At 68.5% G+C, this 111420-nt stretch carries 107 protein-coding genes and 1 pseudogene (1 of these 108 only partly in view); 51 read left to right on the top strand and 57 right to left on the bottom strand.

Annotation, left to right across the window (positions count from 1 at the left end):
• Positions 1-427, bottom strand: partial view of a PAS domain-containing sensor histidine kinase gene (locus AC3A3G_RS13760; protein WP_487488440.1) — the 5' end (the start) only. The gene continues 1901 nt to the left of window position 1, outside the view; only the first 427 of its 2328 coding nucleotides appear in the window; it begins with the start codon at positions 425-427; the stop codon falls past the left edge of the window.
• Between the two features lie 144 nt (positions 428-571).
• Here AC3A3G_RS13760 and AC3A3G_RS13755 point away from each other — a divergent pair, with 144 nt between their 5' ends.
• Complete coding sequence (locus AC3A3G_RS13755; RefSeq protein ID WP_412876506.1) at positions 572-982, top strand: metallopeptidase family protein; 411 nt, start codon at positions 572-574, stop codon at positions 980-982.
• A gap of 12 nt (positions 983-994) precedes the next feature.
• Here the strand turns inward: AC3A3G_RS13755 and AC3A3G_RS13750 are convergent, their stop codons facing one another.
• The 6 genes from AC3A3G_RS13750 to AC3A3G_RS13725 form a co-directional block, all read right to left on the bottom strand.
• The gene (locus AC3A3G_RS13750) at positions 995-2392 is read right to left on the bottom strand and encodes an RsmB/NOP family class I SAM-dependent RNA methyltransferase (RefSeq protein WP_487488439.1); all 1398 of its coding nucleotides are present in this window, start codon (positions 2390-2392) and stop codon (positions 995-997) included.
• On the bottom strand, positions 2389-4356 hold the full coding sequence (locus AC3A3G_RS13745) for a potassium transporter Kup (protein ID WP_125900722.1): 1968 nt from the start codon (positions 4354-4356) through the stop codon (positions 2389-2391). The genes AC3A3G_RS13750 and AC3A3G_RS13745 overlap by 4 nt, the downstream gene beginning before the upstream one ends.
• A gap of 77 nt (positions 4357-4433) precedes the next feature.
• Complete coding sequence (locus AC3A3G_RS13740) at positions 4434-5186, bottom strand: DUF1223 domain-containing protein (protein ID WP_487488438.1); 753 nt, start codon at positions 5184-5186, stop codon at positions 4434-4436.
• Between the two features lie 80 nt (positions 5187-5266).
• Positions 5267-7471: a prolyl oligopeptidase family serine peptidase gene (locus tag AC3A3G_RS13735; protein WP_487488437.1), complete on the bottom strand. Its 2205-nt coding sequence runs from the start codon at positions 7469-7471 to the stop codon at positions 5267-5269.
• Positions 7472-7489: 18 nt separating this feature from the next.
• A complete protein-coding gene (locus tag AC3A3G_RS13730) occupies positions 7490-9661 on the bottom strand; it encodes a prolyl oligopeptidase family serine peptidase (RefSeq protein WP_487488436.1) in 2172 nt (723 codons plus the stop codon).
• Positions 9662-9772: 111 nt separating this feature from the next.
• Positions 9773-10576 carry a potassium channel family protein gene (locus AC3A3G_RS13725; RefSeq protein ID WP_125900726.1) on the bottom strand — a complete coding sequence of 268 codons (804 nt, stop codon included), beginning with the start codon at positions 10574-10576 and terminating at the stop codon, positions 9773-9775.
• Positions 10577-10625: 49 nt separating this feature from the next.
• Between AC3A3G_RS13725 and dapF the strand changes: the two genes are divergently transcribed.
• On the top strand, positions 10626-11525 hold the full coding sequence (gene dapF, locus AC3A3G_RS13720; protein ID WP_487488435.1) for a diaminopimelate epimerase: 900 nt from the start codon (positions 10626-10628) through the stop codon (positions 11523-11525).
• A gap of 100 nt (positions 11526-11625) precedes the next feature.
• The gene (locus AC3A3G_RS13715; protein ID WP_200167328.1) at positions 11626-13905 is read left to right on the top strand and encodes an NADP-dependent malic enzyme; all 2280 of its coding nucleotides are present in this window, start codon (positions 11626-11628) and stop codon (positions 13903-13905) included.
• A 79-nt stretch (positions 13906-13984) separates the two neighbouring features.
• Here AC3A3G_RS13715 and AC3A3G_RS13710 read toward each other — a convergent pair whose 3' ends face one another.
• The 8 genes from AC3A3G_RS13710 to rsmI form a co-directional block, all read right to left on the bottom strand.
• Complete coding sequence (locus tag AC3A3G_RS13710; RefSeq protein ID WP_487488434.1) at positions 13985-15670, bottom strand: AmpG family muropeptide MFS transporter; 1686 nt, start codon at positions 15668-15670, stop codon at positions 13985-13987.
• Positions 15671-15724: 54 nt separating this feature from the next.
• Positions 15725-17308, bottom strand: a complete 1584-nt coding sequence (locus AC3A3G_RS13705; protein ID WP_487488433.1) for a response regulator — start codon at positions 17306-17308, stop codon at positions 15725-15727.
• A 23-nt stretch (positions 17309-17331) separates the two neighbouring features.
• The gene (locus AC3A3G_RS13700) at positions 17332-18942 is read right to left on the bottom strand and encodes a YifB family Mg chelatase-like AAA ATPase (protein ID WP_487488432.1); all 1611 of its coding nucleotides are present in this window, start codon (positions 18940-18942) and stop codon (positions 17332-17334) included.
• Positions 18943-19008: 66 nt separating this feature from the next.
• Positions 19009-19713, bottom strand: a complete 705-nt coding sequence (locus AC3A3G_RS13695) for a hypothetical protein (RefSeq protein ID WP_368923136.1) — start codon at positions 19711-19713, stop codon at positions 19009-19011.
• Between the two features lie 26 nt (positions 19714-19739).
• Entirely contained in the window at positions 19740-20690 is a 951-nt protein-coding gene (gene gshB, locus AC3A3G_RS13690; protein ID WP_200216170.1) for a glutathione synthase, read from the bottom strand.
• Between the two features lie 213 nt (positions 20691-20903).
• A complete protein-coding gene (locus tag AC3A3G_RS13685) occupies positions 20904-21716 on the bottom strand; it encodes a SirB1 family protein (protein ID WP_125900733.1) in 813 nt (270 codons plus the stop codon).
• Complete coding sequence (locus AC3A3G_RS13680) at positions 21713-22141, bottom strand: YraN family protein (RefSeq protein ID WP_200216169.1); 429 nt, start codon at positions 22139-22141, stop codon at positions 21713-21715. Before AC3A3G_RS13680 ends, AC3A3G_RS13685 begins: the two co-directional genes overlap by 4 nt.
• Entirely contained in the window at positions 22138-23010 is an 873-nt protein-coding gene (gene rsmI, locus AC3A3G_RS13675; RefSeq protein ID WP_200216167.1) for a 16S rRNA (cytidine(1402)-2'-O)-methyltransferase, read from the bottom strand. The genes AC3A3G_RS13680 and rsmI overlap by 4 nt, the downstream gene beginning before the upstream one ends.
• Positions 23011-23134: 124 nt before the next feature.
• Between rsmI and AC3A3G_RS13670 the strand changes: the two genes are divergently transcribed.
• Positions 23135-23824, top strand: a complete 690-nt coding sequence (locus AC3A3G_RS13670; protein ID WP_200216165.1) for an alpha/beta hydrolase — start codon at positions 23135-23137, stop codon at positions 23822-23824.
• Between the two features lie 20 nt (positions 23825-23844).
• Here the strand turns inward: AC3A3G_RS13670 and hemW are convergent, their stop codons facing one another.
• On the bottom strand, positions 23845-24975 hold the full coding sequence (hemW, locus tag AC3A3G_RS13665) for a radical SAM family heme chaperone HemW (RefSeq protein WP_487488484.1): 1131 nt from the start codon (positions 24973-24975) through the stop codon (positions 23845-23847).
• 100 nt (positions 24976-25075) lie between these two features.
• Positions 25076-25678 carry an RdgB/HAM1 family non-canonical purine NTP pyrophosphatase gene (gene rdgB / locus AC3A3G_RS13660; RefSeq protein WP_487488431.1) on the bottom strand — a complete coding sequence of 201 codons (603 nt, stop codon included), beginning with the start codon at positions 25676-25678 and terminating at the stop codon, positions 25076-25078.
• 440 nt (positions 25679-26118) lie between these two features.
• Between rdgB and AC3A3G_RS13655 the strand changes: the two genes are divergently transcribed.
• The 3 genes from AC3A3G_RS13655 to AC3A3G_RS13645 are packed head-to-tail and all read left to right on the top strand — an operon-like array spanning position 26119 to position 27605.
• A complete protein-coding gene (locus tag AC3A3G_RS13655; protein WP_234287892.1) occupies positions 26119-26724 on the top strand; it encodes a DUF2975 domain-containing protein in 606 nt (201 codons plus the stop codon).
• A 24-nt stretch (positions 26725-26748) separates the two neighbouring features.
• A complete protein-coding gene (locus tag AC3A3G_RS13650) occupies positions 26749-26982 on the top strand; it encodes a helix-turn-helix domain-containing protein (RefSeq protein WP_003166522.1) in 234 nt (77 codons plus the stop codon).
• Between the two features lie 2 nt (positions 26983-26984).
• Positions 26985-27605: a Smr/MutS family protein gene (locus tag AC3A3G_RS13645; RefSeq protein WP_200216163.1), complete on the top strand. Its 621-nt coding sequence runs from the start codon at positions 26985-26987 to the stop codon at positions 27603-27605.
• Here AC3A3G_RS13645 and ccmB read toward each other — a convergent pair.
• Both ccmB and ccmA read right to left on the bottom strand, forming a co-directional pair.
• Entirely contained in the window at positions 27602-28267 is a 666-nt protein-coding gene (ccmB, locus tag AC3A3G_RS13640; protein ID WP_200167288.1) for a heme exporter protein CcmB, read from the bottom strand. The two genes, AC3A3G_RS13645 and ccmB, sit on opposite strands and share 4 nt — an antisense overlap.
• Positions 28264-28884: a heme ABC exporter ATP-binding protein CcmA gene (gene ccmA / locus AC3A3G_RS13635; protein WP_200216162.1), complete on the bottom strand. Its 621-nt coding sequence runs from the start codon at positions 28882-28884 to the stop codon at positions 28264-28266. Before ccmA ends, ccmB begins: the two co-directional genes overlap by 4 nt.
• Before the next feature lie 186 nt (positions 28885-29070).
• Here ccmA and acnA point away from each other — a divergent pair, with 186 nt between their 5' ends.
• From acnA to AC3A3G_RS13620, 3 genes are all read left to right on the top strand, one after another.
• Positions 29071-31776, top strand: a complete 2706-nt coding sequence (gene acnA / locus AC3A3G_RS13630) for an aconitate hydratase AcnA (protein WP_487488430.1) — start codon at positions 29071-29073, stop codon at positions 31774-31776.
• Between the two features lie 280 nt (positions 31777-32056).
• A complete protein-coding gene (locus tag AC3A3G_RS13625) occupies positions 32057-32524 on the top strand; it encodes an antitoxin Xre/MbcA/ParS toxin-binding domain-containing protein (protein ID WP_165906558.1) in 468 nt (155 codons plus the stop codon).
• A gap of 8 nt (positions 32525-32532) precedes the next feature.
• Positions 32533-33009 carry an RES family NAD+ phosphorylase gene (locus AC3A3G_RS13620; RefSeq protein ID WP_200167282.1) on the top strand — a complete coding sequence of 159 codons (477 nt, stop codon included), beginning with the start codon at positions 32533-32535 and terminating at the stop codon, positions 33007-33009.
• A 6-nt stretch (positions 33010-33015) separates the two neighbouring features.
• On the opposite strand, the gene AC3A3G_RS13615 is transcribed toward AC3A3G_RS13620, so the two are convergent.
• Both AC3A3G_RS13615 and katG read right to left on the bottom strand, forming a co-directional pair.
• The gene (locus AC3A3G_RS13615) at positions 33016-33903 is read right to left on the bottom strand and encodes a hydrogen peroxide-inducible genes activator (protein WP_487488483.1); all 888 of its coding nucleotides are present in this window, start codon (positions 33901-33903) and stop codon (positions 33016-33018) included.
• A gap of 113 nt (positions 33904-34016) precedes the next feature.
• Positions 34017-36245 (bottom strand): catalase/peroxidase HPI, encoded by a 2229-nt coding sequence (gene katG / locus AC3A3G_RS13610; RefSeq protein WP_487488429.1) that lies wholly within the window; start codon positions 36243-36245, stop codon positions 34017-34019.
• Between the two features lie 281 nt (positions 36246-36526).
• On the opposite strand from katG, the gene AC3A3G_RS13605 reads away from it, so the two are divergent.
• Both AC3A3G_RS13605 and ahpD read left to right on the top strand, forming a co-directional pair.
• Positions 36527-37081: a peroxiredoxin gene (locus AC3A3G_RS13605; RefSeq protein WP_487488428.1), complete on the top strand. Its 555-nt coding sequence runs from the start codon at positions 36527-36529 to the stop codon at positions 37079-37081.
• 238 nt (positions 37082-37319) lie between these two features.
• Positions 37320-37853 carry an alkylhydroperoxidase, AhpD family gene (ahpD, locus tag AC3A3G_RS13600; RefSeq protein WP_200167276.1) on the top strand — a complete coding sequence of 178 codons (534 nt, stop codon included), beginning with the start codon at positions 37320-37322 and terminating at the stop codon, positions 37851-37853.
• Positions 37854-37930: 77 nt separating this feature from the next.
• On the opposite strand, the gene AC3A3G_RS13595 is transcribed toward ahpD, so the two are convergent.
• From AC3A3G_RS13595 to AC3A3G_RS13545, 11 genes are all read right to left on the bottom strand, one after another.
• Positions 37931-38350, bottom strand: coding sequence for a helix-turn-helix domain-containing protein (locus AC3A3G_RS13595; protein ID WP_200167275.1), 420 nt, complete (start codon positions 38348-38350; stop codon positions 37931-37933).
• Between the two features lie 98 nt (positions 38351-38448).
• The gene (gene lnt, locus AC3A3G_RS13590) at positions 38449-40041 is read right to left on the bottom strand and encodes an apolipoprotein N-acyltransferase (RefSeq protein ID WP_487488427.1); all 1593 of its coding nucleotides are present in this window, start codon (positions 40039-40041) and stop codon (positions 38449-38451) included.
• Positions 40038-40493, bottom strand: a complete 456-nt coding sequence (gene ybeY / locus AC3A3G_RS13585) for an rRNA maturation RNase YbeY (RefSeq protein ID WP_487488426.1) — start codon at positions 40491-40493, stop codon at positions 40038-40040. The genes lnt and ybeY overlap by 4 nt, the downstream gene beginning before the upstream one ends.
• Entirely contained in the window at positions 40493-41500 is a 1008-nt protein-coding gene (locus AC3A3G_RS13580; protein ID WP_088491473.1) for a PhoH family protein, read from the bottom strand. Before AC3A3G_RS13580 ends, ybeY begins: the two co-directional genes overlap by 1 nt.
• 150 nt (positions 41501-41650) lie before the next feature.
• A complete protein-coding gene (miaB, locus tag AC3A3G_RS13575) occupies positions 41651-43054 on the bottom strand; it encodes a tRNA (N6-isopentenyl adenosine(37)-C2)-methylthiotransferase MiaB (RefSeq protein ID WP_487488425.1) in 1404 nt (467 codons plus the stop codon).
• Positions 43055-43124: 70 nt separating this feature from the next.
• Positions 43125-43592 (bottom strand): Fur family transcriptional regulator, encoded by a 468-nt coding sequence (locus AC3A3G_RS13570; protein WP_487488424.1) that lies wholly within the window; start codon positions 43590-43592, stop codon positions 43125-43127.
• 37 nt (positions 43593-43629) lie between these two features.
• Entirely contained in the window at positions 43630-44064 is a 435-nt protein-coding gene (gene rimI, locus AC3A3G_RS13565) for a ribosomal protein S18-alanine N-acetyltransferase (protein ID WP_368923116.1), read from the bottom strand.
• The gene (tsaB, locus tag AC3A3G_RS13560; RefSeq protein WP_200167269.1) at positions 44061-44768 is read right to left on the bottom strand and encodes a tRNA (adenosine(37)-N6)-threonylcarbamoyltransferase complex dimerization subunit type 1 TsaB; all 708 of its coding nucleotides are present in this window, start codon (positions 44766-44768) and stop codon (positions 44061-44063) included. Before tsaB ends, rimI begins: the two co-directional genes overlap by 4 nt.
• Positions 44769-44789: 21 nt before the next feature.
• Positions 44790-45176, bottom strand: coding sequence for a helix-turn-helix domain-containing protein (locus AC3A3G_RS13555; RefSeq protein WP_125900753.1), 387 nt, complete (start codon positions 45174-45176; stop codon positions 44790-44792).
• Between the two features lie 63 nt (positions 45177-45239).
• Positions 45240-45833, bottom strand: coding sequence for a helix-turn-helix transcriptional regulator (locus AC3A3G_RS13550; RefSeq protein ID WP_487488423.1), 594 nt, complete (start codon positions 45831-45833; stop codon positions 45240-45242).
• Positions 45834-45897: 64 nt separating this feature from the next.
• Complete coding sequence (locus tag AC3A3G_RS13545) at positions 45898-46458, bottom strand: NifU family protein (RefSeq protein ID WP_487488422.1); 561 nt, start codon at positions 46456-46458, stop codon at positions 45898-45900.
• Between the two features lie 186 nt (positions 46459-46644).
• Here AC3A3G_RS13545 and AC3A3G_RS13540 point away from each other — a divergent pair, with 186 nt between their 5' ends.
• From AC3A3G_RS13540 to AC3A3G_RS13525, 4 genes are all read left to right on the top strand, one after another.
• Positions 46645-47118 (top strand): translation initiation factor IF-2, encoded by a 474-nt coding sequence (locus AC3A3G_RS13540; protein WP_125900755.1) that lies wholly within the window; start codon positions 46645-46647, stop codon positions 47116-47118.
• A 100-nt stretch (positions 47119-47218) separates the two neighbouring features.
• Positions 47219-47752, top strand: a complete 534-nt coding sequence (locus tag AC3A3G_RS13535; RefSeq protein WP_200167265.1) for a hypothetical protein — start codon at positions 47219-47221, stop codon at positions 47750-47752.
• A gap of 53 nt (positions 47753-47805) precedes the next feature.
• On the top strand, positions 47806-48438 hold the full coding sequence (locus tag AC3A3G_RS13530) for a LysE family translocator (protein WP_368923111.1): 633 nt from the start codon (positions 47806-47808) through the stop codon (positions 48436-48438).
• A gap of 88 nt (positions 48439-48526) precedes the next feature.
• The gene (locus AC3A3G_RS13525; protein ID WP_371412940.1) at positions 48527-49078 is read left to right on the top strand and encodes a CC0125/CC1285 family lipoprotein; all 552 of its coding nucleotides are present in this window, start codon (positions 48527-48529) and stop codon (positions 49076-49078) included.
• Between the two features lie 95 nt (positions 49079-49173).
• On the opposite strand, the gene AC3A3G_RS13520 is transcribed toward AC3A3G_RS13525, so the two are convergent.
• On the bottom strand, positions 49174-49914 hold the full coding sequence (locus AC3A3G_RS13520) for a DUF6065 family protein (protein ID WP_368923109.1): 741 nt from the start codon (positions 49912-49914) through the stop codon (positions 49174-49176).
• A gap of 91 nt (positions 49915-50005) precedes the next feature.
• Here AC3A3G_RS13520 and AC3A3G_RS13515 point away from each other — a divergent pair, with 91 nt between their 5' ends.
• The 10 genes from AC3A3G_RS13515 (at position 50006) to AC3A3G_RS13470 (ending at position 56765) form a co-directional block, all read left to right on the top strand.
• Positions 50006-50551, top strand: a complete 546-nt coding sequence (locus tag AC3A3G_RS13515) for a prolyl-tRNA synthetase associated domain-containing protein (protein ID WP_487488421.1) — start codon at positions 50006-50008, stop codon at positions 50549-50551.
• A gap of 130 nt (positions 50552-50681) precedes the next feature.
• A complete protein-coding gene (locus tag AC3A3G_RS13510; protein WP_368923105.1) occupies positions 50682-51560 on the top strand; it encodes a CPBP family glutamic-type intramembrane protease in 879 nt (292 codons plus the stop codon).
• A 152-nt stretch (positions 51561-51712) separates the two neighbouring features.
• Positions 51713-53479 (top strand): hypothetical protein, encoded by a 1767-nt coding sequence (locus AC3A3G_RS13505; RefSeq protein ID WP_487488420.1) that lies wholly within the window; start codon positions 51713-51715, stop codon positions 53477-53479.
• Positions 53480-53622: 143 nt separating this feature from the next.
• Positions 53623-54066 carry a hypothetical protein gene (locus tag AC3A3G_RS13500; RefSeq protein WP_487488419.1) on the top strand — a complete coding sequence of 148 codons (444 nt, stop codon included), beginning with the start codon at positions 53623-53625 and terminating at the stop codon, positions 54064-54066.
• Between the two features lie 211 nt (positions 54067-54277).
• The gene (gene trxA / locus AC3A3G_RS13495; protein WP_200167259.1) at positions 54278-55177 is read left to right on the top strand and encodes a thioredoxin; all 900 of its coding nucleotides are present in this window, start codon (positions 54278-54280) and stop codon (positions 55175-55177) included.
• Positions 55178-55187: 10 nt separating this feature from the next.
• A complete protein-coding gene (locus AC3A3G_RS13490) occupies positions 55188-55847 on the top strand; it encodes an LON peptidase substrate-binding domain-containing protein (RefSeq protein WP_200167257.1) in 660 nt (219 codons plus the stop codon).
• 102 nt (positions 55848-55949) lie between these two features.
• On the top strand, positions 55950-56144 hold the full coding sequence (locus AC3A3G_RS13485; protein ID WP_003166576.1) for a Trm112 family protein: 195 nt from the start codon (positions 55950-55952) through the stop codon (positions 56142-56144).
• An 89-nt stretch (positions 56145-56233) separates the two neighbouring features.
• Positions 56234-56377 carry a hypothetical protein gene (locus AC3A3G_RS13480; protein WP_200167255.1) on the top strand — a complete coding sequence of 48 codons (144 nt, stop codon included), beginning with the start codon at positions 56234-56236 and terminating at the stop codon, positions 56375-56377.
• Positions 56374-56577, top strand: coding sequence for a hypothetical protein (locus tag AC3A3G_RS13475; protein WP_003166573.1), 204 nt, complete (start codon positions 56374-56376; stop codon positions 56575-56577). The genes AC3A3G_RS13480 and AC3A3G_RS13475 overlap by 4 nt, the downstream gene beginning before the upstream one ends.
• Complete coding sequence (locus AC3A3G_RS13470) at positions 56574-56765, top strand: MGR2/ROMO1 family protein (RefSeq protein WP_200167253.1); 192 nt, start codon at positions 56574-56576, stop codon at positions 56763-56765. The genes AC3A3G_RS13475 and AC3A3G_RS13470 overlap by 4 nt, the downstream gene beginning before the upstream one ends.
• 15 nt (positions 56766-56780) lie before the next feature.
• Here the strand turns inward: AC3A3G_RS13470 and AC3A3G_RS13465 are convergent, their stop codons facing one another.
• Positions 56781-58034: a UbiH/UbiF/VisC/COQ6 family ubiquinone biosynthesis hydroxylase gene (locus AC3A3G_RS13465; RefSeq protein WP_487488418.1), complete on the bottom strand. Its 1254-nt coding sequence runs from the start codon at positions 58032-58034 to the stop codon at positions 56781-56783.
• Positions 58035-58197: 163 nt separating this feature from the next.
• Between AC3A3G_RS13465 and AC3A3G_RS13460 the strand changes: the two genes are divergently transcribed.
• From AC3A3G_RS13460 to xth, 3 genes are all read left to right on the top strand, one after another.
• Positions 58198-60702 carry an FtsK/SpoIIIE family DNA translocase gene (locus tag AC3A3G_RS13460; protein WP_487488417.1) on the top strand — a complete coding sequence of 835 codons (2505 nt, stop codon included), beginning with the start codon at positions 58198-58200 and terminating at the stop codon, positions 60700-60702.
• Positions 60703-61063: 361 nt separating this feature from the next.
• Positions 61064-61705 (top strand): LolA family protein, encoded by a 642-nt coding sequence (locus AC3A3G_RS13455; protein ID WP_487488416.1) that lies wholly within the window; start codon positions 61064-61066, stop codon positions 61703-61705.
• A 231-nt stretch (positions 61706-61936) separates the two neighbouring features.
• Complete coding sequence (gene xth, locus AC3A3G_RS13450; protein WP_487488415.1) at positions 61937-62734, top strand: exodeoxyribonuclease III; 798 nt, start codon at positions 61937-61939, stop codon at positions 62732-62734.
• Positions 62735-62741: 7 nt separating this feature from the next.
• On the opposite strand, the gene AC3A3G_RS13445 is transcribed toward xth, so the two are convergent.
• Positions 62742-64175 (bottom strand): SLC13 family permease, encoded by a 1434-nt coding sequence (locus tag AC3A3G_RS13445; protein WP_200167243.1) that lies wholly within the window; start codon positions 64173-64175, stop codon positions 62742-62744.
• Between the two features lie 87 nt (positions 64176-64262).
• On the opposite strand from AC3A3G_RS13445, the gene AC3A3G_RS13440 reads away from it, so the two are divergent.
• A complete protein-coding gene (locus tag AC3A3G_RS13440) occupies positions 64263-65171 on the top strand; it encodes a hypothetical protein (protein WP_487488414.1) in 909 nt (302 codons plus the stop codon).
• Between the two features lie 7 nt (positions 65172-65178).
• On the opposite strand, the gene AC3A3G_RS13435 is transcribed toward AC3A3G_RS13440, so the two are convergent.
• From AC3A3G_RS13435 to AC3A3G_RS13420, 4 genes are all read right to left on the bottom strand, one after another.
• Complete coding sequence (locus AC3A3G_RS13435; protein WP_256375772.1) at positions 65179-65301, bottom strand: hypothetical protein; 123 nt, start codon at positions 65299-65301, stop codon at positions 65179-65181.
• A gap of 95 nt (positions 65302-65396) precedes the next feature.
• The gene (gcvA, locus tag AC3A3G_RS13430; RefSeq protein ID WP_487488413.1) at positions 65397-66338 is read right to left on the bottom strand and encodes a transcriptional regulator GcvA; all 942 of its coding nucleotides are present in this window, start codon (positions 66336-66338) and stop codon (positions 65397-65399) included.
• A gap of 7 nt (positions 66339-66345) precedes the next feature.
• Positions 66346-67032 (bottom strand): response regulator transcription factor, encoded by a 687-nt coding sequence (locus AC3A3G_RS13425; RefSeq protein ID WP_487488412.1) that lies wholly within the window; start codon positions 67030-67032, stop codon positions 66346-66348.
• Positions 67033-67094: 62 nt separating this feature from the next.
• Positions 67095-67805, bottom strand: coding sequence for a YggS family pyridoxal phosphate-dependent enzyme (locus AC3A3G_RS13420; RefSeq protein WP_487488411.1), 711 nt, complete (start codon positions 67803-67805; stop codon positions 67095-67097).
• On the opposite strand from AC3A3G_RS13420, the gene AC3A3G_RS13415 reads away from it, so the two are divergent.
• Positions 67804-68466, top strand: a complete 663-nt coding sequence (locus tag AC3A3G_RS13415; protein ID WP_487488410.1) for a thiamine phosphate synthase — start codon at positions 67804-67806, stop codon at positions 68464-68466. The genes AC3A3G_RS13420 and AC3A3G_RS13415 overlap by 2 nt on opposite strands.
• A 14-nt stretch (positions 68467-68480) precedes the next feature.
• Here the strand turns inward: AC3A3G_RS13415 and AC3A3G_RS13410 are convergent, their stop codons facing one another.
• Positions 68481-68885 carry an NtrZ family periplasmic regulatory protein gene (locus tag AC3A3G_RS13410; RefSeq protein WP_289647872.1) on the bottom strand — a complete coding sequence of 135 codons (405 nt, stop codon included), beginning with the start codon at positions 68883-68885 and terminating at the stop codon, positions 68481-68483.
• A 340-nt stretch (positions 68886-69225) separates the two neighbouring features.
• On the opposite strand from AC3A3G_RS13410, the gene AC3A3G_RS13405 reads away from it, so the two are divergent.
• The 5 genes from AC3A3G_RS13405 (at position 69226) to AC3A3G_RS13385 (ending at position 74599) form a co-directional block, all read left to right on the top strand.
• Positions 69226-69681 carry a DUF3576 domain-containing protein gene (locus tag AC3A3G_RS13405; protein ID WP_125900777.1) on the top strand — a complete coding sequence of 152 codons (456 nt, stop codon included), beginning with the start codon at positions 69226-69228 and terminating at the stop codon, positions 69679-69681.
• An 87-nt stretch (positions 69682-69768) separates the two neighbouring features.
• Positions 69769-72348 carry a leucine--tRNA ligase gene (leuS, locus tag AC3A3G_RS13400; RefSeq protein ID WP_487488409.1) on the top strand — a complete coding sequence of 860 codons (2580 nt, stop codon included), beginning with the start codon at positions 69769-69771 and terminating at the stop codon, positions 72346-72348.
• On the top strand, positions 72348-72833 hold the full coding sequence (gene lptE / locus AC3A3G_RS13395) for an LPS assembly lipoprotein LptE (protein ID WP_487488408.1): 486 nt from the start codon (positions 72348-72350) through the stop codon (positions 72831-72833). Before leuS ends, lptE begins: the two co-directional genes overlap by 1 nt.
• Before the next feature lie 10 nt (positions 72834-72843).
• Positions 72844-73896, top strand: coding sequence for a DNA polymerase III subunit delta (gene holA / locus AC3A3G_RS13390; RefSeq protein WP_368923077.1), 1053 nt, complete (start codon positions 72844-72846; stop codon positions 73894-73896).
• Positions 73897-73999: 103 nt separating this feature from the next.
• Positions 74000-74599, top strand: a complete 600-nt coding sequence (locus AC3A3G_RS13385) for a hypothetical protein (RefSeq protein WP_487488407.1) — start codon at positions 74000-74002, stop codon at positions 74597-74599.
• Positions 74600-75070: 471 nt separating this feature from the next.
• Here the strand turns inward: AC3A3G_RS13385 and AC3A3G_RS13380 are convergent, their stop codons facing one another.
• From AC3A3G_RS13380 to hemE, 10 genes are all read right to left on the bottom strand, one after another.
• Positions 75071-75958 carry a ParB/RepB/Spo0J family partition protein gene (locus AC3A3G_RS13380; protein WP_125900781.1) on the bottom strand — a complete coding sequence of 296 codons (888 nt, stop codon included), beginning with the start codon at positions 75956-75958 and terminating at the stop codon, positions 75071-75073.
• Positions 75959-75998: 40 nt separating this feature from the next.
• Entirely contained in the window at positions 75999-76805 is an 807-nt protein-coding gene (locus AC3A3G_RS13375) for a ParA family protein (RefSeq protein ID WP_125900819.1), read from the bottom strand.
• Between the two features lie 19 nt (positions 76806-76824).
• Complete coding sequence (gene rsmG, locus AC3A3G_RS13370) at positions 76825-77445, bottom strand: 16S rRNA (guanine(527)-N(7))-methyltransferase RsmG (RefSeq protein ID WP_487488406.1); 621 nt, start codon at positions 77443-77445, stop codon at positions 76825-76827.
• Positions 77445-79358 (bottom strand): tRNA uridine-5-carboxymethylaminomethyl(34) synthesis enzyme MnmG, encoded by a 1914-nt coding sequence (gene mnmG / locus AC3A3G_RS13365; protein ID WP_487488405.1) that lies wholly within the window; start codon positions 79356-79358, stop codon positions 77445-77447. Before mnmG ends, rsmG begins: the two co-directional genes overlap by 1 nt.
• Before the next feature lie 63 nt (positions 79359-79421).
• A complete protein-coding gene (gene mnmE, locus AC3A3G_RS13360; RefSeq protein WP_200167233.1) occupies positions 79422-80735 on the bottom strand; it encodes a tRNA uridine-5-carboxymethylaminomethyl(34) synthesis GTPase MnmE in 1314 nt (437 codons plus the stop codon).
• Positions 80736-80745: 10 nt separating this feature from the next.
• Entirely contained in the window at positions 80746-80985 is a 240-nt protein-coding gene (locus AC3A3G_RS13355; RefSeq protein WP_003166554.1) for a DUF6489 family protein, read from the bottom strand.
• A 79-nt stretch (positions 80986-81064) separates the two neighbouring features.
• Positions 81065-82561 carry a transcription termination factor Rho gene (rho, locus tag AC3A3G_RS13350; RefSeq protein WP_234287890.1) on the bottom strand — a complete coding sequence of 499 codons (1497 nt, stop codon included), beginning with the start codon at positions 82559-82561 and terminating at the stop codon, positions 81065-81067.
• Positions 82562-82812: 251 nt separating this feature from the next.
• The gene (locus AC3A3G_RS13345; RefSeq protein ID WP_119413177.1) at positions 82813-83280 is read right to left on the bottom strand and encodes a CopD family protein; all 468 of its coding nucleotides are present in this window, start codon (positions 83278-83280) and stop codon (positions 82813-82815) included.
• A gap of 11 nt (positions 83281-83291) precedes the next feature.
• A complete protein-coding gene (gene hemH / locus AC3A3G_RS13340; protein WP_487488404.1) occupies positions 83292-84371 on the bottom strand; it encodes a ferrochelatase in 1080 nt (359 codons plus the stop codon).
• A complete protein-coding gene (hemE, locus tag AC3A3G_RS13335) occupies positions 84368-85402 on the bottom strand; it encodes a uroporphyrinogen decarboxylase (protein WP_487488403.1) in 1035 nt (344 codons plus the stop codon). The genes hemH and hemE overlap by 4 nt, the downstream gene beginning before the upstream one ends.
• A 484-nt stretch (positions 85403-85886) precedes the next feature.
• Here hemE and AC3A3G_RS13330 point away from each other — a divergent pair, with 484 nt between their 5' ends.
• From AC3A3G_RS13330 to dnaQ, 6 genes and pseudogenes are all read left to right on the top strand, one after another.
• Positions 85887-86756 (top strand): pyruvate, water dikinase regulatory protein, encoded by an 870-nt coding sequence (locus AC3A3G_RS13330; RefSeq protein ID WP_200167230.1) that lies wholly within the window; start codon positions 85887-85889, stop codon positions 86754-86756.
• Complete coding sequence (locus AC3A3G_RS13325; RefSeq protein ID WP_487488402.1) at positions 86753-87352, top strand: Maf family protein; 600 nt, start codon at positions 86753-86755, stop codon at positions 87350-87352. Before AC3A3G_RS13330 ends, AC3A3G_RS13325 begins: the two co-directional genes overlap by 4 nt.
• Positions 87349-88188, top strand: coding sequence for a shikimate dehydrogenase family protein (locus AC3A3G_RS13320; protein ID WP_487488401.1), 840 nt, complete (start codon positions 87349-87351; stop codon positions 88186-88188). Before AC3A3G_RS13325 ends, AC3A3G_RS13320 begins: the two co-directional genes overlap by 4 nt.
• Positions 88185-88772, top strand: a pseudogene (gene coaE, locus AC3A3G_RS13315) (dephospho-CoA kinase); the annotation flags it as partial. The gene AC3A3G_RS13320 and the pseudogene coaE, both read left to right, overlap by 4 nt.
• Positions 88752-89588, top strand: a complete 837-nt coding sequence (locus AC3A3G_RS13310) for an aminoglycoside phosphotransferase family protein (RefSeq protein ID WP_487488482.1) — start codon at positions 88752-88754, stop codon at positions 89586-89588. The pseudogene coaE and the gene AC3A3G_RS13310, both read left to right, overlap by 21 nt.
• 38 nt (positions 89589-89626) lie before the next feature.
• Complete coding sequence (gene dnaQ, locus AC3A3G_RS13305; RefSeq protein WP_200167223.1) at positions 89627-90352, top strand: DNA polymerase III subunit epsilon; 726 nt, start codon at positions 89627-89629, stop codon at positions 90350-90352.
• Here dnaQ and AC3A3G_RS13300 read toward each other — a convergent pair.
• Both AC3A3G_RS13300 and secB read right to left on the bottom strand, forming a co-directional pair.
• Positions 90310-90651 (bottom strand): putative quinol monooxygenase, encoded by a 342-nt coding sequence (locus AC3A3G_RS13300; RefSeq protein ID WP_200167222.1) that lies wholly within the window; start codon positions 90649-90651, stop codon positions 90310-90312. The genes dnaQ and AC3A3G_RS13300 overlap by 43 nt on opposite strands.
• A 106-nt stretch (positions 90652-90757) precedes the next feature.
• Complete coding sequence (gene secB / locus AC3A3G_RS13295) at positions 90758-91285, bottom strand: protein-export chaperone SecB (RefSeq protein ID WP_125900792.1); 528 nt, start codon at positions 91283-91285, stop codon at positions 90758-90760.
• A gap of 253 nt (positions 91286-91538) precedes the next feature.
• Here secB and timA point away from each other — a divergent pair, with 253 nt between their 5' ends.
• From timA to AC3A3G_RS13280, 3 genes are read left to right on the top strand one after another with little or no spacing between them, the layout of a single operon-like run.
• Positions 91539-92156: a TIM44-related membrane protein TimA gene (gene timA, locus AC3A3G_RS13290; RefSeq protein ID WP_487488481.1), complete on the top strand. Its 618-nt coding sequence runs from the start codon at positions 91539-91541 to the stop codon at positions 92154-92156.
• The gene (locus AC3A3G_RS13285; protein ID WP_487488400.1) at positions 92156-93298 is read left to right on the top strand and encodes an MltA domain-containing protein; all 1143 of its coding nucleotides are present in this window, start codon (positions 92156-92158) and stop codon (positions 93296-93298) included. Before timA ends, AC3A3G_RS13285 begins: the two co-directional genes overlap by 1 nt.
• A 56-nt stretch (positions 93299-93354) precedes the next feature.
• Positions 93355-95085, top strand: coding sequence for an amidohydrolase (locus AC3A3G_RS13280; protein ID WP_487488399.1), 1731 nt, complete (start codon positions 93355-93357; stop codon positions 95083-95085).
• A gap of 4 nt (positions 95086-95089) precedes the next feature.
• Here AC3A3G_RS13280 and AC3A3G_RS13275 read toward each other — a convergent pair whose 3' ends face one another.
• The gene (locus AC3A3G_RS13275; protein WP_125900794.1) at positions 95090-96604 is read right to left on the bottom strand and encodes a helicase HerA-like domain-containing protein; all 1515 of its coding nucleotides are present in this window, start codon (positions 96602-96604) and stop codon (positions 95090-95092) included.
• Between the two features lie 116 nt (positions 96605-96720).
• Between AC3A3G_RS13275 and AC3A3G_RS13270 the strand changes: the two genes are divergently transcribed.
• From AC3A3G_RS13270 to AC3A3G_RS13255, 4 genes are all read left to right on the top strand, one after another.
• On the top strand, positions 96721-97878 hold the full coding sequence (locus AC3A3G_RS13270) for an AI-2E family transporter (protein WP_200167218.1): 1158 nt from the start codon (positions 96721-96723) through the stop codon (positions 97876-97878).
• 424 nt (positions 97879-98302) lie between these two features.
• Positions 98303-103165 carry an NAD-glutamate dehydrogenase gene (locus AC3A3G_RS13265; RefSeq protein ID WP_487488398.1) on the top strand — a complete coding sequence of 1621 codons (4863 nt, stop codon included), beginning with the start codon at positions 98303-98305 and terminating at the stop codon, positions 103163-103165.
• Between the two features lie 263 nt (positions 103166-103428).
• Entirely contained in the window at positions 103429-103896 is a 468-nt protein-coding gene (locus AC3A3G_RS13260) for a universal stress protein (protein WP_125900797.1), read from the top strand.
• A 5-nt stretch (positions 103897-103901) separates the two neighbouring features.
• Positions 103902-105206 (top strand): PQQ-dependent sugar dehydrogenase, encoded by a 1305-nt coding sequence (locus tag AC3A3G_RS13255; RefSeq protein WP_487488397.1) that lies wholly within the window; start codon positions 103902-103904, stop codon positions 105204-105206.
• A gap of 21 nt (positions 105207-105227) precedes the next feature.
• On the opposite strand, the gene AC3A3G_RS13250 is transcribed toward AC3A3G_RS13255, so the two are convergent.
• Positions 105228-106457 (bottom strand): argininosuccinate synthase, encoded by a 1230-nt coding sequence (locus AC3A3G_RS13250; RefSeq protein ID WP_200167214.1) that lies wholly within the window; start codon positions 106455-106457, stop codon positions 105228-105230.
• 192 nt (positions 106458-106649) lie between these two features.
• On the bottom strand, positions 106650-107849 hold the full coding sequence (metK, locus tag AC3A3G_RS13245; RefSeq protein ID WP_234287889.1) for a methionine adenosyltransferase: 1200 nt from the start codon (positions 107847-107849) through the stop codon (positions 106650-106652).
• A 195-nt stretch (positions 107850-108044) separates the two neighbouring features.
• Here metK and AC3A3G_RS13240 point away from each other — a divergent pair, with 195 nt between their 5' ends.
• Positions 108045-108269, top strand: a complete 225-nt coding sequence (locus tag AC3A3G_RS13240) for an oxidoreductase (protein WP_200167210.1) — start codon at positions 108045-108047, stop codon at positions 108267-108269.
• Between the two features lie 411 nt (positions 108270-108680).
• Positions 108681-109268, top strand: coding sequence for a plasmid pRiA4b ORF-3 family protein (locus AC3A3G_RS13235; protein WP_487488396.1), 588 nt, complete (start codon positions 108681-108683; stop codon positions 109266-109268).
• A gap of 119 nt (positions 109269-109387) precedes the next feature.
• Here AC3A3G_RS13235 and AC3A3G_RS13230 read toward each other — a convergent pair whose 3' ends face one another.
• Positions 109388-110542: a site-specific integrase gene (locus AC3A3G_RS13230; RefSeq protein WP_487488395.1), complete on the bottom strand. Its 1155-nt coding sequence runs from the start codon at positions 110540-110542 to the stop codon at positions 109388-109390.
• 314 nt (positions 110543-110856) lie between these two features.
• A partial coding sequence (locus tag AC3A3G_RS13225; protein ID WP_487488394.1) for a hypothetical protein occupies positions 110857-111420 on the bottom strand: 564 nt, incomplete at its 5' end.

The following is a 111420-nucleotide window of genomic DNA, read 5'->3' as shown; positions in this document are numbered from 1 at the left end:
CCGATCCGCCGTGCGGCCGCCCCTCGACCGCCCAGGCGCCCTCGGGCGTCTCCATCAAGGTCTCGAAAGCTTCACCGCCCTGAACCAGAGCTTCCATGCGCCCCGTATGCAGCCGGTTCAGGACATCGACGACCGCTTCCGCCGCCGCAGTCCCTTCCATGCCAGGCGCCAGGGTCGACAAGGCCTCGACCGATCCGAACACGGCCAGCGGCCTTCCTTCCGGGGTCAGGGCCAGACGCACGTCGTCAAACGCGGTCAGGGCGCCCTCGCTGGCGGCAGCGGACGCCTGGGCGCCGCCCAGCCAGCGCTCGACCTCGACCTCGCGCGCGCCCAGCCGCGCGCGCAGCCGCCAGGTCCAGGCGCTGACCGCCAGCGCCAGACCGGCCGCCCCTGCTGTGGCTGCATAAGCGATGTCGGCCTCGGCCATGGATCCCCGAATGATGCGTCGCGCTGCGGCCGCTGAGCGTCAGCCCGCCGACCGATTCGCGTTTACCATAACCTGATTGCGCGATTTGCGATGCGGCGTCGCCGCCGATTGCCGGAGCGCGCCCGGCGCGCGATATCCAAAGGCATGAGCCAGACCTGGAACAATCAGACCGCCCCTTCCCTCGACGACTTCGCCCGCCTGGCCGAAGACGCCTTCGCCGCCTTGCCCGCCCTGTTCCGTCAGGCGGCGGGAGAAGTCGTCATCCGCATCGACGATTTCGCCGACGAGGAGACCCTGCACGACCTCGGGATCGAGGATCCGTTCGAGCTGACCGGCCTGTATTCCGGCGTCCACATCGGCGAACGCGACGCCATGGGCCCGGCGCCGGAGCCGTCGCGCGTCTTCCTCTATCGCCGCCCGATCCTCGACGAATGGTGCGAGCGCGGCGACGTCGGCCTGGCCGAGATCATCGCCCACGTCCTGATCCACGAGATCGGCCACCACCTGGGCCTGGACGACGACCAGATCCACGCCATCGAGGACGACGAGGACTGAGACACCCGCGTCCTAGTCCGCGATCCGCTCCAGCTTGGCGGCGAAGAAGCCGTCCAGCCCGCCCTTTTCCGCCCATTGCGAAGGCAGGATGCGCAGCCAGCCTTCGGGGGTCAGGGCCTCGTCAGGGGCGCCGATCTCAGCCGTGACCGCTGCGACGGTGCGGAAGGCCGGGTTGCGGCGCAGGAAGGCGATGACTTGCGTCTCGCCCTCTTCGCGCTCCAGAGAGCAGACGCAATAGACCAGGCGGCCGCCCGGCTTCACCTTCTCGGCGGCGGCGTCCAGCAGGCGGTGCTGCACGTCGGCCAGCTTGGCCACGTCGGCGGGGCGGGTGGCGCGCAGAACCTCGGGGTTGCGGCGATAGGTGCCGGTGGCGGTGCAGGGCGCGTCCAGCAGGACGGCGTCGAACGTCCGGTCGTCCTCCCAGTCCTCGGCCGGGACGGCGACGACCTCGGCCTTGAGGTTCATACGCTCGAAATTCTGGCGCAGGCGCTTCAGGCGCGCCTCGGAACGGTCCAGGGCGACGACCTCGGCCCCGGCGGCGGCCAGTTGCAGCGTCTTGCCGCCCGGCGCGGCGCACAAGTCCAGCGCCGTCTCGCCCGTCTTGACCGCCAGCAGGCGCGCAGGCACGGCGGCGGCGGCGTCTTGCACCCACCAGTCGCCGGCCTCGAAACCGGGCCAGGCGGCGACGTCGCCGCGCTTGCCGGTGCGAACCGTGCCGCCGGGCAGGGCTTCGCCCTCGACCGACGCCGCCAGTTCAGCCGGATCGACGCCGGGCTTGGCGGTCAGGTCGGTCGCGGGCTCTTCGCGCGTGGCCAGGGCCAGGCCGATCAGGGCCGCCTCGCCATAGGTGGCTTTCCAGCGCTGGGCCAGCCAGTCGGGCAGGTTGGATTCAGCGGTCGTCAAGCCGGGGCCGTCGCGACCGACGCCGCGCAGCACGGCGTTGACCAGATTCTTGTACGGCCGCGTCTTGGCGTCGCGCTCGGCCAGCTTGACCGCCGTCGACACCGCCGCAAACGCCGGGGTGTCCAGCACCAGGGTCTGGGCCAGGGCGACGCGCAGGATCGTCAGCACCGCCAGCGGCGGCGCCTTCTGCAGACGGCGCTCCAGAATCTGGTCGATCTCGCCCAGTCGGCGCAGGGCCGCCATGGCCACGGCGCGGGCGAAGGCCCGGTCCTGGGGCGGCAGGTCGCGCGCGGGCGATTGCGACAGGGCCTCGTCCAGCCCCGTGCGCTTCTCCAGCGCCGCGTTCAGCAGGATGCCTGCGACCAACCGCGCCTCGACGCCGATGTCCGCGTGCGGATCGTCCGCGACGGGCTGCCGCGTCGGTTCACGACGCGGCCCGCGCGCCTTTTCGGCGATGCGGCGGCCGCGCGCGGCGGAGCTTCTGCCCTTGGGCGTCCCCCCGCTCACACCGACACCTGGGTGCCGAGTTCGACCACGCGGCCGGGCGGAATGCGGAAGAAGTCGGTCGGATTGGCGGCGTTACGCATCAGGAAGATAAACAGCTTGTCCTGCCACAGAGGCATGCCCTGGCGGGCGGATGGAACGACCGAGCGTCGGCCGAGGAAGAAGCTGGTCGACATGATGTCGAACTTCAGCCCCTGCTTGCGACACAGACCCAGGGCGCGCGGCACGTTCGGCGTCTCCATATAGCCGAAGGTCAGGGTCAGTCGCTTGAAATCATCGCTGATCGGCTCGACCGCCACTCTTTGCAGGTCCGGCACGCGCGGACGGTCCGAGGTGTGAACCGTCAGGATGATGTTCTTCTCGTGCAGCACCTTATTGTGCTTGAGATTGTGCATCAGGGCCACCGGCGCCACGTCCGGGTCCGAGGTCAGGAAGATGGCCGTACCCGGCGCCCGGTGCGGCGGACGGGCGCGCAGCATCTCGATCAGATCGTTCAGCGGCAGGCTGTCCTTGCGCGTCTTGTCGGCCAGGATCTGGGAACCGCGCACCCAGGTCCACATCAGCATGACCAAGCCCCCGCCCAGCACCAGAGGCATCCACGCCCCAGCCGGGATCTTCAGCAGGTTGGAGGTCAGGAAGACCGCGTCGATGAAGCCGAACGGCGCCAGCGTCAGCAGGATGGCCCACCACGACCACTTCCACTTGTGACGCACGACGGTGAAGGCCATCAGGGTGTTGACCATCATGGTCCCCGTCACCGCCACGCCATAGGCGGCCGTCAGATTATGCGACGACTGGAAGCTGACCAGGACGAACAGCACCCCGACCAGCAGCAGGCTGTTGATCGCGGGCACATAGATCTGGCCGGCCTGGGTCTCGGACGTGTTGCGGATGTCGATACGCGGCAGCAGGCCCAGCTGGACCGCCTGTTGCGTGACCGAGAAGGCGCCCGTGATCATCGCCTGGCTGGCGATCACCGTCGCCGCCGTGGCCAGGATCAGCATGGGCCAATAGGCCAGCTGCGGCACCATGTTCCAGAACGGATTATGCGCCGCGCCGGGGTGCGACAGCAGGAAGGCGCCCTGGCCCAGGTAACAGAGCGTCAGACACGGCAGGACGATGAACAGCCAGCTCTGGCGGATCGGCGCCTTGCCGAAATGGCCCATGTCCGCATACAGCGCCTCGGCGCCGGTGACGGCCAGGAAGACGCTGCCCAGGATGACGAAGCCCAGGAAGCCGTCGGCGATCAGCAGCTTGATCCCATAGTAGGGCGACAGGGCCTTCAGAATCGACAGGTCGTCGAAGATATGGACCACGCCCAGCAGGCCCAGCGACAGGAACCAGATCAGGGTGATAGGGCCGAAGAACTTGGCCAGGCCCGCCGTGCCGCGCGACTGCACCAGGAAGAGGGCGATCAGAATGCCCGCCGCCAGCGGCAGGATGAAGGGATCCAGCCGTCCGTTCAGGCCAGGCGCCTCCTGCAGGCCCTCGACGGCCGACAGGACCGAGATCGCAGGCGTGATGACGCCGTCGGAGTAGAACAGGGCCGCGCCGCAGACGCCCAGGACGAACAGCCAGGCGCTGCGTCGGCCGATGGCGTGCTGGGCCAGGGCCATCAGCGACAGGGTGCCGCCCTCGCCCTTGTTGTCCGCCCGCATCAGGAACATGACGTATTTGAACGTCACGACGATCATCAGCGCCCAGAAGGCCAGGGACACCACGCCGATGATCGCCAGATCGCCGCCGACGCCCTTCTGGGCGTGGGCCGTCGCCTCGCGCAGGGCGTAGATCGGGCTGGTGCCGATATCGCCGAAGACCACGCCGATGGCGCCCAGGATGAGGGCGCGATGGCTGGCCTTGCCTCCGCCATGACCGTCCGCCCCGCCGGAAGGCGGAGTCTGGGCGTTCGCAGAAGAGGAGGCGTTGGCGGTTGGCGCGGCGTCGCCGCGGGGCGTATCCCCGACCATGCAATGTTCTCCGGGTCGCGCGAGGAGGCGCGCGCCCATCAAGAGCGGCGGGCCTTTAGACCTTTTCCGTCAGCGGTTCAATCGCGCCCCGGTTCCGGGCGCGCGGCGGACGACAGGATGCGGCGATCGTCCTTGGCCTGAAGCAGCACCACCACCCCCTCGTCGCTCCCCGCGTCCTGGGGCAGGGGGAACAGCACCGGCCGTCCGTTCCAGTCGCCCAGACGACGCACCTCGCGCACCACATTAACGTGGGTCACGGCCCGGCCGCGGTTGTCGCCGCCCTTGACCTCGACCGTCTGCTGCCCCGGTCGATAGACGACGGCGACGACCTCGGCTCCGCCTTCCGGAGGACGCCCTGAACCGACGCCGACGCGATCGCCGGTCTCGCGGAACTCGATCTCGGGCGGCCAGCCCCGGCCCTGCGCCTCGGCCTCGACGGCGGCCTTCAGCTCCGGCGAGCGGGCGCCCGAGACATGACGGCGTCCGTCGATCACCACCTGCGGCGTCGAGACGTTCCGCAGCTTCAGGGCCTGACGATAGGCGCGCTGGCGCTCGGCGAACTCGGGCCGGGCGAAGGTGTCGGACCACCCCAGATAGTCCCAGTAGTCGACACCGTAGGTCAGGACGATCACGCCCGGATCCTCGGCCACCGTCTCGACCGTGCGGTTGGCGTCGGGACAGCCTGCGCAGCCCTGGGCGGTGAACAGTTCGACCACCACCGGCTGGACCGGGGCGTCCCGCTCGCGCGACGGCGCGGCGGCGACGGCCAGCAGACCCACGCCCGCGACCGCCGCCGTCATTCCGTACCTGAACAGGCCCCGTGCCATCATGGCGGCGATCCTATCCCTTCGGCCCGATAACGCCGCTCATAAATGCGTGAGCGGCGCGTCGGGCGCGACGAGCTTTACAATCAGTCCATCAGTTGCTGGCTGAGATAGACGTAGTGGCGCGCCCAGCGGCGAGCGTTGGCGACCGGGTCGGCGTCGTTGGAGTGGCCGCCCGCCGTGTCCTCGAAATAGAGGTGGTCGTGACCCTGGTCGCCCAGACGCGCCGCGAACTTGCGGGCGTGGCCGGGGTGCACCCGGTCATCGCGCGTGTTGGTGGTGATGTAGACGCGCGGATACTTCACCTCGGGCCGCAGCTGCTGATAGGCCGAGTAGCGGGCGATGAATTCAGCGTCGCCCGGAATGCGCGGATCGCCGTATTCGCCCATCCACGAAGCGCCCGCCGGCAGCTCCTGATAGCGCAGCATGTCGATCAGCGGGCTTTCGATCACCGCCGCGTTGAACAGCTCCGGATGCTGGGTGATGGACACCGAGGTCAGCACCCCGCCGTTCGAGCGGCCGTAGATGCCCAGGTGGCGCGGGCTGGTGATGCGGCGCTGCTCCAGATCGCGGGCCACGGCGGCGAAGTCGTCGAAGGCGCGCTGGCGGTTTTCGCGCAGAGCCGCCTGGTGCCAGCCGGGGCCGAACTCGCCGCCGCCGCGGATGTTGGCCTGAACGAAGACGCCGCCGTTCTCGAGCCACAGCTTGCCCATCTCGGGCTTGTAGGCGGGCGGGAAGCTGGCCTGGAAACCGCCGTAGCCGAACAGGATGGTCGGGCCGGTCCCGTCCATCGCCAGGTTCTTGGGCCGGGTGACGAAGTAGGGGATCTTGGTCCCGTCGGTCGAAGTCGCCTCGAACTGCTCGACCACATGGGTCGAGGCGTCGAACTTGGCCGGGGCCGATTTCAGCTCGCTGAGGGCGCCGGTGGCGACATCGGCCAGGCTGAGGGTCGGCGGCGTCAGGAAGCCCTGGGCCGAGACGAAGACCTGGCCCTTGGCCTTGGAGCTGTCGCCCAGGCCCACGGCGCTGTTAGCGGGGACGGCGATGTCGGCAGCGGTCCAGCCCCCGACGCCCGGCGTGAAGCGTTTGAGCGTGCCGACGACGTTGTCGGCGATGACGGCGACGATGCTGTCCTCGAACACCCGGACGTCCTGCAGCGACTGGCGCGGGCCGGGGGCGAATATGGTCGCCGTCTTCGCGTCGATGCGGATGCTCTGGCGCACATCGCCCAGCACGCCCATCGGCATGGCGACCAGCGAACCGGCGGCATAATCCTGACCGTCGAAGCTCCACGCCTGTTCGGGCGAGAAGATCAGCTTGCCGCCCAGCACGCCCTGAACCGCCACGCGCTCTGGCAGGTTGAGCCTGTAGGGCTTGCCGTCGGAGCCCAAAGCCCAGATTTCTGACCGGAAGGTGTCCAGCGGGCGGCTGAACAGCACCGCCTCGACCGCGCCCGCCTTGTCGCGGAACACCATGGGAGAGACGCCGTAGCCGCCGTCGCCCTGCTGGCCGCGATAGACCTCGGTCGCGTGCGCCAGCGGATGGCCGCGCGTCAGGGATTTGACGATGTAGGGATAGCCCGACTCCGTCAGGCTGCCGGGACCGAAGTCCGTGGCGATCAGCAGGGTGTCGCGGCCCAGCCAGCTGATGCGGTGCTTGCCCTCGGGGATGACGAATCCGCCGTCCACGAAGGTTTTCGTCGTCAGGTCGAACTCACGCACCGTCACGGCGTCCTTGCCGCCGTCCGACAGATTGATCAGGCAGCGGGTCTCGTCCGGCGCCAGGCAGTTCGCGCCCTTGAACACCCAGTCCTTGCCCTCAGCCTTGGCCAGGGCGTCGATGTCCAGCAGGGTCTCCCACTGGGGCTGGGCGGTGCGATAGCTGTCCAGCGTCGTGCGGCGCCAGACACCCTTCGGATTGGCCGCGTCCTGCCAGAAGTTCCCCAGGCCTTCGCCCAGGAAGCTGACGCCGGGGATGCGGTCGGTGGCGGTCAGGATGGCCTCGGCCTGCCGGCGGAAGGGCTCATAGCGGCGGTCGCCGGTCAGGGCGGCCAAGGCCTTTTCGTTCGAGGCGGCGACGAAGGCGCGGGCCTCAGCGCCGTCCACCTCTTCCAGCGCCAGATGATCGTCGGCGGCCTTGACCCCCTCGGGCGACAGGTCGCGCGGGAAGTGCGGCGGCGGATTGGTCGCGGACGCGGCGACCGGATCGGCCGCCGCTCCCTCAGCCAGGGCGGGCGCGGCGGCCAGCATCAGGGCGGGCAGGGCGACGGACAGGAACAGGGACTTCATCATGATCGCGGGCTCCGTCGGTTACGGCTGGGCCGGCTGATCCATCAGCCGACGGGTCAGATAGGTGTATTCCAAGGCGATGCGGCGGGCCGTCTCGCGCAGGTTGGCGCCGGCCGCGTGGCCGCCGTCGACGTTTTCATAGAAGAGCACCGGATAGCCCAGCTCCTCCATCCGCGCCGCCGCCTTGCGAGCGTGGCCGGGGTGGACGCGGTCGTCCTTGGTCGAGGTGTGGATGAAGACTTCCGGATAGGGCTGGCCCGCCGCCAGACGCTGATAGGGCGAGTACTGCTCGATCCAGGCGCGCTGTTCCGGGATGTCCGGGTTGCCGTATTCGCCGATCCACGAGGCGCCGGCCAGCAGCTTGTGGAAGCGCAGCATGTCGAACAGGGGCACCTGGATGACGGCGGCGTTGATCAGGTCCGGGCGCTGGGTCAGCATGGCCCCCATGAACAGGCCGCCCTGCGAGCCGCCCATGATCCCGAGGCGCGGCTGCGAGGTGACGCCGCGCGTGATCAGATCCTGGGCCACGGCCTGGAAGTCCTCGTGCGCGCGCTGGCGGTTTTCCTGCTGGGCCGCCTGGTGCCACTTGGGTCCGAACTCGCCGCCGCCGCGGGTGTTGGCGATGACGTAGACGCCGCCGCGCTCCAGCCACAGCTTGCCGACCGTCGGCGAATAGCCCGGCAGCAACGACGACTGGAAACCGCCGTAGCCGTACAGCAGCGTCGGGTTCGATCCGTCCATCGCCATGGCGTCCTTGTGGACGACGAAATAGGGGATCATCGTCCCATCGGCGCTGCGCGCCTCGAACTGATCGACGCGCATGCCGCTGGCGTCGAACTTGTCCGGCAGAGCCTTGGTCAGGGCGACCGCGCCGGTCGCCGCATCGGCCAGATAGAGGCTGGACGGGTTCAGATAGCCGGTGACGCTGACGAAGATCTTGTCGTCGCGCTCCGAGGCCGAGCCGACGCCGACCGAGACGTTCTGCGGCAGGTCCAGGCGCGTGCGGCTCCAGTCGGCCGGGTCATAGACATAGACCGAGCCGCGCACATTCTCGTACAGGGCGACGACCAGCTTGTTGCGGGTGGCGTTGATCCCCTCGATCGCCTCGCGTTCGCCGGGACGGATCACCAGTTGCGCCGGGGTCTTGGGGTCGGCCAGCCAGGCCTGCAGGTTCCAGGCGATGACATCGCCGGTCTTGAAATCCTGGCCCGAGGGCGCGGTCCAGTCCTGATCCGTCGTCACCACCAGCTGGCCGGCGACCAGGGCGTTGATATTGCCCTTGAGCGGCAGCTCCAGCTTGGTCGTCGTGCCGTCGGCGTTCAGGCGCCAGGTCTCGCTCTCATAGAAGTTGATCCCCCGGTTCAGCAGCACCGCCTGAACCACGCCGTCGGCGTCACGCAGGGTGTAGCCCGAAACCGAGACGTCGGTCTGCTGACCGGCGAAGACCTCGACCGCCTGATCGACGCTCTGGCCGCGCTTCATCAGACGCACCGTGCGCGGATAGCCCGAGTCCGTCAGCGAACCCTCGCCGAAGTCGCGCGAGATCAGCAGGGTGTCCTTGTCGATCCAACTGGCGCCGCCCTTGGATTCCGGCAGGTTAACGCCGCCCTCCACGAAGGTTTTCGTGACGCTGTCGAACTCGCGGACCGTCACCGCGTCCTTGCCGCCGTTCGACAGGGAGATCAGGCAGTAACGCTCGTCCGGCGGCAGGCAGGACGCGCCTTTATAGACCCAGTTGGCGCCCTCGGCCGCTGACAGGGCGTCGATGTCCAGGATCGTCTCCCACTGCGGCGCGTCAGTGCGGTAGGAATCCAACGTCGTGCGGCGCCAGATGCCGCGCACATGCTCGGCGTCCTGCCAGAAGTTGTCGACATGGCCGTCGTGGGTGAAGCCGGGTGACGGGATGCGGTCGCGCGACTGCACCAGGTCCAGCGCCTGCTGGTGCAGGCCCTCATAGCGCGGGTCGCCCTGCAGCACGCCCAGCGAGGTTTCGTTGTGCGCCTTGACCCACTCCATGGCGCGGTCGCCCTCGACCTCCTCCAGCCAGATGTAGGGGTCGGTAGCGTCGCTGGCGGCGAAGCCCGGAGCCGTCGAGGCGGCGGTTGTGGAAGCGGCGGCTTGGGCCATGGCGACGGGTGCGGCTCCGGCGGCGAAGGAAAGGACGGCGACGGACGCCAGGGTGCGGATGATCATGATGGTCCCCCAACGGACGGTGTGTTTCGCGCGGCACCTTGGCGAGACCGGAGGCAGGGGGCAAGCGTGTGTAATCTTACAGGCTTGTAATCTTTCGCCGCAGGGCGCGCCTCAGTCGCCGTCGTCGGGGATGCACAGGATCTGGCCGCAGGCCTTGCAGTGGACGGCGTCGGGATCGTGCTTCTGCAGCCCGCATGTGGGGCAGGGGAACTTGACCTTGTGCGGCCGGATCAGGGTCTGGGCCAGGCGGATGAACAGGGTGATGCCCACCAGCATGACGACGATGGAGATGACCCGCCCCCAGTTACCCGGCAAGGTGATGTCGCCGAAGCCCGTCGTCGTCAGGGTGGCGACGGTGAAATAGAGGGCGTCCAGATAGCCGTTGATGTGCTCGGCCTTGCCCCGGAAGTAGGCGTAGACGAAGCCGGTGGTCACAAAGACGAAGGTGACCAGGGCGGTCAAGGCGCGCGTGACCTCCTCGACCCGCGTGTCGTCGAAGCGGCGGCCGATGGTGCGCCAGAACAGGTCGCTGTTCAGCAGGCTCCAGAAGCGCAACAGCCGCAGGAAGCCCAGATTGGCCAGCCAGGCCGGGAACAGCAGGGTCGCCAGGACGAACAGATCGACCCAGACGATCGGCCGCTTCAGCCACGACCGGATGTCGGAATAGGCGTAGGCGCGCGCCGCCAGGTCCAGCCCCAAGACGGCGGCGATCAGATAGTCCAGCACATAGAAGGCCCAGCCCGCCTCCTTCAGGATCGGCGTGGCCAGGAAGAAGCCGATTATGATCAGATCGATGACGATGACCATCAGGCGGAACTTCACCGCCGCCGGCTGTGAGCCGTGATAGAGGTAGCGCAAACGCGCCCTCAGCCGCAGCCCGTCGGATTTGGCGGTTTGGCTCTGGTCAGACGTCATCGCCGCCACCGATACATGAACCGGCGAAAAATCCTATATGAAGACGAACATGAGCCAGTCCGCCCGACCCTACATCCGCATGAACGGCGCCGGAAACGCCTTCATCGTCGTCCAGGCCTTTGAAGCGCCGTTCCACCCGACTGAGGATCAGGTGCGCACCCTGGCCGATCCGGCGGCGGGTCTGGGCGGCTTCGACCAGTTGATCGGCGTCGAACCGTCCGAGACGGCCGACGCCTTCATGCGCGTCTGGAACGCGGACGGCTCCATGGTCGAGACCTGCGGCAACGCCCTGCGCTGCGTCGGCTGGCTGCTGCTGGCGGCGACCGACAAGGAAGAGGTGGTCATCGACACCTTGAGCGGGCCGACCACCGCGCGCCGCGCTTCTCTCCCATCAGGCCGCGTCGGGTCGGGAGATCCCGCAGGGTCGACGGCCGCGGCCCAGCATCAAGTCACCGTGGACATGGGCGCGCCGCGCCTCGACTGGGCCCAGGTGCCGCTGTCCGAAGAAATGGACACGCGCGGGATCGAGCTGCAGGTCGGGCCGATCGACGCCCCCGTGCTGCACACGCCGGGCGCCGTCTCGATGGGCAACCCCCACGTTGTCTTCTTCACCGACCGACAGGACGACGCCTTCGTGCGCGGCTCCGGCTCCCTGATCGAACACCACCCCCTGTTCCCCGAAGGGGTCAACGTCGGCTTCGCCGACGTGCTGGCCCGGGATCACATTCGGTTGCGGGTATGGGAGCGCGGCGCGGGCCTGACCCTGGCCTGCGGCACGGGCGCCTGCGCCGCCCTGGTCGCCTCGGCGCGACGCGGTCTGACCGACCGAAAGGCCGCCGTGACGGTCGACGGCGGCGAACTGATCATCGACTGGGACGAGGCGTCCGGCCACGTTTTCATGACCGGCCCGGTCGAGATCGAAGGAACAGGACTCCTGCCCGCCGGGTGACGGAGAAACCACGCAATCGGCCTTGACCCAGCGTCAGCGGTTGTCGCCGCCGATCCCACGATCTAGGAACGAAATGCGCCTGCCCCTTCCCGAGATCGAAATGCCCGAATTGACCGACAAACAGACCTTCTCCGACGACGACGCTCTGGAGTTCCACAGCGCGCCGACGCCGGGCAAGATCTCCATGGCCCCGACCAAGCCGATGGCGACCCAGCGCGACCTGTCGCTGGCCTATTCGCCGGGCGTGGCCGTGCCGGTCCTGGCCATCGCCGCCGATGCGGACAAGGCCTACGACTACACCGCCAAGGGGAACATGGTCGCCGTCATCTCGAACGGCACCGCCATCCTGGGCCTGGGCAACCTGGGCCATATGGCGTCCAAGCCGGTGATGGAAGGCAAGTCGGTCCTGTTCAAGCGCTTCGCCGACGTCGACAGCTTCGACGTCGAGGTGAAGACCACCGACCCGGACGAGTTCGTCACCGTGGTCAAGAACATCGGCGACACCTGGGGCGGCATCAACCTGGAGGACATCAAGTCCCCCGAGTGCTTCGAGATCGAAGCCCAGCTGCAGGATCTGCTGGACATCCCCGTCTTCCATGACGACCAGCACGGCACGGCCATCATCTCGACCGCCGGCCTGATCAACGCCGCCCATATCGTCGGCAAGAAGCTGGAAGACCTGAAGGTCGTCCTGTCGGGCGCCGGGGCCGCAGGCCTGTCGTCCATCGCCCTGATGAAGGCCGCCGGCGTCAAGGCCGAGAACACCGTCATCTGCGACCGTCAGGGCGTGATCTACAAGGGCCGCGACAACGTCTCGCAATGGCAGGCGGCGCACGCCACCGACACGCCGCTGCGCACCCTGGCCGAGGCCATGGTCGGCGCCGACGTGGTGCTGGGCCTGTCCGCCAAGGGCGCGATCTCCAAGGAAATGGTCGCCTCCATGGCGCCCAATCCGATCATCTTCGCCATGGCCAACCCCGATCCGGAAATCACCCCGGAAGACGTCAAGTCGGTGCGTTCGGACGCCATCATCGCCACCGGCCGTTCGGACTATGTGAACCAGGTCAACAACGTCCTGGCCTTCCCCTATCTGTTCCGCGGCGCCCTGGACGTGCGCGCGCGCCAGATCAACCACGAGATGAAGATCGCCTGCGCCCAGGCCCTGGCGGCCCTGGCTCGCGAGGACGTGCCGGACGAAGTCGCCGCCGCCTATCGCGGCCGCAAGCTGAAGTTCGGCCCGGAATACATCATCCCGACCCCGTTCGACCCGCGCCTGATCTGGTACATCCCGCCCTTCATCGCCCAGACGGCGATGGAGACCGGCGTGGCGCGAAAGCCCATCGCCGACATGGACGCCTATCGCATCGCCCTACGCCAGCGGGTCGATCCGTCCGCCGCCCTGATGCAGAAGATCCAGGCCAGCGTGCGCTCGGGTCCGAAGCAGCGCGTCGTCTTCGCCGAGGGCGAGGAGCAGTCGGTCATTCGCGCCGCCTGGGCCTTCAAGCAGGCGGATCTCGGCGTGCCGATCCTGGTTGGCCGCGAAGAACTGATCCGCCAGAACGCCGTCGAGGCCGGCCTCCACTTCGACGACCTGGGCATTCAGATCATGAACGCCCGCGTGTCCGAGCGAAACGCCGAATACGTCGAGTGGCTGTACGCCCGCCTGCAGCGCCGCGGCTATTTGCGCCGCGACGTGCAGCGCATGATCAACCAGGACCGCAACTACTTCGCCGCCGCCATGGTCGCGCGCGGCGAGGCGGACTGCATGGTCACCGGCGTCACCCGCAACTTCAACATGGCCTTGAAGGAGGTCCGCCGCGTCCTCGACGTCACGGACCGCATGATCGGCCTGTCGATCCTACTGGCCAAGGGCCGCACCCTGTTCGTGGCCGACACCTCGATCCATGAACTGCCCAACGCCGCCGAATTGGCCGAGATCGCGGTCAAGGCCGCCGCCACGGTCAAGAAGCTGGGCCGCAAGCCGCGCGTGGCCTTCCTCAGCTACTCGACCTTCGGCGACCCGCCGGGCGATCGCGGCGAGAAGGTGCGCGAAGCCATCCGCATCCTGGACGCCATGGACGTCGACTTCGAATACGAAGGCGAGATGCCGCCGGAGCTGGCGCTCAACCCCGAGGCGCGCGCCAACTATCCCTTCATGCGCCTGACCGGAGACGCCAACGTCCTGGTCATGCCGGCCATCCATTCAGCGGCCATCTCGACCCGTCTGGTCCAGTCGCTGGGCGGCGCCACGGTGATCGGCCCCCTGCTGGTCGGCCTCGAGAAGTCGGTGCAGATCGTGCCTCTGGGCGCCTCGGTCGGCGAGATCATCACCGCCGCCACCTTCGCCGCCTACGCCGAAGGGGTGGAGATCGAGGACTGATCATCCGCTCTGTCGCGGCGACGTTGAGAGGCGGCCTTCGGGCCGCCTCTTTGCGTTCCAACTCGGGGCGCTTCAGCCTCTAGGAATCCAGGTTGAGGCGACTGCGCTCCATCGTCAGACGCCCCCACTCCATCGCGCAGAACACCACCGCCACCACGCCCAGCCAGGCCGCGATGACGAACATGGCCGCATAGCCCTGACGCTCGATCAACTCGCCCAGGGCGCCGCGCCCCAGGGTGCCGATCAGCAGGGCCAGCGAGGTGAAGACGGCGAACTGCACCGCCCCGAACATCTTGTTCGACAGGGCCGACAGATAGGCCACGAAGGCCGCGCCCGCGAAGCCGCCGGCGATGTTCTCACCCGCAATGGCCATCATCAGCCGCGCCAGGGGCTCGCCCACGCCGAAGGCGCCGAACAGCTTGTAGAGGCCGGTCGCGCTCATGAAGCCGCCGATCACCGGCGCGCCCATGGCCAGGTCCATCATCAACAGATTGGTCGCCGCCGACAGGGCCGCGCCCAGCAGCAGACTGGCCATCCGCCCGATGACCAGCAACGCCCAGCCGCCCAGGGCGATGCCGACGATGGTCATGACCACGCCGAAGGTCTTGGAGGCCAGGGCGATCTCGGTCTTGGTGTGGCCCAGCGCCCCGCCCGTGTCCCCCATGTAGAAGGGGAAGGCGAACGGCCCCCAGACGCCGTCGGTGATGCGATAGGTCAGGATCAGGCCGAGCACGATGACGGCGCCCCAGCCCAGACGCCCCATCAGCTCGACCAAGGGCGCCAGGATGGCGTCGTAGAGGGTGTCGGCGAAACTCGTTCCCTTGGCGCTCGACGGCGACGATAATGGGGCCGACTTGCCGCCGCGCCAGACGATGATCCCGGCTAGGACGGCCGGCAGGATCACCGCCATGCCCACAATCCACGGCCCCCAGACGGCGGTGAACTCTCCGGCGCTGGGCGCAGGCTTGACCGTCAGGGCCGTGACCATGAAGCGCACCAGCATGAAGGCGGCCCAGGCCCAGGCGGCCAGGGTGACGACCAGGGCGGTCATGCGCAGGCGCGGCGAGCCGATGCGCTCGCGCGCGATGGCGGCGCGCGGCGCGGCCTTGGGCTCGGGCGCGATCAGCGTGCCCAGAACGCCCAGCCCCATCAGCCCGGCGCCGATGACGAAGGTCGCCGACCAGCCCAGCTGATCCGCCAGCACCAGGGCGCCCGCCCCGCCGACCAGGGCCGCCGTGCGGAAACCCAGCTGATAGACGGTCGACAGCAGGTCGACCGGCGTCCGCTCGTCGGCCACCTCGATCCGCCAGGTGTCGATGACGATGTCCTGGGTCGCCGAGGCGAAGGCGCCCAGGGCCGCGGCGCCCGCCAGCACCACGATGGCCCCCGTCCCTGGATGCGACAGGGAGATGGTCAAAAGCGCGCCCGCCAGCACGATCTGGCACAGGATCAGCCACGACCGACGCCGGCCCATCCGGCCGATCAGCGGCGGCGTCAGCCCGACCGCGGGCGACCACAGGAACTTGAAGGCCCCGAACAGCCCGACCCACGACAGGACGCCGATGGTCGCCACCGACACCCCCGCATCGGACAGCCAGGCGTTCAGCGTTCCGAACAACATGGCGAAGGGCAGGCCCGCCGAGAAGCCGAGCAGCAGCATGGCCAGGGTGCGCCGCTCGCGGAACGCCGCCTTGAGCACGCCCAGGCCCTTGGGAGACGGCTGCAACGCCGCGACCTCGGAAGCGGGCGTCTTGGAATCGGTCATGCGTGGCTCCGGCGGGGCGCCGCCGGGCGATACGGACGACGGACTACTGGCAGATCAGGAAGCGGCGACCTTGGCGCGGTTGGCGGCGTTCGTCCAGCGGGCCAGGGCGACTCGCAGGGCGTCCGCCTCCAGCGGCTTGGCCAGATGATCGTCCATCCCGGCCTCGAGGCAGGCGACGCGATCCTCGGCGAAGGCGTTGGCGGTCAGGGCGATGATCGGCGTCTGGTCCCCGCGCGCCCGCAACGCCCGCGCGGCGCTCGGTCCGTCCAGGCGCGGCATCCGCATGTCCATGAAGACCAGATCGAACCGCGCCGCCTTCAGGGCGTCTAGCGCCTCCTGGCCGTCGGCGGCGGTCTGGACCACACAGCCCTCGCGTCGCAGCAAGGTCTTGGCCAGAAGGGCGCCGACCGGATTGTCCTCGACCAGCAGCACCCGCACGCCCTTGAAGGCCACATGGGCCACGCGATCGTCGTCGCCGGGCCGCACCGGCGGCGAGGGCAGGCCGCGGCGCGGCGCAGCGGCCGCCAGCACGCGCTCCGCCAGCGACTCGCGGCGCAGGGGCTTGATCAGATAGCCGCAGAAGCCCGCCGCCCGGTAACGGCTGATCAGGTCGCGCTCGGAGGGACGCAGCAGGATGATGGTCTGACCCTGGCTGGGCCGAGCCGCCAGCGCTTCCTCTTCGGCGCCGGCGTGGTCGATCAGGGTCACGCCGGCCTGACGCGCCACCCGACCGCCCGAGGCCTCGATCTGATCGGCCGCCGCCCGGCGCACGAAGGGGTCCGGCGTGCGGATCGCCACCGCCAGCCCGTCCAGAGGGCGCGCGCGCGCCTCGGCGTCGGCCACGACCGGAAACTCGGCTTCAAAGCGAAATCGGGCGCCGGGACCATCCGGCCGATCCTCGACCACGGCGTCGCCGCCCATGGCGCGGGCCAGCCGTCGCACCACCGCCAAACCGAGGCCCGCCCCGTCGAACCGGGCGGCGTCCGAGATGTCGGCGTGTCCGAACTCCTCAAAGATGCGGCCGCGCGCCGCTTCGGGCACGCCGGGGCCGGTGTCGTCGACGATGAAGGCCAGGCGCGCAGGCGCCCCATCCATGCGTTCGCCGACCGCCTCAACCGCCAGGCGCACCCCGCCCCGGTCGGTGAACTTCACTGCATTGCCCGCCAGGTTGAACAGGATCTGCCGCAGGCGACCCTCATCGGCGACGACATCCGGGGCGTCGGCGGCGACCGACCAGACGATCTCCAATCCCTTGTCGTGGGCGCGCGGGCTGAGCAGTTCGGCCACGCCGCGCACCAGGCCTTCCAGTTCGACCGGCGCAGGGTCGAATTCCAGCGCCTCGGCCTCCAGCCGGGCGTAGTCCAGCAGATCATTGACCAGGCCCAGAAGATGCTCGGCCGATTTCTGCGCCGCCTCGGCATAGGCGCGCTGGGCGCCGTCCAGACGGGTGCGCGACAGCAGGCCCAGCATGCCGATCACCCCGTTCAGAGGCGTGCGCATCTCATGGCTCATCAGTCGCAGGAATTGCTGCTCAGGCGAAGCGCCGTCGGCGGACGCCTCTATCGCGGCCTGCGCGACGTCGGGCGCGACAGGAAAGAGATCGCTCTGCGGCGACGGTTTGCGACGGGTCTGTCCCATAAGGCCACGCTAGGGCCGAGGGGTTAATTCCAGACGAACGGCGTTTGTCCCGCCTCGCCTTCCTGCACGGGAAACAGCGCGCGGCGACTGGCCTGACGATCGAAGTCCTCATGGGCGCCGACCGTGCTGCGCCGATACATCAGCGCCTCGGCCACATGGCGGCGCAGCACGCCGTCCGCGCCGTCCAGATCGGCGATGGTGCGCGCCAGACGCAGGGTGCGGGTCCAGCCCCGCGCGGTCAGTCCCCCGGCCTCCCCCGCCTTCATCAACAGGGCGCGGCCCGCCTGATCCGGCGCGGCGAACCGCTCCAGCGCCTCGCCCGAAGCCCGGGCGTTGAGGGCCTGCATTCCCGTCAACCCGGCCTCGACCATGCGGGCCTCCTGCATCTGCATGGCGGCGGCGACGCGGGCGGCGGCTTCGGCTGTCCCCTCGGCCGGGGCGGGCAGGATCATGTCGGCCGCCGTCACCGCCGGGGTCTCCACCGTCAGGTCGATGCGGTCGAACATCGGGCCGGAGATGCGGTTCTGATAGTCCTTCTGGCAGCGCGGAGCCTTGCCGCAAGCGCCCCGTCCCGGCCCGCCCAGCCCGCAGCGACAGGGGTTCATCGCCGCCACCAGCTGGAACCGCGCCGGATAGCGCACATGGGCGTTGGCCCGCGCCACCACGATCTCGCCCGTCTCCAGCGGCTGGCGCAGACTGTCCAGCGCCTGCGGCGAGTACTCGGGCAGTTCATCAAGGAACAGCACGCCGTTGTGCGCCAGGGAGGCCTCGCCCGGCTTGGCCTTCAGTCCGCCGCCGGTCAGGGCCGCCATCGACGCCGAATGATGCGGCGCCCTGAACGGCCGTTCACGCGTCAGCCCTCCGCGCTCGATCAGCCCGGCCACCGACCAGACCATCGACGTCTCCAGCCGCTCCATCGGCGTCAGCGGCGGCAGTAGGCCCGGCAGGCGCGCCGCCATCATCGACTTGCCTGATCCCGGCGGGCCGACGAACAGCAGATTGTGGCCCCCGGCGGCGGCGATCTCCAGCGCCCGCTTGGCGCCCTCCTGTCCCTTGACCTCGCGCAGGTCGGGCACGGCGCGCCCTTCCAGCACCGGCCCCGGCTGGGGCGGGCGCAGCACCTGGGTTCCGCGGAAATGGTTGATCAGGCCGATCAGGGAGCGCGGCGCCAGCAGCCGCGCCTCGCCCGCCCAGGCCGCCTCCGGCCCGTTGGCCTCGGGGCAGATGAGGCCCAACCTCATGGCGTTCACCGCCATCGCCGCAGGCAGGGTTCCGCCCACCGCAGCGATCTGACCGTCCAGACCCAGTTCGCCCACCGCAGCCCAACCGTCCAGAGCGTCCGGTCCGATCACCCCCATGGAGGCCAGCAGGGCCAGGGCGATGGGCAGGTCGAAATGGCTGCCTTCCTTGGGCAGGTCGGCGGGGGCCAGATTGGCGATCACCTTCTTCGCCGGCAGCGCCAGACCAATGCCCGCAAAAGCGCCGCGCACTCGTTCGCGGCTCTCGGCCACCGCCTTGTCCGGCAGGCCGACGATTGCGAAGGCCCCGGCGGGCGAGCCGACCTGCTGCACCTCGACGTCGACCCGGCGCGCATCGACGCCATCGAAAGCCACCGTCACCACCCGCGCGACCATGCCGTTCCCTCCCGCAGTCGAGAGAACAAATCACGAACCAATCAACACTGCAAGAGCGTTGTTCGGTCAGTTCGACGGCAGGTCGGCCTCCGGCGCGATCGTATGGATCACCTGACCCTCGGCGTTCAGGAACTGGATGGCGCCGAATCCTTCCTCGGTCACCGTCAGGCGCAGGCGCGGCTTGTCGTTCCTGTCCGACAGGGCGACGGCGGGCGTGCCGTCGGCGGCCAGCGACAGGCGCATCCGCGTCGGCGTCTGCACGCCCGGAACCAGCGCCCCGCCCAGCCCCGGTTCACGCACCAGCGGCGGCGCCTGGTTGAAGACGAAGCTGACCGAGCCGTCGGGCGACACCCGCCAGCCGACGGCGTCCATCGCCGGGTGATCCAGCGCCAGAACGGCCATGCCGTCCTCGACGTCTGCCGTGCCGAAACCGCCGCGCTCGCTGCCTTTGTCGTCGTAAAGGATCAGTCCGGCGACATTGAAGGCGCGCTTATATTGAATGCCGTCAATGATCGGCGGCGGAGTCGCGCCCGACAGGGTCATGCGGATGGTCCCGTCGGCGTCGACGATGTCGATACGCCGCGCACTGATGCGGTCGTGATCCGGCGTCTCGATCCGGGTCTGCGGCGTGCGGGTCTCGATGATCCGCTCCAGCACCTCCAGCGACGGGCGTTTCGGGGCGACGTCTGGCGAGGCCTCCTGGGCCGCCGCCGGGCAGGCGATCGCCAGCGCCAGGGCGGCGGACGCCCCGGCCTTGTTCAGTACGCTCATAAAGTCCCCTCCCGTGCAGCGCGGCGTCAGGCGGCCGCGCGTTTCCTTTGCTCGATGACTTCCCACATCCGCTCGGTCGCATCGATCCCGGCGAAGTTCAGCAACTGCTGGGCGCCGGTGGGCGAGGTCACGTTGATCTCGGTCAGATAGTCGCCGATCACGTCGATGCCGACGAAGATCAGGCCGCGCTCCTTCAGATAGGGGCCGATGGCGGCGCAGATCTCCAGATCGCGCGGCGTCAGCTCGACCGGCGCCGCCGTGCCGCCGACGCGCAGGTTGGAGCGCACCTGGTCCTTGGCCGGAATGCGGTTGATGGCGCCGACCGGCTCGCCGTCGATCAAGATGATGCGCTTGTCGCCCGCCGAAACGGCGGGAATGAATTTCTGGATCACCAGAGGATCGCGCGACCCGGCCGCGTGAATCTCGATCAGGGCCTCCAGGTTCGGATCATCCGCCTTCAGCCGCACCACGCCCGAACCGGCCGCGCCGTGCAGGGGCTTGAGCACCACGTCGCCGTGACGGCGGTGGAAGTCCACCAGAGCCTCGGGGTCGGACGACACCAGGGTCGGCGGCTGCAGGCCGGGGAAGAGGGTGGCGATCAGCTTCTCGGGCGCCGAGCGCACCTCGGCCGGGTCATTGACCACCAGGGTCTTGGGATGCACCCGCTCCAGCAGATAGGTGGCGGTGACATAGGCCATGTCGAACGGCGGATCCTGACGCATCAGGATGACGTCCACGTCCTCGGCCAGGTCCAGCCGCTGCTCGGGGCCGAAGTCGGCGTGGTTTCCCTGCTCGCGCTTCACCGTCACCGGACGGGCGCGGCAGAACAGACGGCCGTCCTCCAGCGCCAGGGTGCGGAAGTCATAGACCCACAGCTTGTGGCCGCGCGCCTGCCCGGTCAGGGCCATCAGGAAGGTGGTGTCCGACTCGACGTTGACCGCCTCGAGCGGATCCATCTGGATGGCGACCTTGAGCATGGGGTGTCCTTCTTTATTGCGCTATCGCTCGCGCCGCGGGCGCGCGCTGCTTGAGCTGATTTTTTAGTCGCTATCGCTCGCGCCGCGGGCGCTCGCTGCTTGAGCTGGTTTTTAGTGGCGCTAACGCTCGCCCTGGAGGCGCGCGCTGCTTGAGCGCCGAAGCGCCGTCAGTGCCTACTTGAGGCGCGAGGCTGCTCGCCGCAAGGCCGCGCTTCAGTTCAACCGCATCCGCACGCGGTCCAGCCGGGCGTCGCAGGCGGCGATCGGCTCGCCCAGGCTGCGGGCGCGCGACAGGGCCTGCATGGCGCCGGTCAGGGCGCCCTGCTTCTCGCGGGCGGCGGCCACGTCCAGCCAGGGGCGGTGATCCTCGGGGTCCAGCAGGGCGCGACGCAGGGCCGAGCGCTCGGCGCCTTCATAGTCGCGGGCCTGAAGGGCGCGGGTGAACAGGATGTTTTGCAGACGGATCAGAGCCTGACGCTCGCTGACCGGCGCCATCAGCAGGTCCAGACGGTCGGCCACATGCGGGGTCAGCCCCGCCAGCAGGGCGCGGCGCGTCAGCTCCGACGGCAGGACCAGCCGCCCCTGGCTGAACGGGTCCAGCGCCACCGGCCCCTCGGGCGTCTCGACCCGCAGCAGGACGTGGCCGGGAAAATCGACGGGCGCCGCCGTCAAGCCGGCCCGGCGCGCCGCGTCCAGATAGAAGATGACCAGCACCGCCGACAGGCCCCGCCGCCGCTCGGCCACGTCGATCACGTCCGTGTTGGCCGGATGGTCGTAGTTCAGCAGGTCGCCGTTCAGACGCAGGTCGCCGGCCAGGGCCTCGGTCAGGGCGTCGTCGGGGCTTTCGTTGGCGGCCCGCTCCTTGAGCCGCTGGGCCGCGTGATCGGCCAGAATGCGCACGCAGTCGGCGTCGCGGAACGGATAGTCGTGGATGGCGCAGGCGATGGCGCAATCCAGCAGGGGGAAGGCTTCGTCCGCCCCCTGTCCCGCCTGGGCCAGCACCGCCTCTGCTTCCTCGCGCGTCAACGCCGGTCCGCTCCCGTGGAGATCACGCCGCGAAGATGACGCGGAAAACGTCCGGGGGCCAGCGCCACCATGTCGATTCTCAGGTCCAGACCCGACAGGGCCGGTCGCCCGCGCGCCGCCGCCTCGGCCGCGCGGATCAGGCGCTGGTGCTGGTCCGGTCCCAGGGCCAGGGTCGCGGCCTCCAGCGTCGCGCGGCGCTTGACCTCGACGGCGGCCAGGACGCGCCCGCGCCGGGCCAGGATGTCGATCTCTCCGCCCCGGCCCTTCAGGCGGAAGGCCAGAACCTGATAGCCCTTGAGCATCAGCCACACGGCGGCGATCCACTCGGCGTCATGCCCCTGACGATGCGACCGCCCGCCCAGGCTGCGGCGCCAGCCCGCCTTGGACGTCTTCGGCGGCGGATGCGGTCGCAGGGCCTGACTCACCGCCCCTTCAACTCCAGCGCGCGCTTGTAGAGCGGCTTGCGCGGCAGGCTCAGCGCCTTGGACACCTCGGCGGCCGCCTCGCCGGGCGGCAGGCGGGTCAGGGCCTCGGCCAGGGCGGCGTCGGCGTCGGCGGCGCTGGCCGTCTCGGCCTCGCCGGGGCCGACCACCACCACGATCTCGCCCTTGGGCGCGTCCAAACGCGGATCGACGGCCAGATCGGCCAGGTCGCCGCGCACGCATTCTTCATAGAGCTTGGTCAGTTCGCGGGCGACGGCGGCCGGGCGGGCGCCCAGCACCTCGGCCATGTCGGCCAGGCTGTCGCGCAGGCGCGGCCCGCTCTCGAAGAAGACCAGGGTCTGACGGCCGGGCCGCAGCTCTTCCAGCGCCGTGCGGCGCGCCGCCGACTTGGGCGGCAGGAAGCCCGCGAACAGCACCCGGTCGGCGGGCAGGCCGGCGATGCACAGGGCGGCCAGCAGGCTGGACGGACCCGGCACGGGGTGAACCGGCAGACCTTCAGCCACGGCCGCCCGCGCCACCACATAGCCGGGGTCGGACACCAGCGGCGTGCCGGCGTCCGACACCAGGGCCACCACCTCACCCGCCTTCAACCGCTCGACGGCGATCTCGGCGGCGCGGTTCGAGGCGTGGTCGTCGCACCGCTCCAGCCTGGCCTTCAGCCCATAAGCGGTCAGCAGCTTGGCCGTCACCCGCGTGTCCTCGGCCAGCACCAGATCGGCCGCCGCTAGCACGTCCAACGCCCTCAGCGTCATATCGCGCAGATTGCCGATCGGCGTCGCCACCAGATAGAGGCCCGGCGAAACGGGGCGCGCGGGCGGAGCGGTCGGCGGGAACAGGGAGGCGTCGGACATGACGCCATCCTAGTCACCGTCACGGTGTCGTGAAAGCGGCGACCATCAGGGAATGCGAGCGGCCTTGACACATTTCGGCCACACGCGGCGTCAGAGCCGCTGAACTCCAAGGAAAACCGAGCCGATGTCCAAATCCGCCTCCATCGTCCTCGTTCACGGTTTCTGGGGGGGCGCCGCCCATTGGGGCAAGGTCATCACCGAACTGGCCAAGCGCGGCTACACCTCCATTCATGCAGTCGAGATGCCGCTGACCTCGCTTGCCGACGACGCCGAGCGCGTGCGCAAGATGGTGCGCCAGCAGGAAAGCCCGGTCATCCTCGTCGGCCACTCTTACGGCGGAGCGGTGCTGTCCGAGGCCGGCGACCTGCCCAATGTGGCGGCCCTGGTCTTCGTCGCCGCCTTCGCGCCCGACGCAGGCGAAAGCCCCGGCGCCATCACCCAGCAGGATCCTCCGGCCGCCGCCCCCAACCTGGCCCCCGACAGCGACGGTTATCTGTGGATCAAGGCCGACAAGTTCCATGAGAGCTTCTGCCAGGATCTGACGGCGGACGAGGCCCTGGTCATGGCGGTGACGCAGAAGGCGCCCCTAGCCACCACCTTCGGCGACGCGGTCACGGCGCCCGCCTGGCGCAGCAAGCCGAGTTGGTATCAGGTTTCGAGCCAGGACCACATGATCGCCCCGACCAATCAGCAACGGATGTCGGCGCGGCTGAACGCCCGCAAGGTCATCACCCTGGACGCCAGCCACGCCTCCCTGGCGTCGCATCCGTCGGAAATCTGCGACCTGATCGAAGAGGCGGCGGCGACCGTCTGATCGTCTGATCGTCTGATCGTCTAGACCAGCAGGCTCTTCAGCACCGCGTCCAGCAAGGGACGGCCCGTCGCCGTGGCGGCGACGCGGCCGTCCTTGAGACTCAGGAATCCGTCTGTCAGAAGGTCGGACAGCCGACCCTCGTCCGCCGACAGGCCCAGCCGCTGCAGCAGGGACAGGGACACGCCCTCGACGGTGCGCAGGCCCAGCAGCACGCGCTCTTCGTCGGCGTCCTGCGGCTCCAGAACCTCGCGCTCGGCCCAGGGCGATCCGGCAGCGACACCCGCGACATAGTCGCCGATACGGCGCGCAGCCACGGTGGCGATCCGCCCCTCGGCCAGCGTCAGCCGCCCGTGCGCGCCGGGGCCGAGACCCAGATAATCCCCGCCGCGCCAGACATGCAGGTTGTGGCTGGAGCGCGCCGCCACGTCGCGGGCGTGGTTGGACACCTCATAGGCCTCGAACCCCGCCTCCTCGAGCGTCGTCTGCGTGGCTTCATAGAGGGCGGCGGCCAGATCCTCGTCCGGCGGCGACCAGGCGCCGCGCGCCACGGCCCGGCCGAAGGCCGTCGTCCCCTCTATGGTCAACTGATAGGGCGAGACGTGCTCGAAGCCGAGATCCAGCGCCGTGGTCAGCTCGGCCGTCCAGTCGGCGACGCCCTGGCCCGGCCGGGCGTAGATCAGGTCAATCGACAGCCGCGGAAAGGCCTGCGCGGCCAGGGCGATGGCGCGGCGCGCCTCGGCGGCCGAATGGTCGCGGCCCAGGAACTTCAGCGCCGCGTCGTCAAACGACTGTACCCCCATCGACAGGCGGTTGATCCCGGCCTGGGCCAGGGCGGCGTAGCGCCCGGCCTCCGCGTCGGTGGGATTGGCCTCCAGACTGATCTCAATATCGCCAGAAGGAGGGAACAGCGCCCTAGCCCGCGCCGTCACCGCCGCCACAGCGTCGGGCGGCATCAAGGACGGCGTGCCCCCGCCGAAGAAGATCGAGGCCAGGGCGCGCGGCCCGACCAGGGCGGCCTGCGCCTCCAGGTCGTTCAGGATGGCTTGCGCCAGCTCCGCCTGCTCCTGCGTCCGCCCCCGGTCGCGCACCACGTTGAAGTCGCAATAGGGACAGATGCGCGCGCAGTAGGGCCAGTGGACATAGAGGGCGATGGAGTCGCCGCCCTCGCGGAGGGCGGCTGCTTGAGGGACAGATTGATGCTTCCCCCTATCGCCGCGTTGGCGCAGGGCCGCGGCTCGTGCGGCGGTCGTCTCAGTCAATCAGCGCCGCCTTGAGGCGGGCGAAGGCGCAGGCGCGGTGGCTGAGAGCGTCCTTCTCGACCGCGTCCATCTCGCCGAAGGTCAGGGCGGAGCCTTCCGGCCGGAAGATCGGATCATAGCCGAAGCCCCGGTCGCCGCGCGGCGGGAAGACCAATTCGCCGTCAATCCGCCCCTCGACCACTACGCAAGGGCCGTCGGGCCAGGCCACGGCCAGGGCCGAGGTGAACCAGGCGCGGCGGTCGGTCGAGGCGATCTCCTCCAGCCGCTGCTCGACCTTCTTCATGGCCAGATCAAAATCCTTGGTCGGCCCGGCCCAGCGCGCGGAATAGATGCCCGGCGCCCCGTCCAGGGCTGCGACCGACAGGCCGGAATCGTCGGCCAGGGCGACCTCGCCCGAGGCCTGGGCCGCGTGGCGCGCTTTCAGCATGGCGTTGCCGACGAACGTGGTCTCCGTCTCGTCCGGTTCAGGCAGATTCAGCTCTCCGGCGGTGACGATCGTGTAATGTCCGTCAAGCAGCGCTTCGATCTCGCGCGCCTTGCCCGGATTGTGGGTGGCGGCGACGAGCCGCATCCCCTTGATCAACTTGAGATTCATGGCGCGACCTTAGCCCCGTCCGATCCATTGCGAAATGGTAACATCGTTAAACGATATGTAAGTTGGCTTTGGTCGGCGCACGACCTATCTTCATTTTCAAGGACGGACGGCCGCACCGTTCAAACGAGAGAAACATCTCGCAACAACGATCCAGCGGCACAACAGATACGCACAAAAAACGTGCATCGATGGAGAGACCGATATGCAAGCCATGCACAAAACCAATCTGATGGACCGTCTGGCGCACAGCCTGGGCAACGCCTTCCTGCTGGCCTCCCTGCCGGCCGCCGCGATCGCCCTGATCATCCAAAGCTTCTGACCGCTCCAGCGAGCGAGGGGGCTTTGACGATCGCCATGAACGCCGTGAAGAATAGAGCCGTGCGCGGGTCGGCCGGACCCGCCGCGGCGACGGCGCCCCTGTCCCCGGCCTGAGACGCCCGATGACGCGCTTGCGGAAACCGAAACCTCTCGGCCATCAGACGCCGCTGCGCGCGCCTCACTTCCGCACCCCGTTGCGCACCCTGGGCCCCGGCTCGGTCTCCAGCCTGCTGAAGATCGCCCTGGACGTGGCCTATGTGGTGATGATCCTCGTCACCGGCCTGCTGCTGCTTCTGTGGGTCGCCTCGATCTTCATCCCGATCGACAATCTGAACGTGACCGTCTCGGACGGCGCGGACGGTCGCGAGATGCCGCTGACCCGCCCGCTGCTGCTGTTCGCCCTGGGCGCCCTGAGCGCCTATTTCGGCGGCTTCCTCATCATCCTGCGCCATCTGCGCAAGATCTTCCGCACCCTGACCCTGGGCGACCCCTTCCAGCCGGACAATGTGCGCCGCCTGCGCCATGTCGGCCTGATCCTGGCCGTCGTCACCGGCGGCGTGTGGATCGTGCAGGGGCTGGTGGCCTCGCGCCTCGCCCCCGGCGTCATGGAGCCGCAAGGGATCAGCGACCTGCTCACCCCCGTCTTTTCCGTCCTGGTCGTCTTCGTCCTGGCCGAGGTGTTCCGCGAAGGCGCGCGCCTTCGTCGCGAATCCGAACTGACGATCTGATCGAGAAACGCTAAAGCTCACCCCATGGCCATCCGCGTCCAACTCGACCGCATCCTCGCCCAGCGCCGCATGTCGCTGACGGAGCTCGCCGACCGCGTCGGCGTGACCGTCGCCAACCTGTCCATCCTCAAGACAGGCAAGGCGCGCGCCGTGCGTTTCTCCACCCTGGACGCCCTGTGTCGCGAGCTGGACTGCCAGCCCGGCGACCTGCTGGCCCATGAGCCCGGTCCGCCGGACGCCTTCGACGACGAGGGCTGAGCGTGGCCCGCCCCCCTTCGGGCAAGGGACCGCCGAAAGCCGCATCCGCGACAGGCGACGACGACAAGCGCATCTGGAACAGGGTGACATCCACGGTAACGCCGCCCGTCCGCCGCAAGGCCGCGCGCGTGACGCCCGGCGCCGTTATTCCTACGCTTGGAGACGAAGCCGCGCCTCTCGTCGCATCGCCGTCGCGCGGCGTCGCGGGCAAGAAGCGCGCGACCGCCCTGACGCCCGCCTCAGCCGGACGAGCTACGACGCCTCCGCCCCCGAAGGCCGTAGCGCCACGCCCGCGCCACGCGCCCGAAGAGCTGGAGCCGCGCCGTCAGCGCCGCCTGTCGCGCGAACGCGATCCGATCGAGGCGCGCATCGATCTGCACGGCTTCGGCCGGTTCGAGGCCGAGGATCAGCTGCGCGGCTTCCTGATCGGCTGCCAGATGCGCGGCCTGCGCTCGGTGCTGGTTATCACAGGCCAGGGCAGGCGTGGCGGCGGGGTCATCCGCGCCTCGGTGCACGAATGGCTGACCAGTCCGCACCTGCGCGGAGTGGTGTCGGGCTTCGCCTCCGCTCACCAGCGCCACGGCGGCGACGGGGCGCTCTATGTGACGCTGAAACCGCGCTAGCCCTGCGCGTTCCTGACCGCCGCCGCGCCCGCAATCGGCGCGATCACCAGCGCGAACAGGACATAGGCGCCCAGCAGGGCCAGCGCCGAGGCCGGGCTCTGACCGCTGGCCGCGCGGGTCAAGGCGCCCGCGCCGAACACCACCGGAGGAATGAACAGCGGCAGCACCACCACGGCGATCAGCAGACCGCCGCGCCGCGCACCCAGCGCCAGCGCCGCGCCCAGCGCCCCGGTGAAGGCGAAGCCCAGACCGCCCAGCGCCGCCGACAATCCTGTCAGCACGATCAGCTCCGGCGGCTGGCCCAGGGCCAGGGCCGCGACCGGCGCGGCCAGCGCCAGCGGCAGGCCGGTCGCCAACCATTGCGCCAGCGCCTTGATCCCCACCACAGCCTCCAGCGGCAGGGGCCCGGTCGCCAGCAGATCCAGCGCCCCATCCTCCAGATCGCGCTCGAACATCCGCTCCAGCGACAGCAGGGAGGCCAGCGCCAGCGCCATCCACGATGCGCCTGACGCCGCCGGGGCCAGAACGCGCGGATCGCCGCCCGCCGCCAGCGGCAGGATGGCCGTCAGACACAACAGGAAGCCGCAGGCCAGCAGCGGCCCGCCGCCGCCGCCCCAGGCCAGAGACAGCTCGCGCGCGAACAGGGCGCGCACGGCCTTCATCGGACGCCTCCGAGATCAAGAGGGCGGGCCGGAACGGGCAGGGGGTCGTGCACGGCGGCCAGGATCATCCCCCCGCCCGCCAGATGCTCGGCCATCAACTCGGCGGCGACGCCGCGCCAGGCCTCGTCCAGCGGCGCCAGCGGCTCGTCCAGCAACCACAGGGCGCGCGGGGCGGCGACCAGGCGCGCCAGCGACAGCCGCCGCCTCTGTCCCGCCGACAGCTTGCGCGTTTCGAGGTCCAGCAGGGGCGCCAGCTTCAGCCGCTCGACGGCCGCGTCCATGGCGACGGCCGAACCGCCCAGCCATTCGACCTGAAAGCCCAGCTCTTGCCGCGCCGTGCGCTGGGGCTTCAGGCCCTCGTGGTGGCCCAGTAGGTGAAGCGCCGCGCGCCGCGCCGTCTCGGCCTCGATCTCGCCGTCCGCATCGTGAAAAACGACCGTGCCCTCATCGGGCCGGATGAAGCCCGCCACGGCGCGCAGCAGGCTGGTCTTGCCCGCGCCGTTGGCCCCGGTCAGCGCCGCCGCCTCGCCCGCCGACAGGGCGAAGGACAGGCCGCCGAACAACCGCCGCTCGCCGCGCGACAGGCTTAAGGCCGCGATCCCGAGACGGGTCAACATTTGCGAGTCTCTCTCAATGTCCACGTCGAGGGTGTGGATACATGGACGGCCCTCGCGCGCGGGACTATATGCGCTAGCGCCGCAGCAGGCTTTCGCCGCGCGCGCCGGGGACCTGTGCGCCCCGACGTCCAGCGCGCGAAGGCGCAACCGAATTGTCGGGCGGCGTTTGTCAGAGGACTACTCTCCATGCCGTCGATTGACAGCCTCAAGACCCGCCAAGACCTCGCGGTCGGGCGCAAGAAATACGCCTATTACAGCCTTCCCGCCGCCGAGGAAGCCGGTCTGGCCGGGATTTCCCGCCTGCCGCGCTCGATGAAGGTGCTGCTGGAGAACCTGCTGCGCAACGAAGACGGCGTCTCCGTCACCGAGGACGACCTGAAGGCCGTCGCCGCCTGGATCGAGAACAAGGGCGCCGTCGAGCACGAGATCGCCTTCCGCCCGGCCCGCGTGCTGATGCAGGACTTCACCGGCGTTCCGGCCGTCGTCGACCTGGCCGCCATGCGCGACGCCATGGACAAGCTCGGCGCCGACGCCAAGAAGATCAACCCGCTGGTCCCGGTCGACCTGGTCATCGACCACTCGGTCATGGTCGACCACTTCGGCAACGCCCAGGCCTTCGGCCAGAACGTCGAGCGCGAGTATGAGCGCAACATCGAGCGCTACAACTTCCTGCGCTGGGGCTCGTCGGCCTTCAACAACTTCCGCGTCGTGCCGCCCGGCACCGGCATCTGCCACCAGGTGAACCTGGAGAACCTGGCCCAGACCGTCTGGACCCTGGACGAAGGCAAGAAGACCGTCGCCTATCCGGACACCGTGGTCGGCACCGACAGCCACACCACCATGATCAACGGCCTGGCCGTTCTGGGCTGGGGCGTCGGCGGCATCGAGGCCGAGGCCGCCATGCTGGGCCAGCCGATCCCGATGCTGATCCCCGAAGTCATCGGCTTCAAGCTGACCGGCAAGCTGCCGGAAGGCGCGACGGCCACCGACCTGGTGCTGACCGTCACCCAGATGCTGCGCAAGAAGGGCGTGGTCGGCAAGTTCGTGGAATTCTTCGGTCCCGCCATCGCCGGCATGACCATCGAGGACCAGGCCACCATCGCCAACATGGCCCCGGAATACGGCGCCACCTGCGGCTTCTTCCCCGTCTCGCAGGCCACCATCGACTATCTGACGGCCACCGGCCGCGAGAAGGCGCGCGTCGCCCTGGTCGAAGCCTACGCCAAGGCGCAAGGCCTGTGGATCGACGAAGAGTCCGAAGAGCCGATCTTCACCGACGTTCTGGAGCTGGACATCTCGACGGTCGTGCCGTCGCTGGCCGGTCCGAAGCGTCCGCAGGACCGCGTTGAACTAACCGTCGCCGCCCCGTCGTTCGAAGAAGCCCTGACCGGCGTCTTCGCCCGTCCGGCCGACGCCCCGCGCGCCGCCGTCGAAGGCGAAAGCTTCGACATCGGCGACGGCGATGTGGTGATCGCCGCCATCACCTCGTGCACCAACACCTCCAACCCTAGCGTGCTCATCGCCGCCGGTCTGGTGGCGCGCAAGGCCAACGCCCTGGGCCTGAAGCCCAAGCCCTGGGTCAAGACCTCGCTGGCCCCCGGCTCGCAGGTCGTCACCGACTATCTGACCGACGCCGGTCTGCAGAAGGATCTGGACGCCCTGGGCTTCAACCTGGTCGGCTACGGCTGCACCACCTGCATCGGCAACTCGGGTCCGCTGGACCCGGCCGTGTCCAAGGCCATCAACGACAACGCCCTGGTCGCCACCTCGGTCCTGTCGGGCAACCGCAACTTCGAAGGCCGGGTGAACCCGGACGTCCAGGCCAACTACCTGGCCTCGCCCCCGCTGGTGGTCGCCTACGCCCTGGCCGGTTCGATGCGCATCGACATCACCAAGGAGCCGATCGGCAAGGACAAGAAGGGCAATGACGTCTTCCTCAAGGACGTGTGGCCGACCTCGCAGGAGATCGCCGCCATCCAGAAGAAGTCGGTCACGCCCAAGATGTTCGCCAAGCGCTACGCCGACGTCTTCAAGGGCGACGAACACTGGCAGGCGATCGCCGTCACCGGCGGTCAGACCTATGAGTGGGAAGACACCTCGACCTACGTCCAGAACCCGCCCTACTTCGAGGGCCTGACCATGGAGCCCGCTCCGGTCACGGACATCGTCGAGGCGCGCATCCTGGGCATCTTCGGCGACTCGATCACCACCGACCACATCTCGCCGGCCGGTTCGATCAAGAAGGCCTCGCCCGCCGGTCAGTACCTGACCAACCACGGCGTCGACGCCCTGGACTTCAACAGCTACGGCGCCCGCCGCGGCAACCACGAAGTCATGATGCGCGGCACCTTCGCCAACATCCGTATCCGCAACAAGATCACCCCGGACATCGAGGGCGGCGTCACCAAGCACTTCCCCTCGGAAGACACGATGTCGATCTACGATGCGGCCATGCGTTATCAGTCGGAAGGCCGCCCGCTGGTCGTGTTCGCCGGCAAGGAATACGGCACCGGCTCGTCGCGCGACTGGGCGGCCAAGGGCACCCGCCTGCTGGGCGTCCGCGCCGTCATCGCCGAGAGCTATGAGCGCATCCACCGCTCGAACCTGGTCGGCATGGGCGTCGTCCCGCTGCAATTCAAGGAAGACGGCTGGCAGAAGCTGGGCCTGACGGGCGAAGAGATCGTCACCATCCGCGGCCTGACCGACGCCAACGTCGGCAAGCTGAAGCCCCGCCAGGATCTTTGGGTCGAGATGTTCCGTCCGTCGGACGGCAAGATGGCCCGTTTCCCGGTCCGCTGCCGCATCGATAACCAGACGGAGCTGGACTACTTCAAGGCTGGCGGCGTTATGCCCTACGTCCTGCGCAACCTGGCACGCGGCGACGAGAAGTAAGCGGTCTCAAGCAGCGCGAAAGCGCGTTAGACCAACCAGAATGAAGGCCGGCGGAGCGATCCGCCGGCCTTTTTTTTTGGACGCCGGTCTACCCCTTCCGCTCATCCCGGCGGACACCGGGATCCAGTACTTTGGCTTCAGAACGCCCTGCTCAGCGGCTAAGACATAGTTTGGCTCACTCACTGGTTCCCGGTGTCCGCCGAGATGAGCGGGGAAGCGAAGCTCTTGCCCCTTCGTCGCTTGACGCCCATATTGTCGTCATATGACGAAAGCCGCCGCCATGACCGCCCTCGACCTCTACGCCTCGCCCGAGACCCTGCCCGCCAGCGACGCGGCGCGGATCGGCAAGCTGCTGGGCCTGAACGACAATGAGACGATGGACGACGTGGCCCTGGCCGAGCGGGTGTCGCAGGGGCTGAAGCCCGCCGCCGCCGCCGCCCTGGGTCAGGTGATCGGCATGCCGCGCGTGGTCGGCCAGATCATCCCCGAGGCGACGCTGCGGCGCGCCCGCACCAGCCGCAAGCCCCTGTCGCGCGAGATGAGCGAGCGCCTGTACGAGGTCGGCCGCGTGGTCGACGCCGTGGGCCGCGCCTATCGCGGCGACAGCGCCGCCGTGGTCCGCTTCCTGAACCGCCCGCACCAGCTGCTGAACGGCCGCACTCCCCTGGCCATGGCCCAGTCCAGTTCGGCGGGGGCCGAGGCGGTGATCAATCTGGTGCGCCGCGCCGACGCCGGCTTCGCGGTCTAGGCCCGTCCATGCACCGTCGGCTGGACGACGCGCTCAAGGGATTCCGCATCGGCGATCCACGCGGCGAATATCCCATCTGGAGCGACGGCGGTTCGCGCCGGGCTTCCGGCCGCTGGCACGAGGCGGGCCAGCGGGTGATCTACGCCGCCGAGCACTATTCCACCGCCATGCTGGAGAAGCTGGTCCACTTCGGCGGCGAACTGCCGTTGGGCCAGCATCATGTGGGTATCCACATCCCGGCGGGCGTCTCCTATGAAGTGGTCAACCCGGACCTGGTCCCCGGCTGGGCCGAGCCGGGCGGGGCGGCCGCTCGCGCCTTCGGCCGCGCCTGGCATGCGGAAGGCCGCTCGGCCCTGCTGATCACGCCCTCGGTCGTGGCGCGGATGGAGCGCAACTTCGTCTTCAACACAGCCCATCCCGACTTCGCCCGCATCAAGCCGGGGCTGGAGACGCCGGTCTGGTGGGACAGCCGCCTGTTCAGCTGACGCGGCTCAGTCCAGCTTCAGCGCCTCGGCCAGCAGGCGCGCCTCAGCGGCGCGGCTGGATCCGGCTCGCCAGGCGACGACGATCTCGCGGTGCGGGGCGTTCTCGGCGATGGGGCGCATGACCACGCCGGGATGATCGGCCAGGCCCGCCTTCACCGCCATATTGGGCAGGAAGCTGACCCCCAGGCCGGACGAGACCATCTGCACCAGCGTCGGCAGGGTGGTCGCAGCGAAGACGTCCTCGCCGCGCGGCGCTTCGATCTTCACCGCCGCCAGCGCCTGGTCGCGCAGACAGTGGCCGTCCTCCAGCAGGATCAGATCCTCGGACTTCAGCAGGCCTTCAGGGATGGGTCCGGCGCCGTCCAGGGCGTGACCGGCGGGCACGGCGGCCAGGATTTCATCGTCGCCGATACGGGCGTGGTCGATGCCCGGCGCATCGTAAGGCAAGGCGATGACGGCGGCGTCCAGCTGTCCCGCCTTCAGGGCGCTGATCAGCCGCAGCGTAAGATCCTCGCGCAGGAACAGGCGCAGGCCCGGATAGCGGTCGCGCAGGCCCGGCATGGTCCTGGGCAGCAGGAAGGGCGCGACCGTCGGAATGACGCCCAGGCGGAACCGGCCCGACAAGGGCTTGCCGGCGTTGCGGGCCGCCTCGACCAGATCCTCGGTGCGGGCCAGGACGTCCTCGGCCCGCTTGACCGCCTCGGCGCCCACGGCGGTCAGGATCACCGCCCCGCGCGTGCGCTCGACGACGGGCGCCCCCAGTATCTTCTCCAGCTCCTGAACGCCGGCCGACAGGGCCGGCTGGCTGACGTGAGCGGCTTCGGCGGCGCGGCTGAAGGAGCCGTGCTCGGCCAGGAGCTTGAGATACTGAAGCTGGCGCAGGGTGGGGAGCATGCGAGCGACATAGGGGCTCGCGGCCCAGAGAGCAAAATCCATGATGCAGCTCCGAACGCTTGCGGGCGCCGCCGATCGACGGCGCCCGCGTGGAGTTCGACCTCGCAGCCCTTTTAGGCGGCCAGGTCGTAGCGGTCGGCGTTCATCACCTGGACCCAGGCCGACACGAAGTCGCGGACGAACTTCTCGCCCGCATCGGCCGAGGCATAGACCTCTGACAGGGCGCGCAGCTGGGCGTTGGAGCCGAACACCAGGTCGGTGCGCGTCGCCGTCCACAACTCTTCGCCGCTGGCGCGGTCATTGCCGGTGAAGACCTCGTCAGCGCTGTCGTCCACCTGTTTCCAGGCCGTGCCCATGTCCAGCAGATTGACGAAGAAGTCGTTGGACAGGACGCCCGGACGATTGGTCAGCACGCCGTGGGTCGAGCCGCCGTGATTGGCGCCCATGACCCGCAAACCGCCGACCAGCACCGCCATCTGCGGGGCGCTGAGGCCCAGCAGCTGGGCGCGGTCGACCATCAGTTCCTCGGTCGGCACGTTGAACCGCACCTGCAGATAGTTGCGGAAGCCGTCGGCGCGCGGCTCCAGCACCGCGAAGCCTTCGACGTCGGTCTCCTCCTGCGAGGCGTCGGTGCGGCCGGGGACGAAGGGAACCTCCGTCGCATGACCGCCGGCGCGGGCCGCCGTCTCGACACCGACGCCGCCGCCCAGGACGATCAGATCGGCGATCGACACCGTTTTGCCGCCCGAGGCCTGGCCGTCGAACTCGGCCTTGATCGCCTCATAGGCCTTCAGCACGCGGGCCAGTTGTTCCGGCTGATTGACGTCCCAATCCTTCTGCGGAGCCAGGCGGATGCGGCCGCCGTTGGCGCCGCCGCGATGGTCCGAACCGCGATGGGTCGAGGCTGAAGCCCAGGCCGTCTGCACCAGCTCCGCCACCGTCAGACCCGAGGCGGCGATCTTGGCCTTCAACACCTTGATGTCAGCGGCGTCGATCACCGGTCCCTGCTGCGCCGGAATCGGATCCTGCCAGATCAGGTCTTCGGCCGGAACGTCTGGGCCCAAATAGCGGGCCTTCGGCCCCATGTCGCGGTGGCACAGCTTGAACCAGGCCCGCGCGAACGTATCGCCGAAATAGGCCGGGTCGGCGCGGAACCGCTCCATGATCTTGCGGTACTCGGGGTCGATCTTGAACGCCATGTCGGCGGTCGTCATCATCGTCGGCACGCGCTTGCCCGGCGTATGGGCGGCCGGGGCCAGGGTCTCGGGCGGATTGCCGATCGGCTGCCACTGCTTGGCGCCCGCCGGGCTGCGGACCAGCTCATAGTCGTGGTCCAGCAGCATGTCGAAGAAGGTCATGTCCCAGGTCGTCGGCGTCGGCGTCCAGGCCCCCTCGATGCCCGAGGTGATGGCGTGGTCGCCCACGCCGCTCTCATGGCCCGAGATCCAGCCCAGGCCCTGCTGGGCGATGTCCGCGCCCTCGGGACTGGCGCCGACCTTGCTGGCGTCGCCCGCGCCGTGCGCCTTGCCGAAGGTGTGCCCCCCGGCGGTCAGGGCGGCCGTCTCCTCGTCGTTCATGCCCATGCGGGCGAAGGTCTCGCGGATGTCGCGGGCCGAAGCCAGGGCTTCGGGCACGCCGCCGGGGCCTTCCGGATTGACGTAGATGAGGCCCATCTGGATGGCGGCCAGCGGTTCTTCCAGCGCCATGCCCTTGTCGGGCTGGATGCGGGTTTCATTGCCCTCTTCGCCGACCCACTGCTCTTCCGTGCCCCAATAGACGTCCTTCTCGGGCTCCCAGACGTCGGCGCGCCCGCCGCCGAAGCCGAACACCGGCCCGCCCATCGATTCAATGGCGACATTGCCGGCCAGGATCATCAGATCGGCCCAGGACAGCTTGGCGCCGTACTTCTGCTTGATCGGCCACAGCAGGCGGCGCGCCTTGTCCAGGTTGCCGTTGTCCGGCCAGGAGTTCAGCGGCGCGAACCGCTGCTGGCCGGCACCCGCGCCGCCGCGTCCGTCGCCGGTGCGATAGGTGCCGGCCGAGTGCCAGGCCATGCGGATGAAGAAGGGGCCGTAATGGCCGTAGTCCGCCGGCCACCAGGGCTGGCTGTCGGTCATCAGGGCGGTCAGGTCGCGCTTGACCGCCGCCAGATCCAGCGACTTGAACGCCTCGGCGTAGTTGAAGTCGTCGCCCATCGGATCGCCGTTGATCCCCTGCTGATGCAGGATGTCGAGCGACATCTGATTGGGCCACCAGTCGCGATTGGTGCGTCCCAGCAGCGAACGCACCGCGTCTTTCTTCATCGGGCGGCCCTTGGGGGCCCCGTCGGTGTTGCCGTCCATGATCGTTCCTCCTCAGGTTCGAAGCCTCGAGGCTATGACCGCTCAGGCGGAAAGGAAAATCGATTAACTTGTTCGCGATCACAGAAGAAACTTATAGCGAAGCCTGAATTCGCTTCGCAGGCCTCGCTTATCAAGCACGGCCAGTTTGATAGATTAAATCTATCATCATGCGTCAAATCATCGATTTGACTTCAAGCCGGGAAAAGCCGATCCCCTGTCCATCGACGGCGTCCTCCCCAATCGACGCCGCCGAAATCTTTTATCATGGATGGAGAAGCGCGATGCTCGGCGTCGGTAAAAAACTGCCTGAATTCAAGATTATCGGTGTGAAGCCGGGCTTCAACGCTCACGAAGAGAACGGCGTCTCGGCGTTCGAAACTGTCACGCAGGACAGCTTCGAGGGCAAGTGGAAGGTCATCTTCTTCTACCCGAAGGACTTCACCTTCGTCTGCCCGACCGAAATCGCCGCCTTCGCCAAGCTGGGCAAGGACTTCGCCGACCGCGACACCGTGGTTCTGGGCGGTTCGACCGACAATGAGTTCACCAAGCTGGCCTGGCGCCGCGACCACGCCGACCTGAACAAGCTGCCGATCTGGCAGTTCGCCGACAACGGCGGCAAGCTGGCCTGCGCCCTGGGCGTGCTGGACGAAGAAGAAGGCGTGGCCCTGCGCGCGACCTTCGTCGTCGACCCGCACAACGTCATCCAGCACGTCTACGTCACCAACCTGAACGTCGGCCGTTCGCCGGAAGACACCCTGCGCGTCGTCGACGCTCTGCAGACCGACGAGCTGTGCGCCTGCAACCGCCCGGTCGGCGGCGACACTCTGGCCGCGTAAGTACTGGCCCAAGGGTCGCAACGACCAGGCCCGGACCGCGTGAGTAGGGTCCGGGCCGCCCCTCGAAAGAGGCGGCGGCGGGCGACTGTCGCCGCCTTTTTCATGCCCGCTTCGTTATTCTTGGGCGCTATGCTCGGCTCGCGGAGCTTCGCGGCTTGAGCGCCCATCCAAGCCGTGCGGCTCAAGCCGTGAGCGACCGCGTCGCGAACGATAGCCGCTTCTCGAAAGGAACACGAAAATGTCCATCGACGCCCTGCGCGACCTGATCCCGGCCTATGGCAAGGACATCTCGCTGAACCTGTCCTCGCTCGCCAACGAGACCGTTCTGAACGATCAGCAGAAGTGGGGCAGCTTCCTGGCCTCGGCCCACGCCATCGGCGTCGGCCCCGTGGTCAAGCTGATCGAGGCCCAGGCCGCGACCGTCCTGTCGCCCGAGGCGATGAACGCCGCCAAGGCCGCCGCCGCCATCATGGGCATGAACAACATCTACTATCGCTCGCTGCACCTGATGAAGAACCAGGAGTACACGACGCTGCCGGCCAAGCTGCGGATGAACATCATCGCCAATCCGGGCGTCGACAAACTGGACTTCGAACTGTGGTCGACCGCCGTCTCGGCCATCAACGGCTGCGGCGCCTGCCTGGACGCCCACGAAGGCGAACTGCGCAAGCACGCCGTGCCGAACGTCCAGATCCAGGCCGCCCTGCGCATCGGCGCCGTGGTCCACGCCGCCAGCCGCATCGTCGCCTCGGAGACGGCGCTGACCGCCTGATCCCCAGCGGGCTCCAAAACAGGAAAAGGCGCGGATCGCTCCGCGCCTTTTTCTTTGTCCGCCGGCTCGCGACGCCCTCAGCCGTCGTTGTCGACGCCTTCATCGACCAACTCACGCATCAGGTCGACCACCAGCTTCTGTTGACGCGACGACAGGCGCGGCGCCAGGCGGCCGATCTCGATGGTCTGACGGGTGGCGGGAAAGTCATGCACGAAGGGCTCGGCCTCGCCCTCGGCCATACCGGGCTGGGCCGCGCCGGTCAGCCCATCGAAGAAGTAGCCGATGTCGACGCGAAAGAAGCGGGCGATGTCCCATAGCTTGGACGCCGAGATTCGGTTGGCGCCCTTTTCGTATTTCTGCACCTGCTGGAAGGTGACTCCCAGCGCCTGGCCCAGATCGGTCTGATTATAGCCCAGGGCGATGCGCTTCTCGCAGACGCGCCGCCCCACATGCCGATCCACCAGATGGGGACCATCAGCCCCGGAACCCCTGACCATGTCCTGCCCTCTTCCCTGATTTTCTTTTCGACATGCCGCCGCTCTCGGCTTCTGTCATGCGTTTTCGCGTCACAGGGGCGCCGCCGCTCTCGATAGGGTTAACGCTCCAGCTGCGCATTTCCGGCGCGGCGTCGCCCCGCGATCAGCATTATAACCAGCAAGACGGCGAACCCCATATCGCCCCACCGGCCGTAGAGCGTCGGCGCCGCCGCCTGCGGCAGACGCACATCGATGATCCCGGCCTGACCGGGGTCCAGCCGCTTGCCTTCGACGATGCGGCCCCACGGATCGATCATGGCCGAAACGCCGGTCGGCGTGGCCCGCGCCACCGGCAGGCCGGTCTCCAGCGCGCGATAGGAGGCCAGGTTCAGATGCTGGCGCGGGCCCGACGTCTTGCCGAACCAGGCGTCGTTGGAGACGTTGACGATCCAAGCCGGGCGCGTCGCCCGCGTCGCCGGCGTGAAGCCCGGATAGAGGGCCTCGTAGCAGATCAGCGGCTGCACCGGCGGCGCGTTGACCAGGCTGATCGGCGCGGGCGTCGGTCCGGCGGTGAAATCGGCGGGAACGTGAACCAGGCTGCGCACGCCGATCTTGCTCATCAGTTCGCCCATCGGCAGGTATTCGCCGAACGGCACCAGCCGGTGCTTGTCATAGATGGGGCCGATGCGCAGCCCCGCCTCGCCGCCTTCGTCGTGCAGGGCGAACAGGCTGTTGTAATAGCGGGCGCCGGTCTCGGCGCTCGGGTCCGACTCGCCCCGGCTCAAGCCCGCCAACAGGGTCTGGCCGGTCTGCAGCGCAGCGGCCACCGCATAGGCGTCGTTGGTGGCGAACAGGTCATTGGCCGTGGTCGGCAGGGCGCCCTCGGGCCAGATCACCACGTCAGGCAGGGCGGCGGCGGGCTGGGCGGTCAACTCCAGATAACGGCCCAGGATGGCGTGATAGGCCTCCGGGCTCCATTTATAGTCCTGGGCGATGTCGGCCTGGACCAAGCGCACCAGGGTCGGCGTCTCCACCAGCTGCGCCGATGACAGGCGCACGGCGCCGAAAACGAACAGGCCGATCAGGGTCGACACGCCCAGCCCCGCCGAGATCAGGCGCGGTCGGCGCGGCCCGGCGTCGGCCAGAGGCGCCAAGGCGCTGACCGCCGCTACCGTGATCAGGCCCAGCCCATAGACCCCGCCGATCGAGGCGAACTGCGACATGGCCGATCCGGCCGCCCAGCTCGCGCCCGCCGGGTTCCACGGAAAGCCCGTCAGCACATGGCCTCGCGTCCATTCCAGCAGGGCGAACAGGGCCGCGAACAGCAGGACGCGCCACACGCCTGCCGGACTGAGCCGGCGATAGGCCATGGTCGCCAGCCCCCAGAACAGCCCCATGCCCGCCGGCAGCAGGCTGGCCGCGAAGGGCGCCATCCAAGCCTGGGCCGGATTGACCAGAAAGGCCTCGGCCACCCACCAGCAGCCGATGAAGAAATAGGCGAAGCCCGCCAGCCAGCCGACCCAGAAGCCGCCCTTCATGCCGCCTGAACGATCCGCCAGCAGCAGCAACAGCGGATAGCCCAGCAGGCCCGGCAGAAAACCGAACGGCGGATGGGCCAGAGCGGCGCTCGCCCCGGCCAGAAGCGCCAGAACGATCCGGCCCCAGCGGTTGTTCAGAAGGCCCGCGAACCGGGCGGCGATCGCCCCGCTCACGCGGCGCCCTCATGCTCGGCCGCATAAGGATCGGCGACGCCCAGTTCGTCCAGGATCTCGCGCTCCTCGGCCTCCATCTCCTCGGCCTCGGCGTCGTCCTCGTGATCGCGGCCCAGCAGGTGCAGCACGCCGTGGACGACCAGATGGCTCAGATGATCCGACAGGGTTTTGCCCTGCACCTGCGCCTCCGCCGCGCAATAGGCGTAGCCCAGCACCACGTCGCCCAGATGCGGAAAGGCGCTTTCCGCCGCCGGGAAGGACAGGACGTTCGTCGGCCGATCCTTGTCGCGGAAACGCTTGTTCAGATCCTGCACCGCCGCGTCATCGGCCAGCAGCACCACCACATCGCCCTCGATGGTCCCAAGGGCGGCCACGGCGGCGCGCTCGGCGACCGCCGCCGCCTCGGGCAGGGCCACAGTCCAGCCGTCGCTGTCGATCTCGACCTCGATCATCAGGCGTCGTCCTCAAGGTCGGGGAAGGGGCGGCTGCGCGCCGCATCGGAATCATAGGCGCGCACGATGCGCTCGACCATGGCGTGGCGCACCACGTCCTCGGACTTGAACTGCTGGACGCCGACGCCCTCCACGTCCTTGAGGATGCGCAGGGCGTGAGCCAGGCCGGAATCGCGCGGGTTCAGCAGGTCGACCTGAGACGGATCGCCCGTCACCACCATGCGCGCGCCCTCGCCCAGACGGGTCAGCACCATCTTCATCTGCATCCGCGAGGTGTTCTGCGCCTCATCGACGATGATGAAGGCGTGGCTCAGGGTGCGGCCGCGCATGAAGGCGATGGGGGCGGCCTCGATCTCGCCCTTCTCGCGGCGGCGGCGCACGTCGTCCACGCCCAGGATGTCGTTCAGCGACTCCCAGATCGGCGCCAGATAGGGGTCGACCTTCTCGTTCAGATCGCCCGGCAGGAAGCCCAGCTTCTCGCCCGCCTCGACCGCCGGGCGGGTGATGACCAGCCGGTCCACCTGCCCCCGCTTCAGCAGGGAGGCGCCGTAGGCCGCCGCCAGGAAGGTCTTGCCCGTGCCCGCCGGGCCGACGCCGAAGGTCAGTTCGCAGCGGCCCAGCATCTCCAGATAGCGCGCCTGAGACGCCGTCTTGGGGGCGATGGCGCCGCGACGGCCGACCGGCAGGGCGGCGCCCTCCGGCACGCTCCGTCCCCCGCTGCGGCCCGCCGGCTCGGCGCGCGGCTGGGTCACGGCGGCGCCCAGGGCGGTGCGCACGTCGGCCTCGGTGATCTCGGCCCCCGCCTCGGCCCGGTTCGACAGAGCCTCGATCACCCGGCGCGCCTGGGCGCGATCCCGCGTCGAGCCGTTGATCGACACCCCGCCGCCCGGCGTCTCGACCAACACCTTGAAGGCGTCCTCGATCAGGGCCAGGTGACGGCTCTGCGGCCCGATGACGGCGCGCAGGGCCTCATCGCTGAGGGACAGGAACTCGGACTCTCGCGCCATGAGGTCTCCTTAAGAGTCCCTGTCGCCTCGCACGCGGTGCGAGGCGACAGGGACATGATTGAATGTTCCTAACGCCTCACGCACGGCGTGAGACTGCTTGAGGAACGATAGCCTAGGGCCGCTCGCGACGCGTGCGTTGAAAGAGACCCGTCAGTTCGTCTGGATCAGTCGGCCGGACAGGCTGTTCTGCTGACCGCTGATGATCTCGACCGGAACGATCCGGCCGATCAGTTGATCCGCGTCGTCGACGTGGACCGATTGCAGATAGGGCGAGCGGCCGATCGCCTGGGCGCCGTGGCGGCCCTTCTTCTCGAACAGCACCGGCAGGACGCGCCCGGCCAGCGACTGGTTGAAGGCGACCTGTTGCTCGGTCAGCAGGCCTTGCAGGGCGTGCAGACGCTCCTTGGCCACGTCGTCCGGAACCTGGGCCGCCATGGTCGCGGCGGGCGTGCCGGGACGCGGCGAATACATGAAGGAGAAGGCGCTGGCGTAGTTCACCCGCCGCACCAGATCCATCGTGTCCTCGAAATCGCGATCCGTCTCGCCGGGGAAGCCGACGATGAAGTCGCCCGCCATCGCCATGTCGGGCCGCGCCTCGCGGATGCGGTCGATCAGGTCGAAATACTTCTGACGCCCGTGCTTGCGGTTCATCAGGCGCAGGATGCGGTCCGAACCCGCCTGAACCGGCAGGTGCAGATAGGGCATCAGGGCGTCCAGTTCGCCGTGCGCTGCGATCAGGTCGTCCGACATGTCGTTCGGATGGCTGGTCGTATAGCGGATGCGGTCGATGCCGGGGATGGCCGCCAGGGCGTAGGCCAGCTTCGCCAGGGTGAACGGCTTTCCGTCCGGCCCTTCGCCGTCATAGGCGTTGACGTTCTGGCCCAGCAGGGTGACTTCGCGCACGCCCCGATCAGCCAGGGACCGGGCCTCGGCCAGCACCGCCGCGACCGGCCGCGACCACTCGGCGCCGCGCGTATAGGGCACGACGCAGAAGGTGCAGAACTTGTCGCAGCCCTCCTGCACCGTCAGGAAGGCCGTGACTCCTTCCGTACCGCGCGTCGCGGGCAGGGCGTCGAACTTCTCATTGGGTGCGAAGTCGGCGCCGATGCGCTCGCCGCGCGCCCGCGCCGTGCGGGTCAGCAGCTCCGGCAGCTGGTGATAGGCCTGCGGCCCGACCACCAGATCGACCGCCGGCTGGCGCTTCATGATCTCCTCGCCCTCGGCCTGGGCGACGCAGCCAGCCACGACGATGGTCATGGCGCCCTGTCCCGCCGCCACGCGACGATCCCGCATTTCCCGCAGCTTGCCGAGCTCGGAATAGACTTTTTCCGCCGCCTTCTCGCGAATGTGGCAGGTGTTCAGGATGACGAAGTCGGCGTCTTCCGGCGTTTCGGTCGAGGCATAGCCCAACGGCCGCAGCACATCGGCCATGCGCTCCGAGTCATAGACGTTCATCTGACAACCATAGGTCTTGATGAACAAGCGCTTGGGCGCGGCGCTCGCCTCAGATGCGCCAGCGTCCGCCAGGGCGGGAGTGTCGAGCGTATCAGTCATGCACGGCTTATGATCGCCGAAATCGACGACGGCAAGCGCGGGCGCGGCCCGGGACGAACGGCGACCGAAGTCAGCCTTCGCCCTCGGCGCGATGACGCTTGTAGATCAGGCCTTCGCGCTCGCTCGGCTCGACGCCGGGGATGGCGTGACCGTACAGCTCCAGCTTGTGGCCGACCAGTTCGAAGCCCAGGCGCTTGGCGATCTCGGTCTTCAGCCGTTCGATCTCGGCGTCGAAGAATTCGATGACCTCGCCCGTCTTGGTGTCGATCAGGTGATCGTGGTGGTCGTCGCCGGCCTCTTCATAGCGGCTGCGGCCGTCGCCGAAGTCGTGCTTCTCGACCACGCCCGCCTCTTCGAACAGGCGCACGGTGCGATAGACGGTGGCGATGGAGATATGCGGATCGATCGCCGAGGCCCGGCGATACAGTTCCTCCACATCGGGATGGTCTTCGGCGTTCGACAGGACGCGGGCGATCACCCGACGTTGCTCAGTCATGCGCATGCCGCGCTCGGCGCAGAGTTTTTCGATCCGGTCCATGGCGGCGAAGATAGGCTGTACCGTCGCCTTATGGAAGCTATCGAGGAAAGTTCAGGACAAGCGTCAACGCATCCTCTCCGCTTCCGTCCGCATGCGAATAATAGCCGCGACGACGTCCCATCTCGACGAAGCCGCTTCGGGCGTAGAGGGCGCGGGCGGCGACGTTGCCCTCGGCCACCTCCAGGAACATCCGCTCGGCTCCCAGGGCGGCGGCCCGCACCACCGCCGCCTCGATCAGGCGAACGCCCAGACCCGCGCGACGCGCCGAGGGCCGCACCGCCAGGGTCAGGATCTCGGCTTCGTCGACCACGACGCGGATCAGGATGAAGCCGTCCTCCTCGGCCACGGCGAACACGCCCGGCGCGGCCAGCAGTTCGGTCAGGGCCGCTTCATCCCACGACGCCGCAAAGGCCTCGGCGTGGATCGCGGCCAGATGCGTAGGATCGACCGCCGGAAAGAGCGGCGCGCTCACGCGGCGGGCTGACGCGGCTGGCCCGGCAGGCGACTGGGCGGCGTAGCGTCGGGCGCGCGCAGATAGAGGGGAACAGGCGGCGACGTCGCCGGATCGGCGGCCAGTGTCAGGGCGGCCAGCGCCTCTGGCGCGGGCGCCGCCAGAAGCGACAGCCGCGCGGCGGTGAAATCCTCAGGGAAGGCCTCGGACAGAACCGCCGCTCCCGATCCGACTAGGACCGGCGTCCCCGCCCCCGCCTCGGCCAGGATGCGGTCGCGCGCCGTCTCCAAAGGCCAGGCTTCGGCTTCGCCCAGCGGCGCGCCGCCGCGGAACAGCCGCGCATAGACCTGACCCCGGCGGGCGTCGATCACGGCGGCGACCAGCCCTTCGGCCTCGACCGAGGCGGCCAGGGCGTCCAGCGTCGAGACCCCGATCACCGGTCGATCCAGCGCCGCCCCCAGGCCCAGGGCGAAAGCCAGGCCCACGCGCAGGCCCGTGAACGACCCCGGCCCTACCGTCACCCCGATGCGGTCCACGCCGTCGAAGCCCCCCGCCTCATCCGCCGCGTCGCGGGCCAGACCGCCCAGTCGCTCCTGATGGCCCTTGGTCATCTGTTCGCTGCGCAGTCCCAGAACGTGCAAACCCGCGCCCGCGTCGACTCCGCCGTCCGCGAACACCCCGGCGACGCAAGCGCCCAGCGCCGTATCGATGACCATGACCTTCATGGCCTGTCCCTAGCGCGTCGTTCAGGCCGCCGCCAGCGGCGCCGGTTCGGCCAGAGCCTGAACCACCCGCGTCAGGGCGCGACGCACCTCGGGGTCGGCGATACGGGGGAAGGCGTCGGCCAGACCCCGCCCCTCGACGCTGCCCAGCAGGGCCGCCGCCGGATTCTCCGTCTCGACCGCATCCGGCCGGACGGGAAAGAAGTCGGCCACCGAACAGCCCAAGGCCGTCGCCACCTGATGCAGACGCGACGCCGAGACCCGGTTGGCGCCCGCCTCATACTTCTGAACCTGCTGGAAGCTGACGCCCAGCTCGCGCGCCAGCGCCGACTGCGACAGGCCCAGGGCGGACCGTCGGGCGGCGATCCTCAAGCCGACGGCCTGGTCGATCTGTTGAACGCTGCGCGACATGACGACACCTCCGATTGCAATCACAACGTTTCACAACCCACCGCAGAACGCAACTATTTCGTTTCATTCCTCATCAAGACGCGCCGTTACAGCCGACACCGCACGCACGGCTGCGCGCGCCATGCGCTCGATTCCGTCCAGCCCGCCCGCGCCGCGCACGATGATCTCGTCCTCGTCGGCGCGCTCATAGATCCGCACCCGCACGTGGCCGTCTTCGGTCTCGATCACGCATCCCTGGTCCCGTCGCGGCCAGCGCCCGGGGGCGTACTCCAGCACCGTCCCCGCCGCCGCCCAGGGCGCCAGTTCATCGGTCTCCAGCCGGAGGCGCCGCCGGTCGGCGACCGCGCCGTCGAACGCCCTCCCCCGCGCCTCAAGGCCGCGCACGTCCCGCGTCGGTATCGGCGTCGCCGGCGCGCCCAGCATAGCCAGCGCCAGATCCTCGGGCGTCATGTCCAGCGCCCCGGTCAGGCGTCGCTGCACGTCGGGTCGGAACAGGCCGGGACGCTTGCCGGCTTCATAGAGTCCCCAACCCTGGCTGGTCATGCCGATCTTCTGGCCGGCTTCGGCCTGGCTCAGGCCGCGTTCGCGGCGCAAGGCCGCCAAGGCCTCCCCCAGAAGGCGGGCCTCATGTCCGGTCTGATCGTCGGATGCGCGCATGCCGTCACCATGCCTCGCGCCGTCGCCCGGCGCGAGCGTTTCATGTGAAACACCCTGAAAGGGCTCAGAGCACCTGTTCGACGCTCGTCACCTCGGGAACATAGTGGCGCATCATCTGCTCCACCCCGGCCTTCAGCGTGGCCGAGGACGACGGACAGCCGGCGCAGGCGCCGCGCATCCGCAGCCGCAGAACCCCGGTGTCTTCGTCGAAATGGTCGAACAGGATGTCGCCGCCGTCCTGGGCCACGGCCGGACGGATGCGGCTGTCCAACAGGCCCTTGATCTCGGCCACGATCTCGCTGTCCGGCGCGCCGTCGTCATCGACCGCCGCCACGCCCGCCCGCACCAGCTGCGCGCCCGAGACGAAATGATCCATCACCACCGACAGGATCGGCGCCTTCATCGCCGTCCAGTCCGGGCCGTCCGCCGCGCGCGTGACCGACACGTAGTCGGCGCCGAAGAAGACGCCCTCGACGCCTTCCAGCTCGAACAGAGCCTCGGCCAGGGGCGAGGCCGCCGCCTCGTCGATAGTGCGGTATTCCAGCGTCTGTTCCATCGCGACCTCGCGGCCGGGCAGGAACTTCAGGACGTTCGGATTGGGCGTGGCTTCGGTCTGGATGAACATGGCCCGCAGATGCGCCCTGACGCGCGCCGGTTCAAGAGCCCCGCCGCCCGGCCTCTTGCACTTTCATGCAAGGTCACGCTTGCGCTTCGTCCGCGACGCCCCCACCGTGCGCCCCATCTCCGGTCGCTCCCGGCCGGCGAGTTCTTAGTCTGACGGGCGCGCCCGTCGCCTGCCGGAGCCCCCCTCATGTCCCGCCTGACTCTCGCCGCCGCTGTCGCGGCCCTGACCGTTTGCGCCGCCCCCGCCTTCGCACAGGACGCCCCGCCAGCGCCGCCGGCCGCCGCGCCTGCGCCCGCCCGCACCCCCTCGCCGGAAGAAGCCGCCTTTGAAGCCAGGGGCGAGGCCTTCAACGCCGAGGCCGAGCGGATGAAGGCCGAACTGGACGCCGTGATCGAGGATCCGGCTCTGGACGCCGAGACCAAGAAGACCCGTACCGACGCCATCATCACCCGCTACGAACCCGCCTTCAACGCCTTCGCCGACGACCTGGGCGCCTTCTTCCGCACCTTCGCCGAGAAGCCAGAGAACGCCGAGAAGAAGACCGAAATCCTGGCCGCCGCCGAAGCCGCCCCGGCCCAGATCCGCGCCATTCCGGCCCAGATCCGTCAAGCCGTCGCCCAGGCCGTGACCGCTCCGCCTGCTCCCGCCGCTGCGGACTGATCCAACGGATTGAGGCGTCGTCTTTCGCGCCTTACCGCGATTTCACTTGAGCGTTCGCGCCCTTCGGCGGACCTTGCAGCGTCCGCCGAAGGAGCTTCCCATGGTCCGCGCCCTCTCGCTCGCCCCCCTCTCGCTCGCCGCCGCCCTCGCCTTGCTGCCGGTTTCCGCTGCGGTGGCTGAAGAACAGAAAACCTCCGCTGATATCCAGCTCGAAAACGCCGCCGCCGCCTTCGAGCAGAAGATGGAGGAATTCGGCGCGCGCGCTGAACGCATCCAGGCGGACGAGAACCTGACCGAGACCCAGAAAGGCCTGCGCGTCGCGGCTCTGTGGTCCGACTATCAACCGCACGTGGTCGATTTTACCGCCGAGGCGACCCGCCAGGCCGGCCTGATCGCCGAAGCCGCACTGGCCGAGATCGACGTCGAGGCGATCGTCCGCGAGGCCATGGCCGGCGTCGAACCTGCGATCGAAGGCCTGGCGACCAACGGCGCCTGGGCCCAGGCTGACCCGGAACAGATGATCACCTACGGGCTGATCGCCCAGTACGGCATGGATCAGGCCCTGGACGCCATGGACGAAGTCGAGGCCGCCCTGACCGTTCCGCCGACGCCGCCGATCCCGGCCGAAATCTGACGTCGGCGCCCGCGACGGCTTGACGCAGAACGCGCCGGGCCCGAAAGGGCCTTATGGCCGCGCTTCCCGTTGATCCGCATCTCTATCTGGCCTTTCTCGGCGTCATGGCCGTGATGGCCGTTACGCCGGGCCCGGCCAACATCTTCGCCGTCGCCACGGGCATGGAGAAGGGCAAGGCCGCCGCCCTGACCGCCGTCCTGGGCATGAACGCAGCCACCCTGGTCTGGTTCGCCGCCGCCGCCCTGGGCCTGGGCGCGCTGGTCGCGGCCTTTCCTCAGGTCTTCCGCATCATCGCCGTCCTGGGCGCCCTCTATGTCGCCTGGCTGGGGATCAAGGCCCTGCACGGGGCCTTCAACACCGCCGCCGAACCCGATCACGCCCAGGTCCGGCGCGGCCGCAACGCCCTGATCGACGGCTTCATGGTCCAGATCGCCAATCCCAAGGCCATCCTCTTCTTCACCGCCGTCCTGCCGCCTTTCCTCGATGTCAGCCGCCCCGTCGCGCCGCAGCTGGCCCTGTTCGCCGTCGGCACGATCAGCCTCGATCTTCTGGGCATGTCCGCCTACGGCCTGGGCGGAGCCGCCCTGGCGCGACAGATGACCGCGCCGCGCTTCCGCAAGGGTTTCGGCATTGTGGTCGGATGTCTTCTGCTCCTCGCCGCCGTTCTCATCGTCTCGCGTCTGTGATGGGTGCGGGATGAGCGGTTTGGAACTTGACCATTCACCCCTCGTTCAGACCGACGGGCGTTCAATGAACGCTCAAGGAGAGTTTTCCATGATGAAGCTTCGCAAAACCCCGGTGCTGATCGCCCTGGCGGGCGCGCTCGCCCTGGGCGCCTGCGCGACGGCCACCCCCTACCAGCCGATCGGCTCGAAGGGTCAGGGCGGCTATGCCGAGCAGCGCCTGGAGTCCAACCGCTACGCCGTCAGCTTCTCGGGCAATTCGGTCACCTCGCGCGACCAGGTCGAGATGTCCCTGCTGCTGCGCTCGGCTGAACTGACGGTCGAGAACGGCTACGACTGGTTCGCCACCGTCACCCGCGCCACCGACCGCGATACCCGGTTCTACACGACGCCGGATCCCTTTTACTACGACCGCTACGGTCCCTACTGGGGTCCGTCATGGCGCTTCTACCAGCGCGGCTACTGGAGCACCTGGGATCCCTATTGGGGCCGGGAGCGCGATATCCGCCAGGTCGACCGCTATGAGGCCACGGCCGAGATCGTCATGGGCCGCGGGCCTAAGCCCGCCGGCGACCCCAACGCCTTCGACGCCCGCGAGGTCATCAACAACCTCGGCTCGCGCGTGACCCGTCCGGCTTCTTAAGCGGGCCGCTAACGCTCGCGACTTGAGCGGCGCTAGACATGACAACGCCCGCTTCCGCCGACGGAGGCGGGCGTTGCTGCATCAGGCGCTTGGCCTCAGCCGATGCGCGGGTTCTTCAGGCGGCGCTTGTTCGCATGGGTCGCCGGCGCCGTGCCCAGGGCCTCGGGCACCTCGCCCTTGAAGTAGAAGCGCTGCCACGCCTCCTTGGCCGCGTCGGGGTCGCCCGAGGCCAGGCGGGTGTTGAAGTCGGTGCGCGAGCGGTTCCAGGCCTCGAACTGCCCCTTCATGCCGGGGTTGGACTCCAGCGAGCGGATGACCGGCTCGAACTGCTCCACCTTGCGGTGCTCGACCGGCAGGATGAAGCAGAAGGGCTCGCCCTTCTCGAACTTGACCCGGCCCGGCCGCGTGAAGATCCAGTTCATGGTGAAGGGGAAGGGCAGCCAGTCCGTCTCGATCAGGCCGCTCAGCGGCTGGATGCCGTCCTTGACGTGGTTGGGCGAGCCCTGCGCGATCAGCCCCCAGCCCGGCGGCGTGCGGAACAGATACTGCGGGTGCATGGTCAGCACCCCGCGCGAGAAGTGCGAAGTGACGAAGTGGTCCAGTTCGGGCTGCGGCCGGTCCGGCGTGATCTTGATATCGGTCTGCGACGGCCCGCCGTTCCACTCGGCCGTGAAGCCGAAGGGACACAGGATCTCCCACCCCGTGGTGTTGGCCATGGTCAGCGGCAGACAGCGATAGGGGTGACGGCTGGCGAAGGCGTCCATCCAGTTGCGCGACTGGCGGCCCGGCGCCAGGTCGCACGGACGCGCATTCATCGGATAGCATTCCAGTTCCAAGACGCGGCTCCCAAGCTTGACGAATAAGGCGGCGACCCTGAGGGTCGGCTTCCTCCCCTATCGCCCTCGCCGCCCGCCCGACAAGACCGAGATGACCGCCATCGCCGCCGATCCCGCCTCCGATATCCTGCACGAGCCCGCGTATGACCGCGCCCGCCTGCTGGCCTGGATGGCCGAGCACCGCATCGAACAGACCACCCACGACCACCCGGCCGTCTTCCGCGTCGAGGAAGGGCTGGACCTCAAGGCCGACCTGCCGGGCCTGCACACCAAGAACCTGTTCCTCAAGGACAAGAAGGGTCGCCTGTGGCTGATCTCGGCGGCCCAGGACACGGTCATCGACCTGAAGCGCGCCCATCGCGCCATGGGCGCGGACCGCCTGTCCTTCGGCAATGAGACCCTGCTGTGGGAGACGCTGGGCGTGCGCCCCGGCTCGGTCACGGCGCTGGGCCTGATCAACGACCTCGACCGCCGCGTGACCTTCGTCCTGGACCGCCGCCTGTGGGAGGCGGCTGTCGTCAACTTCCACCCCCTGGCCAACATCGCCACCACCGCCCTGAGCCAGGACAGCTTCCGCCGCGCGCTGGCCTTGCTCGACCGCGAGCCGATCGTGGTGGACTTCGACGCCCTGGACTGATGCAAGGCAAATGGTCTGGCCGATCGTAGGCGTCAGTAGGGGTTGCTCTGGTCCGTAGAAAGAATTCTGTTACGTAAGATTGAGAGCAAGGACGTGGATATCCTTGGCCCCTCCCCCTGCGGACACGCTCATGATCGCGCACAGACTGTCGCCGTTTTTCGCTCTCGCGCTGGCGGCGCTCACCTTCTGGGTTTTGGTTTCGGCGCCGGGGGTCGTGGAGCCTGAATTCGCCGGAACGATCTACGGCGTTTTCGCCCTGCTCGTGGCTCTCCTATTTGGCTTGATTTTCATCGGCCTGCATTTCGCGACTGCCGGCTCGACAACCTTCTGGAGCGCAGGCTCCCCACCGGATCAGGTCGGCCGCGTCGGAGCCATGATCGGCGCGACGCTCGCAATTCACTTGGGTTTGAGTTGGTTTCTGGAACTCCTGGGCCACGCCAATGAGACCAGCGCCATAGTCGGCCTTCTCTGCTGGACGCTTATCCCGGCGACCTTCCTTGCCCTCGGCCTTGTCAGATGGCCCGCACGACTGACACGCGCGTCCAGACTCAGACTGTCCTTGGGGAGCGTGGCCGCGCTCGGCTTCGCCATAGGCGTCAGCTACCTGAAGTTCGCAAATGCCCCGCCAGACTCCGAGATTCTAACGGTGGGCGACCTGGTCCTCCATGGCCCCGTTCTGCTTGTCGCCGCGGCTGCCGAGGAAGTCGTCTTCCGCGTTTTGCTTCTTACTGCCTTACTGGACCTCACCCGGTCGCGGTTTCATGCCGTATTCGTGTCGAGCGTCGTGTTCGGACTGGGGCACGCGCCTCTCGCCCTGATCCAGCCCGTAGCGCTTGGAGATTGGGCCTTGTTGCAGCATGCCGCCCAAGCCTACGCTCCCCACCTGCTTCTCCAGGTATTGGGCGGCTTGGCATTAGGAAGCGTTTGGCTGCGAACCGGCTCTCTCGGCCTCGTGGTCGTGACCCACGCCATCATGAATGTGGGGCCAGTACTGCCATTCGATTTTTGACATCGCCGCGAGCAGACGAACTGGAAAGTCCCGTTTCCCAGAATCGCCCTGTCTAAGGGGCGCGCTGAGGCGTAATATCGCCGTTCTCGATTTCATCACGCGCGCCTGTGCGGCGGACGTTCATCGTGTCAGGCCCTGAAAGGGGACGGTGCATGAGACTGTTCTGGAAAGCCTTCGCCGTGGGCGGAGCGGGTCTGGTTCTGGCCGGGCCGATGACCGCCCTCCCTACGTCCGACGCCGCAACGGCGCTGCGCCTCGAGCGCCTGTTCGGCGGCGTCTGCGGGCCGGGTTCCGGCGGCGGCGCCCTGGCCCGCAGCCTGCTGGTCGCCTCGGCCGTCGCCGCGCCCGCCAGTCAGGCGCAGCCCATTCCCCTCTATCCCGACCTGACGGCCTCGCCGTTCAAGGCGACCACCGACGACGCCGGCGCCCAGGCCTATTTCAGCCAGGGGCTGACGCTGGCCTACGGCTTCAACCACGCCGGGGCGGTGCGCTCCTTCCGCGAGGCGCAGAGCCGCGATCCCGCATGCGCCGCCTGCTGGTGGGGCGAGGCCATGGCCCTGGGCCCCAACATCAACGCGCCGATGGACGAGCGCGACCGGGCGGCGGCGCTCAAAGCCTTGAACCGCGCCCTGGTCCTGAGCGCCGGGGCCGCGCCGCACGAGCAGGCGCTGATCGACGCCCTGGGCCTGCGCTACTCCGACGATCCGGCGGCCGACCGCGCCGCCCTGGACGCCGCCTACGCCGACGCCATGCTGGTCGCCGCGCGCCGCTTTCCCGACAATGACGACGTCGCCGTCCTGGCCGCCGAGGCGGCGATGGACACCACGCCCTGGAACTATTGGGAGGCCGACCAGCGCACCCCCGTCGGCCGCATCGGCGAGGCGATCCGCCTGATCGAGACGGTCCTGGACCGCAGTCCCGCCCACCCGCAGGCGGCCCACCTCTACATCCACCTGATGGAGGCCGCCGATCCGGCGCGGGCCGAGGCGGCGGCCGACCGCATGACCGCCTCCCGCCCCGCCAGCGCCGGCCATCTGGTGCATATGCCCGGCCACATCTACGTGCGGCGCGGGCACTACGCCGAGGCCATGCGCCTGAACCTCGCGGCGGCGCGCGCGGACGAGGTCTTCATCCGCGACACCAACGACGAGAGCCTGGTCCGCTACGGCTACTATCCGCACAACATCCACTTCATCGTCGCCTCGGCCCAGATGGCCGGCGACATGGACACGGCCCTGCGCGAAGCGCGGCGTCTGCGCACCGTGCTGGACCCCGAGACCTCGGCCCGCATCGCCTGGGTCCAAGTCATCGACGCCGCCCCCTATCAGGCCCTGGCCCAGTTCGCCGAGCCTCGCGCCGTTCTGGCCGCGCCCGCGCCCGACGCCCGCCTGCCCTACGCCGCCGCCATGCGCCACTACGCCCGCGCCGTCGCCCACGCCCGGTTGCACGACCAGAGAAGCTTCGACCGCGAAATGGCGGCGCTGAACGCGCTGAAGGCCTCCCCCGCCCTGGCCGACATGGTCGCCCAGGGCGTGCCCGCGCCCGATCTTCTGGCCCTGGCCGAGGCCGTGGCCTACGGGCGCATGGCCATGGCGCGCGGCCGCCCCGCCGAGGCGACGGAGCATTATCGCCGCGCCGCCGATCTGGAGGCCGCCCTGCCCTATATGGAGCCCGCCTTCTGGTACTATCCGGTGCATCAGTCTCTGGGCGCGGCCCTCTATCAGGCCGGACGCCCGGACCTGGCCGCCGACGCCTTCCGCCTGGCCCTGGCCCAGACGGCGAACAACGGCTGGGCCCTCTACGGCCTGGCCCGCGCCGAATCCGCCCAAGGCCGCGCCGCCGAAGCCGCCGCCGCCGACCAGGCCCTCAAGACCGCCTGGCTGGGCGACGCCCGCTGGCTGCGGATGGACCGGCTGTAGAACGCCCTTTCTTACCGCCGAAGCCGGACACGTCCTATTCGCCCTCCCGTTCTCAACCGCGCGTAGGTCGAAAACAGCCAGCCCACACACCAACCTGCGTTATGTGTTATGTGTTCTTTCCACAGCAAGAGGGGCGCGCGGACATGATGGGATGGCTCTGGATGTCGATCTTGGTGGCGACCGAACCAACCAGCGGCGCCTGGAGGCATGTCACCGACGATCCGGGGAACGCAATCCTAGCGGTGAACACAGCCGATATCACCGGCCCGCGTCAACATCGCATCGTCACCGTCGCTGCGGTCAATAGTGGGACGCTGGCTCACCTCGGCGGCTACGCCCTGGCGAGGGTGGCGATAGATTGTGAAGCAAACCGTACTTCTCTGACTGGCTTGGAAGTGAAGGCTCCAGACGGGTCGTTTCTTCGCTCCGTCAATTCTGAAGATCTCGTCGTCGAACCCGGCGATATCGCCAATGTCCCATCATCCGTAGTCACCATGGCCTGTGATGGCGTCGAAATGACAACTTCCGCCTACAAGTCCGATGTAGACTTCATGGCTTGGGCCATCCCGCGTCTGGCCAGGCCCTGACGGACACCCGCTTCTGACGCACCCGCCCGCTATCACAGGCTGGCTTCGTCTCTGATCGGCGACAGATTTCAGACGATTCAGACGAATTGGACTCTGTTTTTTCCGCTCTCCTCGCCTTCGCCTGCGGCAAGGCGCGCTTTCGGCTTGATGGCGAGGCATCCCGACGCCATCTGATCCGTTACCTTCCTTCGACCCCCATGCGGACCCGACCATGACCTTCGCCGACCCGTCCCTGACCACCCCGCCCGACCTGATCAAGGACGGCACGGACGCCTCCTTCATGACCGATGTGATCGAGGCCTCGAAGCATCAGCCGGTCATCGTCGACTTCTGGGCGACCTGGTGCGGACCGTGCCGGACGCTCGGCCCCGCGCTGGAGAAGGCCGTGCGCGCCGCCAAGGGGGCGGTGAAGATGGTCAAGATCGACGTCGACGCCAACCCGGCCTATGCGGGCCAGCTGCGGGTGCAGTCGATCCCGACCGTCTACGCCTTCGTCAACGGCCAGCCGGTCGACGGCTTCCAGGGCGCCATTCCCGACAGCCAGATCAAGGCCTTCATCGACAAGCTGACCGGCGGAGAAGGCGTCAACACCGACGTCGAGCAACTGCTGTCGCTGGGCGAGGAATCGCTGGGCCTCAGCGATCTGGGCGGCGCCGCCCAGGCCTTCGCCCACGTCCTGACGATGGAGCCGGACAACCAGAAGGCCATCGCCGGCATGGCCCGCGTCTATCTGGCCGAGGGCGACGCCGAACAGGCGGCCCAGACCATCGCCATGGCCCCCGCCGATTCCACTGAACCGACGGTTCAGGCCGTGCGCGCCCAGCTGTCGCTGGCCTCGGCCGCCCCGACGGGCGCGACCGCCGAGCTGGAGGCCCGGCTGGCCGCGAACAAGAACGACCACGAGGCCCGCTTCGACCTGGCCCAGGCCCTGGCCTCGGCGGGCGATCTGAAGGGGGCGGTCGACCACCTGCTGACTATCGTCCAGGCCGAGCGCGAGTGGAACGACCAGGCCGCGCGCAAGCAGTTGCTGACGGTGTTCGAGGCCGCCGGCCCCAACAGCGAAGTCGCCCGCGACGGACGACGGCGCCTGTCCTCCATCCTGTTCTCCTAACGGCGCGATCATGGCTCAGGGCTACGTCAAGGCCAGCGAACTTCCCCAGGTGATCCCGGTGTTTCCCCTGCCGGGCTCCATCCTCCTAGCGCGGGGCCAGCTGCCGCTGAACATCTTTGAGCCGCGCTATCTGAACATGGTGGACGACGCCATGGCGGGCGACCGGATGATCGGCCTGATCCAGCCGGTCGGCCCCGCGGGCCTGCGCCCGCCCCTGACCCGCGTCGGCTGCGCCGGGCGGATCACCAGCTTCGCCGAAACCTCGGACGGGCGCTATCTGATCACCCTGACCGGGGTGTGCCGCTTCGCCGTGGCGACCGAGATGCAGGTCCGCACCCCCTATCGCCAGGCGCGGGTCGACTTCCTGCCCTATGAGACGGATCTGCGCGCTCCGGACCCGGCCGAGGATTTCAACCGCGAGCCCTTCCTCTCGGCCCTGGCGCCCTATCTGACGGGACGCGGCATGGACATCGACTGGGACACCGCCCGCGCGGCGCCGCAGGAGGCCCTGGTCAACAGCCTGGCCATGGCCCTGCCGTTTGATCCGCCCGAGAAACAGGCCCTGCTGGAGGCCCTGACCCTGACCGAGCGCGAAGCGGCCCTGACCGCCCTCCTGCGCATCGAAGCCGTCGCCCCCGACGACGACGAGCCGGGTCCGGCGATGCAGTAGTCTGAGCGCGCCCAACGCGATAAACACACGACCAACAGAACAGGGCGCCCGACGCCCTCAAGCAGCGAGCGCCCGCGGCGCGAGCGATAGGGCACTTAAATAATGAGCGACGCCTTCAACACCCCCGTCTCGGTCGATCCCCGCCTGCTGGAGGTGCTGGTCTGCCCCGTCACGCGCGGCCGCCTGACCTATGACCGCGAGCGCAACGAACTGGTTTCGGCGGGCGCCAAGCTGGCCTTCCCCATCCGCGACGGCGTGCCGATCATGCTGGCCGAAGACGCCCGCCCGCTGGACTGAACCTTACGCCGCGCTTAGGCGGCGCCCCGCTTTCCTCATCGCGCCCTTATGGCCGTCGGGTGTTTCTTCGTCTCATGAAGGAGCCCCTCATGAGCCGCCGCGCCCTGCTGAACCAGTCGCTGAGCCGCCCAGCACCGCCCGAGCCCGCCGCACCCAGCGTCTGGCGCATGGTCCAGACCGTGCTGGCCCTCTACCTGGGCTGCACGCCTCGCAACGGGAGCCGCCCGCGATGATGAGCGGCTATCCCGACGGGCGCCCCGCCGCCCCTCACCGCCCGCGCGCCTATGGCGTCGTCGCCCGCGACGGCGGCTGGTGCGTCACCCTGGACGGCTGCGCCACCCGCCCCTTCAAGGACCGCGAGGCCGCCGCGCGCATCGCCCGCCAGCTGCAGCGTCAGGCTGACGGCCTGCTCCAGACCGAGCCTCGCTCATGACCGCCGCCCGCGCCAAGGCCCGGCCCGTCCTGTTCGAGATTCGTCGCCTGGGCCGCGTCTGGCGGCTGACCTCCTCGGACGGGCTCTTCTTCGGCCTGTTCCAGAACCGGGCCTCGGCCCTGCGCTGCGCGGTGGAAGAGGCCGACCGCCGCGACGACGCCGACGTGCTGCTGCACACCCACGACTGAGCCGAGCAGGCCCTCTTACAAGCTCTCGCCGCGCAGCAGGCGGGGCAGATCCCCCGTCGCCCCGCCGGCTTCATGCATGAAGGCGCGGCGCAGGGGGGCGATGCGGTTGACCGCCGCCATGCCCAGATCGCGGGCCAGCCGCACCGGGGCGATATCGTTGGAGAACAGGCGCACGAAGCCGTCGAACCCCGCCGCCAGCGCCGCATTGTCGAACCGGCGCCAGCGGGCGTAACGCTCCAGCACCAGTTCCGAACCGATGTCCTCGCCGATGCGCGCGGCCTCGGTCAGCACCTCCGACAGGGCGGCGACGTCCTTCAGGCCCATGTTCAGACCCTGCCCCGCCACCGGGTGCACCCCGTGGGCGGCGTCGCCGATGATGGCCATGCGCGGCGCCGTCAGCCTCTCGGCCAGTTGCAGCGACAGGGGATAGACGAAGCGCGGCCCCTCGATCGTCAGCCCTCCCAGGAAGTCGCCGAACCGCCGCGTCATATGGGCGTGGAAAGCCTCGTCCGAGGCCGAGCGCAACGCCTCGCCCCGGCGGGTGCTTTCCGTCCAGACCAGATTGGCCCGGTTCTCCGTCAGCGGCAGGATGGCGAAGGGGCCGTCCGGCAGGAAATACTCATGGGCGACGTTGCCGTGCGGCTTCTCCATGCGGACGGTGCAGACCACGCCGCTCTGCTGATAGGTCCAGCCGAAGACGTCGATGCCCGCCGCGCGACGCACGGTCGAGTTGTGGCCCTCGGCCCCGATCACAAGCGGCGCGGACAGAGTGGAGCCGTCCTTCAGCGTCACCGTCGCCCGCCCCGGCCCGACCGCAACATCGGCCACAGCGGCGGGGGCGCGGACCTCCAGACCTTGCGCCTCGACCAGTTCGGCCAGCGCAGAACGCAGACGGCGGTTCTCGACCATATAGCCCAGCGGCTCGCCGCCGTTGCGGTCGCCGATCTCGTCCGCGTCGAAGCGGATATAGGCGGCCGAGGGCTTACGGCTGGCCGCGCCGGGACGGCGGCCATCCGTCACCAGAATGCGGTCCATGCGGCAGGCGTGCGGCTCCAGCGCCTCGCCCAGCCCCAAGGCCTTCAACATGCGGAAGTTGGCGTAGGAGATCGCCGTCGCCCGCCCGTCGAAGGTCGGCGCCAGCTGGGCGTCGAAGGGCTGAGGGTCCACCATGACGGGCCGCAGGCCGCCCTGCGCCGCCGCCAGCGCAAAGGTCGCCCCGACCAGCCCTGCGCCGGCGATGATGATGTCGTAGTCGTCCGATCCGCTCATGCTGTCGTTCTAGGCCCCTATCGCGCGTCACGCCACCTCAAGCCCGCAGGCGCACTGGGACATAAGGGCTCATCCGCGCCAGCAAAGACCGGGCTGGTAAATGCCGCTTTAACCTTATGCGAGGCACTAAGGGCCAGAGTCCCGTTTTCAGAGGTCCGCCTTCATGTCCGCCGCCCTCGCGCTCGGCCATCGCGTCTGGAGCACCGCCCGCATCGTCTGGGCGGCGCCCTTCGCCGTGCGGTTCAGGGGCGTGCTGCAGGCCATGCTGGCCGCCCTTCTGCTGGTGGCCCTGATCTCGTGGAACCCGGCCGATCCCAGCTGGAACGCCGCATCGGCGCAGGCGCCGACCAACTGGCTGGGCGGGGCGGGCGCGACCTTCGCCGACCTGATCATGCAGTCGCTGGGGCTGGCGGCCTGGCCCGCGGTCCTGCTGGTGATCGCCTTCGGGCTGGCGGTGGCGATCGGCGACGCCCTGCAGCACCGGCTGCAGCCGACGCCGTTCAAGATCTTCTGCGCCATCGCGGGCGTGCTGCTGCTGTCGGCGGCCCTGTCGGCCCCGGCGGCGCCCGCCAAATGGCCGCTGGCAGCGGGCATGGGCGGGCTGTGGGGGGACGCCGTCACCGGCCTGGCCGCCAATGGCCTGGGCGCGTTGAAGGTGCCAGGCGCGCGCATCATTCTAGGTCTGCTGTTCCTGGCGCTGGCGTTGTGGAGCCTGGCCTACACCGTGGGCCTGCGCCTGCGCGACTTCACCGACACCGCAGGCTGGGCCGCCCAGAAGGGCGCCGAGGCCCGCGCCGCCCGACCGGCCAAGACCGCCAAACCGGGCAAAGCTCCGCGCGCCGTCGCCGAGGCCGCCGTCCCGGCCCGCAAGCCGCGCCATCGCCTGCCCGAGGCCGACAAGATAGAGGCCGACGATCCCCTCGCCGCGCCCGTCCCAACGCCCGCGCAGTCCGCCTTCGCGCCTCCGTCTGAGGCCCATGATGACGCAGACGCCTATGCCGACGAGGCCGACGCCTACACCCCGCCGTGGGAGGACGCGGCGCCCGCCCCCATCGCTCCGCCCTCGGCCCGGCCGAACCGCCCGGCCGAGCCCAAGGTGGCGGCGGTCAAGGCGCCCAAGCCCGTCCGCAGCGACACGGACCAGCAGGCCTTCGACTTCGCCAATGAGGGCGGCTTCGAACTGCCGCCGCTCGGCATACTGGCCAAACCCGGCCAGCGCGGCGGCGCCGTCGACGAGGAATCGCTGAAGGCCAACGCCAAGATGCTGGAGGGCGTGCTTCAGGAGTTTGGCGTGCGCGGCCAGATCGACCAGATCCGCCCCGGCCCCGTCGTCACCCTGTATGAACTGGTGCCCGCGCCCGGCGTGAAGCACGGCCGCGTTGTGGCCCTGGCCGACGACATCGCCCGCTCCATGTCCGCCCGCGCCTGCCGCATCAGCGTGGTTCAGGGGCGCAACGCCATCGGCATCGAACTGCCCAACGCCAAGCGCGAGACGGTCTTCCTGCGCGACCTGCTGGCGTCCGGCGAATACGACAAGAAAAGCCATCTGCTGCCGCTGGCGCTGGGCGAGACCATCGGCGGCGAGCCTTACGTCGCCGACCTGGCGCGGATGCCCCACCTGCTGATCGCGGGCACCACCGGCTCGGGCAAGTCGGTCGGGGTCAACGCCATGATCCTGTCGATCCTGTATCGTCACTCCCCCGCCGAGTGCCGCTTCATCATGATCGACCCCAAGATGCTGGAGCTGTCGGTCTATGACGGCATTCCGCATCTGCTGGCGCCGGTCGTGACCGATCCCAAGAAGGCGGTCGTGGCCCTGAAGTGGACCGTGCGCGAGATGGAGGACCGCTATCGCCGGATGTCCAAGCTCGGCGTCCGCAACGTCGCCAGCTACAACGAGCGCGCCCGCGAGGCGCAGGAAAAGGGCGAGCATTTCGAACGCACCGTCCAGACCGGCTTCGACGAACAGGGGCGCCCGGTCTATGAGTCCGAGAAGATCCGCCCTGAGCCCATGCCCTATCTGGTCGTGGTCATGGACGAGATGGCCGACCTGATGCTGGTCGCGGGCAAGGATGTGGAAGGCGCCGTCCAGCGTCTGGCCCAGATGGCGCGCGCGGCAGGCATCCACCTGATCATGGCGACGCAGCGCCCGTCGGTGGACGTCATCACCGGCACCATCAAGGCTAACTTCCCGACCCGGATCAGCTTCCAGGTCACGTCGAAGATCGACAGCCGCACCATCCTGGGCGAACAGGGCGGCGAACAGCTGTTGGGTCAGGGCGACATGCTCTACATGGCGGGCGGCGGACGCATCACCCGCCTGCACGGCCCCTTCGTCGGCGATCAGGAGGTCGAGGAGGTCTGCAAGCATCTGCGCGCCCAGGCCGAGCCGGAATACCTCGACCTGATCACCGACGAGCCGGACGGCGACGGCGACGGCGCCATGGGCGAAGACGGCGGCGGCACCGGCGACGACCTGTATGACCGCGCCGTGGCCGTGGTCACGCGCGACCGCAAGGCCTCGACCTCCTACGTCCAGCGCCGTCTGCAGATCGGCTACAACCGCGCCGCCACCCTGATCGAACGCATGGAGCAGGAAGGCGTCGTCAGCCCGGCAAACCATGCGGGCAAACGCGAGGTGTTGGCCGGTCCACCGCCTATGGTGTGATCGGCTGCGCCGAGGCTGCGGCTTTGCCGCCGGGCGCTATCGCTCGCCGCGCGGCGGCTCGCTGCTTCAGCGCCTCTTTCCTCCCCACTTTGTGGGGAGGGGGACCGCGTAGCGGTGGAGGGGTTTACGCCGAGAGAAATGGGAACAACCTTGCCTGCAAAAGACTAATGTCAGCAGAACCAAGCAGCCCCTCCGTCTCGGCGGCGATGCCGCCGATCCACCTCCCCATAAAATGGGGAGGAGAAATGAACACCGCTTCATCGGAGCGCCGGAATATGGTCAGGCTGGCGTCATCAGCCTGCCGGATGAAGTCGTCACCCTCATCGGGTCGAAAACCGTTCAGAACGGGAGAAGAAAAGACATGAGCATTTCCCGCCGCGCCTTCGGCCTCGGCTCCGCCGCCCTGGTCGCGCTCGCCACCGCCCCCGCCGCCGTCCTGGCGCAGGCCGGGCTGTCGGCCGACGATCAGGCCGTGCTGCGCCAGGCCCAGACCTATCTGACCGCCATGACCACGGCCCAGGGGACGTTCGTCGAGACCGGGCCGAACAATCAGCGTCGCACCGGCCGCTATTATCTGCAACGCCCCGGCAAGATGCGGTTCGAGTACACCGAGCCTGCGGGCCTGCTGGTCGTCGCCGACGGCAACAACGTCAGCCGCTGGGATCCGCGCCTGAACGTCTTCCGCCAGGCGCCGCTGGGCCAGACCCCGCTGTCCACCTTCCTGGCGCGCGAGGTCCGGCTGGATCAGGGCGTGAAGATCGATCGGATCACGCGCATGGACTCCGGCGCCTTCGCCATCACCGCCCGCGATGCTCGCCGCCCCAACGAAGGCTCGGTCATCCTGGCCTTCGCCGGCTCGCCCGTGCGCCTGCAGGAATGGACCATCACCGACGCGCAAGGCTCGCGCACGCGGGTCCAGCTGACCACGCTGCAACCGGCGCCGGGCCTGGCCGCCAGCCTGTTCCAGCTGCGCGACCCGACGCGTCGCAATCGCCGCAACTGATCCGCCGCCCAGAAAAAGAAGCAGGGCGAATTTGTGACAGTTTGACCTTTTTCGCCGGGCGTGACACTTTGGGCACAGGACGGCGGCGGCCGTCCCGCCCGCCACGGATTCATCCCCGCCTGGCGGCGAGAGAGACGAACTTCATGCGCCCGGACGTCGCTCCGGGCGCTTTTTTAATGCGCGCGACAACCGCCTTAGACCCCGCCCCGCCAAGCTGCTAAGCCCGCTGGCATGAGCCTTCGCATCGTCACCTGGAACATCAACTCGGTCCGCCTGCGCATTGATCAGGTCGCCCGTTTCGTCGCCGAGAACGCCCCGGACGTCCTGTGCCTGCAAGAGATCAAATGCACCGAGGACCAGTTTCCGCGTCAGGCCTTCATCGACATGGGCCTGCCCTACCTGCGGATCGGCGGCCAGAAGGGCTGGCACGGGGTGGCCATCGCCAGCCGCCTGCCCATCGTCGACAGCCCCAAGCTGGATGTCTGCCGCGAAGGCCACGCCCGCTGCGTTTCGGCCGTGGTCGAGGGCGTCGAGGTGCAGAACTTCTACATACCGGCGGGCGGCGACCTGCCGGACCGCGAACTGAATCCCAAGTTCGATCACAAGATGGACTTCTATGCGCGGCTGACCGCCGAGATGAAGACCCGCGACCGCCAGCGCCCTCTCGTCCTGGCCGGCGACTTCAACATCGCGCCGGGCGAGAACGACGTCTGGAACCACCGCTTCATGTCCAAGGTCGTCAGCCACACCCCCGGCGAGGTCGAGGCGCTCTATCGGCTTCAGGACGCGGGCGGGTTCGCCGATGTGGTGCGCGACCAGATCCCCGACCCGGTCAAGCTGGCCAGCTGGTGGAGCTATCGCGCCAAGGATTTCCGCAAGTCGAACCGGGGGCTGCGCCTCGACCATCTGTGGACCTCGCCCGGGCTGACGCCCGCCGTGGTCAAGGGCAGCGCCCGCATTCTGGACACAGTGCGCGAATGGGAACGGCCCAGCGACCACGCCCCGGTCGTGATGGACCTGGACGTCTGAGGCCGCCTCAGAAGGGGAAGAAGATCGGGATGGCGACCATGGCCGCCGCCCAGGTGATCAGGTTCAGCGGCGTGCCGACCCGGACGAAGTCCATGTAGCTGTAGCCGCCCATCTGATAGACGAGGACGTTGGTCTGATAGCCGAAGGGCGTGGCGAAGGCGGCCGAGGCGGCCATCATCACCGCCACCAGGAAGGGGCGCGGATCGACCCCCAGGCTCTCGGCCAGGGCGACGGCGATCGGCGTCACCAGCACCGCCACCGTGGCGTTGGACAGAAGCTCGGTCGCGAACAGGGTCACGCCGTAGAGCACGATCAAGGCGCCCAGCGGCCCGAACGGGCGGATCACCTCGATCAGCAGGCCCGCCCCCTGCGCCGCCAGCCCCGTCACCTCGATCGCCGTGCCGACCACCACCATGCCGGCGATCAGCAGCAGGATGTCCGGCTTCAGGCCCGAATAGGCCTCTTCCGGCGTCAGCACGCCCAGCAGGATCAGAGCCACCGCCCCGGCGAAGGCCGCCGCCGCGATCGGCGCGATCCCCAGCCCCGCCGCCGCCACCACCATCACGAAGACCGCCAGGGCGATCAGCGCCCGCTTCCACTGCAAGGGCCGGTCAGCCGAGGCGTAGAGGTCGACGTCGCCCAGATGGGCGTCGCCGGTGCCGTCGCGCTGGCTTCGGCTTTCGCCCAGATGCATGAGGCTGGGCAGGGCGAAAGGCAGACGCCAGCGGCCCAGGCGCGGCGACTTCGTCCGGGTTCGGGCGTCCGCCAAGGCGCGAGCCTCGGCCTCCTGTCGCTCGCGTTCGGCCTCGGCCTCTTCTTCGGCGGTCGCCGTACGGCCCAGCTGACGCGCGCCGAAGAAATAGAGCCACAACCCGCCGACCAGGGCGATGACCAGGCCCACGGGCGTGATCTCGAACAGGCTAAACACCGGCTGACCGGCGTTGCGCGCCATGTCGTTGACCAGCAGATTGGTCGAGGTGCCGATCAGGGTCAGCAGCCCGCCCAGCACCGTCACATGGCTGAGCGGCATCAGGAACCGCTTGGGCGACAGCTTCAGCGACTTGGCCATGTCGCGCACGACCGGCGCGGCCAGCACCACCACCGGCGTATTGTTCAGAAAGCCGCCGACCGAGCCGCACAGGCCGATCACCACCCAGATGCCCGTCGCGCCGAAACGCCGACACAAGGACGTCGCCTTGCGGATCATCAACCCCAGCAGGCCGGACAGCTCGATGGCGTAGGCGATGACGAACAGGCCGGCCAGGGCGATGACCGCCGGGCTGGCGAAGGCGCTCTGCACCTCGACCGGGCGCACCACGCCGAACAGCAGCAAGGCCGCCGCGCCGCTGAGCGCCACCACGTCCGAACGCATCCGCCCGTGGATCATCACCCCGACCACGGCGATCAGAACGATAAGCGCGATAATCTGGTCCAGCGTCACCCGCGCAAGACCCCCTCTTTCAGCCCAGCCGCGACCACGATCACGGGTCGGGGCGTCAATCAGCGTTTCCCGTGTTAGGCTGGTTCCATGTCGATCACAACGACCCGTCTCGCCGCGCCGCTCGCCCTGGCGGCGGCCCTGCCGCTTCTGACCTGGTGTCAACGTCCGCCGGAACCGGCCGCGCCTGCGGAGCCGGCCCCGCCGCCGACGGTCGTGCTGGACTCCACGCTGAACCGCGCCGCCCTGCTGGCCGCCCTGACCGAGGCCGGAACCGCCCTGGCCGACGGCCAGACCCGCGACGCGGCCCTGACCGGCCGAACGGTGTCAGTGCGCCTGCCCTTCGGTTGCGGCGGCGAGGCGGCCGTCGTCAGCGAGGTCGGCGGCCTGCCTCGCCTCGTTCGCAATGCGGACGGAAGCCTGACCCTGACGGTCACGCCGGAAGACCTGGGCGCGTCGGCCCTGGTTCCCGCGACCCGCGAAGGGGCGGTCGACAAGTGGGAGGCGGTCGAAGGTTTCTGGATCGCCCGGCCATGGAGCGGTCTGGACGCCTGTCCGGCGTCAGCGGCTCTGGCCGCTCCCGCCCCGGATCTCGCGCCTTCGCCGGCTCAAACGGCGATCAAGACGCCCGCCGAGGGCAAGACGGCTGAGGCCAAGACCGTTGACGACGTCACGGCGCCGCCAATCGTCCAGCCCGAACGCACAGCCGGGCTGGCCGCCGTGTTCGAGACGGGCGGCTCGCGCCTGGGCCGTCGTCAGGGCCAGGCCTATGTCCATGTCATTCGGGGAGAGAAGGGCGTCGCGCCGACGCCGGCGCCGGGCGGCTATGCGCTGCGGCTGGAAGGGCGGCTGACCGCCTTCGCGGACGGCAAGGCCGTCCACTGCGTCCAGAAGGACGCCGAAAGCCGTCCGGTCTGCGTCGCCGCGCTGCGGCTGGACCGGCTGGCCTTCGAAGATGGGGCCACGGGCGCCCTTCTCAGCGAATGGCGCCCGCGTTGATTTAAGCTCAGGCTGCGCCCAGCAGCTTGGCGCCGGCCAGCACGCCCAGAAGGATCAGGGTGACGCTGCCGGTGAAGACGACGATGCCTTCGAACGAGAAGCTCGAAGCGCGGGGATGCACGAGTTTCATGACTTGGTTCCTTTCGGCGGGGGAGTTCCGAACGGTCTCAAGATAGGAAGCGCGGCCGCCGGGAACAAACCACGGTTAGGCCGCCTCAAGTGACCTCAAGTCACCCGAACCGTATCCGCGTCTTCATCCAGCCGCGATTCGGCCACGATCCAGTTGAGGAAGCGCCGCAGCTTGGGTTCGTCCGCTCGTTCGGGCAGGACCACCGCCCAATAGGCCAGGTCGTTAGTCAGGGCGTGATCGACCGGCTGGATCAGCCGCCCCTCGCGCAGGTCGTCCGCCGCCAGAGGCGCCGAGGTCAGCGCCACGCCGCGTCCCGACAGAGCCGCCTCCAGCGCCAGATGGCTGTGACTAAAGTGCGGGCCGCGCAGATGGTTCACGCGCGGGTCATCAACCCCAGCGCTCTCGAACCAGGCCTTCCAGCCCATGCGGTCGGCGTAGGGCATGTCGTGCCAGGTCTCGTGGATCAGCACCACGTCCAGCAGGTCGGACGGCTGATTCAACCGCCGCGCGGCGGCGAAGGACGGGGCGCAGACCGGGATCAGCCTCTCATTGACCAGCCGCCGCGCCACCTGGCCCGGGTAGGGGCCCTGGCCATAGCGCAGGGCCACGTCGGCCTCGCCGTTCGACAGGTCGGCGATGCGGTCCTCGGCGAAGACGATCAGATCGAGATCCGGGTTTTCCTCGCTGAACCGATGCAGGCGCGGCGACAGCCATTTGCTGGCCAGCGACGGCAGGGCGGTGATGCGCAGCTGGCGCGAACGACCCGGCCGCACGGCCTCCAGCGCGCTTTCCAGCCGCTCGAAGGCGTCGGCCACGCCTTGAGCCAGGCGCTTGCCGTCGGCGGTCAGGCGCACCGAACGGTTGAAGCGATCGAACAGGCGCAGGCCCAGCCGCATCTCCAGCGCCTTCACATGGCGGCTGACGGCGCCGGGGGTGACGCCCAGCTCCTCGGCCGCCTCGCGGAAACTGCCGAGGCGGGCGGCTGCGTCGAACGCCCGAAGCGCCACCAGCGGCGGGGTCGGGCGACGCTCGCTCATCTGGATGTCAGGGCTGGAGGCGGTAGCCGCCGGCGTCGGTCAGCAGCAGACGGGCCTGGCCCGGCTCGACCTCGATCTTCTGACGCAGGCGATAGATGTGCGTTTCCAGGGTGTGGGTGGTGACCCCGGCGTTGTAGCCCCAGACCTCGGTCAGCAACTCTTCGCGCGACACCGGCTTGGCCCCGGCGCGATAGAGGTACTTGAGGATGTTGGTTTCCTTCTCCGTCAGCCGGACCTTCTTGCCCTTGTCGTCGACCATCAGCTTGGAGGCCGGACGGAACTCATAGGGGCCGACCTGGAAGACGGCGTCCTCGGACTGTTCGTGGCTGCGCAGGTGGGCGCGGATACGCGCCAGAAGCACCGCAAAGCGGAAGGGCTTGGTGACATAGTCGTTGGCGCCGGAATCGAGGCCGAGGATCGCGTCCGAATCCGACGACTGCGCCGTCAGCATGATGACCGGAGTGGAGACGCCCGCCTTGCGGATCAGGCGACAGGCCTCGCGCCCGTCCAGGTCGGGCAGGTCGACGTCGAGCAGGATCAGATCGGCCCGCGCCTCCTTGGCCTGGCGCACGCCGTCCGTCGCCGTCGCGGCCTGGGCCGGGCGGAATTCCTCGTGAAGCGCCAACTGCTCGGCCAAAGCCTCGCGCAGGTCGTTGTCGTCATCGATGATCAGAATGGTCTTGGGCGTGCGCATGGTCTCTTTAGAATGGCGAGGCTTGGGCCCGACGCCAAGGGCGCCAAACGCGATATTGCGTCCTAAGAGGCCACAGGGACCATATTTCGTTCCCCGAACAGGGCCGAACCCACCCGAACATGGGTCGCGCCCGCCTCGATCGCCGTCAGATAGTCGCCGCTCATGCCCATCGACAGGACCGAGAGGCCGTTGCGCGCAGCGATCGCGGCCAGCAGGGCGAAGTGCGGCGCGGGGTCTTCATCGGCCGGGGGAATGCACATCAGCCCCTCGACCGTCAGGCCATGAACGTCGCGCGCGGCGGCGATCAGGGCGTCGGCGTCGTCCGGCAGGACGCCCGCCTTCTGCGGCTCAGCGCCCGTATTGACCTGAACCAGGACGCGGGGACGACGACCCGTCTTACGCGCGGCGGCGGCCAGGGCGTCGGCGAGGCGTTCGCGATCCAAAGTCTCGATGACGTCGAACAGTTCGACCGCATCTTGCGCCTTATTGGTCTGCAGGGGGCCGATCAGACGCAGCTCGAGATCCGGCAGGTCGGCGCGACGCTCGCCCCAGTGGGCCTTGGCCTCCTGCACCCGGTTCTCGCCGAAGACCCGCTGGCCGGTCGCCAGGGCGGCGTCGAGGGCGGCGTCGCCCTGCGTCTTGGACACCGCCGTCAGCACCAGCGAAGCGGGGTCGCGGCCCGCCGCCAGGGCCGCGTCATGGATGCGGCGGCGCACCTCGGCGAAGCGGTCGGCGATGGACGAAACGGCGAAAGCGGGCGTAGTGGCGGTCATGACCCTGTCCGAACTCATGGCCGAGGACGCGCGCACCCTGTGGGCGACGGCCCAGGCCCTGTCGCAGTCTGTACCCCTCACGGCGGCGCCTGTCAGCCCGCGCCCCCTGCCGCCCCTGCTGTTCTTCACCGACCCCGAGCGCACGCCCCGGCCGTGGGAGACGGCGGCGCGCCTGCCTGCGGGCGCGGGCGTCGTGTACCGCGCCTTCGGCGCCGCCGACGCCGTCGAAACCGGGCTTCGTCTGCGCGAGGCGACCCGGGCGGCGGGCGGACTGCTGCTGGTCGGACTGGACGCCGTCCTGGCCGAGCGGGTGGAGGCCGACGGCGTGCATCTGCCCGAACGCGCCCTGTCCTCGGCCTACGCCCTGTCGGGACGGCGGCCGGACTGGCTGCTGACCGGCGCGGCGCATTCCGAAGCGACGGTGCGCGGCGCGCGCGACCTGCACGCCCTGGTGCTGTCGCCCGTCTTCCCGGCCGGCGGCGCCTCGGCGGCCAAGCCCGCATTAGGGGTGAAAGCCTTCTCCGACCTGGCGGCCCTGGCCTCCTGCCCGGCCTACGCCCTGGGCGGCATCACGGCGCGCAACGCCGAAGCCCTCAGCGAATCAGGCGCGTGCGGTCTGGCGGGCGTAGAGGCGATCCAGGCGGCGTTCACCTCTCGCTGAGAGAGGCGCTAGGATCAGAACTTGAAGATGGTCTCGAGGCGCACGCGCGGGGCGGCGCGGCGATCGGCGGCGCTTTCAGGCGCACGGGCCGGATCGACTTCCGGCGATGCCAGGTTGGCGGCGGCGCCGACGCGCAGGCGCGGGCTGAGGCGGTAATAGGCCCCGGCCTCGACGTCGCCCCAGTCGGCTTCGCGGCCGACGGGCTGGTTCAGGTTGAAGTTCAGGCCCCAGCGGCCGTTCTCGTTCCAACGCAGGCCGCGCCGCTGCGCTGGAGACGCTGGCGTGGCCGAGGATTGAGCGGCGATGTCCGCCAGGCTGACGGCGGGCGCACGGCCACGCGTCTGAGCCGAGGCGTCGTTCGTCATCCCGGCCAGAGCCAGGGCGCCCACGCATCCAGCGATGACGGCGACGAAACGCATTCCACCCACCCAGAAGACCGACTTGAGTCGTCGATCCATCGTTGACGAACCGGAACCATCCGGCCTGGGGATAAGATATGGACTGATGCGCCGGGGTCAACGCGTCAGACGTCCAAGGCGCAGGTTCTCGACGAGTCCGGCGGCGGCTGTGGCGCCTGCGTCACGCCGTCACGGCATTCCCTGATCGATATTGGAGGCTCAGAACGCGGGTTCGCCTTGTCATCGCCCCTTTTCGCCGTGTTATAGAGCGTCGCTGCGGCGCGTGCGTTCGCGGCGACGTCGGACGACGATCCGACGCCGCCCGGCGTCATGGCGTCCAACCCTTTTGCGGAGACACGGAATGGCTCTTGTTCGCGGCGCTGCGGTCGCCCTGATCGCTTCGGGACTGCTGCTCGGCGGCTGCTCCAGCCTGCCCTTCGTCGGCGGCGAGTCCAAGGCCAAGGCGCCTTCGGCCGAAGCTCAGCTGGGTATCGGCGTCAACGCCTATCTGTGGCGCGCCACCCTGGACACCCTGTCCTTCATGCCGCTGGCCAACGCCGATCCGTGGGGCGGCGTCGTCAATTATGACTGGTACGTCAATCCGCAGGCGCCGAACGAGCGCTTCAAGGCGACCGTCTTCATCCTGGATCGCCGCCTGCGCGCCGACGCCCTGAACGTCGCCGTGACCAAGGAAGTCAAGGACGCGGCCGGCGCCTGGGTCTCCGCCCCGGTCGCGGCCCAGACCGAAACCGATCTGGAAAACGCCATCCTGACCAAGGCGCGCCAGCTCAACCTCGCCAACGCGGCCCGTCGCTAAAGTTCGGCCGCCCCTCACCTTTCGTCTTCAACGCGTCCTCAGGCCCGCCCCAAGCTTCGCGCCTGAGGCGCCGCCTCAGGATACGCCGTGGCCCGTTACGAGCCTAAGACCGCCGAACCCCGCCAGCAGGCCCGATGGGCTGCGGCCGACGCCTTCTCGGTGTCCAACGCCGACACCGGCCGTCCGAAATACTACGTCCTGGAGATGTTCCCCTATCCGTCGGGCAACATTCACATGGGCCACGCCCGCAACTATGTGATGGGCGACGTGGTGGCGCGTCACAAGCGGGCGCAGGGCTTCGACGTTCTGCATCCGATGGGCTGGGACGCCTTCGGCATGCCGGCCGAGAACGCGGCCATGGAGCGCGGCGTCCACCCCGGCGACTGGACCTGGTCCAACATCGCGACGATGCGCGACCAGCTGAAACTGCTGGGGCTGTCGCTGGATTGGAGCCGCGAATTCGCCACCTGCGATCCTGAATACTATGGCAAGCAGCAGGCCTGGTTCCTGGAGCTGTTCAAGCGCGGCCTGGTCTATCGCAAGGACGGCGTGGTCAACTGGGATCCGGTCGACAACACCGTCCTGGCCAATGAGCAGGTCATCGACGGGCGCGGCTGGCGCTCGGGCGCCGTGGTCGAGAAGCGCAAGCTGAACCAGTGGTTCCTGCGCATCACTCAGTATGCGGACGATCTGATCGACGGCTTGGCCGAGCTGGAAGGCCGCTGGCCTGAAAAGGTCCGCCTGATGCAGGAAAACTGGATCGGCCGGTCCAAGGGTCTGCAGATGAAATGGGCCTGGGCGGGCGCCGCCCCGGCTGGTTTCAATGACGGACTGGAGATCTACACCACCCGCCCGGACACCCTGTTCGGCGCCAGCTTCATGGGTCTGGCCCCCGATCATCCGATCTCGAAGCAACTGGCCGAGGCCGACCCCAAGGTCGCCGCCTTCGTCGCCGAATGCCGCAAGGGCGGCGCCAGCCAGGCCGACATCGAACAGGCCGAGAAGATCGGCTGGGACACGGGGCTGAAGGTCGTCCACCCCTTCACCGGGGCCGAGGTTTCGGTCTGGATCGCCAACTTCATCCTGTCCGACTACGGCACCGGGGCCATCTTCGCCTGCCCGGCGCATGACCAGCGCGACCTGGACTTCGCCCGCAAATACGACCTGCCGGTGATCCCGGTCGTCCGCCCCGAGGGCGCGGGCGACGACTTCGCCGTGGCGGACGAGGCCTATACCGGCCCCGGCTCCATCTTCCATTCCGACTTCCTGAACGGTCTGGACATCGAGGCCGCCAAGGCCGAAGCCATCCGCCGCATCGAGGCCGCCGGAACGGGCGAAGGCGCGACCATCTATCGCCTGCGCGACTGGGGCGTCAGCCGTCAGCGCTACTGGGGCTGCCCCATCCCGGTCATTCACTGCGAGGCCTGCGGCGTCGTGCCGGTTCCGGCCGACCAGTTGCCGGTCGAACTGCCCAAGGACGTCACCTTCGACGTACCGGGCAACCCGCTGGACCGCCATCCGACGTGGAAACACGTCAACTGTCCGTCGTGCGGCGCCGCCGCCCGGCGCGAGACGGACACGCTCGACACCTTCGTCGATTCCAGCTGGTATTTCGCCCGCTTCGCCGATCCCAAGGCGGCCGAGCCGATCAACAAGGCCGCCGCCGCCAAATGGCTGCCGGTCGACCAGTACATCGGCGGCGTCGAGCACGCGGTCCTGCACCTGCTCTACGCCCGCTTCATCACCCGCGCCCTGTCGGACGCCGGTCTGATGGACGTGAAGGAGCCGTTCGCCGGCCTGTTCACCCAGGGCATGGTGATCCACGAGACCTATTTCGACGGTCATGAGGACAGCGGCAAACCGCGCTGGATCGAACCGTCGGACATCCGCATCGAGACCGTGGACGGCCAGCGCGTCGCCACCCGCCTGTCCACCGGCGCCCCGGTGACGATCGGCGACATCGAAAAGATGTCCAAGTCCAAGAAGAACGTGGTCGCGCCCCAGGACATCATCACCGCCTATGGCGTGGACGCCGGACGCCTGTTCATCCTGTCCGACAGCCCGCCTGAACGCGACATCCAATGGTCGACCGGCGGCGTCGAAGGCGCCGCCCGCTTCGTCCAGCGCGTCTGGGGCGAATACGCCGCCTTCGACGCCGCCGCGCCCGCAAACGCCGATGTCGACGCCGCCCTGATCCGCGAGACGCACAAGGCCATCAAGGCCGTCAGCGAAGGCGTCGAGCATTTCCGTTTCAACTCGGCCGTGGCCAAGCTCTACGCCTTCCTGGCGACCATCCGTCAACACGACAAGGCCGGCGCCGAGGCGAAGAAGACCGCCCTGTCCACCCTGGCGCGGCTGATGGCGCCCTTCACCCCCCACCTGGCCGAGGAAGCCTGGACCCAGCTGGGCGAGGCCGGAATGGTGCTGGACGCGCCCTGGCCCGTCTATGACCCGGCCCTGGCCGCCGACGACCAGGTCACCCTGCCCGTCCAGATCGGCGGCAAACGGCGCGGCGAGGTCGTCCTGCCGCGCGGTTCGGACAATGCGACGGTCGAAGCCGCCGCTCTCGCCAATCCGACGGTTCAGGCCTACCTTGCCGCCAACAACCTCAGCGTCCGCAAGGTGATCGTGGTGCCCGACCGTATCGTCAATCTGGTGGCCGACTGATGCGCCGCCTGGCTTTGCTCGGCGTCCTGGCGGGCGCAAGCCTGCTGTCCGCCTGCGGCTTCACGCCCATGTACGGCGAGACCGGCGTCAGCGGCGGCCTGTCGCGCATCGCCGTGACCACGCCGGACGACCGCCTGGGGTATCGGCTGCGCGAACATCTGGAAGACGCCTTCGGTCGCGATGGAGGCGGTCTTTCGCCCCTCTATCGCCTGACGACCGAGGTCGAGCAGAGCCGTCGCCCCTTGGGCCGTCGTATCGACGATACGGCCAGCCGCTATGAGCTGACGGTCAAGGCCGCCTGGGCCCTGACCCCCGCCGCCGGCGGAGATGCGATAAAGGGCGTGCAGACCACGACTGTCACCTACGCCGCCGCGGATCAGCCCTACGCCGCCATCGCCGCACAACAGGACGGCGAGGACCGGGCCGCCGCCGACCTGGCCCGCCTGATCCGCCTGGACATGATGCGCGTCCTGGCCGGGCGCTGATGGCCTTCGCATGATCCTGTCCAAGCGGCCCGACGTCGACCGCTTCCTTAAGGCGCCGGACGCCGGCGTCCGCGCCGCCGTCATCCACGGCAAGGACCGCTCGGGCGTGACCGAGCGCGCCCTGACGCTGTGCCGCACGATCACCCCGGACCTGAACGACCCCTTTAACGTCACCCTGCTGACCGAGGCCGACATCGACGGCGACGCCGTGCGGCTGGAAGAGGCGCTGACGGCGCTCAGCATGATCGGCGGGCGGCGCCTGGTGCGCATCCGGATGTCGGACGGCAAGGCAGGCGTGGACAAGGCCGTTGCCGCCGCCCTGACCGCCCACGCCGAAGGCGCCTACAACCCCGACGCCATGCTGGTGATCGAAGCCGGAGCGCTGGGCCGCGAATCCGCCCTGCGCAAGGCCGCCGAAAAGGCCCAGGGGGCGGTCGCCATCGCCTGCTATGAAGACGAGGTCGGCGACGTCGCCCGCATGACGCGCGAGGCCCTGGGCGCCGACAAGGTGGGCCTGTCTTCCGACGCCCTGGATCGCTTTGTCGCCCGCCTGCCCCGCGAGCGCGGCCTGATGCGTCAGGAGATCGAGCGGCTGATCCTCTACATCGGCCCGGGCTCCAGCCGCACCATCGACGTCGAGGAGTTGGACGCCCACCTGGGGGTCGAGCCCGACGCCTCCCTGTCCGACGCCGCGCTGCAGGCCTTCGGCGGCCGGCCGGGCCCCGCCCAGGCGGGCCTGCGCCGCGCTTTGGCCGAGGGCGAAAGCGCTGTCATGGCCGTGCGCATGGCCTCGCTCCATCTCGGAAAGCTGCGCCGGATCAATGTCCTGCAGGCCAACGGCGCAGGCGCCAAGGAGGCCGCCAAGGCCGCCGGCGTGTTCTGGAAACAGGAAGCGGAAATGCTGCGCCAATCGCGCGCCTGGCGGCTCGAACTGCTCGACGAGGTGCAGGACAGCGTCAACACCGCCGACGTCATGACCAAGACCACGGGCATGCCCGAGGCCCTGATCGCCGAACGCCTGCTGCTGGAGATCGCCGCCCGCGCCAAGCGCATGGGACTTTGAGACGATGAACCCGAGCGACATGACGCCGACTCGACACAACGGCAATTCGGCGTTCTGATCCTATCGCCTCGGCATTGAGCCGGGATGACCTCGGGGAATCTTCATGCGTCTGTTCAGCACCGCCGTCGCCGCCGCCGTTCTTCTGAACTTGCCTGGCCTGGCGCTGGCCCAGGAAGCATCCGTACCGACCGACAATGCCGAAATGGCCGCCATCTTCGTCGCCGATCAAGCCGTTCGTCAGAACATTGATCCGGCCCGGTTCCGTGATCGCGCCTTCGTCGAGCAGATGAACGCCGACGACGCCGCCCGCCGTGAGCGAACCCGCGCCCTGCTCGATGCGGGCGCCTTGCAGACCGGAGAAGACTTCCGCGCCGCCGCCTTCGTCTTCCAACACGGCTCGACGCCTGAGGACTATCTTTTGGCGCACAGCCTGGCCGTCACCGGCGTCGCCAAGGGATCGAAGCAGGCGGCCTGGATCGCAGCGGCCTCACTCGACCGTTTCCTCCAATCGGTGGACCGGAAACAGATCTACGGCACCCAGACTCGCATGATGAACGGCGGCGAGCCGACGCTCGAGCCCTATGATCGCGACCTATTGCCCGCCGCCGTACGCGCCGCTGCGGGCGTGCCCAGCCTGGCCGAACAGGAGGCGCGCCTGGAACAGTTCCGCGTCGCCCGTCAGGCGGCGGCTCCGCAACCCTGAAGCCGCGCCCTGCCCTCAGCCCCTTTTGGAGGCGCGACGGAAAGCCGGCTTGTTCAAGGCCGCAGCCTGACGTTGCATCGTCTTTTCGGACTTGCGCGCGCCTGCGGCGCTGCTGAAGGCGCCGCCATCCTGTGTTGCGGCCCGCTTCGCCGCCAGGACTCGCTTGAGAGCTTCAGCGGCGCTCGACTTCTCAGGGTTCTCGATCATGGACGACACCTTAGCAGAAACAGCCGAAAAAAGAGCCTTCTCACCCTGGTCTCAACTCGCCGCCTTAGCGCCCGGTCGGGCCTGTCGATTGAGCCAAGCCCGCAGTATTGACAGAAAAGTATATAGAAGTGTTTTATGCCTTTGATCGATCCCTCGATCATCGAACGGGTTTTGCGCGCCGCCGACCAGCGAACCGCGAACCCGCTCTCATCCCCGACTTGCCCGTCCCGGCTCGACCAGGACGGGCTTTTTCGCTTGTATGGATCAGCCGCGCATCAGGCGACGGCACAGATCGTCAAGCTGTTCCAGCGTGCCGTATTTGACCGTGATCTCGCCCTTGCCGCCCTTGTCCGCCAGTGAGACCTTCAGGCCCAGGGCGTCCGACAGATCCTGCTCCAGCGCCGCGATGTCGGCGGCGCCCTCGCCGGTCAGCGCGGGTTTGGACTTGGGCGCCTTCTGGCCCTCGACGGCGCGACGGGCCAGAGCCTCGGTCTGACGCACGTTCAGACCCTTGGCGATAACCTCCGCCGCCAATTGCTCTGCATTCGGCGCCGTGATCAGGGCGCGGGCGTGACCCGCCGACAGCTCACCGCGCACCACATGCTCGCGCACCGCCTCGGGCAGTTGCAGCAGACGCAGAGTGTTGGCGACGTGGCTGCGGCTCTTGCCCACCACCCCCGCCAAAGCGTCCTGGGTGCGGCCGAAGCGCTCCATGAGGACGGCATAGGCGTTGGCCTCTTCCATCGGGTTCAGGTCGGCGCGCTGGACGTTTTCGATGACGCCGACTTCCAGCACCTCGATGTCGTCCATCTCGCGCACGACGATCGGCACCTGGGTCAGGCGGGCGGCCTGGGCGGCGCGCCAGCGGCGCTCGCCGGCGATGATCTGCCACACGCCCTGCTCGCCCGGTTGCGATCGCACCAGGATGGGCTGCAGCACGCCCTTGTCACGGATGGAGGCCGTCAGCTCGTCCAGATCCGTCTTGGTGAAGATTTTGCGCGGCTGGTCCGGGTTGGGCTTCAGCGCCTCGATCGGCGCCCGATGCACGCCCGCCGGCGCCGGGCCGGTCGCGTCAACAGCGACTGGCTCCTGCGTGTTTTCTCCCAGAAGCGCCGAGAGACCCCGGCCCAGACCACGCTGACGTTCGGACAAGATATCGATTCCGTTATTGTTTTTGGGATCAGACCGCCAATCAGGCGGCCAGGGCCTGACGACGCTGGCGCTCGCGCGCCACCAGTTCACGGGCCAGCTTCAGATAGGCTTGGCTGCCCGCACATTTCAGATCATAGATGAGCGCCGGCTTGCCGAAGGACGGCGCCTCGGACACCCGGACGTTGCGAGGAATGACGCTGTCATAGACCTTGTCGCCGAAATGGGCGCGCACGTCTGCCGCCACCTGCCCCGACAGGGCGTTGCGACGGTCGTACATGGTCAGGACCAGCCCCTGAATCTCCAGCGCCGGATTCAGGCTCTGGCGCACCATGTCGATGGTCCGCATCAACTGGGTCAGGCCCTCCAGGGCAAAGAACTCGCACTGCAGCGGAACCAGAACGGCGTCCGCCGCCGCCATGGCGTTCAGCGTCAGCAGGTTCAGCGACGGCGGGCAGTCGATCAGCACATAGTCATACCGTGAATGACCATTGCCGCCCTGTTTCGCCAGGGCGTCGCGCAGACGGTAGGAACGACGATCCGCCTGGCTCAGCTCGATCTCGACCCCCGACATGTCGGCGTCGGCGGCGACGATGAACAGGCCCGGCACGGCGGTCTCAATGGCGGCCTCGTCCACCGGGCGGCCGTCGACGATGACGTCATAGATCGTCACCCGGCGTGTTTCACGTGGAACACCCAGCCCAGTCGAGGCATTGCCCTGCGGGTCCATATCGACGATCAGCACCTTTTCGCCGATCGCGGCCAGGGCGGTGCCCAGGTTGATGGCCGTCGTGGTCTTGCCCACCCCGCCCTTCTGATTGGACACGGCCAGGACGCGGGTTTCATGCACGCGGGGCGGCTTTACGGACTCAACGGACACGGCGAAGACCCCCCAGTGAAACGATGCGGCCGCGCGGATCGCTGCGCGAGACCGTAAGCTCAGCCTCAAACTGCCAGACCCGGCGGGCCTCTTTCAACTCAGCCTCGGCCTTCTCTCCCTTGAGAAACAGCCCTTTTGCACCGCGTTGGAAGTAGGGCTGTGCATAACCCAACAGCTTCTCCATCGCCGCCACAGCGCGAGCCGTGACGACGTCGACCGTGATCGCTTGTTCCTCAGCCCGACCATTGACGACGGTGGCGGGCAAATCCAGCGTATCGACGATGGTCTGCAAGAAGCGGCACCGCTTGCCCAGGCTGTCGATCAGCCACACATGAGCGCCCGGCCGTCCCTTCAGCAGGATGGCCAGGACCACGCCGGGGAAGCCCGCCCCGGCCCCCAGATCAGCCCAGGTATTGGCCTCCGGCGCCAGGCTCAGCAGCTGGGCGCTGTCCCAGGCGTGACGGTTCCAGAAGTCGGGAAGAGTATCCGGACCGACCAGATTCATCACCTCATTGGCCTCGGTCAGCATGCCGAGGAAGACGTGCAGATCGGCGATGCTGGCGTCGCTGGCGCCCGTCTGGGCGCGGAAGGCATCGATGGCGTCCGGCATCAGGCGACCACCGCCGCCAGGTCGGCTTCCACGTCCTTGACCTTCTTCACATGACCCAGAAGCGCCGTCAGAGCCCCCGGCGTCATGCCTTCAATGCGTCCGGCCTGGCCCAGCGTCAGCGGGCGGATCAGGGCGAGTTTTTCGCGCACCTCGTTCGACAGCGCGCCGATAGCGGCGTAGTCGAGGTCAGCGGGAAGCGACAGCCCCTCCTCCCGCCGCAAGGCTTCCGCATCCTGCGTCTGGCGATCCAGATAGCTCGCGTAGACGGCGTCGATCTCGACCTGATCCCGCACCGCAGGCGACCAGTCCGTGATTTCGGGGCGGATGGCGACAAACTGATCCAGCGTCACATTCGGGAAGGCGAGCAGATCACGGATCGAGCGCCGCTGGCCATCCGCGTTTACGGTGATGCCAAGGGCCCCCGCCTCCTTGGGCGTGAACTGCGTTTCACGTGAAACACGGTTCGCCCGGTCCAACTGGTCCGACTTCTCCAGCCATACCTCGGCCCGCTCGGCGCCGACAATGCCCGCCGCGATTCCGATCGGCGTCAGACGTTGGTCAGCGTTATCCGCGCGCAGCGTCAGGCGATACTCGGCTCGGCTGGTGAACATGCGATAGGGCTCGGTGACGCCGCGCGTCACCAGGTCATCGATCATGACGCCGATATAGGCCTGGTCTCGGCCAAGGATCAGCGGATCGGAACCGGCGGCGGCGCGGGCGGCGTTGAGGCCGGCGATCAACCCTTGAGCCCCCGCCTCCTCATAGCCGGTCGTGCCGTTGATCTGGCCGGCCAGATAGAGGCCGGGGCGTTTCTTGACCTCCAGCGCCGGAGTCAATTCGCGCGGATCGACATAGTCGTACTCGATGGCATAGCCGAAGCGGAAGACCTCGACCTGCTCCAGGCCGGGCATCGTATGCAGGAAGGCCAGCTGGGTCGCATCCGACACCGAGGTCGAGATGCCGTTCGGATAGACGGTCGGATCATCCAGACCCTCCGGCTCCAGGAAGACCTGGTGGCTTGTCTTGTCGGCGAAGCGGACCACCTTGTCCTCGATCGACGGACAGTAGCGCGGCCCGCGACCCGACAGACGCCCGCCGTAAACGGCGCTTTCACCGAGGTTGTCGGCGATGATGCGGTGCGTCTCTTCCGTCGTATGGGTGACGCCGCAGGCGATCTGCGGCACCTCGATCCGGTCGGTCAGGAAGCTGAAAGGCACAGGCTGATCGTCCGCGGGCTGCATCTCCAGCCGATCCCAGGCGATGGTTCGCCCGTCCAGACGCGCGGGCGTGCCGGTCTTCAGGCGCCCCATCATCAGATCCGCCGAATGCAGATCGCCCGCCAGACCGGTCGACGGGTCTTCGCCATAGCGGCCGGCCGGAATGCGCAGATCGCCGCGATGAATGACGCCGTTGAGGAAGGTGCCCGTCGTCAGCACCACGGCCCCGGCGCGGATGGTCTCACCCGCCCCAGTCTTCACTCCGGCCACGCGGTCGCCGTTGAGGATCAGACCCTCGGCCGTGCCCGCCATCAGGGTCAGGTTCGGGTAGTCGGCCAGTTCGGCCTGCATGGCCTCGCGATACAGGCGACGGTCGATCTGGCTGCGCGGGCCGCGCACGGCGGCGCCCTTCGACCGGTTCAGCAGGCGGAACTGGATGCCCGACACATCGGCCAGGCGGCCCATGACGCCGTCCAGGGCGTCGATCTCGCGCACCAGATGGCCCTTGCCCAAGCCGCCGATGGCCGGGTTGCAACTCATCTCGCCGATCGTCTCGAGCTTCTGAGTCAGAAGCAGGGTGCGGGCGCCCGCGCGCGCTGCGGCCGTCGCGGCTTCGCATCCGGCGTGGCCGCCGCCGATGATGACGACATCGAAGGTGTGATCGGGGGTCGAACTCATGGCGTCCACATAGTCCATTCGAGCCGAAATCGCCACCGGCTCGAGAACCGTTGTTTCACGTGAAACAGGCGAAAGCCGGGCCTATTTGCCGATGCAGAAGGAGGAGAAGACCTCGCCCAGAATGTCCTCCACCCCGATGGCCCCGGTGACGCGGGCCAGGGCCTCGGCGGCGCGACGAAGGTCGTCACCCGCCATCTCGGGCGCCAGATCGAGCGCACGACGCCCTGCCTCAACCGCGGCCAGAGCTTCAGCCAAGCGACGACGATGGCGCTCACGCGTCACCGCCGGGAAGTCGGCGCCGGACAGGTCGCGGGCCAGGCGAGCCGCGATCCAGTCATGCAGTTCAGACAGCCCCTGCCCCGTCGTCGTGCTGACGCTCAAGGCTTCGAGATCGGGCGCCGTCGCCACTGCGCCCAGGTCGGACTTGTTCAACACCTGAAGGTCCGAGGAACAGATGAAACCGAAAGCCGGATCCGTATCGCCTTCGGTGGAGGGCGAACGAACCCATAGACGCAGGTCGGCGCCCTCGGCGCGCAAGCGGGCGCGACGGATGCCCTCCGCCTCGACCGGATCGTCACTGTCACGCAGACCCGCCGTGTCCGACAGGGTGACGGCGTAGCCGCCGATCATGATGTCGGCGTCCAGCACGTCGCGCGTCGTCCCGGCGATCGGGGTGACGATGGCCGCCTCGCGCGCCACCAGGGCATTGAACAGGGAAGACTTGCCCGCATTCGTCTCGCCGATCAGGACGATGCGATAGCCCTCGCGCACCCGTCGGCCGCGATCGGAATCGGCCAGGGCCGCGCGCAGATCGGCGGCCAGGGCGTCCAGAACCGGCCCGGCGGTGCGCGCCAGATTGTCAGGCACTTCCTCGTCGGGGAAGTCGATCTCGGCCTCAACCAGGGACAGGGCCTTCAGCAGATCGCGGCGGAAACCAGCGTAGGCCGCCGACAGGGCGCCGTCGAGCTGACCCAGAGCCTGAGACTTCTGGGCGTCCGTTTCCGCGTCGATCAGGTCGGCGACGGCCTCGGCCTGGGCCAGATCCATGCGGCCGTTCTGGAAGGCGCGGCGGGTGAACTCGCCGGGCTCGGCCGGACGCAGGCCCAGAGCGATCAGGGCGGTGCTAGCCGCCTCCACCACGGCGCGACCGCCATGCAGATGCAGTTCGGCCGAGTCCTCGCCCGTATAGGAGCGCGGAGCCACGAAGCGCAGCACCAGAGCCTCGTCGATCAGACGGCCCTCTTGGCGCAAACTGCGCACCGAGGCCAGGCGGGGCGTCAGCCCCCCTGCCCCCAGCGCCGTCAGCGTCGTTTCGGTGGCTGGACCCGACAGTCGCAGCACGGCGATGGCCCCCCGCCCCGGCGGAGTGGCGAGGGCGAAGATGGTGTCGCTCACGCCGTCAGGCTCAAGGTTTTGCCGCGCCCGTGACGGCGGCTTCCATCAGGCGGCGGAACTGGTCCTGGGCCTGAACGCCGAAGCTGGTCCAGGTCTTCATCAGTTCATCGGGCTGCATCGCGGCCATGTTGGCGTCCATGCGCTTCTGCATCTCGGCGACCAGATGGTCGTTGAGCGGCGTCACATCCGGCAGACCCAGAAAGGCGCGGGCCTCGGCCGGGGTGCAGTCGATCTCGATGTTCAGCTTCATAACGCCCTCACTTGTTTCACGTGAAACATGACGGCGCCCCTAGCGCCTCGCGCCGCGCGCGAGGCGCTAGGGGCCCCAATCAGGTGTTCATGGACTGGAAGAAGTCCGCGTTGTTCTTGGACTGGCGCAGCTTGTCGAGCAGGAACTCGATCGCGTCCTGCGGCCCCATCGGGTTGAGGATGCGGCGCAGGACATAGGTCTTGGCCAGTTGATCCTTCGGGGTGATGAGGTCTTCCTTGCGGGTGCCAGACTTGAGCACGTCGATGGCCGGGAAGATGCGCTTGTCCGCGACCTTGCGGTCCAGCACGATTTCCGAGTTGCCGGTGCCCTTGAACTCTTCGAAGATCACCTCGTCCATGCGGCTGCCGGTGTCGATCAGGGCCGTGGCGATGATGGTCAGCGAACCGCCCTGCTCCACGTTGCGCGCGGCGCCGAAGAAGCGCTTGGGACGTTGCAGGGCGTTGGCGTCGACGCCGCCGGTCAGAACCTTGCCCGACGACGGGACAGTGGCGTTGTAGGCGCGGCCCAGGCGGGTGATGGAGTCCAGCAGGATCACCACGTCCTTCTTGTGCTCGACCAGACGCTTGGCCTTTTCGATGACCATTTCGGCCACGGCGACGTGGCGAGTGGCGGGCTCGTCGAAGGTCGAGGCGACGACCTCGCCCTTTACCGTGCGCTGCATGTCGGTGACTTCTTCCGGACGCTCGTCGATCAGCAGGACGATCAGGAAGACTTCCGGGTGGTTGCGCTCAATCGACTTGGCGATGTTCTGCAGCATGACCGTCTTACCGACGCGCGGCGGGGCAACGATCAGGCAGCGCTGACCCTTGCCCAGCGGGGCGACGATGTCGATGACCCGGCCCGAGCGGTCCTTCAGCGTCGGATCCTGGATCTCCATGTGCAGCCGCTCTTCGGGATAGAGCGGCGTCAGGTTGTCGAACAGGACCTTGGTCTTGACCATCTCCGGATCTTCGAAGTTGATCGTATCGACCTTGAGCAGGGCGAAGTAGCGCTCGCCCTCACGCGGGCCGCGCACGGCGCCGTGCACCGTGTCGCCCGAGCGCAGGCCGAAGCGACGGATCTGCGACGGCGAGACATAGACGTCGTCCGGCCCCGGCAGATAGTTGGCGTCCGGGCTGCGCAGGAAGCCGAAGCCGTCCGGCAGGATCTCCAGCACGCCCGAGGCGATGATCTCGACCTCTTCATCAGCCAGGGTCTTCAGGATGGCGAACAGCAGATCCTGCTTGCGCAGGTTGCCGGCGTTCTCGATGTCCAGGCCTTCGGCGAAGGCGACCAGATCTTCCGGCGTCTTCTCGTTCAGTTCCTGCAGGGTGATGCGGCCGTTAGGGACGATGGGCTCGCCGTCATCGTCCTCGTCATCCTCCTCGGCCGTGGTGTCGACGCCGTGGTCGTCGTCTTCAGCGACAGGCGCGACGGGTTCTTCGGGCGCGGCTTCCTCGACCGGAGCCGCCCCACGGCTGCCGCCCAGGCTCAGAGTGCGGCGCGGGCGCTCAGCAGGTGTTTCCACTGCGTTTTCAGTGACTTCGGTTTCCGGCGTGTCAGGCGTATCGGTCATGATGGCGTGCTCGTTCGCGCGCCCGAACGCCGCGAGGCGTCCAGGAGCAGAAGGTCGTCGATGGCTTCAGCCGCAAGGGCTGGGAGGGAAGGCGACGGTCTCCCGCAGGCTCAAACCGGCAGGCGTCGCGAAAAGAGAGGGACCGCACTGCACGGATCGGCCGCACGGTTCACCGCAGCGGAACCACGAAAGACCAGTGCCGGTCAAGGGTCCTCAAACAGCAAGCGACCGCGCCGCTCGCGCTAGGGCCTCTAGAAACTCCACTCCATCGTCACCGACAACACCATGATGATGGCCAGGACGAAGGGGATCTCATTGGTCATACGCCAGAAGCGGCCGGAATATTTCGACGTTCCCGCCGCGATCTTCTTGCGCTGCCCTGCCAGAAAGCCGTGCCAGCCCGCCAGCAGGAAGACGCCGATCAGCTTGGTCATCATCCACGGCTGGTGCGCGAACGACCAGTCGGCGCCGTCGCCGCTGCGCAGCCACAAAAGCCAGCCGCCGAAGATGAAGGCCAGGATCATGGCCGGATTGATGATGATGCGCAGCAGACGCGTCTGCCAGACACGCAGCAGCGCCTGCATCTCGCCGCGCAGGGGTTCGGGCTTGGCGTTCTGCTCGGCGTCATAGGCGAACAGGCGCGGCAGGAAGAGCATGCCGGCCATCCACGCGATCACCGCCAGGATGTGAAGCCCGCGGGCCAGATTGTAATAGTCCATGTCGCTTCCCCTCAGGCCGCCTTGGAGGCCCTTGAACAGCCAGACGGGCAGGCTTTCAAGTGGGCGCATGGCCCACCCTGCGAAGCCCCCTGCGGGGCGGTCCCCGGCGTTTCCAGCGCCCGTCCGACCGCATCGGCCAGGGCGGTGATGAAGATCGGATCCGCGCTGACCGTCGGCGCTCGCAGATAGGGCGCGCAACCGACCTTATGCGCCAGCTCGCCGTATTCCATGTCCAGTTCGACCAGGGTCTCGATATGCTCGGAGACAAAGGCGATGGGGACGACGACGGCTCCCACGCCGTCCTTGGCCGCCTGTTCGATGGCGTCCGGCGTGGCCGGCCCCAGCCATTTCAGCGGCCCGACCCGGCTCTGGTAGCAGATGCCCCAGTCGGTCAGGCTCATGTGCGCGACCACGGCGGCCACCGTGGCCTCGACCTGGGCCTGATAGGGATCGCCGGCCGCGACCAGCTTTTCCGGAATGCCGTGCGCCGAGAACAGCACGCGCACCGGCCTGCCTTCGGCCCTGTCCAGCGTTTGCCGGATCAGACGGGCCTGGGCCTCGATCAGCCCTTCGGCGTCCGGATAGCAGCAGACGACGTGGGTCTCGCCCGGCCCATCGTAGCACTCGCTCCACTTCTTCAGCGACGAGGCCGTCGTTGTGGTTGAGAACTGCGGATAGAGGGGCAGAAGGACGATCTTGTCCGGTTGGAAAGCCTTGACCGCCGCCGCCGTCTCTTCCGTCAGCGGATGCCAGTAGCGCATGGCGATGAAGACGCGGCTGTCATCGCCCGGCGCCGCGTCGGCCAGGGCGCGCGACAGGGCCTCGGCCTGCTTCTGCGTCTCGGGCAGCAGGGGGGAGCCGCCGCCCATCAGGGCGTAGTTGGCCTGGGCCGAGGTCTCGCGACGGCTGGAGATCAACTTCGCCAGCGGCGTGCGGAACACCCCCGGCAGGCCGATGATGGCCGGATCGTTGAACAGGTTGAACAGGAAGGGTTTGACCGCTTCGGGGCGATCGGGACCGCCCAGATTGGTCAGAACGACCGCCACGCGCCGGTTGGGTCGTCCCTCGGGGGTTGTGGCGGTCCGGGTCATTGGGCGCCGATCCGCTTCAACACCTGTTCGACATGGGCGATCGGCACGTCCGGCAGGATGCCGTGGCCCAGGTTGAAGATCCACGGCCCCTGGCCCCAGGCCTCCATCAGCTGATCGACGCGGCGGTCCAGGGCGTCGCCGCCCGCGCGCAACAGCAAGGGGTCCAGCGCGCCCTGAATGGGCTTGATCGCCTGGACGCGCTTGCCGACGTCCAGAGGACAGGCGGTGTCCAGCGCCACGCCCTGCACGTCGCATTCGCGGGCATAGCGTTCGGCCAGCGCCGCCGAGCCTCTCGGAAAGCCGATCAACGGCACGGTGACGCCCAGTTCGCGGGCGCGGGCCACCAGCTTCTGGTGCGGTTTCAGCACCAGGCTTTCGAAGAGATCGTCGGGCAGGCCCTCGGCCCAGCTCTCGAAGATCTTCAGAACCTGGGCGCCGGCGTCCTGCTGCATCTTCAGATAGTGGGCGGTGGATTCCACCAGCACGTCCAGCAGACCCGCCACCAGCTCGGGGTGGGTATAGGCGTAGGAGCGGGCGGCGGCGCGCTCGCCCTTGCCGATGGTGCGCGCTTCGCCGTCCAGCATATAGGTGGCGACCGTCCACGGCGCCCCTGCAAAGCCGATCAGGGCGCGTTCAGGCTCCAGTTCCGCGCGCACGAGGCTGAGTGTCTGGCCCACGGCCTTGAGGGCCTCTCCAGCCTGCTGAGCCTTGTCGGCCATGGACTGCACCGACGGCAGAGCGCCCAGGCGCGGCCCTTCCCCCGCCTCGAACCACACCTTCTGGCCCAGGGCGCCGGGGATCAACAGGATGTCAGCAAAGACGATGGCGGCGTCAAAGCCGAACCGGCGCATCGGCTGCAGGGTCGCTTCCGCCGCCATTTCCGGATTCAGGCAGAAGGCGATGAAGTCCGGCGCCTTGGCCCGCAGCTCACGGTATTCCGGCAGGTAGCGCCCGGCTTGACGCATGAACCACACGGGCGGGCGGGAAAGGGTTTGGCCCTGGAGAGCCTGGATTAGAAGGGGCGTGCTCATGCTTCGGGCTTTAGGATGCACACCCCCAAGCCTCAATCCCTATTCAGATTTAAGAATTGAAAGAATTGGTAGGTGGAAGCAGGGCCGGGGAGCGCGGGGATAACTGCGGGCAGTCCCGGTTCGACTGCCTCTTGTCCCCTGATCGCGGCGTGGAAACCCAGGCGTTTACAAGGCGGGGTGTGAGTCATGGGGATAAGCCGTGAAACGCCCGTCAGACTCTGGCTTGCCTCTGGGCGCCGTTGTGGGTGAATCCGCGGGCGCCGTTGTTGGACAAAATGTCCTGCCCCCAGCACGGGATGAATCCTCGGCGCCCAGGCGGACGACTCCGGCGCCGATCACCACAACGGCGCCCGCGATCCCCGCTCGCGACCGGCGGCCAGGCTTGCTAGAGGATTCGGCGCCCGGTCTTTCACGAACGGCGCCCCGGCTTTTCAACAGGGCGCAGGGATGATCCGACCGCCGCCCAGAAGGAGACGCCGTCCTCATGAGCCCCGCCCGCCCGATCGGCGCTTCGCGCCTGGCCACCTATTTTCATATCCACCTGGTGTCGGACTCGACCGGCGAGACGCTGAACGCCATGGCCAAGGCGGTGATCGCGCGTTTTGACCGCGTCATTCCAATCGAGCATATCTACGCCCTGGTGCGTTCTCCCAAACAGATGGAACGGGTGCTGGAAGAGGTGGCGGCTGCGCCGGGCGTGGTTCTGCACACCCTGGTGGATCGGGAATTGCGTGAACAGCTTGAAGAAGGCTGCCGTCGCTTGCAGACACCGCAGATCGGGGCGCTGGACCCATTGGTCGGGGCTCTGTCTCGCTATCTGGGTGCGGACGTCTCGGCTAAGGTCGGCGCCCAGCACGCGCTCGACACGGGGTATTTCAACCGCATCGGCGCGCTGGACTACGCCATTGCTCATGATGACGGCCAGGGCGCGCTGGATCAGCTGGAGCTGGCGGACGTGGTGTTGTGCGGGGTCAGCCGGACCTCCAAGACCCCGACCTGCATCTATCTGGCGCACCGGGGCATTCGCGCGGCGAACGTGCCTCTGGTCCCGGGTCAGGAGGACGGCGAACGGTTGACGGCGCTGAAAAATCCTCTCGTGGTGGGGCTGACGGTTTCACCTGATCGTCTGGTTCAGATCCGTCGCAACCGCCTGGACGGGCTGAATGCGGGACATGCCTCTGAGTACGTTGATCATGACGCTGTGCGTGAAGAGACGATCAAGGCGCGCCGCGCCTTTGAACGGCGCGGCTGGCCGACCATCGACGTAACCCGCCGCTCGGTCGAAGAGACGGCGGCGGCCATCATCAACCTGCTGAGCGAGCGGCGCAGCCGCAAGCTGGGAGCCCCGATGTGACGACGACCGACGGCGAACGCCTGATCCTGGCCTCCAAGAGCGCCGCGCGCCGCGCTATGCTGACCGACGCCGGCGTGCCCTTCGCCGTCCAGGTCGCCGACGTGGATGAGGACGCCCTGAAGACGCCGGGCGTCGACCCGGTCGAGCTGGCGGTCGAACTGGCGCGGGCCAAGGCGCTGGCGGTGTCGCGCCATGACGCTGACGCCTGGGTGCTGGGCGCGGACCAGACCCTGTCGTTCGAGGGGGGGCTGGTGTCCAAGGCGCCGACGCTTCAGGCCGCGCGCGAACGCCTGAGCGCCATGCGCGGCCGCACGCACCAACTGCATTCCGGCGCCGCCCTGGCCCGCAACGGCCAGGTGGTCTGGTCCGGCGTGGACACGGTCGAGATGAAGGTGCGCGATTTTTCCGACGCCTTCCTCGACGCCTATCTGGCGGCGGAGGGCGAGGCCTTGCTGGCCTGCGTCGGCTCTTATCGGCTGGAGGGGCTGGGCTCGCAGCTGTTCGAGGCGGTCGAGGGCGACTACTTCACCGTTCTGGGCCTGCCGCTGTGGCCTGTTCTGGCCGAACTGCGGCGCGCGGGCGTGATCGCGTCATGAGCGGAACGCCAGTCGGCCGCATCACGGGCGCCACCCTGCTGGGCGGGATCGTCGGCAATCCGGTCAGCCATTCGCTCAGCCCGGTGATCCATAACGCCTGGCTGGAGGCCGGCGGGATCGACGGCGCCTACGTCGCCTTTGCGCCCAAGGATGCGGCGGGGTTTGAGGCTCTGGTCGCGGCGGGGCGCGCGGGGCTGGTCGCGGGCCTCAACGTCACGGCGCCGTTCAAGGAGCAGGCCTTCGCCCTGGCGGATGAGGCTGCGGCGGCGGCGCAGATGACGGGATCGGCCAACATCCTGGTCTTCGAGGACGGCCGGGTGCGGGCCGACAGCGCCGACGGCGCGGGTGTGCTCTACGCCCTGGCCGAACAGGCGCCGAAGCTGAAGCTGAACGGCGCCTCCGTCGTCATGCTGGGCGCGGGGGGCGCGGCGCGGGCGGGCGCGGGCGCCCTGATCGAGGCGGGCGCGGCCCTGTCCATTCTCAACCGCACGCGGGAACGGGCCGAGGCCCTGGCCGCCGATCTCGGTCCGGCGGTGTCGGTGGCCCCCGACGCGGGCGTTCTGGAAGGCGCCGATCTGGTCATCAACGCCCTGAGCGTCGCGCCGGATGTTTCGCTGGCGGCGCTGAAGCCTTCGGCCGTGGTCATGGACATGACCTATAAGCCCGTGGTCACGCCCCTGCTGGCGGCGGCCCGCGCGCGAGGGCTGACGACGGTGGACGGGCTGGCCATGCTGATCGGCCAGGCGGCGCCGTCGTTCGAGGCCATCTTCCGCCGCCCGCCGCCGCCGCTGGACCTGCGCGCCCTGCTGCTGAGCCATCTGGGAGAGACGGCGTGATCGTCCTGGGCCTGACCGGCTCGATCGGCATGGGCAAGTCGACGACCGCCCAGATGTTCGCCGACGAAGGCGCCGTGGTGTGGGACGCCGACGCCGCCGTTCACCGCCTCTACGGCCCCGGCGGCGCGGCGGTCGCGCCGCTGGCGCAGGCCTTTCCCGGCGTAGTCGTGGACGGCGCGGTCGACCGGCCGCGCCTGGCCGAGGCCCTGGGCCGCGACGAGGACGCTTTTCAGCGGCTGGAGGCCATCGTCCACCCCTTGGTGGCGGCTGACCGCGCCGAGGCGCTGAAGGCGGCGGCGGAAGGCGGGGCGCGTCTGGCGGTGGTCGACATCCCCCTGTTGTTCGAGACGGGCGGCGACGCCTTCGTCGACGCCGTGGCGGTGGTCACGGCCGACGCCGAGATTCAGGCCCAGCGCGTCCTGGCCCGCCCCGGCATGACGCGCGAGCGGTTCGACGCCATCCTGGCGCGCCAGACGCCGGACGCGGAAAAGCGCGCCCGCGCCGACTTCCTGATCGATACCGGACATGGTCTGGAGGCGGCGCGTGATCAGGTGCGGGCGGTCGTGGCGAAGGTTCTCGAACCGGATTGGAAGCCCGCGCCGCCGTCCGCCTGGGGCCTGGGCCGTCTGAGCCTGTTGGCCGAGGGCGTGGGCGGAACGGCCTGGCGGGCCGTCGCGCCCGACGGCCGCACCAGCGTGGTCAAGCGCCTGAGCCCGCAGGCGGCGCCGGATGCGCCTCATGCCCTGGCCTGGCTGCGTTGGCGCGACGGGTCGGGCGCGATCCGTCTGCTGGGCGCCCAGGGCCCCTGGCAGTGGCTGGAGGACGCCGGCGATCACATGCTGGCCGCCGTGCTGGAGACGGAGGGCGATGAGGCCGCGACCCGCATCGCCGCCGACGTGCTGAGGGCGCTCCATGGGCCTTCGGATCGTCCGGCCGAGGGCCTTCAGACCATGACGGACCGCTTCGCCGCCCTGAGGCTTGAGGCGACGAGACGGGGCGGTCTGTTCGATGAGGCGGCGATTATGGCGGCGGGCCTGATGGCCGAGGGGACGCCGATCCGGCCGCTGCACGGCGACCTTCATCACGACAACATCCTGCACGGCCCGCGCGGCTGGCTGGCGATCGACCCGCATGGCGTTCTGGGCGATCCGGCCTATGACGCGGCCAATCTGCTCTATAATCCCTTGGAGCGGCAGGATCTCCGGACCGATCCCGCACGGGCGCGGCGGCTGGCCGAAACCTTGGGGCCGGCGGTCGGGCGGCCCGCCCAGGCGGTCATGGCCTGGGGCTTCTGCCACGCCTGCCTCTCCGCCGCCTGGCATCTGGAGGACGAGAACCACGAGGAGGCGCAGCGCAGCCTGGCGGTCGCGCGGGCGATCCGTCGCGCCCTGGAGGGTTGAACCCTTTCGCTTAAGGCCGAACCCCGGCATTAAGGGGCATGGCCCGCGAAATCGTTCTCGACACTGAAACCACCGGCTTCGACCCCAAGACGGGCGACCGGCTGATCGAAGTGGGCTGTATCGAGATCGAGGATCTGCTGCCGACGGGGCGAACCTTTCACCGCTTCATCAACCCTGAGCGGCTGATCCCGCCGGACGCCATCAAGGTGCACGGCATCACCGACGACAAGGTGAAGGACGCGCCCAAGTTTCATGAGGTCGTCGATGACCTGATGGAGTTTCTAGGCGATGCGCCCCTGATCGCGCACAACGCCAACTTCGACCGCAACTTCATCGATTTCGAGATCGGCCGCATCGGCCGCAAGCCGCCGCCGCAGGACCGCTGGATCGACACCCTGGCCCTGGCCCAGAAGCGGTTTCCGGGCATGGCCAACTCGCTGGACGCCCTGTGCAAACGCTACAAGATCAGCCTGGTCGAGCGCACCTTGCACGGCGCCCTGATCGACGCCCGTCTGCTGGCCGAGGTCTATCTGGAGTTGCGCGGCGGCAAGGAACGCGCGCTCGACCTGACCTCGACGCGCGGCGGCGCGGCCGAAACGGCGGAGCGGGTCGCCTACGGCGCCCGGCCGCGTCCCCTGCCCTCTTTCGTCACGGCCGAGGAAGAGGCCGCCCACCTGGCCTTCCTCAAGGCGACGATCAAGGACTTCAGCCTGTGGGCGGGCTACGGCGTGACGGTCACGACCGAGGCTGAAGAAGCCGCCTGATCGGGCGCGTCCGTCGGGACGGGGCTCATCAATATGTAGGTTCCGGGTCGGGCCTGGTGCGCGTCGATCTGGGGGACCAGGCGCCGGAAATGCTCGCTGGCGCAGTGGGCGTCGAGCGCGGCCTGGTCAGGCCATTCCTCGATGAAGATGAAATGGCCGGGCTGTTTGCGATCCTCGAACAGGTCATAGGCGCGGCACAAGGGCTCCCGCCGCGTCAGCCGCACCAGTTCGGCATAGAGGGGCCGCACCGCCTCGACATGCTCGGGTTTGATGAAGTCCTCGGCGATGACCTTGAGCATGGGCCCTCCTGCGCAAGAAAAAGGGGCGCCCGACCGGACGCCCCTTCTACATAAGATAGTCGCTCAAGCAGCGAGGCGCCGCGCGCCTCGCGTTAGCGACCCTTTATCATGCCTGGCCGGTTTCGGCCGGGGCGCCGGCGATCTGCTGCTGGCGGGCGACGTAGATGGCGGCGAAGTCGATGGGATCGACCATGAAGGGCGGATAGAAGCCGCCGTCAGAGGTCGCCTGGGCGATGACCTGGCGCGCGAAGGGGAAGAGGTAGCGCGGGCACTCGATCAGCAGCAGGGGCTCGATGTCCTGGGGCTGGACGCCTTGCAGGGCGAACAGGCCGCCGTAGAGCAGTTCCACGTGAAACACCGGCGACTGATCGTCGGCCGTGGCCTTGATCGACAGCTTCAGATCGACTTCGAACAGACCGTCGGGACGGCCCTGGGCGTTCATCTCGACGCCCATGTCGATGGCGGGCTTGCCGTCGATGCGCAGGCTGTCCGGGGCCTTGGGGTTCTCGAACGACAGGTCGCGGACGTACTGGGCTAGGATGCGGAAGCCGGGGCCTTGTGGCTGGCCGCCCTGCGGCTGGGCTTGGTCGGGCGTCTGGCCGTTGGCGTCGGCGGGCGGCGTGGCGTCGGTCATGAGTCTGAAAACCGTCTTATAGGAATGAGGCGTCCCGCTCCCCCTGGAGGCGGGTCTGAGGGGGCGGCGGTAGCATGGCGAGACCCTGTGTCGCAACGTCGAGACCCGCGTTCGCCTCTCGCTTCGCCTTGCGCCCGCCCGGATCGACCCCTAATCACGTTGTATGAGCTGCCCTTTCGCCTTTGGGGAGAAACCCGAGGCGCTTCCCTGTCGGGAAGATGAGGCCTGACCAGTCGAGGAACCCACCGTGCCGGTGACCTTTCAGATCGTGATCTTCGCCGTCATCGCGGCGGTGCTGTTGTTCCAACTCTATAATGTGCTGGGCAAGAAGGTCGGCCGTCAGCCCGAGGACAATCCCAAGCCCGTCCCGGTTCCCGCAGCCCCTGCCGGCGCGCCTGAAGCCGTGCGCGGCCCCGTTGTCGACCCCGCGCTGACGGCCGCCATCGCAGGCTTGAAGGCGCGCGAGCCGAACTTCGACCCGCACCGCTTCCTGGAAGGCGCGCGCCAGGCCTATGAGACCATCGTCCGCGCCTACGCCAAGGGCGACCGCGACGCCTTGCGTCCGCTGCTGACCGACAAGGTCATGGGCTCGTTCGAGGCCGGCATTGCGGCGCGCGAGGCGCGCGGCGACGCCGAGAGCGTCGAACTGGTCCACGCCCCACGCGCCGATCTGGAGCTGGCCACGACCGAGGGCGACCGCGCCCTGGCCAAGGTGCGCTTCCTGGCCGAGGTGCGCGGCTCGGTCACGCCTTCGGGCGGCGAGACCGTCACCGAAGAGCGCCGCACGGCCGAGATCTGGACCTTCGAGCGCCGCCTGGGCGCCTCGGACCCCAACTGGGCCCTGACCCGCGTCGAGCCGGCGACCGCCTGATGATCGCACGGTCCGCGCCCCTCGATCAGACGGGCGCGGCCCGTCTCCTTACGGCTCCGCTTGGGCGACTGGGCGGTCTGTCCGGCGTTCTGGCCCTGACCCTGCTGGCGGCGGCCTGCGCCTCGACGCCGCGCCCGGTTCCGCCGACGCCTGATCCTGTCCCCCTGCCGCCGCCGGTGTCGCCGCCGGTTCCGCCGGCCGCCGGAGATCTCAGCCTGGCCGCCCTGCCCGGCTGGGCCGAGGAAGACCACCTGGCGGCCCTACGCGCCTACGCCGCCGGTTGCGGCCCGTCGCGCATCGCCATTGAGACCTGCCGCGACGCCCGCGCCCTGGCCGCCCGCGCCAATCCCAGCGACGCCCGCGCCTTTCTGGAAAGCCGTTTCACCGCCGCCGAGGTGCGCACCGACGACGGCGGGCGCGGCCTGTTGACCGCCTATTTCGCGCCCGAGTATCCGGCCCGCCGCGTTCCGGACGCCGAGTTCGACGCCCCGGTCTTGAGCCGCCCGACCAATCTGTCCAGCGTCGGCGATCGCGCCGCCATCGAGGCGGGCTCGGCCCAGTCCTCGGCCCTGGCCTGGATGAAGGCGGAGGATCTGTTCTTCCTGCAGATCCAGGGCTCGGGAACCCTGACCTTCCCCGACGGCGCCCGCCTGCGCGCCGCCTACGCCGCCGACAACGGGGCCAAGTTCGTCGGCATCGCCCGACCGATGACCGAGGAAGGCCTCTTGCCCCGCGACGGCACGTCGGGCGAAGCCATTCGCGGCTGGCTGGCTTCGCATCGCGGACCCGAGGCGCGCCGGGTGATGGCGCTGAACCCGCGCTACATCTTCTTCACCACCAGCCCTGACGACGGCAATGAGGCGACGGGCGCGGCGGGCGTGCCCCTGCCCGCACGACGCTCGGTGGCGGTCGATCCGTCACGCTGGACCTATGGCGAAGCGGCCTGGATCGAGGCGGACGGCGGCAATCTGCGCGGCGCTCGCGCCAGCTATCGCGGCCTGGTCATGACGCTGGACACCGGCTCGGCTATTCGCGGCCCGGTGCGCGCCGACCTCTACATCGGCCGGGGCGACGCGGCGGGGCATGAGGCGGGCGCCGTGCGCCACCCCTTGCGCATGTGGCGGCTGATCCCGCGCGGCTAGGAACCGCGCGACGTCGCAAAAGGTTGCTACGGTGAAGCCGTCGCCGGGAGGACGCCATGACACGCACCCTTGCCTATCCGATGGATCGCCGCCTGTTCATGGCCGGGGTCGCCGTCGGCGGCCTGACGGCGAGCGGGGCGGCCCAGGCCCAAGCGGCGGCGACGACCGTCTTTCACGGCGGTCCGATCCGCACCATGGACGATGCGCAGCCGTCGGCCGAGGCCGTGGCGGTGCGCGGGCAGACCATCCTGGCGGTCGGCGCCCTGGACGCGGTGCGGGCGGCGGCGGGACGAGGCGCGCGCCTGGTCGACCTTGACGGCCGGACCCTGTTGCCGGGCTTTTTCGATCCGCATGGGCACGTCTCCATGGTCGGGTTGCAGGCGCGCTACGCCAACCTCCTGCCTGCGCCGGACGGCGAAGGGAACGACATCGCCGCCCTGCAGCGGATCACGCGCGACTGGATGAACCGTCATGAGGCGCTGGTGCGCGACACCGGCCTGATCATCGGCTTCGGCTATGACGACTCCCAGCTGAAGGAGCGGCGGCACCCCACGCGGGACGAACTGGACGCCATATCCGACGTCGTGCCGGTGCTGTTCCTGCATCAGTCGAGCCATCTGGGCGCGGCCAACGGCGCGGCCCTGGCGGCGGCGGGGATCGGGGCGGACACGGCCGACCCGGACGGCGGGGTGATCCGACGCAAGGACGGCTCGCGCGAGCCGAACGGCGTGCTGGAGGAAACCGCCCTGTTCGCCGTCATGGGCGCCCTGTTCACCCGCCTGGACGCCGAAGCCAACCGTCAGATGATCGTCGAGGGCGCGCGCTACTACGCCCGCTTCGGCTACACCACGGCCCAGGACGGACGGTCGTCCACCGACACCTGCCGCATGATCGCGGGCCTGGCCGAGGCAGGCGCCCTGCCCATCGACATCCTGTCGTTTCCCGACATCCTGACCTCGACCGACGTCATGGCCACGCCGCTGTATCGGCGGAACTATGAGGGGCGCTATCGTATCGGCGGGGTCAAACTGACGCTGGACGGCTCGCCCCAGGCCAAGACCGCCTGGCTGTCCCAGCCCTATTTCGTCCCGCCCGAGGGCCAGCCCGCCTCCTGGCGCGGCTATCCGGCGGTGACGGAGCAGCAGGCCCTGAACGCCCTGGACCTGGCCTTCGCCAACGACTGGCAGATCGAAGTTCACGCCAACGGTGACGCCGCCATCGACCTGATGATCGCCGCCGTGCGCGAGGCGAGCCGCAAGCACGCCGTCCGCGACCGCCGCCCGGTGCTGATCCACGGCCAGACGACGCGGATGGACCAGCTGGACGAGCTGAAGGCCCTGGGGATCGTCCCCTCCCTCTTCCCCATGCACACCTTCTACTGGGGCGACTGGCACCGGGATTCCGTGCTGGGACCGCGCCGGGCGGAGTTGATCTCGCCCTGCGGTTCGGCCTGGCGGCGCGGGATGCACTTCACCAGCCACCACGACGCCCCGGTGGCCAATCCCGACGCCATGAGGGTTCTGTCGGCCACGGTCACGCGCCGCACCCGCTCGGGCGACATTCTGGGGCCGGATGAGCGCGTGCCGGTCGATGTCGCGCTGAAGGCCATGACCCTGTGGGCCGCCTGGCAGCATTATGAGGACGACCGCAAGGGCTCGCTCACGGCCGGCAAGCTGGCGGACATGATCCTGCTGGATGCGGACCCCATGACCGTCGATCCCGACCGCCTGGCCGGGATCAAGGTCACGGACGTCTATAAGGACGGCCGCCCGGTCGAGTTGGGCTGAAGCCCTAGCGCTTCTTCAGACTGCCCAGCACGCCGCGCAGCAGTTCGCGGGTGATGGTCGAGCCGGCGGTGCGCAGCACCGACTTGGTCAGGGCCTCCATCGGCGTCTGGCGGCTGGAGGTCCGTGCGCGCGGCGCCGCGCGTTCGCGGGCGGGCGCCGGGGCCGAACGCGCCGCCTTTTCCGCCGCCTTGGCTTCGGCGGCGGCAGTGGCGGTCTCGGCTTCGATGCGGTCGGCCTGGGCGCGGCGGGCCTTCAGCACCTCTTCGGCCGACTCGCGGTTGACCGCCGTGTCATAGACGCCGCGCACCGGGCTGGCGGCCAGCGTCGCGGCGCGCTCGGCCTCGGTCGCCGGGCCGAGGCGCGAATCCGGCGGACGGATCTTGGTCTGGGCCACCACGGTCGGCGCGCCCTTTTCATCGAGGGTGGAGACCAGGGCCTCGCCCACGCCCAGGGCCTGAATGGCCTCGGCGGTGTCGAAGGCGGGATTGGTGCGGAAGCTCTGGGCGGCGGCGCGCAGGCCCTTCTGCTCGGCGGGGGTATAGGCGCGCAGCGCGTGTTGCACCCGGTTGCCCAGCTGGGCCAGGACGCTGTCGGGGATGTCGGCCGGGTTCTGGGTGACGAAATAGACGCCGACGCCCTTGGAGCGGATCAGGCGCACCACCTGCTCGACCTTTTCCAGCAGGCCCTTGGGCGCGTCGTTGAACAGCAGGTGCGCCTCGTCGAAGAAGAAGACCAGGCGCGGCTTCTCCGGGTCGCCGATCTCGGGCAGCTGCTCGAACAGCTCGGACAGCAGCCACAGCAGGAAGGCGGCGTACAGGCGCGGGCTGTTCATCAGCCGCGTGGCGTCCAGCACGTTCACCTGGCCCCGGCCGTCGAGCGCCGTCCGCATCATGTCCTCCAGACGCAGGGCCGGTTCGCCGAAGAAGGCCTTGCCGCCCTGCTGTTCGAGCTGGAGCAGGGCGCGCTGGATGGCGGCGATGGAGGTTGGCGAGACGTTGCCGACCTCGCGGCCGATGGTCTGGGCGTTCTCGCCGACATAGGCCAGCAGGGCGCGCAGATCCTCAAGGTCCAGCAGCAGCAGGCCTTCCTTGTCGGCGACGTGGAAGGCGACGGTCAGCACCCCCTCCTGCACGTCGTTCAGCTCCAACATCCGCGCCAGAAGCACGGGACCGACGTCGGACACGGTGGCGCGGATCGGGTGGCCCTTCTGACCGTACAGATCCCAGAAGACGACCGGGGCCGACTTGCCGTTCAGCGTCAGGCCCATCTTGCCCGCGCGCTCGGCGAACTTTTCGACTCCGCCGTCCTGGCTGACGCCGGACAGGTCGCCCTTCACATCGGCGCAGAAGACGGGGACGCCCGCTTCGGAAAAGCCCTGGGCCATGATCTGCAGGGTCACGGTCTTGCCCGTGCCGGTGGCGCCGGCGACGACGCCGTGGCGGTTGGCCCGATTCAGCAGCAGCCGCTCGGGCGCGCCCTCGAAGGACTGGCCGAGAAACAGGGCGGGGGCGTCGGTCATGAAGAGGGTCTCCTGCGTACTGTTCCATGCTTAATCGACCGGGCCGTCGCCGCAAGGCGGAACCTCGGCGGTTTACAGCGATTGACGCCGTTCCCGGTCACGACGACAGTTCCGCCATGAAGCTTCCGATCACCGTCAGTCACTCCTCCCCGGCCACGAATGCGGTGGTGCTGATCGCCGTCGTGGCGGCGGGGGCGGCGCTCTACTGGCTCAGGGACATTCTGACGCCCCTGGCCATGGCCCTGTTCCTGATGATCATGATCGACGGAGTGAAGCGCGCCCTTGAGCGGCGCACGCCGATTCCGCCGCGTTTCGCCGGGGCGGCGGCCCTGATCCTGGTGGTGCTGGGCTTCCTGGCCTCGATCTGGATCATCGTCGACGGGGCGGCCGGCTTCTTCACCGACGCCTCGGGCGTGGCGGGCAGCATCGGCCCGCGCATCGATCAGATCAGCCGTGACGTCTCGGCCCTGGTCGGGGTCAGCGATCCGCCGACCCTGCACGACATGATCGCCGGCATTGACGTGCGCGGCTGGCTGACCAGCGCGGCCTTCCAGGTGCAGGGCGCGGCCACCGGCGCCTTCTTCGTCATGATCTACCTGGGCTTCCTGCTGGCGTCGCAGGCGGGCTTCCGCAAGAAGATGGTCGGCATGTTCCCGGAACGCGGCCCGCGCCAGGAGGCGCTGGAGGTGTTCGAGCGCGTGCGCGGCGGGGTTGAGGGCTATCTGTGGGTCCAGGCCGTGACCGGGGCCATGATCTGCGCCGTGGCCTGGGTGCTGATGCGGGCGGTCGGGCTTCAGAACGCCGAGTTCTGGACCTTCGTCATCTTCATCGTCGGCTTTATTCCGGTGCTGGGCGGCGCCGTCGCGGGCTGCGCCCCGCCCCTGTTCGCCCTGGTCCAGTTCGAAAGCTACTGGCCCGCCCTGATCCTGTTCGTCGGTCTTCAGACCCTGCTGTTTCTGGTGGGTAACCTGGTCCAGCCGCGGATGCAGGGCGACAATCAGAACATCGACCCCATCGTCGTCCTTCTGGCCCTGGCCTTCTGGGGCAAGCTGTGGGGCGTGGCGGGGATGTTCCTGTCGACCCCGCTGGCGGTGATGGCCATGGCCATCCTGGCCGAGTTCAAGGGCTCGCGCTGGATCGCCGTGCTGTTGTCCGGCGACGGCGAGCCCTATGCGCAGAAGCGCGGCAGGGAATCGGAAAAGGAGGGCGGATCTTCCTGGCTCGGACGGATTCTTGGCCGCGACGTCCCGCCGCAGGACGAAAGCCGGAAATAATCCTTCAATTGTCCTTGAATGGCCGTAATCGTCGCCTATCTCATCCTCACACGACGCGGCCCTCCCCTCCCCCTCCCGGGCCGCGGCGTCTGAGGCCGGCGCTTCCCCTCCCCCTCCTAAGCGCCGGACCGAGCAGGCCGTCGGACATCGTTCGACGGCCTTGTTCGTTTCAGGGGACTGTCTCACAGCACATTGCTGAGGCTGCTTCCGTCCGATCACGGCGGAATTGGGGCTTTTCCTGCTCGACTTGACGGTGCTGGAGATACAAACGGTCCACAACTGGGCCCGTTGCGCCACATGCTGCGGTGCACACTGAAATTCCCTGTCTTTCGGGGCGTCGGCGGCCTAGCCGTTCTCGCCGGGGACGCTAAGGTGCGGCTGTTTTCCCCAGCGGTTTTCCACCGCGCCGTTCGAGACCTGAGTCATGTCCGCTGCTTCGCGCATCGTTCCCGCCGTTCCCGCCGACCTGGGAGCGCTGGAGGCGGCCTACGCGCGGATTGCGGCGCCGCCGGGCGCGGCGGAGAAGACCCTGCTGGCTCAGGCCTTCGACGACTATTCGGCCGATGAGACGCCCGAACTGGGCGGCGACGACCTGGCGGTCCTGCTGGCGGGGGCCTGGCGCGGCGCCGAGGCCCGCAAGGCGGGCGAGCCCGCCCGCATCACCGTCGGCCCCCTGGCCGACGCCGCCGGCGTCAACACCGGCTATGATCAGATTCTGATCCTGCAGGACGACGGCCCCTTCCTGGTCGACAGCGTCCTGGGCGAGCTGGCCGAGGCCGGCGTCACCGTCCGCGCCCTGTTCCACCCGATCGTCGAGGTCGAGGCCGGCCGTCGCGACTCCCTGATCATCGTCGTCATCGACCACCTGCCGCAGGAGCGCCGCGACGCCCTGGGCGAGGGCCTGGCTCAGGCCATGGCCGACGTGCGCGTCGCCGTGCGCGACCACGGCGCCATGGTCCAGACCATGCGCGACGCCGTCCAGCGTCTTGAAGCCGCCCCGCCGAAGGGCGTCGATCCCGAGGTGCTGAAGGAGAACCTCGAGTTCCTGCGCTGGGCCAAGAGCGATCACTTCGTCTTCCTGGGCGCGCGCGACTACGACTATCCGCGCGACGCTTCGGGTTCGTATGAGGCCGAGGCGCCCCTGAACCAGTCCAGCGACGGCCTGGGCGTGCTCAGCGATCCCGAGCGCCGCGTCCTGCGCCGCGCCTCCGAGCCCGCCGTCCTGACCGCCGCCATGCAGCGCCAGCTGGACGAGAGCGATCCGGTCACCGTGGCGAAGGCCAACATGCGCTCGCGCGTGCATCGCCGCGCCTACATGGACTACGTCGGGATCAAGCGCTACGACGCCGACGGCAAGGCGACCGGCGAGACCCGCTTCGTCGGCCTGTTCACCGCCGAAGCCTACGACAAGATGGCCAAGGAAGTGCCGCTGATCCGGCGCAAGGTCGCCAATGCGCTGGAACGCGCCGGCAAGACGCCGGGCAGCCACAACCACAAGCGCCTGAAGAACATCCTCGAGAACTATCCCCGCGACGAGCTGTTCCAGATCGGCGAAGACGAGCTGCTGGATACGGCGCTGGGCATTCTGCATCTGTACGACCGTCCGCGCATCCGCTTGTTCACGCGCCGTGATCCGTTCGACCGCTTCGTCTCGGTGCTGTGCTTCATACCGCGCGAGCGCTTCGACGCGGGCCTGCGCCAGCGCATCGGCGGCATCCTGGCCCAGGCCTGGGGCGGTCGCGTCTCGGCCTGGTATCCGCAGCTGACCGATCAGCCGCTGACCCGCGTCCACTACATCATCGGCGTGACGCCCGGCGATCACCCGACCCCGGACCTGCAGGCTCTGGAGGCCGAGGTGGCCGAGGCCGGCCGCAGCTGGATCGATCGCTTCGAGCGCGCCTTGCGCCTGGCCGGGGTCGATGAAGCCGCCGTCGGCCCGACCAGCGCTCGCTGGGCCGACGGCTTCGGCGTGGCCTTCCGCGCCCGCTATGACGCGGCCGAGGCCGTGGCCGACCTGGAGCAGTTCGACCGTCTGAACGACGGCTCGGCCGCCGACGGCGTCAACGCCGAGCCGGTGGCGGTGCGCGCCTTCCGCACGGCCGACGAGACCAATCTGCAGTTCCGCTTCAAGCTGTATCGCCGCGGTTCGGCCGTGCCGCTGTCGGACGTCCTGCCGATCCTGGCCGACATGGGCCTGAAGACGCTCGAGGAATCCGACCACGTCGTGCGCACGATCGGCCAGGAGCCGATCTACATCCACGACTTCCTGCTGGAAGACCCGCGCGGCGCCGACCTGGTGTTCGCCGACCTCAAGACCCCGTTCGAAGAGGCCTTCAAGGCCGTGTGGAACGGCCGCACCGAGAGCGACGGCTTCAACCGCCTGGTGCTCGAGCTGGGCGTCGACTGGCGCGAGGCGGCCCTGATCCGCACCCTGGCCCGCTATCGCCAGCAGACGGGCCTGGACCCGTCGCAGTCGGTGCAGGAAGCCGCCCTGCGCGAGTACCCCGACGCAGCGCGCGCCATCCTGTCGCTGTTCAAGGCCAAGTTCGACCCGGCGCACGGTGGTTCGGTCGCCGAGCGTGAGGCGGCCGTGGCCGAACTGGACGCCAAGATCGAAACCCTGCTGCAGGACGTGAAGAGCCTGGATCACGACCGGGCCCTGCGCCGCATCGCGGCCCTGATCGACGGGATCAAGCGCACCAACTTCTATCAGGTCGACGCCGAGGGCACGCCCAAGGCCCATATCTCGATCAAGATCGCCGGTCAGGAACTGGCCGACCTGCCCCTGCCCAAGCCTTTCCGCGAAATCTTCGTCTGGGCGCCGCACATCGAGGGCTCGCACCTGCGCTTCGGCCCGGTGGCGCGCGGGGGCCTGCGCTGGTCGGACCGTCGCGACGACTTCCGCACCGAGGTTCTGGGTCTGGTGAAGGCCCAGCAGGTCAAGAACTCGGTCATCGTGCCGGTCGGCTCCAAGGGCGGCTTCTATCCCAAGCAGCTGCCGGTCGGCGGCACGCGCGAGGAGACCCAGGCCGAGGCCATCCGCGCCTACAAGACCTTCCTGTCCGGCATGCTGGACATCACCGACAACATTGTCGGCGACGGCGCCCCGGTGCGTCCGACCAATGTCGTGGCCTGGGAGGGCGACGACCCCTATCTGGTCGTGGCCGCCGACAAGGGCACGGCGACCTTCTCGGACATCGCCAACGGCGTGAGCCAGTCCTACGGCTTCTGGCTGGACGACGCTTTCGCGAGCGGCGGCTCGGCCGGCTATGACCACAAGGAAATGGGCATCACCGCGCGCGGCGCCTGGGAAGCGGTCAAGCGCCACTTCCGCGAGATGGGCAAGGACATCCAGAGCGAGCCCTTCACCGTGGTCGGCGTCGGCGACATGTCCGGCGATGTCTTCGGCAACGGCATGCTGCTGTCCAAGGCGATCAAGGTGGTGGCCGCCTTCGATCACCGCGACATCTTCATCGATCCGAACCCGGACGTGGCGAAGTCGTGGGCCGAGCGCAAGCGCCTGTTCGAGACGCCGCGCACCAGCTGGCAGGACTATGACAAGAGCCTGATCTCCGAAGGCGGCGGCGTCTTCTCGCGCTCGGCCAAGTCGATCGCCCTGACGCCGCAGATCAAGGTGCTGCTGGACATCGAGGCCGACAGCGTCGATCCGGTCACCCTGATGCAGGCCATCCTCAAGGCCCGCGCCGAGCTGCTCTACTTCGGCGGCATCGGCACCTACATCAAGGGCGCCGGCGAGACCAACCTGCAGGTCGGCGACAAGGCCAACGACGCCATCCGCATCAACGGCGGCGAGATCCGTGCGCAGGTCGTCGGCGAAGGCGCCAACCTGGGCGCGACCCAGCTCGGCCGGATCGAAGCCGCCCGCGCGGGCGTGCGTCTGAACACCGACGCCATCGACAACTCGGCCGGCGTGGACTCATCGGACCACGAGGTGAACATCAAGATTCTGACCGGCGGCGCCATCGCCTCGGGCCATCTGAAGGCCGAGGATCGCAACGCCCTGCTCAAGTCGATGACCGACGAGGTCGCGGACAAGGTGCTGGCCCACAACTACGACCAGACCCTGGCCCTGACCCTGCAACAGGCCGAAGGCGCGGCCGCGCTGGACGCTCAGCAGGCCTTCATGCAGCACCTGTCGTCGATCGGTAAGCTGAACCGGGCGGTCGAATACCTGCCCGACGACGCCCGCATCGCCGAGATGAAGCTGCAAGGCCAGGCCCTGACCCGGCCGGAGCTGGCGGTCCTGACCGCCTATTCCAAGCTCGAGCTGTTCGACGAGATCGTCGGCTCGACGGCGCCGGACGACGCCTTCTTCGAACGCCTGCTGCTGGAGTACTTCCCGGCGCCGCTGGCCCAGTTCGAAGAGGACATGAAGGGGCACCGCCTGCGCCGCGACATCATCGCCACCGTGCTGTCGAACGAGATCGTCAACATGGCCGGGCCGACCTTCCCCGACCGCCTGCGCGCGGCGGCGGAATGCGACACCGCCGCCATGGTCACGGCTTTTGAGACCGCCCGCCACGTCTTCCGCCTCGACGAGGCCTGGAAGGCGGTGTCGGCCCTGGACCTGAAGATCCCGGCCGAGGCCCAGACGGCCCTCTATCAGGAGATCGCCCTGGTCCTGCGTCGCCAGACCTTCTGGCTGGCGCGCCGCGCGGCCCGCACCGAGACGACGGTCGGCGGCATGATCGCCGCCTATCAGCCCGCCGCCGACGCCCTGCGCGCCGCCGGCCCGGAAGTGCTGTCGCGCTATGAGCACGCTCGCTACGAAGGCCGGGTCCAGACCTTCATCGGTCTGGGCGCGCCGGAAGATCTGGCCCGCGACATCGCCATGTTGCGTCCGATGGTGGCCACGGCCGACATCGGCGACCTGTCGGGCGAACTGGGTTGGGACGCCCCGGCCATGGCCCGCGTCTATCACCAGGTCGGCGCCGCCTTCGACTTCGACCGCCTGCGCGTGGCGGCCGGGTCGGTGCCGTCCGGCGATCGCTTCGATCGCCTGGCCGTGCGTCGCCTGATCCAGGATCTGATGACCGAGCAGCAGCAGCTGACCCGCGCCGTGGCCAAGGCCTCGGCCCAGGCGGCGGGCGCCGGCGAGGACAGCGCCGAACAGGCGGTCGACGCCTGGATCGGCGCCCGCATGGATCAGGTGGAGGCCCTGCGCGCCTCGGTCGATGAGATCGAGACCTCGGGCTCCGGCTGGACCTTCGCCAAGCTGACCATCGCCAACGGCGAGATCCGCGAGGTGCTGGCTTCGGCTTCCTAAGCGAGGTGACGCCGGGCGTGAGCCCGGCGTCACGCGCTACGTTCGCGACGCGGTCGCTCACTGCTTGAGCGCTTTTAGTGCGCTATCGCTCGCCGCGCGGCGGTTCGCTGCTTGAGCGCATGAGGCGCTCGAACAGGAGCGGCTCGCGTCGGCGCCGCAATCAGGGCCCGTCCGTTTCGTCGTTTGGCGAGGCGGGCGGGCCTTGGCGTTTGGGGCGGGGTCGGTTTAGGTGGCCCCCTGCTGTTCAGCGAACCGGAGGGCCCATGCCCAGGAAGTTCCTCGTCGTCGTCGACGACACTCCCGAATTGGACGCCGCCCTGGCCTACGCCGCACGCCGCGCGCGTTCGACCGGGGGCCATGTGGTGCTGTTGCGCGCCCTGGTCGGCGGATCGGACGAGCACTGGTCCGGCGTCCGCGACGAAATCCGTCGCCAACAGCGCGAGGAGGCCGAGGCTCTGCTGGCCCGGCTGGGGGAAAAAGTCGCCGAGACGTCCGGCGCCCCGCCCGTCTATCTGATCGAGGAAGGCGATCCCCAGGCCGCCATCCGCAAGGCGGTCAGCGACGATCCCGACATCAAGATCCTGATCCTGGCCGCCGGCGCCAACGGGCGCGGCCCTGGCCCCCTGATTTCCGCCGTTTTGAAACACGGCGCCGGCTTCACCGGTCGAAAGCTGCCCGTCACAATCGTGCCCGGCGAACTGACGGAAGAAGAGATTCAGGATCTGGCCTGACCATCATGATGCTCCGTTTGATCGCCGCCGCTGTTCTTCTTTCGACAACGGCGTTCGCGCCGCATGCCCTGGCGCAGGCGGCGGTCCGGGCCTACGCCGTGCAGGGGGATTGCGACGGCCGTGCCGTTACAGCCGTACGCATGGCCGAGGGCTATTGCCTCGGTCTGGTGTGGCAGGGGGCGGGCCAGGACGGGCCGCGGATGCCGCGCGGTCTGATGCCGCTGGAGGGCGGCGACTGGCTGGTCACGGACCTGGGCGCCTGGGAGGCGGGCAAGGGGGCGGTGTGGCGGCTGTCGTTTGCGGCCGACGGCGCGGCGGCGCGCTGGCGGCGGCTGGCGAGCGGCCTTTCGATGCCGCACACGGTCAAGCGCGGGCCGGACGGGCGGATTTATGTGTCCGAGATGAACCGCATCCTGACGCTGGATCCCGACGCGGCCGATGCGCAGGCCAGCGTCCGCACCGTCATCGGCGACCTGCCGGACAACCGGCTGCACGACAACCGCCACCCGCTGTCCAGCTTCGTCTTCGACGGGAACGGCGACCTGCTGGTCAATGTCGGGGCGCCCAGCGACCGCTGTCTGGACGCGGCGGGCAAGCCGAAGACGGATGCGCGCGGGGCCTGCGTCGAGGACGCCGCGACGGCGCAGGTGCGGCGCCACGCCTATCTGGGGAACGGCCGCTGGGCGGAAGAAAGCACCGTCTTCGCCAGCGGGCTGCGCAACTCCATCGCCCTGGTGCGCCATGCGTCGGGAACGGTGCTTCAGGCCGAGAACTCGGTCGATCTGGACACGCCGAACCACCCCTATGACGAGGTGAACGTGCTGACCCAGGGGCGCCATTACGGCTGGCCCTATTGCGTCGATCTGGTGACGCCCCTGCCTGGCTGGCCGGCGCGTCAGGCGCGCTGCGGCGAGCGTGAGCGCCCAATCGCCCTTCTGCCGCCGCACGCGGCGCCGCTGGACCTGATCTATTACGACGGGGCGATGTTCCCTGAGCTGCAGGGGCGGCTGCTGATGACCTGGCACGGCTTCCGCCGCGCTGCCGGACGCATCGTGGCGGTCGAGACGGACGAGGCGGGCCGGCCTCTGACCGATATCGGCGGGCGCTACGCCATCTATCCGCGCGGCGCCCTGCCCTACCCCGCCGGCGCGCCCAGCGTGAACGGCAAGGTGCTGACGCCGGGCTGGGATAGGATCGCCGGCCGCCACCCGCGCGGCTCTCCCGTGACGATGGCGACGGCGCCGGACGGCTCCATCTGGGTCACGGATGACAGAAGCCGGGCGATCCTGAGAATCGCCCGGCCCCGGTAGGCTTGGGTTGTCAGGGGCGGCTTAGCCCTCGCGGCCGTCCCGCTTGGCCAGGACGCGCAGGCGCAGGGCGTTCAGCTTGATGAAGCCCTCGGCGTCCTTGTGGTCATAGGCCTGGACGCCTTCCTCGAAGGTCACCAGATCCTGATCGTACAGGCTGTTGGGGCTTTCGCGGCCGATGATGGTGACGTTGCCCTTGTAGAGTTTGACGCGGACCACGCCCGACACCTTTTGCTGGCTGTGGTCGATGGCGGCCTGCAGCATCTCGCGCTCGGGGCTGAACCAGAAGCCGTTGTAGATGAGCGAGGCGTATTTCGGCATCAGCTCGTCCTTCAGGTGCATGGCGCCGCGATCGAGCGTGATCGACTCCATGCCGCGGTGGGCGGCCAGCAGGATGGTCCCGCCGGGGGTCTCATAGACGCCGCGCGACTTCATGCCGATGAAGCGGTTCTCGACCATGTCCAGACGGCCGATCCCGTTGTCGTGGCCCAGCTGGTTCAGCTTGGTCAGCAGGGCGGCGGGCGACAGGGCCTCGCCGTCGATGGCGACCGGATCGCCCTTTTCATAGGCGATGGTGATGACGGTCGGCGTGTCGGGCGCGGCTTCGGGCGAGATGGTGCGCTGGTGCACGAACTCGGGCGCCTCGACGGCCGGGTCTTCCAGCACCTTGCCCTCGGACGAGGAGTGCAGAAGGTTGGCGTCGACCGAGAAGGGGGCCTCGCCGCGCTTGTCCTTGGAGATCGGGATCTGGTGCTTCTCGGCGAAGTCCAGCAGGGCCTCGCGGGACTTGAAGTCCCACTCGCGCCAGGGGGCGATGACGCGGATGTCGGGCTCCAGCGCATAATAGCCCAGCTCGAAGCGGACCTGGTCGTTGCCCTTGCCGGTTGCCCCGTGGCACACGGCGTCCGCGCCGACCATGCGCGCGATCTCGATCTGGCGCTTGGAGATCAGCGGGCGGGCGATCGAGGTGCCCAGCAGATACTGGCCCTCATAGACGGTGTTGGCGCGGAACATCGGGAAGACGAAGTCGCGCACGAACTCTTCGCGCAGGTCGTCGATGAAGATGTTCTCGGGCTTGATGCCCAGCTTCAGCGCCTTCTCCTTGGCGGGGGCGAGCTCTTCGCCCTGACCCAGGTCGGCGGTGAAGGTCACGACCTCGGCGCCGTATTCCTCCTGCAGCCACTTCAGGATGATCGACGTGTCCAGCCCGCCCGAATAGGCGAGGACGACTTTCTTGGGGGCGGGCTTGCTCATCGGTCGGTGAATCCTTTCAGGAGACGCAAGGGTCAGGGGACGCTTGGGGGAGGCGTTCGGCGCGCTTAAAGGACCAGACGCGCTGCGATGCAAGCGCGGGATTGGGACGCCGGTCCGCCAATGCGTCGAGGGCGCCGCGGACTGATCCGCGACGCCCCCGTTTCAGGTTGAATTTTCAACCGCTTAGAGGTCTCAGGCGGCCAGGGCCTTGAGGGCGTCGACCAGGTCGGTCTTTTCCCAGGAGAAGCCGCCGTCGGCGTCCGGCGTCCGGCCGAAATGGCCATAGGCGGCGGTGCGGCGATAGATGGGCTTGTTCAGGCCCAGGTGCTCGCGGATGGCGCGCGGCGAGGCGCCGCCGATCAGCTTGGGCAGTTCGGCCTCCAGCACCGCCTCATCGATCTTGCCCGTGCCGTGCAGGTCGACGTGGACCGACAGGGGCTTGGACACGCCGATGGCGTAGCTGATCTGGATGGTGCAGCGGTCGGCCAGGCCCGCCGCGACGACGTTCTTGGCCAGGTAGCGGCAGGCGTAGGCGGCCGAGCGGTCGACCTTGGTCGGATCCTTGCCCGAGAAGGCGCCGCCGCCGTGCGGGGCCGCGCCGCCGTAGGTGTCGACGATGATCTTGCGGCCGGTCAGGCCGGCGTCGCCGTCGGGCCCGCCGATGACGAAGGTGCCGGTCGGGTTGATGTGCCACTCGGTGTCGGCGGTGATGAAGCCCTGCGGCAGCACCTTCTCGACATAGGGCTTCACGATGGCGGCGACCTGATCCTGGCTCAGATTGGCCTTGTGCTGGGTCGAGACGACGATGGATGTCGCGCGCACCGGGCGGCCGTTTTCGTAGTGCAGCGTCACCTGGCTCTTGGCGTCGGGCTCCAGGCCTGGCTCGGTCCCGGCGTGACGGGCGTCGGCCAGGGCCTTCAGGATGTTGTGGCTGTATTGCAGGGTGGCCGGCATCAGCTCGGGCGTCTCGTTCGAGGCGTAGCCGAACATGATGCCCTGGTCGCCCGCGCCCTCGTCCTTGTCTTCGCCGGCGTCGACGCCCTGGGCGATGTGGGCCGACTGCGGGTGCAGGTTGTTCTCGAAGCGGAAGGTCTTCCAGTGGAAGCCGTCCTGCTCATAGCCGATGTCGCGCACCACGCCGCGCGCGGTCTCTTCGATCTCCTGTTCGACGCCGGGCGCCCAGTTGCCTTCCGTGTCCATGATGCCCTTGCCGCGAATCTCGCCCGCCAGAACCACCAGATTGGTCGTCGTCAGGGTTTCACAGGCCACCCGCGCCTCGGGATCCTTGGATAGGAACAGGTCGACAATGGCGTCGGAAATCTGATCCGCAACCTTGTCGGGATGGCCTTCCGAGACGCTCTCGGAGGTGAAGAGGAACGACGAACGGGCCAAGGCAGGCTCCTGGGTGACGATAAGGCCGCCAGACATATAAAGATATGCTTATACGTGCAAGGCGGCTTCTGTCGTGGGCGCGACCTCTCAGTCGAGCATCCTTGATGCGACTTCTCCAAAGCGTCGCATTTTCAAGCGCCTGCCTGTCATCAATCTTGGGCAAGGGGACGGCGACTGAAGGTCGGGAGCGCGCCCATGGACGTCTTCTATTGTCTGATCCACACGCCCGAGGCGATCACGCCCGAGCTGTGCGTCCTGCCCGGCGCCACCGAGGTCGAGGCCGTGCGGGGCGTGGCCGAAGTCGCGCGCGACTGGCCGCGTCTGGAGCGCATCGACCTCTATCGCGGCAACCACGAGGTCCGCAGCTTCGCCCCATCCGACTTTGCCCTGAGCCGACCGCTCCGCGCCCTGGCGGCTTGACGCCCGGTGAGCGTGCGGATGCCGCCGCCCGAGGCGTGGGTGTGTTTTGAAGGGCGAAAGGAGGAGTGGTGCCGCTTAGGTGACTCGAACACCTGACCCCCTCATTACGAATTTCTTGGCAGGAAAGCCGTGAAACCCTGCCGTAGTAAGGATTTGAGCGCCATTGGGGTGTCGTGAAAACAGGGCTTCCCACCGACTTCCCAGATTGGGCTTAGGGGGTGATCCGACCGTTTCCTAATTTACGATCGTTAGCTCAGTCCGACGCGGAAATTCGACCTGCGCCATACCTGCAGGCGGGGTCGTTGAGCCAAGCGTGTTCGCTGCCTTCGGTCCCAGACACAGCCACCGCCTCACCTGGGTGGCAGATAGAAGCCCAGTGATCTTGGCGAAGCACCGCCTTAAGCTTCCATTATGACCAACGCTCCTGCAATCGCCGTCGTCCATGTAAGCCTTGATGGCGTCCAGCCCGCGATCTGGCGGCGTTTCGCCACGCCCGTGACCACGACTCTCAAAGGGCTACACGACCTCATCCAGGCGGGTATGGGCTGGCAGGATTACCACCTGTGGCAGTTCGACTCCCATCAGCGTCGCTATGGGGTGCCGGACGCGGAATACATTACGGACCCGCCGACATTCCGGGCGTCCGGCGTCAAGCTCGCCGACCTGATCGCGCGCGATGAAGCCGCCCTGACCTACACCTATGACTTCGGCGACAACTGGCATCACGCAGTCCGGATCGAAGGAGTCGAGCCAGCCCGAGCCGACCTGACTTATCCAGCTTTCATCGAAGGGATCGGACGCTGCCCACCCGAGGACGTCGGTGGAACGCCCGGCTTCGAGGAATTCCTAGAGGCGGTTGGTCGCCCGCAACATCCCGAACACCGAAACGTGCTGGATTTGTATGGCGGCCCATTCGACCCCCAGGACATCAATCGGCAGATGATCGAGCTTCGCTTTGCCCAGATCGCCAGACGGCGCGCTCGCTCAATGGCTCGATGACGCCTGGCTGTGGGCGAGGGTTGAGCGGGGCGTTCAAGCTCAAGCCTGTATCCGACCAAAAAAAATAGCGCCCCACCCGCACCCCGACGTGATGTCAGGATGCGGGTGAAGCGCGCGGGTCAGAAGGCGGCTTGTTTTAGCGCACCGGCTTCGACAGCCTTGAGTAGAGTATCATTCGCCAAATGCGAGTAACGTTGAGTGGACTGATAGCTGGCGTGACCTAAAACTTTACCGACGGCGAATAAATCCACCCCACTGTTGACCATGTTACTAGCTGCGCTGTGGCGTAGATCGTGAAGTCGAAGTCCTGGAAGCTTTGCTTCTTTGATAGCATTCTGCCAACTGTGCTTGATCGACACGAACGGAAGGCGGGTTTCCGGGTTCGGCACCAACCATGGACACCCCTTGAAGCGGGGCAGCTTCTCGATGATCGCCACAGCTGGCGTGGATAGCGGGACGTAGCGCGACTTGCCGGTCTTGCTGGTCGGGATGAACCAGGACCTACGCGCCACGTCCACATTCTCCCACTTGGCCTCCAGCAGTTCTCGCAGCCGCGCCCCGGTCAGGAGGAGCAGGCCGACGATGTGCTGAAGCTGGGTGTTCTGAGACGCCGCCACCGCCGCCTTCAGCCGAACCGTGTCCTCCGGCGTGAGGAAGCGTTCGCGGCTGTTGTTAAGGGGCTTTCTCGGGATGCCCCGTGTCGGGTTCCTTTCCGTGCCTGGTATGTCCCAACTGGCCCCCAGGACGAAGGATCGGCCCAGGATCACCCGCATCTTCTCGACCGAGGCCGGAGCCAGACCGCCGACACGCTTCTCGTTCAACCACTGGCCGACCGACTGGCTGGTTATGTCGGTGAGACGGGTCTTTCCCCACTTCGGGACGATGTGGATCCGCATGCACGACTCCAGATCGTGGTAAGATTTGAGGTGGAGCTTGGCGAAGGCCAGATGCTTCTCGGCCAACTCTCCATAGAGGGGGATTGACCTAGCCAGCGCTTTCTTCGCGCCGGGGTCACCGCCCATCACCACCTCCGACCGCAGTTCCTGGGCCTTCTTTCGGGCTGCGGCACAGGTTACGTCCTCGACACCACCGATCTTGTGCTGCCGTTGTCGTCCGCTCACGTCGTTGTAGCGGAGGTAGTAGGTACCTTTGCCGCTGACGCGGCGTTCGAGGATGAAGCCGGGGATGTGGGTGTCGTACCAATCGGTCTTCTTCTTGCCGACTTCGCAACCGGCGTTGGCGACGAAGGCTTGAGTCAGATGTGCCTTGGGCATGGGTGATTTTCCTTGTGGTGAGTTGGGGTCAGACGAGTGCCATCACGCGGTGCCGAAGGGGGCGCAGCGGGAGGCGGCTTGCGGTGGAGGGGGAAGTCTGGAGCGGGGCGGACCCGCATTTGCCCCAGGGTGACCCGTCTGGGCGGGGGTTGGGACGGGGCGATGGCCGGGCTATGTGATGCCCGGAGCGGGGCTCAGGGGCTCGCGTTTCGGAGCGCACCGGACGAGCGCGGCACCGAAATCAAAGGGGGAAAGAGGGGCCCCTCTTCTCCTCTTTAGAATGCGCCCGTCGCGGGGCATTGGGTCAGCGAGGGCTACTCCTCATCCGTCAGGACACGCCAAGATTTGCGCTCGGTGCTGTCTCCATCTTCGATCCGAAGACCGTTCACTCGAGCGCCACGGTGGTCCTTCAGATAATGGCCTAACTTGTTCGGGTTAATGCCGTCGCGATCGGTGATGGGGAGTTCGTGAAGTATTTCGAGAAGCTGCGGCTTAGTGCGCGCTTCAGCCATGACTTCCCGCGTGGTCATGGATTCATCACTATAGAGCTTTCGCCACAGCTTTAAGAACACGTCCAGAGACTCGTTGTCGGTATTGTCCTTGACCTGTTTGATCAGGCTTCCAGCAGGATCCGGCTCGCCCAGCCAGATGAGCGGCTCACGACAAAGCCTCGACCAATCATCGAAGGAGCCGATCGCTGTGAGAGAGTCGTCACGCTTGCCGTGAAGCAGGAACGCCTGAATGATGGTCAGGGCCAAGCCTACGTACGCAGCCCTATGTTTCGCGATCTGCTTGTGCGGCTGACGTGCTCCCTTCCTGATCCCCCGATTTGAGTGAGAGTCCGTTTCATCAAGGAGACGGACGTGAAGAAAAGCAGG

Source organism: Brevundimonas sp. Soil_N_31 (assembly GCF_057655995.1).
This window is presented reverse-complemented; position numbering and strand designations above follow the sequence as displayed.

Bases quoted from the DNA above. Each gene is read 5' to 3' on its own strand.
- AC3A3G_RS13620 (WP_200167282.1), top strand. From the start codon at position 32,533: ATGCACCGTCGGCTGGACGACGCGCTCAAGGGATTCCGCATCGGCGAT.
- hemE (WP_487488403.1), bottom strand. From the start codon at position 85,402: ATGAGCACGCCCCTTCTAATCCAGGCTCTCCAGGGCCAAACCCTTTCC.
- AC3A3G_RS13650 (WP_003166522.1), top strand. From the start codon at position 26,749: ATGGCCATCCGCGTCCAACTCGACCGCATCCTCGCCCAGCGCCGCATG.
- rdgB (WP_487488431.1), bottom strand. From the start codon at position 25,678: ATGAATCTCAAGTTGATCAAGGGGATGCGGCTCGTCGCCGCCACCCAC.
- AC3A3G_RS13510 (WP_368923105.1), top strand. From the start codon at position 50,682: ATGATCGCGCACAGACTGTCGCCGTTTTTCGCTCTCGCGCTGGCGGCG.
- AC3A3G_RS13730 (WP_487488436.1), bottom strand. From the start codon at position 9,661: ATGATCATCCGCACCCTGGCGTCCGTCGCCGTCCTTTCCTTCGCCGCC.
- AC3A3G_RS13385 (WP_487488407.1), top strand. From the start codon at position 74,000: ATGCGTCTGTTCAGCACCGCCGTCGCCGCCGCCGTTCTTCTGAACTTG.
- AC3A3G_RS13230 (WP_487488395.1), bottom strand. From the start codon at position 110,542: ATGCCCAAGGCACATCTGACTCAAGCCTTCGTCGCCAACGCCGGTTGC.
- gshB (WP_200216170.1), bottom strand. From the start codon at position 20,690: ATGCTCAAGGTCGCCATCCAGATGGATCCGCTCGAGGCGGTCAACGTC.
- AC3A3G_RS13715 (WP_200167328.1), top strand. From the start codon at position 11,626: ATGCCCGAATTGACCGACAAACAGACCTTCTCCGACGACGACGCTCTG.
- secB (WP_125900792.1), bottom strand. From the start codon at position 91,285: ATGACCGACGCCACGCCGCCCGCCGACGCCAACGGCCAGACGCCCGAC.
- AC3A3G_RS13460 (WP_487488417.1), top strand. From the start codon at position 58,198: ATGTCCGCCGCCCTCGCGCTCGGCCATCGCGTCTGGAGCACCGCCCGC.
- AC3A3G_RS13410 (WP_289647872.1), bottom strand. From the start codon at position 68,885: ATGCGTTTCGTCGCCGTCATCGCTGGATGCGTGGGCGCCCTGGCTCTG.
- AC3A3G_RS13240 (WP_200167210.1), top strand. From the start codon at position 108,045: ATGGACGTCTTCTATTGTCTGATCCACACGCCCGAGGCGATCACGCCC.
- AC3A3G_RS13595 (WP_200167275.1), bottom strand. From the start codon at position 38,350: ATGGTCAGGGGTTCCGGGGCTGATGGTCCCCATCTGGTGGATCGGCAT.
- AC3A3G_RS13275 (WP_125900794.1), bottom strand. From the start codon at position 96,604: ATGACCGACGCCCCCGCCCTGTTTCTCGGCCAGTCCTTCGAGGGCGCG.
- AC3A3G_RS13405 (WP_125900777.1), top strand. From the start codon at position 69,226: ATGGCTCTTGTTCGCGGCGCTGCGGTCGCCCTGATCGCTTCGGGACTG.
- gcvA (WP_487488413.1), bottom strand. From the start codon at position 66,338: ATGAGCGAGCGTCGCCCGACCCCGCCGCTGGTGGCGCTTCGGGCGTTC.
- AC3A3G_RS13535 (WP_200167265.1), top strand. From the start codon at position 47,219: ATGGTCCGCGCCCTCTCGCTCGCCCCCCTCTCGCTCGCCGCCGCCCTC.
- dapF (WP_487488435.1), top strand. From the start codon at position 10,626: ATGAGCCAGTCCGCCCGACCCTACATCCGCATGAACGGCGCCGGAAAC.
- AC3A3G_RS13355 (WP_003166554.1), bottom strand. From the start codon at position 80,985: ATGAAGCTGAACATCGAGATCGACTGCACCCCGGCCGAGGCCCGCGCC.
- AC3A3G_RS13485 (WP_003166576.1), top strand. From the start codon at position 55,950: ATGAGCGACGCCTTCAACACCCCCGTCTCGGTCGATCCCCGCCTGCTG.
- lptE (WP_487488408.1), top strand. From the start codon at position 72,348: ATGCGCCGCCTGGCTTTGCTCGGCGTCCTGGCGGGCGCAAGCCTGCTG.
- rsmI (WP_200216167.1), bottom strand. From the start codon at position 23,010: ATGTCCGACGCCTCCCTGTTCCCGCCGACCGCTCCGCCCGCGCGCCCC.
- ybeY (WP_487488426.1), bottom strand. From the start codon at position 40,493: ATGATCGAGGTCGAGATCGACAGCGACGGCTGGACTGTGGCCCTGCCC.
- AC3A3G_RS13465 (WP_487488418.1), bottom strand. From the start codon at position 58,034: ATGAGCGGATCGGACGACTACGACATCATCATCGCCGGCGCAGGGCTG.
- AC3A3G_RS13260 (WP_125900797.1), top strand. From the start codon at position 103,429: ATGCCCAGGAAGTTCCTCGTCGTCGTCGACGACACTCCCGAATTGGAC.
- AC3A3G_RS13280 (WP_487488399.1), top strand. From the start codon at position 93,355: ATGACACGCACCCTTGCCTATCCGATGGATCGCCGCCTGTTCATGGCC.
- AC3A3G_RS13435 (WP_256375772.1), bottom strand. From the start codon at position 65,301: ATGAAACTCGTGCATCCCCGCGCTTCGAGCTTCTCGTTCGAAGGCATC.
- AC3A3G_RS13670 (WP_200216165.1), top strand. From the start codon at position 23,135: ATGTCCAAATCCGCCTCCATCGTCCTCGTTCACGGTTTCTGGGGGGGC.
- hemH (WP_487488404.1), bottom strand. From the start codon at position 84,371: ATGACCCGGACCGCCACAACCCCCGAGGGACGACCCAACCGGCGCGTG.
- AC3A3G_RS13425 (WP_487488412.1), bottom strand. From the start codon at position 67,032: ATGCGCACGCCCAAGACCATTCTGATCATCGATGACGACAACGACCTG.
- AC3A3G_RS13475 (WP_003166573.1), top strand. From the start codon at position 56,374: ATGATGAGCGGCTATCCCGACGGGCGCCCCGCCGCCCCTCACCGCCCG.
- holA (WP_368923077.1), top strand. From the start codon at position 72,844: ATGATCCTGTCCAAGCGGCCCGACGTCGACCGCTTCCTTAAGGCGCCG.
- xth (WP_487488415.1), top strand. From the start codon at position 61,937: ATGAGCCTTCGCATCGTCACCTGGAACATCAACTCGGTCCGCCTGCGC.
- AC3A3G_RS13255 (WP_487488397.1), top strand. From the start codon at position 103,902: ATGATGCTCCGTTTGATCGCCGCCGCTGTTCTTCTTTCGACAACGGCG.
- rsmG (WP_487488406.1), bottom strand. From the start codon at position 77,445: ATGCCGGACGCCATCGATGCCTTCCGCGCCCAGACGGGCGCCAGCGAC.
- dnaQ (WP_200167223.1), top strand. From the start codon at position 89,627: ATGGCCCGCGAAATCGTTCTCGACACTGAAACCACCGGCTTCGACCCC.
- AC3A3G_RS13500 (WP_487488419.1), top strand. From the start codon at position 53,623: ATGATGGGATGGCTCTGGATGTCGATCTTGGTGGCGACCGAACCAACC.
- AC3A3G_RS13615 (WP_487488483.1), bottom strand. From the start codon at position 33,903: ATGCTCCCCACCCTGCGCCAGCTTCAGTATCTCAAGCTCCTGGCCGAG.
- AC3A3G_RS13235 (WP_487488396.1), top strand. From the start codon at position 108,681: ATGACCAACGCTCCTGCAATCGCCGTCGTCCATGTAAGCCTTGATGGC.
- AC3A3G_RS13710 (WP_487488434.1), bottom strand. From the start codon at position 15,670: ATGACCGATTCCAAGACGCCCGCTTCCGAGGTCGCGGCGTTGCAGCCG.
- AC3A3G_RS13420 (WP_487488411.1), bottom strand. From the start codon at position 67,805: ATGACCGCCACTACGCCCGCTTTCGCCGTTTCGTCCATCGCCGACCGC.
- AC3A3G_RS13755 (WP_412876506.1), top strand. From the start codon at position 572: ATGAGCCAGACCTGGAACAATCAGACCGCCCCTTCCCTCGACGACTTC.
- AC3A3G_RS13605 (WP_487488428.1), top strand. From the start codon at position 36,527: ATGCTCGGCGTCGGTAAAAAACTGCCTGAATTCAAGATTATCGGTGTG.
- AC3A3G_RS13480 (WP_200167255.1), top strand. From the start codon at position 56,234: ATGAGCCGCCGCGCCCTGCTGAACCAGTCGCTGAGCCGCCCAGCACCG.
- AC3A3G_RS13505 (WP_487488420.1), top strand. From the start codon at position 51,713: ATGAGACTGTTCTGGAAAGCCTTCGCCGTGGGCGGAGCGGGTCTGGTT.
- AC3A3G_RS13530 (WP_368923111.1), top strand. From the start codon at position 47,806: ATGGCCGCGCTTCCCGTTGATCCGCATCTCTATCTGGCCTTTCTCGGC.
- AC3A3G_RS13455 (WP_487488416.1), top strand. From the start codon at position 61,064: ATGAGCATTTCCCGCCGCGCCTTCGGCCTCGGCTCCGCCGCCCTGGTC.
- AC3A3G_RS13705 (WP_487488433.1), bottom strand. From the start codon at position 17,308: ATGGGACAGACCCGTCGCAAACCGTCGCCGCAGAGCGATCTCTTTCCT.
- AC3A3G_RS13695 (WP_368923136.1), bottom strand. From the start codon at position 19,713: ATGAGCGTACTGAACAAGGCCGGGGCGTCCGCCGCCCTGGCGCTGGCG.
- AC3A3G_RS13525 (WP_371412940.1), top strand. From the start codon at position 48,527: ATGATGAAGCTTCGCAAAACCCCGGTGCTGATCGCCCTGGCGGGCGCG.
- AC3A3G_RS13545 (WP_487488422.1), bottom strand. From the start codon at position 46,458: ATGTTCATCCAGACCGAAGCCACGCCCAATCCGAACGTCCTGAAGTTC.
- AC3A3G_RS13265 (WP_487488398.1), top strand. From the start codon at position 98,303: ATGTCCGCTGCTTCGCGCATCGTTCCCGCCGTTCCCGCCGACCTGGGA.
- ccmB (WP_200167288.1), bottom strand. From the start codon at position 28,267: ATGAAGGCCGTGCGCGCCCTGTTCGCGCGCGAGCTGTCTCTGGCCTGG.
- AC3A3G_RS13300 (WP_200167222.1), bottom strand. From the start codon at position 90,651: ATGCTCAAGGTCATCGCCGAGGACTTCATCAAACCCGAGCATGTCGAG.
- ccmA (WP_200216162.1), bottom strand. From the start codon at position 28,884: ATGTTGACCCGTCTCGGGATCGCGGCCTTAAGCCTGTCGCGCGGCGAG.
- AC3A3G_RS13625 (WP_165906558.1), top strand. From the start codon at position 32,057: ATGACCGCCCTCGACCTCTACGCCTCGCCCGAGACCCTGCCCGCCAGC.
- AC3A3G_RS13580 (WP_088491473.1), bottom strand. From the start codon at position 41,500: ATGGCGCGAGAGTCCGAGTTCCTGTCCCTCAGCGATGAGGCCCTGCGC.
- mnmG (WP_487488405.1), bottom strand. From the start codon at position 79,358: ATGGACTATGTGGACGCCATGAGTTCGACCCCCGATCACACCTTCGAT.
- AC3A3G_RS13555 (WP_125900753.1), bottom strand. From the start codon at position 45,176: ATGTCGCGCAGCGTTCAACAGATCGACCAGGCCGTCGGCTTGAGGATC.
- AC3A3G_RS13700 (WP_487488432.1), bottom strand. From the start codon at position 18,942: ATGGTCGCGCGGGTGGTGACGGTGGCTTTCGATGGCGTCGATGCGCGC.
- ahpD (WP_200167276.1), top strand. From the start codon at position 37,320: ATGTCCATCGACGCCCTGCGCGACCTGATCCCGGCCTATGGCAAGGAC.
- AC3A3G_RS13250 (WP_200167214.1), bottom strand. From the start codon at position 106,457: ATGAGCAAGCCCGCCCCCAAGAAAGTCGTCCTCGCCTATTCGGGCGGG.
- tsaB (WP_200167269.1), bottom strand. From the start codon at position 44,768: ATGAAGGTCATGGTCATCGATACGGCGCTGGGCGCTTGCGTCGCCGGG.
- AC3A3G_RS13745 (WP_125900722.1), bottom strand. From the start codon at position 4,356: ATGGTCGGGGATACGCCCCGCGGCGACGCCGCGCCAACCGCCAACGCC.
- AC3A3G_RS13470 (WP_200167253.1), top strand. From the start codon at position 56,574: ATGACCGCCGCCCGCGCCAAGGCCCGGCCCGTCCTGTTCGAGATTCGT.
- AC3A3G_RS13330 (WP_200167230.1), top strand. From the start codon at position 85,887: ATGAGCCCCGCCCGCCCGATCGGCGCTTCGCGCCTGGCCACCTATTTT.
- katG (WP_487488429.1), bottom strand. From the start codon at position 36,245: ATGGACGGCAACACCGACGGGGCCCCCAAGGGCCGCCCGATGAAGAAA.
- AC3A3G_RS13415 (WP_487488410.1), top strand. From the start codon at position 67,804: ATGACCCTGTCCGAACTCATGGCCGAGGACGCGCGCACCCTGTGGGCG.
- AC3A3G_RS13515 (WP_487488421.1), top strand. From the start codon at position 50,006: ATGACCGCCATCGCCGCCGATCCCGCCTCCGATATCCTGCACGAGCCC.
- AC3A3G_RS13490 (WP_200167257.1), top strand. From the start codon at position 55,188: ATGGCTCAGGGCTACGTCAAGGCCAGCGAACTTCCCCAGGTGATCCCG.
- trxA (WP_200167259.1), top strand. From the start codon at position 54,278: ATGACCTTCGCCGACCCGTCCCTGACCACCCCGCCCGACCTGATCAAG.
- AC3A3G_RS13655 (WP_234287892.1), top strand. From the start codon at position 26,119: ATGACGCGCTTGCGGAAACCGAAACCTCTCGGCCATCAGACGCCGCTG.
- AC3A3G_RS13270 (WP_200167218.1), top strand. From the start codon at position 96,721: ATGAAGCTTCCGATCACCGTCAGTCACTCCTCCCCGGCCACGAATGCG.
- miaB (WP_487488425.1), bottom strand. From the start codon at position 43,054: ATGACTGATACGCTCGACACTCCCGCCCTGGCGGACGCTGGCGCATCT.
- AC3A3G_RS13740 (WP_487488438.1), bottom strand. From the start codon at position 5,186: ATGATGGCACGGGGCCTGTTCAGGTACGGAATGACGGCGGCGGTCGCG.
- AC3A3G_RS13285 (WP_487488400.1), top strand. From the start codon at position 92,156: ATGATCGCACGGTCCGCGCCCCTCGATCAGACGGGCGCGGCCCGTCTC.
- rho (WP_234287890.1), bottom strand. From the start codon at position 82,561: ATGACCGATACGCCTGACACGCCGGAAACCGAAGTCACTGAAAACGCA.
- AC3A3G_RS13540 (WP_125900755.1), top strand. From the start codon at position 46,645: ATGTCCCGCCTGACTCTCGCCGCCGCTGTCGCGGCCCTGACCGTTTGC.
- AC3A3G_RS13320 (WP_487488401.1), top strand. From the start codon at position 87,349: ATGAGCGGAACGCCAGTCGGCCGCATCACGGGCGCCACCCTGCTGGGC.
- AC3A3G_RS13550 (WP_487488423.1), bottom strand. From the start codon at position 45,833: ATGCGCGCATCCGACGATCAGACCGGACATGAGGCCCGCCTTCTGGGG.
- AC3A3G_RS13570 (WP_487488424.1), bottom strand. From the start codon at position 43,592: ATGGACCGGATCGAAAAACTCTGCGCCGAGCGCGGCATGCGCATGACT.
- AC3A3G_RS13440 (WP_487488414.1), top strand. From the start codon at position 64,263: ATGTCGATCACAACGACCCGTCTCGCCGCGCCGCTCGCCCTGGCGGCG.
- acnA (WP_487488430.1), top strand. From the start codon at position 29,071: ATGCCGTCGATTGACAGCCTCAAGACCCGCCAAGACCTCGCGGTCGGG.
- AC3A3G_RS13725 (WP_125900726.1), bottom strand. From the start codon at position 10,576: ATGACGTCTGACCAGAGCCAAACCGCCAAATCCGACGGGCTGCGGCTG.
- AC3A3G_RS13735 (WP_487488437.1), bottom strand. From the start codon at position 7,471: ATGATGAAGTCCCTGTTCCTGTCCGTCGCCCTGCCCGCCCTGATGCTG.
- AC3A3G_RS13345 (WP_119413177.1), bottom strand. From the start codon at position 83,280: ATGGACTATTACAATCTGGCCCGCGGGCTTCACATCCTGGCGGTGATC.